The following is an 82,736-nucleotide window of genomic DNA, read 5'->3' as shown; positions in this document are numbered from 1 at the left end:
GTGGCGCACGACCCCAGCCGCGCAGCTCGTTGAACGAGCTGGCCTCCTGGGGCTTCGCCGTCGGGCCACCGCCGAAGCGGCGCGTCCCGAACAGGGCGCGCTTTCTACGTCCCATCGCCGGGATGCGCAAGAACTTTTTTTGAGGGAGCGCTCGGGCTGCCTGGAGAGTCGCCTCGGGGGCCGGGCAGCCGCAGGCTCGCCGCCCACGGTTCTGGGGCGAGCCGCGACGCTCGCCTCCCCGTCCGCGCCGTCAGTCCAGGAACTGCACGCCTGTCGCTTCGAGCTCGATCTTCGCGACCCGGCCCGTCTGCTTCTCGGCTTCGCCGCGGCAGTTGTCCTTGGCGCCGCACGCGGCGCCTTCCTCGGCCTCGCCCGCGACCATCTTGCCCTGGACGACCGCCCGGTGACCGGAGGCGTCCTTCGGGACGAAGAAGCTGTGGCCCGCCATCTTGATGTGGGCGCTGCCCGACTCGTCGGCGATCTCCATCCAGCAGCCCATCGACTTGCACACGGCCGAGACGACCCCCTCGGTCCGGACTGTCTTTCCGCTGAACTTGCCCGGCTCCTGCAGGAGCGCCGGCAGCGGCGTGGTCGAGCTCTCCGTGATGGGCGCGCCAAACTGCTTCTTCTCGAGCCGCGCGATCCCGGAGGCCGACGCTTGCATCGGCGATGCGCCCTCGGCGGTCGCGGGAGGCGCAGCCCCGGGAGCCGGCTCGGCGTCGGGCTTGCGCTCGGCGGAACAGCCGAGCTGCGCAAGGACCAGGAAGAACAGGGAGGCGATGGGCTTTGCTCGCATGGGGACGAGTTTGCCCGACCCGACGGGCCCCTGCCACCGGCCCAGGGAGCAGTACCCCGGCGGCGGCGGAGCGCGCCCGGCGGCCCGCAGCAGCCGGCGGGGGCGCGAGCGCAGCCGGCGGCTCGGCCGCTCCCAAAAGCCTGCTACAAGGGCGGGCATGCGAACCGCTCGCGCCCGCGTGGGACGAGGCACGGCGGCGTGCGCGGTCGCGCTCGCCTTCGCCTCGACCGCGCACGCCGAGGAGCCCTCGAGCGCCGCGACCTCCGAGGATGCCGCTTCGGCCGAGCAGCCACCGGGACCTCCGCGGCCGCCGCTGCCGCCCGCGCCACCCCGCACCCGCTTGCCGTGGGCCAGGCACATCGAGATCGGCCCGGACATCGCCCTCGTCAACCGGTTCGGCTCGAACGACGCCGCGGGCCAGCCGACGGGGATTCGCCTGAAGCCCGCGGTCGGCGTCGGGGTCCACGCGCGCTGGGAAATCTTCGACTACCTGCGCTTCTCCGCCTTCTTCGTGCACGCCGAGCACGAGCTCGCGCTCCAGACAGGCGCGCTCGCGCAGCCCGGCCCGATCACGGCAGAGCCACGCGAGGACGGCGCGCCCACGGTGCGCTCCCTCGCGCTCGGCGCCCGCCTCGCGCCCACGCTCCCGCTCGGCGAGCGCGCCCGCTCGTGGCTGTCGGTCGGCGTCGGCTACGACCGGTTCGATTTCGACCGCATGCGGGTCTCCGACCCCGGGGGGGAGTTCACCGTCCGCGAGCGCGGCGCCTCGTACGTCGAGATCCCGCTGGGGCTCGGGGTGTCGTTCGACGTCATTCCCCGCTGGCTCACGATCGAGCTGGAGACCTCGGGCGCCTTCGTGCTGGGCCGGGGCGGCGACGTGACCCGGGAAGGCCAGGCCATCGACGCCCAGGGGCGGCGGCGCACCATCGGCGCGCTGCCGCAGACCCGAGGCTCGTTCGTCCAGACCCTCGGGCTCTCCCTCGTGCTGTGATCGCCGCGCCGCGCGCCGAGCTCAGCTGAGGGCCAGCATGCGATCGATCGGGACGCGCGCGCGCTCGCGCAGCTCGGGCGCCATCTCGAGGCGCGGGGCGAGATCGCGCAGCGCGAGATAGACCTTCTCGAGCGTGTTGAGCCGCATGAAGGGGCACTCGTTGCAGGCGCAGTTGCCCTCGGGCGGCCCCTCGATGAACTCCTTCTGCGGCGACGCCTTGCGCATCTGGTGCACGATGCCGCTCTCCGTCGCGACGATGTACTTCCGGGCGTCGTCCGCGGTGGTGTACTTGAGCAGCGCGGTCGTCGAGCCGATGTAATCGGACATGCGCAGGATCGGCTCCTCGCACTCCGGGTGCGCGATGAGCTTCGCGTCCGGGTGGCGCTCGCGCAGCGCGACGATCTTGCGCAGGCTGAAGGTCTCGTGAACGACGCAGCTGCCCTGCCACAGGCGCATCGGGCGGCCCGTCCGCTCGACGAGCCAGCGCCCGAGGTTCTTGTCGGGCGCGAAGAGGATCTCCTGCTCCTCGGGGATCGCGCGGACGATCTTCTCCGCGTTCGACGACGTGCAGATGTAGTCGCTCTCCGCCTTCACCTCGGCGGAGCAGTTGATGTACGAGATCGCGACCGCGCCGGGGTACCGGGCGCGCCAGGCGCGGAAGCGGTCGACGGGGCAGCCGTCGGCGAGCGAGCAGCCCGCCGCGAGATCGGGGACCACGACGATGCGCTCGGGGTTCAGGATCTTCGCCGTCTCGGCCATGAAATGCACGCCGGCGAACAGGATGACGTCCGCGGTCGTCTTCTTCGCCTGCTGGGCCAGCTGCAGCGAGTCTCCGAGGAAGTCTGCGAGATCCTGGATGTCGCCGTCCTGGTAGTAGTGGGCCAGGAGGACGGCGTTCCTCTCCCGCTTCAGGCGGCTGATCTCGTCGTGCAGATCCAGGCGCGGATCGATGGCGGCAGGCTGGGGCGCGGCGCTCGTCATGGCTACCTAAGGTAGGCACCGCGCGGCGCGCTGACCAGGGCCCCGAGCCGCGCGGAGCTCGCGGGCGCTCCACGTCGCATCGCGTATCTCGCGCAGCCCGCGCGGCGCTCGGCGCCCGCCGGCACCCTAGAGCCCGCCGCGTCCGTCGTTGACAACGGCCGGCACCGGTTCACGATCGAGGCCCGCGGTGGGCCTGGGGAGGAGCTCTCGTCGTGGGCGGCCACCCATGTCCCTCCTGATCCCCGTCGCCCTGCTCGCCTTCGTCGTGCCGCTCGTCGTGGCGCTCCTGCGCGCAAATGAGCTATTTTGCGTGCGCGTCGAGGGGCGCAACGTCCGGCTGCTCCGGGGCCGGATGCCGCAGCGGCTGCTCGACGACATCACGGACGTCCTCCGCGCAGCGCCGGTCGGGCGGGGCGCGGTGCGGGTCGTCGTCGAGGACCGGCGCGCCCGGGTCCACGTGGAAGGGGATATCTCTCCCGAGCAGGCTCAGCAGCTGAGGAACACCGTCTCCATGTGGCCGGTTCCGAAGATCCGCGCGGCCCCGAAGCGCCGCGCGGGCGCATGACCCCTCCGCGCCGACATTTCCACCCTAGCGAGTCAGTCCCGCATGGCCGACGACAAACCCCGAGACAATCCGCCGACCTCCAAGCTGGGGCGCCTCGCGCGCCTCGCCGGCCTCGCGCCCCGCACGATCCCGTTCGCCATCGAGGGCGCGAAGCGCGTCCTCGGCGCGACCCGGACCGAGGAGGAGGAGGCCGAAGCGCGGCGGAGGATGGCCCAGGAGGTCAAGAAGACCGCCGAGGCGATGCTGAAGACGCTGGGCGAGATGAAGGGCCTGCCGCTCAAGTTCGGCCAGATGGCGAGCTACATCGACGGGCTCGCGCCGCCGGGATACGAAGAGAAGTTCCAGGCCACGCTGAAGAAGCTGCTCGACAAGGCGCCGCCCCTGTCGCCGGAGGCCGCGGAGCAGATGATCCGCGAGGAGCTCGGCGCCCCGCCCGAGCACGTGTTCGCGGCGTGGGAGCGGGAGCCGTTCGCGGCGGCGAGCATCGGACAGGTGCACCGGGCCACGACGAGGTCGGGGGAGCGGGTCGCGGTGAAGGTGCAGTACCCCGGCATGGACAGGGCCATCGAGAACGACCTGAAGAGCGTCTCGATGCTCGAGGCGATGATGGCGCCCCTCGCCAAGAAGCTGCACGCCCGGCAGACCGTCGACGAGCTCCGCAAGGTCTTCCTGTCCGAGCTCGACTATGCGCGCGAGGCCGAGATGGCGGACCTGTTCCGCCGCATGAACGCCGGGGACGAGGACGTCTACATCCCTCGCATCCACCACAGCCTCACCACGAGGCGCGTCCTCACGCTCGAGCTCGTCGACGGCATGAGCTACGCCGAGTTCTGCGAGCGCGGCAGCCAGGAGGCGAAGAACCGCGCGGGCCTCTCCATCTGGCGCTTCACCTTCCGCTCGATGCTCCGGTACGGCTGGCTCTACGCCGACCCGCACCCGGGCAACTACCGCTTCCACGAGGATGGCCGCGTCACGATCCTCGATTTCGGCTGCGTGAAGCAGCTCCCGCCCGACCTCGTGGAGGGCATGAAGCGCTACATGCGCGCGGCCATGGACGCGGACTGGAAGGAGTTCGACCGGGCGTGCGTGGAGGTGCTCGGCTACGACCCGGCCGACGAGAGCTGGGATCTCTACCGGAGCTACACGATGGAGCTCATGGTCCCGCTGTGCACGCACGGGACCTGGAAGTGCTCCCCGGAGAAGGCGCGCGAGACCGTGGCGTACCTGACCCGCGGCATCCGGGGGCTCGCCCTCAAGGAGGGAGAGAAGATGCCCACCATCCCCCACGTGCCGAAGATGCCGCAGGACTTCACGTTCGTGAATCGCCTGCAGTGGGGGCTCGCGTCCGTGCTGGCGGGGCTCCGGACCGAGGCGGCGTTCCGGCGGACCATCGATCCCTGGGTGCGCGACGGGGTGCACCCTGTCCCCGATTGAGCGAGGATCGCTGGTAGGCTCGTCGGCGCGGAGAGGCGCGCCGAGGTCGCTTCCGCCGCGGCTCTCACCTTGACCTCGATCCCGCACGCTGTGACATTCGATCGGGGCATGGACGACGAGAGGGCGGCCTGCGAAAGGCGCGTAGGAACGACCCTGCGGGGCAAATGGACGATCGATCGCCTCGTCGGGATCGGCGGGATGGCCGCCGTCTATGCCGCGACCCACAAGATCGGGCGGCGCGAGGCGATCAAGATCCTCCACCCCGAGGTGGCGCGCTCGAAGGACCTGCGCGCCCGGTTCGAGCGCGAGGCGCAGGCCGTCAATCGGTTCCAGCACCCCGGCGTCGTCGAGATCCGCGACATCGACGTGACCGAGGACGGCGCGCCGTTCCTCGTGATGGAGCTCCTCGACGGCGAGTCGCTCGCCGACCGGCTCCAGCGGCTCGGCAACATCGATATGGGGGAGATGCTGCGGCTCATGGATGAGCTGCTCGACGTGCTCGGAGCCGCGCACGGGCAGGGGATCATCCACCGCGACATCAAGCTCGACAACCTCTTCGTCGAGAAGACCGGGCGCCTCAAGGTGCTCGACTTCGGCATCGCGCGCATGCGCGACGGCGTGAAGACGGCGATGCGGACCCGGACGGGCGCGACGCTCGGGACCGTGTCGTACATGGCCCCGGAGCAGGTGCGCGGCATCTCGGTCGACCACAGGGCGGACCTCTTCGCCGTCGGCGCGACCATGTTCCGGGTGATCGCGAAGCGGCGCATCCACGAGGCGCGCACGGAGTCCGAGCTGCTCGTGAAGATGGCGACCATGGCGGCGCCGCCGCTCGCGAGCGTCGCGCCGGAGACGCCGCACGGGCTGTGCCTCGTCGTGGACCGGGCGCTCGCGTTCGATCGCGACCGGCGCTACCCGGACGCCCGCACGATGCAGGCCGACGTGCGCGCGCTCCTGCATGGAGCGGCGCCGCCGCACGCGTCGGCGCGCCTCGCGGCGGGCGACGTGCCGTCGGCGGGCGCGCCGCAGCTCTCCCCGATGCTCCTGGCGGCGGCCGCCTCGTCGGACGCGCAGGCCGAGCCTCCGCCGCGGCCCGCGGCCCCGTCGGGCGCGAGGTGGAACGAGATGGGCTCGGCGCCCGCGATCGGATCGGAGCTCGGTCCAGGCAACAGCGGGGCGTCCTCGTGGGAGGCCGCCACGATGGCGGCGCACGGAGCTCCGCGCGGGAGCGCCATGGATGCGGCCCAGGCGCACGGAGGCCACCCCGGCATGGCGCAGGCCGTCCCCGGCGCTCCGAATGGACCGCCGTCGGCCCTGTACAACACCGGAGCCGGCCACGCCGGAGCGCACGGCGCGCCCCACAGCGCGCCCGTCTCGCTCCACAGCACTGGCTCGGGCCTGCACAACGCCGGCCCGGCCTACGGCGCGCCCGCCCCGGCGCACGGCGCCAGCGCGCCCCACAGCGCGCCTGCCTCGCTCCACAACACAGGCTCGGGTCTGCACAACGTCGGCCCGGCCTACGGCGCGCCCGCCTCGGCGCACGGCGCCAGCGCGCCCCACAGCGCACCGGTCTCGCTCCACAACACAGGCTCGGGCCTGCACAACACCGGACCGGCCTACGGCGCGCTCGCCCCGGCGCACGGCGCCAGCGCGCCCCACGGCCCGCCTGCCTCGCTCCACAACACAGGCTCGGGCCTGCACAACACCGGACCGGCCTACGGCGCGCCCGCCTCGCGGCACAGCGCCGGCGTGCCGCACGGCGCGCCCGCCTCGCTCCACAACACAGGCTCGTCGCTGCACAACACAGGCTCGGCCTACGGCGCGCCCGCGCCGCAGCACAGCGCCAGCGCGCCCTACGGCGAGCAGCCGGCCGCCGCGTGGGCGCCGCGCCACGCTCAGCCGAGGCTGCCGCCGAAGCTCGTGATCCCGCTCGCGCTCGGCGGCGTGGCGCTCGTGATCGTGAGCGTGCTCGCGGTCTGGATGGCGCTCCGCGACGAATCCCAGAACGACGCGGTCCGGCACGATCTGCTGCCGGCCCAGAGCGCGAGCGCCGGGCCGACCCAGCTCTCCCCGTCGTCGGAGAGCACCGACGAATCGCGGAGCAACGCGAACGAGCCAGGAGCGCGGAGCAACACGAACGAGCCAGGAGCGCGGAGCAACGCGAACGAGCCAGAGACGATGCGCCCGGACGCGCCGAACGCTCCGGCGAGCGCGCCGCCCGCGAGCACGTTCATCATCGACTTGACCAAGAAGAAGCAGCGGACGAGAAAATCACGCCAGGACTGAAGCCAGATCGCCGAACATGGAGCTCCGCCCCCTCATGGTGACGAGGACAACCCCGCGCGCGCGATCGATGCTCGTCGGGTCTGCGCTGGTGCTCACGCTCTCGGGAGCGTGCTCGGACCCGGTGCCGATCGGCCCACGTCCCGACGCCGGCGGCGACGGTGGAGGCGGCGACGGTGGAGGCGCGCCGCTCTGCAGCGTCGGCGACGTGCAGCCCTGCTATCCCGGCCCGGCAGACACCGAGGGTGTCGGCGTGTGCGCGGCGGGCGTGCGGAGGTGCCAGCCAGACGGCCAGAGCTTCGGCGAGTGCGAAGGCGCCGTGGTCCCGAGGCCCGAGGACTGCAGCACCACCGTGGACGACGACTGCGACGGCGCGACGAACGAGCCCGACGCAGGGTGCGTGTGCACCCCGGGCCAGATCAAGACTTGCTACAGCGGCCCCGAGGGGACGAGCGGCGTGGGGCTCTGCGCGGTGGGGCTGCAGATGTGCGACCTCTCGGGCACGTCATGGCGGCCGTGCGGCGGCCAGGTCACCCCGCAACGAGAGACATGCACGGACGACACCGACGAGGACTGCGACGGCTTCGCCTGCAGCACGCCGCTCTGGGGCGCCCTCTACGGTGACCAGAACACCCAGAGCGCGACCAGCGTCGGCGTCGACGCGCAGGGAAACATCTATATCGGCGGCACCTTCTCGGGGACCATCAACCTGACCGGCAAGGAGACGGGCGCCCTCGTCAGCATCGGCACCTCCGACGCGTACGTCGCGAGCTTCGACCCCTCCGGACAGCACCGCTGGAGCGTGAGGTTCGGCGGCAGCGGCGCCGAGACGCTCAACGGGCTCGCGGTGACGCCCGAGGGCAACCTCGTGCTCGGCGGGACGTTCTACGGCTCGTTCACGTTCGGCGGCACGACGCTGAGCAGCGTCAACGCGCTCGACACCTTCGTGGTCACGATGAGCGGAGAGAAGGGCGAGCAAGGCTGGGCTCGCCAGCTCGGCGACGCGGCGGATCAGACGCTGCGCTCGATCGCGGTGGACCCCGCCGGAAGCATCGTGATCGCCGGCTACTTCAGCGGATCGTTGCTCTGCGCGGCGTCGCCCGTCCCGGGCGGCAACCCGATCTGCGCCACCAGCGCGGGCGGCACCGACATCTTCGTGCGGAAGTACGATCCGCTCGGCGCCGTCGTGTGGACGAGGATCTACGGAGACGACAAGAACCAGTTCGCGACCAGCGCCGCCGTCGGCAACGACGGCAGCGTGTTCGTCACGGGCCGGTACAACGGCACCCTGACCGTCGGCTCCCGGCAGGTGAAGAACACCGGGCTCGGGCCGAACCTGTTCGTCCTGAAGCTCGACAGCGGCGGGAATGGCGTCTGGCTCTCGGACTATGGAGACACGGCGTCGCAGGCGGGCACCGGGATCGCCGTCGCTCCCTCGGGCGCGGTGCTCGTGACCGGGACGTACATGGGCGAGCTCAACTTCGGACCGGCCGGCACGCTCCCCGCCAACGATGTGCAGACGGCGTTCGTGGCGTCGCTCGCCCCCGACGGCGTGCCCGTGTGGGCGCGGTGGTTCGCCGGAGACGGCACGCAGGAGAGCACGTCGATCGCCACGGACGCGGAGAACGCCGTGGTGGTGACCGGCTCGGTCCAGGGCGTCGTCGACCTCGGCGGCGGGCCGCTGCCCGGCGGCGGCGGCTTCGACGCCTTCGTGGCGAAGCTCGACCCCGATGGCAACCACCTCTGGGGGAAGGTGCTCGGCGCCGCCGGCAACCAGAAGTCGAACGCGGCGGCCATCGCGCCGAGCACGAAGGTCATCGCGCTCTCTGGCACCGCCGAGGGGAAGATCGACTTCGGCCTCGGCGAGCACGCGGCGAACGGCACCGACGCGTTCGTCGTGCTCCTGTCGCCGTAGACCGGAGCCGCCGCCCCGGTCACGGGGCGCCGCGAGCGCCCGCAGGGACGAGGTCGACGCGGCCGAGCTCCTCGTTGGTCGCCGCGATGGCGGCGCGGATCGGCTCGCCGACGCCGTAGCGACGGCTCGCGCCGACCAGCGCCTGGGCGGCGACGTCGATCCGATAAGGGCCGCCCGGCAGCGCCTCCAGCGCGATCGTGCCCGTCGCGCCGGACTCGACCATCTGGACGACGAGGCCGAACGGCTTGATGGAAACGATGTTGCCCTCGATCTCCTCGCCGACGCGGGAGGCGAACAGGCGCGCCACGAGCATGCGGTGCCGCTCCGTCTCGGCCTTGGCGGCGCTGCGCGCGCGCGCGTTCAGGTGGTGGGCGAGCGACGCGAGCGCCTCGGCGTCGACGCGCTGGTCGCGGTGGCCCTGGAGGTAGCGCTTGACCACGCGGTGCACCGCGAGGTCGGCGTAGCGGCGGATCGGGGACGTGAAGTGCAGGTACAGCGGGGCGCCGAGCCCGAAATGCAGGCCTCCGGCGGCCGTGTACCGGGCAGGGCCGAGCGCCTTGCCGAGCACGGTGCGGATGCCCGGCGCGAGCTCGGAGCCCCTGTACTGCGCCTCGAACGCCGCGAGGCCGAGGGGGCTCAGGCGCGCGCCGAAGCCGGCCTCGACGCCGAAGTTGTGCGCGAACTGCTCGAGCGCGCGGATGCGATCCTCGGTCGGCTCGTCATGGACACGAAAGACGCAGGGGAGCCCGCGCGCCACGAGCCAGCTGGCCACGGCCTCGTTCGCCGCCACCATCAGCCGCTCGATGAGGCGGTGCGCGCCCGTGTCGGAGCGCGGCGAGACGCCGGTCGGCTCGCGCGTCTCGGCGTCCAGCGTCACGTACGCCTCCTCGCGATCGAGCTCGACGCCGCCGCGCGCCGCGCGGACCGTCGACAGCCGCGCGGCCGCGGTGCGGAGCCAGCGCACGACCGGCCGGGCCGCCTCGGGGATGCCGGCGGAGCGGCCCGTCGTCAGGAACTCCTCGACGGCGTCGTACGAGAGGCGGGCGTGCGAGCGGATCACGCTCTCGTGGAGGTCGATCGACCGGATGCCCCCCTCGGGGTCGATGCGCAGCTCGACCGTGACCGCGAGCCGATCGACCCCCGGGAGCAGGCTCGCCGCCTCGCTGGAGATCGCGTCGGGGAGCATCGGGATGACGCGGCCGGCCAGGTAGACGCTCGTGCCCCGGGCGCGGGCCTCGAGATCGAGCGGCGAGCCCTCGGGGACGAACGCGTCCACGTCGGCGATCGAGACGAGGACGCGGAGCGCCCCGTCGGGCCCGGCGGGCAGCACGGAGACGGCGTCGTCGATGTCCGTGGTGACGGGCGCGTCGATCGTGACGGTGATGACGTCGCGCAGATCGCGGCGGCCGCGCGCGAGCTCGCGCTCGACCGACACCGCCGCCACCGACGCGCGCGACGCCTCGAGGACCTCGCCCGGGAACACGGCGCGCACGCCGTTGCGGGCGAGGCAACGCTCGATGCCGAGGTCGGCGCTCGACGAGACGACGCGCGCCGGGACGACCGCCGCGCCCTCGATGACGGCGACCACCGCGGCGCCCTCGGGGAGGTCGTCGGCGCTGCCTGGCTTGAACGGCCAGTCCGTGTTGGAGACGAGGCGATCGACCCGGAGGTGCGGCCGCTTCGCGTGCGATACGACCGTCCCGAAGAGCTCGGCGCGATCGCGCTGGACGAGGGCGAGCTGCGACGCGCTGAAGCGGCCCGGCTCCGCCTCGACGACCACCGCGTCGACGACGTCGCCGTCGAGGAACGGGTTCAGATCGGGCGGCGCGATGAAGGCGGTCGCCGAGCCGAGGGCAGCCCAGCCCGGCCTGCCCGGCCCCCCCGCCTTCTCCGGAGAGGCCTCGATGTTCAGGAACCCGAAGCCACGGGGGTTGACCGAGATGCGTCCACGAACGGGTGCGTGCATAGGCGCGGAAGGTACGCCAGATCCCGGCGCGTTCGAGCACAAGCTGCCCGCCGAGCCCGCATTGATGTCACAGAATTATTGCAACACGGTAAACAAGCAGCGGCGCGACGCCGTGGCCTCGCGCGCTGCATGCCGAGATGCGCTCGGGGCCCAGGGTGCCTCGCGCTGCGCTGCGACGACGTGCGGGCGGCTTCGCGGTTCCACGTGCACCGGGACCCGCTGCGTGGGCGCGACGCCACGGCAAAAGTGCCTCCGTGGACGGTCCGCGGCGCCGGATCGGCTTATACTCGGCACATCGTGGAAGACGCAGGGGACATCATCGAGCTAGCGCGTGTGATGCCTCGGGACCGCTTCGTCCGCCAGGTGACGAACCTGCTCCTCGTGGTGTCCGAGGCCGGTCCGGACAACCAGCAGATCGCATTCCGGACGGTCGCCGCATCGCCGGCGGCGCACCGGAAGCCGCCGCCTCCGCCCGGTCCAGCGAGCGAGGTGTTCCAGCTCGTCAAGGCAAAGGGCAATCCCTACCTCGACCAGATCTCGGTGGGCCGCACGCGCAATTGCGACGTGGTGCTGCGCCACCCCTCGGTGTCCAAGCTGCACGCGCACTTCCGGCGGAATGAGCAGGGGCAGCTCGTGCTCATCGACAACGGCTCGCAGAACGGGACACGCGTGAACGGCAAGGTGCTCTCCGAGAGCGAGCCGCAGGAGGTCGCGGTGGGCGACGTGATCCAGTTCGGCCGGCTCACGACGTCGCTGCTCGATGCGGCGGCCCTCTTCGACCTCGTGCGCGAGCAGGCGCGCCTCGCGAGGGATCAGGCGAACCGGTGAGCGCCGCGCGCGGCGGCGCTCAGAACCGGTATCCCACGGAGACGTTCGGAAAGAACATCGTGAACGTGCCGTGGGCGAGCTCCTCGAACACGACCTTCTTGCCCGGCGCGCAGTCGACCGTGGGGTGCGCCGGGTCGCACTCGGCGGCCCCGACCACGTAGGTGTTGCCCGTCTCGAGCGGCGGGCCGTCGACGAGGAAGAAGCCGACGCCGAGGCCCGCGCTGGCGCTGAAGCGCCCGAGCTTCAGCCGCAGCCTCAGCTCGGGCATCGCGAACGGGGCGGCGGCGCGGACGGCCCTGCCCGCGTTCTGCACGGCCACGCCGACAGTCCTCTCCGCGTCGGACGCCGTGCCGGTCACCTCGTCGCTCATCTCGGCCAGCACCACGCCGAGCCCGAGCGCGCCGCCGACGTCGAGCCACGACGACAGCCCGTAGTAATAGCTGCCGCCGACGATCACCGTCACGCCGGCCATGCCGATGTCGTCGTGAAAGCTGTAGCGGATGGGGAGCCTGCCGTTGCCCCCGCCCGGAGCGGCGTACGTCGCGTCGAGCGAGCGATCGAGCGTCGTGCGGAGGCTCAGGTACCCGGCCGTGAGCTCGATGGCGGCGCCGATCGGGAACTGGTAGCTGCCGCGCACGCCGGCCAGGACGCCGGACGGGCGCGAGATGCCCGAGCAGCTGTAGCTCTCGCAGCTCCGCTCGGCGTCGCTCTCGAGGGACGAGGCGAAGGCATAACCACCGGTCGCCTCCAGCCGGAAGACGCCGACCCTCCGACCCCAGCGCGGGTGCGCGTCGTCGATGGCGAGCGGCAGGACGATGTCGCCCGTCGTCGTCCTGTCGACGGTCGCGCGGAGCGTGCGCGCGAAATAGCCCGGCTCATGCGCCTCGAAGGTGTGGCGCCCGAGCGGCAGCGCCCCGCGCCACTGCCCCTTGCCGACCGGGACGCCGTTGATGGTCAGCTCCGCGCTCAGCGGCTGGGCGACGACGCGGACTTCCTCGCCGAGCGGCCCCGCCTCGACCGTGGCAACGGCGAGCTGCCCAGCGATGACGCTCGCCTCGCGGGGCGCAGAGCCGAAATTGCCCTTGCGCACCGAGTAGAAATGCGGGCCAGGCGCGAGCGCGCCCTCCCACGGCAGCTGGCCGATCAGCGCGCCGTCGATGGTGAGATCGGCGCCGACGAGCCGCTCGTCCTCGATCTTCAGCCGGCCCGTGCTCGCGAGAGGATCGAGCTTCGCGTCCACCGACGTGGTCTCGGCGACGCGGACGGTCAGGATCCGCTCGAACGTGTGCCAGCCGTCCTTGACGACGCGGAGCGTGTGATCCCCGGGGAGCAGCCGGACCGGGCCGGCGAGGGGGAGCCGGCCGCGCGACCTCCCGTCGATGAGCACCAGGCCGTCGACGTTCGACGAGACGACGACGCTGCCGATCCGCGCTCGCAGCGTGGCGATCGCGGACGCGACGCTCCGGCGCTCCGGCTCGCCGAGCTCCGCGCGGAGCTCCGTGAGCAGCGTCTCGTAGAGCTCGAGCGCCTCGTCATAACGCCCGAGCTGATCGAGACAGAACGCGGCGTTGAGGGTGTTGGGCACCGACGCGACGACCTGGCGCGATCTCAGGTAGAGCTCGAGCGCGCGCTGGAAGTCGCCGATCTTTCGCAGCTCGTTCCCTTCTTGAAAGAGCGCCTTGGCCCTGGCGAGCGCCTCGTCGGTCGACGTGGGCGACGCGGGCGCTGAGGCAGGCGGCTCGGGTGGCGCGCCCGGGACAGCCGCTGGCGGGGGCTGCGCGCGGGCCGGAGACGCAAGCGCCGCGCTCGCCACGGCGAGCGCGCACGCCGCAAGGCAGCGCCGCAGGGCGCGACGGGCGCGCGACATCGGTCTCACCACCGGTCGACCGGCACCACCGCGGTCGGAGCCGGCGGAGCCGCAGGCGCCCCCGTGGCGGAGGGCGTGGCAGGGTCCGCCATGGGAAGAGCGCCGCGCGGGGCGCGGGTCTTCCTGTCACGGCGCGGGGCAGGCTCGGAGGCCGCGACCGACGCAGAAGCCGGCGCGGGCGGCTGGAGATCGATGCGATCGGGGCGGATCGTGCCGTCGCTCAGCATGAACACCGTCCCCTTCGTGGTCGCTTCGCCGCGGGTCACCTCGATCTCGAACGTGTCGCCGGCGTTGCCCGTCAGGTCGAGCCGGCCATCGTTCACCGAGCGCGCCGCGCCGTTGACCCGCGCCGTCGCATCCTTCGGGAGCGTCACGACGGCGGTGAAGGACGCAGGCGCCGGCGCAGGCGCAGGCGCAGCCGCGACGGGCAGCGCGGGCTCGCTCGGCGCGGCTGGCGACGCGCCCCGCTCGTCGCCCGTCGAGGCGCGCAGCGCGAGGCCGCCGCCGAGCGCGACCAGGGCGGCCACCGTGACCGCCGCCCCGACGAAGCGCCGCCGTGTCGCGCCGGAAGGCGCGTTCACCGCGGTGAAGGAGCTGCCGCCGATGGAGCGCTCCTCCCCCTCGACCGATCGCGAGAGCCTGGACTCCTCGCGCAGCGCGGAGATCGGGGTGGCGCCGGCGCGCCGCTCGGGGTCGATGCCCCGCAGCTGCTCCAGCGTGACGGCGCCGGAGCCCTCCGCGTGCGGCTCGAGCGCGGCGATGAGCTCCTCCATGCTCTGCCAGCGCTCCGCAGGATCCCGCTGGAGGCCACGGTGCACGACGGCCGCGAGCGCCGGGGAGACCCACGGCGCGGCCCCGGAGAGCGGCGGCACGCGCTCGGTGCAGATCGCGAGCAGGAGCTCGGCGAGCGAGGCGTCGGGATCCCAGGGGCAGCTCCCGCAGAGCGCCTGGTAGAGCGAGACCGAGAGGCTCCAGATGTCGGAGCGGTGATCGACGTCCTTCGCCATCTTCGCCTGCTCGGGAGACATGTAGATGGGCGATCCGAGCACGCCGCCGGCGCGCGTGAGCTCGTGCGAGACGCCGTCCCCCGTGCGCTTCGCGATGCCGAAATCGCACACCTTGACCACGATCCTGCGATCGCTCGACGACGGCGGGCGGATGGAGCCGGACGGGCGCCGCCCCGACGGCGGCGGGCGGACCGAGCCGGACGAGCGCCGGACCGACGGCGGCCCCGCGGCGAGCGAGCCGCGCTGGGTGGACGGCGGCGCCGACGCGAGCGGGCCGCGCCGGGTCGACGGCGGCGCCGACGCGAGCGGGCCGCGCCGGGTGGACGGCGGCGCGATCGAGGTCGACGGGCGCTGGGCCGCGCCCTCGAACGGCGCGTGCAGGAAGAGGTTCGCCGGCTTGATGTCCCGGTGCACGATCCCCTCGGCGTGCGCGGCCGCGAGCCCGCGCGCGGCCTGGATGAACACGCGCACGACGGGCTCCGGCTCCAGCGGCCCGCGCATCCTGAGGAGCTTGGCCAGGTCGACGCCGTGCAGGAGCTCCATGACGATGAACGGCGTCGCGAGCGTGAGGTCCATGCCGAGCTCGAACGTCTTGACCACGTGTGGGCTCTGGATCGCGGTCACCGCGCGCGCCTCGCGGATGAAGCGGCGCACGGCGTGGTCGTCCTGCCCGACGGCGCTCTTGAAGATGACCTTGGCCGCCACCCGCCGCCCTTCGGGCGACTCCGCCTCGTAGACGGCGCCCATCCCGCCGCGCCCGATCAGCCGGCGCACCGCGTACCGGCCGCCGAGCTCGCGGCCGACCAGCGGATCGGTCTCGGCGCCGGCGCGCTCTGCGATGGCCTCGCGCAGCTCGGGATCGAGCGGCGTCAGCATGTCGATGGTGATGCTCTCCTCGCTGCCCGACGCGGCGCGCAGCGCCTCGGCGAACGCCTCGATCGACGGGTAGCGCCGGTCCACGTCGCTGTGCAGCGCGAGCGAGAGGGCGGTCGCGAGGCGCGCCTCGATCCACGGGGCGCGGTCCTGGATCGACGGGAACTGCGCCAGGGACGGCGCCGGCGCGTCCGCCGCCGTGTCCGTCGGGCCGAGCTCGGCGGTGTCCGCCGTGACGTCGAGCTCGGCCCACGGCGAAACGCCGCAGAGCATCTCGTAGAGCGTCGCCGCGAGGCCGAACACGTCGCCCCGCACGTCCGCGGAGCGGTCCCGCGGCCCCGACTCCTCGCGCAGAGGACCGGTGCTCCTCGCCGCCTTGCCGGGGGCGGAGGTGGCCGTGTCACAGCCCTTCGAGAGCCCGAAGCCAAAGACGCGGACGAGGATCTCTCCGCTCGCGAGGTGCTCCAGGAAGATGCGCGGCGGCCGCACGTCGCGGTAGACGAGGCCCGCGGCGTGCCCCGCCGAGAGCCCCGCGGCGGCCTGGAGCGCGATCCGCACGGCGACCTCGGGCGCGAGCGGCCCCGTCTCGGCGAGCAGGGCGGCGACGTCGGTCCCGTCGAGCAGCGGCATCACGAGGTAGGCGAGATCGCGCTCGAGGTCGTGGCCGGCATCGACGATCGGGACGACATGCGCGTTGTCGAGCTTCGCGGTGACGCTCGCCTCGCGGGTGAGCCGTGAGAGCGTGTCCTCGGTGACGACCTCGGGCCGCAAGACCTTCAGCGCGACGCGGCGACCCGAGGGGCCCCGGGCCTCGAACACGACACCGAAGCCCTGCGCGGAGAGGACGCGGACGATCCGATATCCGCCGGTGAGCGCGCCCCCCACGAGCGCCGTCGGATCCGCCAGAGGTGCTGTCCGGCCCATGTCCTCAAGCATACGACGGCCCATCGCGCCCCACAAAGCATGAGTGCCACGCGACCTCGGAGGCGCGCTGGGCGCGGGCGCCGCACCGCCGCGGAGCGCCGGCCACGCACCTACAACGACGCCACGCGCGGCGCCGCGCGGCGCGACCGCCGAATGTAGGCGCGACAACCGCAGATAATGCGATGAACGGACCGCCGTATACGCAAGAACACGCGGGGACACGCGAGGACACGCAAGAACACGGGGGGATACGCGGGTATACGCAAGAACACGCGGGGACACGCAAGAACACGGGAGGACACGCAGTAAGCCCTTTGAATCATGGAATATTTATCTAATTTGTCTTGCCGACCGGAAGCTCGCGAGTTTAGATTCCCATCATCCGATTCACAGCCGCTCGATCAGGATCTGAGCAGGACTGGTTGATCTCAAGCGCGCACCCCGATGTGCGCCTCCCCCGCCGGGGGAGCTGGAGGCACCATGACCCTGCGATCCCTCGGGCGCGCGCTCGCCGCCCTGACGGCCTTTCTCGTCCTCACGCTCGTCCTGGCGCGGCCTGCGCGCGCCAAGGGCCCTTCCGTCGATGAGCGGCTCGCCAAGGTGCTCGCCCGGCACGGCTTCACCGGAGAGATCGAGTCGGCGCTGGAGTCGCGGCTCGGGCGGAAGCTCGACAAGAAGCTCGCGAAGCTCGGGCGTGACCTGTTCTTCGACAGCCTCCTCGGCCTGAACGACGACAACTCGTGCTCAGGGTGCCACGCGCCGACTGCGGGCTTCGCCGACACGCAGTCGATCGCCATCGGCATCGACAACAACGGCGTCGTCGGGCCGCACCGCACAGGGCCGCGCAACCAGCGCCGTGCCCCCACCATCATCAACACGGCCTTCTATCCCACGCTGATGTGGAACTCTCGGTTCTTCGCCGTGTCCGGCGACCCCTTCGACAACAGCCAGGGGTTCTCGTTCACGGCGCCGGAGGGGACGTCGCTCTCTTCCCTCCCGCACCTGCTCAACGCCCAGGCGTTCATCCCGCCGACCGAGGTTGCCGAGATGACCGGGTACGAGGCGCCGCAGTCGCACGACGTCGTGCGCGAGGAGGTCACGGAGCGCGTGAACGACGTGAAGGCGTACCGCAAGCGGTTCGCCAAGAGCTTCCGGGCGGTGAAGCGAGGGGACGACATCACCTACGAGATGATCGCGGCCGCCATCGCCGAGTTCGAGATGTCGCTCACGTTCGCCGACGCGCCCATCGACAGGTTCGCCCGCGGCCGCCGGAACGCGATGACGCTGGAGCAGAAGCGCGGCGCGCTGCTCTTCTTCGGCGAGGCGGGGTGCGTCAGGTGCCACGCGGTGTCGGGGGAGTCGAACGAGATGTTCAGCGACTTCCAGCAGCACGCGATCGGCGTGCCGCAGATCGCGCCGACCGACGATCCGGCGCACTCGAACGTGGTCTTCGACGGCCCGAACGCCGATGAGGACTTCGGCCTGGAGCAGGTCACGGGCGATCCGGCCGATCGGTACAAGTTCAGGACGTCGCCGCTGCGCAACGTCGCCCTCCAGCCCACGTTCTTCCACAACGGCTCGTTCACGTCGCTGGAGGGGGCCATCCGCCACCACCTCGACGTCTACACGTCGGCCACGGAGTACACGAACAAGCACCTCGACCGCGATCTGCGGGGCCAGATGGGCCCGCTCGCCCCGGTCCTCGCCGCCGTCGACCCGCTGCTGGAGCAGCCGATCGACCTCACGGAGGAGGAGATCAGCTGGCTCTGCGCCTTCGTGGGAGAAGCGCTGCTCGACCCGCGCGCCACGCCGAAGCGGCTCGAGGCGCTCATCCCGGAGGAGCTCCCGAGCGGGCGCGAGGTCCACCGCTTCGAGTAGCCGCGGGCCGGCAGGCGGCGCTCACCCGGTCGAGCGCCCGCCGGCACCTCGGATCAGCTGCGGTCGAGGCAGCTGTTCAGCGACTCCTTCTGGATGCTGCACTCCTCGTCATACTTCGCTGGATCGCAGTTGTCCTCGGCGTGGTTGCGACACTCGAGGTACGAATCCCAGGCGTCGTGACAACCAGCCTCCTCGGCGGCCTCCGTATCGGCGCTGCACATCGCGAGGCAGCTCTGCTCCGTCGTTGCGTCCCCAGGGCACTCCACGGCTTGCTCGCAGAGCTCAGGGCAACCCTCCTCCTCGCCGTGCTCGTCGCTGCAGCCCAGGGCGATAAGAGAGAGCACCATCATTGTCATTACCTTCATCGGCCCACCGTATCACGAGAGCGACGCCGCGCGCCGGCGCGGCCCAGGTGGGCGCCGGTAGGCGGCCGCCTGGGCGGTGCGCCGGCTCGCTCCGGCGACAGCTCCCGGGAGGGCGCAGATCAAGGCAGAAGGCGGGAGAGGAGGCTCCACTTCGCCGAACGACCGGACTTCATGGCGAGGACCGTGGTCACGCCGATCACGCCCGCCGTGAGGGCGATGTTGAGCGGCCCCATGACGCCGAGGAGCCGCTGCCGCGCCGTGGCCTTCGCGCGCGAGCGCGGCCCCGGCGCTTCGTCTTCCCTGAGGAGGGGCGCCCCGCCGTCGGGCGCCTCTTCGCGCATCTGCTGTCCGCCCATCATGCTGGCGACGCTCGTGGCGAGCGTCGCGCCTAGGAGGATGTCCTTCAAGCGCACGAGATCGCGGGTCTCACGGTCGATCGATCGCCCCGAGATCACCGTCCGCCCGATGAACCAGGTGGCCGCGGCGGTGCCGAGCGAGATCGCATTGACGAGGTTGTACCGCTGCCAGGCGTCAGAGAGCACCTTGCCCCGCTCCGCCTCGGAATGGATATCCTTGACCGCCTGGCGCAACGCCAGCCGACCGAAGAGGGGGCCGCCGAACCCCGCGGCCAGACCGAGCTCATGCAGCACCCATGCAGACGTCGAGAGAGTAGCCATGTCGTTCCACCTCGTCGCGACGCGCCAAGCAAGATCGTGCCCAGGGCTTGACTGCGCTCCATGATCCAGGTCGTCGCAGGCGCGCCGCCTCGGCTGCACGCCGGCGTCCGCGAGGTCGGGCCCGGCGCGGCCCCCACGATAACGGCGTTTGCCCGGCGAGAGCTCAGGTCGACAGGTACGTCGCGCCGCCGCGCAGCACGGCATTCCCGCGAGCGCCGCTGAACTCGCGGCCGGCGGATGAGCCACGCTCGTCGACGAGCGCGGCGGCGGCGGGGCGGAGCACGTCGGCCACGGCCTGCTGCCGCAGCCGGTGGAGCTCGTCGGCGGCGAGGAACCCGTGGGAGGGCGGGAGATCGCTGTCTGCGATGCCCGGCGCTCCGGCGCCCACCTGGTCGAGCGCGCGCGAGAAGGCCCCGGCGACGCGCTCTCGAAGGCGCGCGCCGCCCGTCGTGACGGCCCAGCGGACGAACGCCCAGGCGAGCTCTGCGTGGCGCGCCTCGTCGCGGGCGATCGCCTGGAGCGCCATGCGCACCGCCGGCGGCTGCGCCGCCTGCGCCGCGATCTCCGCCTCGATGGCCGAGAGGGTCTCTCCGACGCAGCCCTCCACGACGGTCGCCAGGGTGAGGGCCTCGAGCGAGCCGAGGTCGTCGAGCGCGCCGTGCAGGGGCAGCGGGCCGACGCCCACCGGCTCCCCCGCGTACGCCGACGCGATCGCGAGTGCGAGGCGCGCGTGCCGCACCTCGTCGAGCGCCGCGCGGTGCGCCGCTTCGAGCAGCTGGGGAGGGGCGCCCTGCGCCATCAGCGCGAGCGCGAAGCGGCCGAAGGAGGCGACCGAGGCGTGCTCGTTCTGACCGCGCTCGGCCCAGCGCCGGGCGAGCTCGCGGCGCTCCGCGGGCGCGAGCTCGCTCAGGTCGGTGTCGGCGAGCGCGCGCTCGAAGCGCCGCACGTCGGTCTGCGACCACGCGCTCGGGGCGTGCGCGAGCGGCGCGACGCGGGGCTCGCCGCGGACCAGGAGAGGGCGCCCTTCACACGAGATGGAACCGACGAGGTAGCAGCAGCTCGCCGGATCCGACGCGGTTCGGTTCGCGTAGGGGCCCTGGATCCACCCGGCCGCGCCCTCTCCCTCGGCGCTGCACGTGCACGTCCCCGAGCCGGGCGGCAGGTCGTCGAGGTGCGGCGCAGCCTCGGTCGCCGCAGGGCAGGCGCCGCCGACCGGCGCCGTGCAGTGCACCTCGTAACAGCACTGGCCGTAATAGCCACCATCGTGAAACGGCCCAACGCAGGTCGGATCCGGATAAGGATCGAGCGGCGCCGAGGCGTCGGGAGGATCGACTTCGCCACCTCCGCCGGCCCCCGATGTCACGCCTCCCGTCGAGCTCGAGCTGGAGCTCACCCCCGATGCCGCGCCTCCCGTCGAGCTCGAGCTGGAGCTCACCCCCGACGCCGCGCCTTCAGGCGCGCTGGAGCTGGAGCCGGACTCGACATGCGTGCCGCAGCCCGACACCAGCGCGAGGCTCGCGCCCCACTGGGACGCGACCAGGATTCGAAGCAGGAGGTTTCGCATGGACGGCGACAAGCAAGGCATGTACCGGGCGAACACACGTGGTTTCGGCCGCCGAGCGAGCCCGCCGTGCCAGCGTGTGCCATCGCCCCGCCGTCAGGCATGCGGCCTCGGCCCTCGCCGCCGGTCGACTTTCCATCTGGCCGTGGTCCTGGATACCGGGTCTCGATGTCACCAAACCACCCGGCCCGCCGGGCAGATCTGGAGCGGTGCGAGGGCACGTCCCTACCGATGAGGCCTCATGCGGATCGTTCTCGATAGCTCCGTCGCCATCGCCTCGATGAAGCCCGCAGAGCCCGGGCACGCGGACGCGCTCGCCTTTCTCGAGCGCGCCCGCGCCGCCGTGGCCGCGGACACGGCGCGCGTGCTCGCGCCGCCCGAGCTATGGCTCGAGGTGTACGTCGCCGAGCAACGGCTCGCGGTGTCGCGGCGGGCCGCGCCCGCGGCCGCGAGCCCGCTGGGAGGCCTCGCGATCGAGCTTGTCGCGCCCGAGGACGCGGGCGCCATCACGGAGTTCCTCGCCCAGCTGACGAGGCGCATGCGCGGCCGCAGGCCCTTCGCCAACGCGACCGACCTCGTGTATCTGTGGGCCGCCCGCCGCGCGGATGCGACCGTGGTGACGCTCGACGAAGGGCTCCTCAAGTACCACGGTGTTGTCTGCGATGTGACAAGGCCGCAGCACGTTCGGTTCGAATTCGGATAACGCGTTGCAGCGAGCGGCAATGCGCTTCACGATACCTGCCGTCCCAGAAACGTCGAAAAACAGCATCTCTGGATGGCCACGGCGCAAGTTTACACTCCGTGCATATGCACTTGTCGCACCCGGCGAGGGCAGCTATCCCTGAGCGTCGCAGCGGAGCGCGCGGAGCTCGCGGGCCTGAGCTGCGCGGCGAGGCGCATGCGAAGTACATCGCTTATTTCACCGGTCCTCTCGGTGAGCTTGGCCCTTTTGACCACGCTGGCTGCGTCGCAGGCCCACGCCCGCCGCTCCGGGATGGCGGTGGAGGGGTGCAACGGCTGCCACACCGGCGGCGCGGTGCCGGACATCACCATCGACTATAGCCCCAAGAACCCGGCGGCCGGCGAGGCGGTGACTCTGCAGGTGCAGATCCGGTCTGCCAACATCAACGCCGGGGGCGTCTATCTCCTCACCGAAACAGGCCGGCTCTCCCCCATCAACGGTCAAGGCACCAAGCTCATCGACGAGCACCAGCTCGTCCACGACGCGCCGAAGCGAGCGAGCGGCGGGGTCGTCCGCTTCGACGCGCAGTGGATCGCGCCGGGCGCGCCGGGCGGGGTCGTCGTCAAGGTGTGGGCCCTCGCTGCCAACGGCGACAACAGCCCGCGCGGAGACGGCGCTTCGTCCGCCGACACAGCGTTTGCCTACGGATGCACCGGGACGACGTATTACCTCGATCGCGACGCCGACGGATACGGCGACTCCAGCGCGCCCAGGGTCGATTGCACCCGGCCGGCCGATCACGCCGACCGCGGCGGCGATTGCGACGACTACAGCGTCAACATCCATCCCGGTCAGGAAGAGGCGTGCAACGAGATCGACGACGACTGCGACGGTGAGATCGACGAGGAGCTCGCGGTCACGACGCAGTATGAAGACGCCGACGGCGACGGCTACGGCTCGTTCTTCGGCGCGACCGTCACGGCGAAGTGCCCCCCCGAGGGGTACGCGCCGAGCTCCAACGACTGCAACGACAGATCCCCCGACGTCCACCCGGACGCGCCCGAGATATGCAATCTCGCCGACGACGACTGCGATGGCCGGATCGACGAGGGCGTGCGCGAGGTGTGCGGCGTCGGGATGTGCGCGCGGGAAGCGAGCGCGTGCACCCCTGGGTCGTGCACGCCCGGCGAACCGACCGCCGAGGTGTGCAACGCGCTCGACGACGACTGCGACGGCGAGGTCGACGAGGACCCAGGCCTCTGCGCGCCCGGCGAGGGCTGCCCGAGCGGCACGTGCAGCAGCGGGACCGGCGGCGGTACGGCCGGGAGCGGCGGCAGCACCGGCAGCGCGGGAGGCGCCGGCAGCGCCGTTGCCTCCACGGGCTCCGCGGGCGGCGGCGCGCCGGACGAGGGAGGAGCGGAGAGCGGCGGTTGCGCCGTCGACGCCGGCGCCCCCGGCGGCGGGTCTCCGTGGCGGCTGCTCACGCTCGCCTCGCCGTTCGCCCTCCTCGCGTTGCGGCGCCTGCGGAAGAGTGGCACCCTACGGTAAGCCTTCCTTCCGAGCCTGAGGTCGACACGCATGCTCTACCGCCGCTTCGGTCGCACCGAGATCAAGATGCCTGTCCTCTCGTGCGGAGGGATGCGGTACCAGCAATCCTGGAACGACAAGGACCCCATCTCGCCCGCGAGCCAGCGCAACATCGAGGCGTGCATCGAGCGGGCGATCGAGCTTGGAATCAATCATATCGAGACCGCGCGAGGGTACGGCACGAGCGAGGAGCAGCTCGGGAAGATCCTGCCGACGCTGCCGCGCGAGCGGATCATCGTCCAGACGAAGGTCAGCCCCGAGGCGGATCCAGCGAAGTTCCTTGCGACGTTCGAGCGGTCGATGAAGCTCCTCCGGCTCGATCACGTCGACCTGTTCGCGCTCCACGGCGTGAACGACGAGACGCGCCTCTCGTGGTCGCTGCGCAAAGGCGGCTGCCTGGACGCTGCGCTCGAGCTGAAGCGGCAAGGCCGCGTGCGCGCGGTGGGGTTCTCGACGCACGCGGCGCCGCGCGTGATCACCGCCATGGTGCAGGACGGCCGATGCGATTACGTCAACCTGCACTGGTACTACGTGAATCAGCTCGCCTGGCCGGCCATCCAGGCTGCGGCCGAGCAGGACATGGGGGTCTTCATCATCAGCCCCACCGACAAGGGAGGCAGGCTGTACGAGCCGAGCGACAAGCTCGTGCGGCTCTGCGCCCCGCTCTCGCCGATCGTGTTCAATGACCTCTTCTGCCTCGCTCGTCCCGAGGTCCACACGATCAGCGTCGGGGCGGCGCGCCCGTCCGACTTCGACGAGCACATGAAGGCCTTGCCGCTGCTCGACGGCGAGGGCGCCGCGCAGGCCGCGCTGGCGCCGATCCTGCGCCGGATCGACGAAGAGCTGGAGCGGGTGCTCGGCCGGGCGTGGCTCGAGACATGGCACGTCGGCCTCCCCGACTGGGAAGCCGTCCCCGGGCACGTCAACATCCGCGAGATCCTGCGGCTGTACAACTTCGCCCGCGCGCTCGACATGACGGCCTACGGCAAGATGCGGTACAACCTCCTCGGCGGCGGCGGCCACTGGTTCCCGGGGAACCGCGCCGATCGCGTGCGGGAGCTCGACCTCGCGCAGGCCCTCGCGGGCGCGCCGCAGCGGCACCGCATCCCCGAGGTCCTGGCGGAGGCGCACGCGCTGCTCGCAGGGCAAGAGGTGAGGCGCCTCGGCAAACACTGAGTCTGAGCTTCGCGCGAGCGCGGCGAGCGGCTCCGCGGCGGGTGAGCCCGGCGCGCGCCTCCGTCGGCCACGGAGGCGAGCCCCCGCGTTGCAAAAGCGGGAACGGCCGACAGCGCACGGTTCTTGCCGCGTCCTGCCCTTGTTCGACATCCTCCCCTGGTGGGTCGGGGACAGTCGTTCCAAGGAGGTCTCTCATGCGCATTCACGGTACGGGGACGATGGCGCTCCTCTGCGCGCTCGCGTTCGCGGCAGGGGCGGGCTGCAATTCCGGCGGAGGGGACAGCGGAAGCGGCGGAGCGAGCGCAGGCACCGGCGGTGCGGGCGCCGGCACCGGCGGCGCGAGCGCCGGCACCGGCGGCGCGGGTGCTGGCAGCGGCGGCGCGGACGCCGGCAGCGGCGGCGCGGGTGGTGGCACGGGCGGCGCAGGAGCTGGCACCGGCGGCGGGGCGGAGGAGCTGAGGTGGTATCTCACATGCGGCGATCCGGTATGCAGCGGGCACCGGCCTCGCGACGGGGTGAAGCCGTGCACCGACGAGAAGGAGGGGGCCCCGTGCGCCGAGCCGGACGCGACATGCGATCCCGCGAACGACTGCAACGCGCAGCTGCTCTGCACCGGCGACGATCCTACGCAGCGTCCTGGGGGTTGCCCCAGATCCCGCGCCCGGTACAAGCACGATATCCGGTATCTGCCGGAGACCGAGCTCGCGCGCGTGCGTGACGAGCTCGTCGCGACGCCGCTCGCGACCTGGCGTTACAACCACGAGGGCGGGCACGGCCGGGAGCATCTCGGGTTCATCATCGACGACAATCCGGCGAGCCCGGCGGTCGCGAGCGACGGCGACCACGTCGACCTGTACGGATACACGAGCATGGCCGTGGCAGCGATCCAGATGCAGCAGAAGCAGATCGCCGCCCTCGAGCGCGAGCTCGCGGCGCTCCGCAAGGAGCTCGACTCGACGCGGCAGGCGGCACGCCCGCCGGCGTCCAAGGCGGCCGGCCGGGCCCCACGATAGAACAGCTGGAGGCGCCGGGGTCAGTCGTCTTCGAACGCGTGCCGCCGGAGCTCCGCGTCGATCCGCACCACCGACCGGGCGTGCGCGCGGCGCGCGTCGGCGAACACGGCCGGGTGAGCGCAGGCCGCGAGGATCTCGAGCGACTCCACGATGCGGGGACCAGGGCGATTGAAGAAGGCGTTGCCGTCGGCGACGTACACGCGGCCTTGCGCCACGGCCCGATACGTCGCCCAGGGCAGCACGCGGGGGAGGAGGTCGAGCTCATCGAGCGTGCGCTCGAGGGTGAAGCCGCACGGCTTGATCATCACCACGTCGGGATCGAGCGCGGCGAGAGCGGCCGGCGAGAGCGTCGGCGCGTGCTCACCGGGTCGCGTCACGAGGGGTTCCGCGCCTGCAAGGGCGATGAGCTCCGGCATCCACGTGCCGCCGATCATGACAGGATCGATCCACTCGACCGCGAGCACGCGCGGCCTGCCCGGCGCCGCGGCCGCGCGCGCGGCGGTGGCGGCCACGCGCGCGCGCAGCCGGTCGACGAGCGCCTCGCCGCCTGCCGCGCGGCCGATCCCCTCGGCGACGCGGCGAATGTCGGCCCAGATGTCGTCGAGCCGCGTCGGGTGCAGGTTGATGATGCGCACGTCCTGCCGCGCAAGGCGCGCGACGGCCGCGCGGACGTCGTCGAACGAGACCGCGCAGACGTCGCAGAGGTCCTGCGTCACGATCACGTCCGGCCGCGCCTCGCGGAGGGCGTCCAGATCGATGTCATAGACCGCGAGCGCGTCCCGGAGGACGTCGCGGACCGCGGCGTCGATCTCCCGGCTGGAGCGCGCCGGCCTGAGCCGCGGGCGCGTGAGCACCGGGAGGCCGGTCAGCCCCTCGGGGAAGTCGCACTCGTGAGAGACACCGACGAGCTCGCTCTGCGCGCCCAGCGCGCAGACGATCTCGGTCGCGGACGGCAGCAGGGAGGCGATGCGCATGCGCGGTATTCTATCTCCTGGCGATCCCCGCGGGGCGCGGCGGGCACAATGCTCGTGAAGACAGGAGGTCCCCATGAGACTGCAAGGCAAGATCGCGCTGGTCACAGGGAGCAGCCGGGGCATTGGCCGCAGCATCGCTGTCCGGTTCGCCCGGGAAGGCGCCGACGTGGCGCTCACGTACCACAAGAGCAAGGAAGGCGCCGAGGAGGCCCTCGCCGAGGTCGAGGCCGCTGGGAGGCGAGGTCATCTGTTCGCCGTCGACGTCGCCTCCGTCCAGAGCGTGCAAGGGCTCATCCAGGAAGTCGTCGCGCGCTTCGGCCGGCTGGACGTGCTTGTCAACAATGCCGGGATGGAGAAGCGGGCGCCGTTCTGGGAGGTGACCGAGGAGGACTACGATGCGGTCATGAACACCAACCTCAAAGCGGTGTTCTTCGGGAGCCAGGCGATGGTCCGTCACCTGCGCGAGTCGGGGCGCCCCGGCAAGATCATCAACATCAGCTCGGTTCATGAGGATCTTCCATTTCCCCACTTCGCTTCGTACTGCGCCAGCAAGGGCGGCGTCCGCATGCTCACGCGCACGCTCGCCGTGGAGCTGCGCGGCACCGGGATCACCGTGAATGCCATCGCGCCGGGCGCGATCGAGACGGCGATCAACGCCGCTCTGCTCAAGGATCGCGACAAGCTGAGCGCGCTGCTCGCTCAGATCCCGCTGGGCCGCCTGGGAAAGCCAGAGGACGTGGCCGGGCTCGCCGTGTTCCTCGCCTCGGCGGACGCCGATTACGTGACCGGCTCGACGTACTTCGTCGATGGCGGGCTGACGTGGAACTACGAGGAGCAGTAGGCGGGGCACAGCCCCTCGCCGAGGAGCGGCGCCGTTAGACCGCCTGAGTCGAGAAAAGTTTCCGACAGGATGCAATGCAGCGCGGCCGAGGCCGAGGCCGGCGCCGGCGCATGCCGCTGCGATGCCTCGGTGCGGAACGTCTTTTGCCCAGGTGTAGAGGTGTAGCCCGCCACGACACATCGCATTTTTGCGTCACGCGGCCAGCTCCTTGTGGCACCATGCGCGCATGATGGAGATCAAGACCTATACAGGTGGCTGTCACTGCGGGAAGGTTCGCTATGAGGTCAAGGTGGACCTGAGCAATCCCGTGGTCATGTGCAACTGCTCGCGCTGTTCGAAGCTGGGCGCGATGCTGGCCTTTGCGCCGGTGGACCAGCTCACGCTCAAGGAGGGTGGCGACGTCCTCACCGACTACCAGTTCAACAAGAAGGTCATTCACCATGTGTTCTGCTCGGTCTGCGGCGTCGAGTCGTTCGCGCGGGGAGTCGGTCCCAACGGACAGGAGATGTGCGCCATCAACGTCCGCTGCCTGGACGACGTCGATATCGACACGCTCAAGACGATGAAATTCGACGGGAAGAGCCTGTAGTCGCGCCCCTGTTCCGCCCGAATTCATCCCCGGTTCGTGGAATGACCCGGCCGGTGGCTGAGCCGGAGAAGGTTACTCGGCCGGCTCCTCATCCCCCAGACGGTCGAGCTCGCCCCAGAGCTCGTCCAGGTCGACCACCAGCCCGTCGCACCCCGGCACCGCGTCGACGCGTCCGCCCGCGGCTGCCTGCGCCCACACGTAGCGCCCGTCCGGCCCGAGCTCATAGATCTCCAGCATCCTCGTCGCCGGATCGAGCAGCCAGTACCAGCGCACGCCGAACGCCGCATACTCGCGCAGCTTCTCGATGCGATCGAGGTGGACATCGCGCGGCCGCGGCGAGACCACCTCGATCATCACGTCCGGCGGGCGCCGCATGGGCCCGCGCCGCGGCGGGGGCCTCTGCCCGGGCAGCACCATGGAGACGTCCGGCTTGCGCCCGCTGCCCTTGCGGAGGAGGTACTTGAGCTCCGAGCCGGCCACGAAGCCCCCCGCGGGCCGCAGCCCACGCGCCGAGCACCCGGATGAGCCACATGACGGCGGTCTCGTGGATCCAGTCCGGCACCTCTTCCTCCACGAGCACGCCATCGACGAGCTCGCCCGGCTCGTCCTCGGCGAGCTCCAGCCACGCCTCATCGCTGAGGCTGTCCGAGCTGTCCCGAGCAACGGCGGCGCCAGCCATCACGGCTCATGAGGATAGCACGCTTGCGCCCGCCGACGGCAGCAGCGCTCCCCTCCCCGGCTGCCCGCTTCCACCCCGTCACCCCGGCTCCGCCGCCGCCCCCGGCGGCGCGGTCGGCTCGGCCTTCTTCGGCTGCTTCTTCCGGCGGCTCTCCAGCCACGCCCTGCGCTTCTCGACCCACTTGGCGAGATCCTTCGCCAGCCAGCCGCCCTTCTGCCGCCCCACGATCTCCCGCAGCAGCAGCGCGGCCTGGCCGTGGCCGATGCGCATCGCGAACAGATCGTCCATCACGATCTTCGCCCACCGCGTCCGGCGCACCGAGTCCATGTGATCGACGAACTGCTCTATCCGGAGCAGCACCTTCGTCCCGACCCCCGTCTTGCCCGTCACCACGAGCGCCGCCGTCTTCTCCTTGTCGAGCGCCTCGAGCCTGCGGATCGCCCCGTCGATCAGGTTCGCGTGCTCCGCCCACCCGGCGCCGCCCTGCTCCTTCGCCGCGCGCGTCGCGGCGAGCGCCTCGCGCAGATCGATCAGGCCGAAGTCCGAGTACGAAAGGAAGAACGTCAGCACCTCGCGCCGCGCCGACGCGTTGCTCTGCATCCGCTCGATCGCGGTCCTCACGCGATCCATCGAGAGCCACCGGTAGACGAAGTCGAGCCCGGTCCCCTTGATGTTCTGCGACCCCATCAGCCGCGCGTCGAACCCCGGCGGGATCTCGCGCGTGATGAAGTCGATCACCTTGTCCCCCTTCGCGTCGGCGTTCCACAGGACCGCGATGCGCTCGAGGCACAGCTCGCGGAACGCCACCCGGAACGCCTGGTTGGCCTCGGCGTCCGCGCCCCGCGAAAGCGCCGCCTCCACCTCCGCGCGCGCCTTGTCGCGGCGGGCGAGCCGCCGCGACAGCCGCGCCGCGTGGTGGATGATGTCCGGGCGGATGTCGTCCTCCCCCGCCGGCGGCGCGTGCGCCTCCAGGGCCTGCTTCACCGCCGCCTCGATCGCCTCGGGCTCCCCCTTCTTCCCGGCCACCCCGGGGCCGCCCACGATCGCCGCCGCCGCCGCCTCGTCGATCGCCGGCAGCGCGCGCAGCATCCGGGTGAGATCCTCCTCGAAGGCGCCCGCCCGCGCCGGGATGCCGACCTTCTTCATCTGCTCGTCGAAGCGCTCGAGCGCGCGCTCCTTGCCCCCGTCGCCCGTGATCACCATGTCCCGGAGCCGCGCGTCGAGCCCCTCGGTGATGAACTGCATCATCCCGCCGAGGTTCGAGTTGATCAGCACCACGTGATCGACCCCGATGTCCTCCACGATGATCTGCGCGAACACGCGCGACCGCGCGACCCGGTCCGCGCGGTTGTTCACCACCATCACCGTCGCCTTGCCGGGCGTCGTGTCCATGTCGTGCTTGTCGAACGCGAGCCGCGTCCAGTTCGACATGAACCCGGCGCGCTCGTTCGCGCTCATCCCGTTCGAGAACGTGAGCTTCCGGCCCCGGTACTGCACCGTCGGGTACGTCTTCAGGACGCCGAGATCGAGGATCACGTGATCCGCGATCTCGACGAGCGCGAACTCGCGATCGACGCCGAAATGGTCCGCGAGCGCCAGCACCAGCGCCACGTTGCGCGGGTGCTCCTGGTACGGGAGCCGATCCAGGAGGTCGACCGGAAGGAGGTCCGCGTCGATCGGCGGGATCGCGACGAGGTTCGTCCCCTTCCGCTGCGCCTGGTCCTTGAGCAGCGGGAGCATCTGCTCCTCCGTCGTGAACGACAGCCCGTCCGTGGGCATGAAGCGCGCGATCACCCGGGCGACGTCCTCGCCCCCGGGGCCCTGGATGTCCTCGTGATCCGGGTAGGCGTTCGTGAGCGTCGTGATCTCGTCGCGCATCCACTCGGAGCAGAGCGTGTCCACGAAGAGCGGCTGGAGCGCCATGCACTCCCACAGGAACACCTGGGCGCGGAGGTTCCGCCCGGCCGTGAGGATGTTCCGCTGCTCCCAGATCGTCGCCTTGTCGTACGGGCGGTAGATGAAGATCTCCTGCGCCGGCAGGTCGCGCATGGCGTGGATGAACATCGCCTCGCAGCCGGTCGTCTTCACGACGACGTCGTAGCGGAGCGCGTGGAACAGCGCTGCCTTGAGCCGCTCCGAGCCGCTCTTGCCGCGCGTCCCCCAGCCGCCGATCGTGAGCGGGATGCCCCGGCGGGCGCGCTCGATCTGCGCGGCGATCCACGCGGCCCGCAGCACCATGTACGCGAGGACGAGGAACACGATCCACGCGAGCTGCGTCGGGACGTTGCCCGCCGGCGAGACGAGGTACGAGAAGAAGCCGTCGATCCAGACGGGCACCGACGGGCCGGCGAGCCAGTCGCGGCCGCTCTGGAGCGCTGACGGCAGCGCGACCGCGAGGTACTTGACCGGCAGGTGCGGCTCGATCGCGTAGGGGCGCCCCTCGACCTCGCCCCCGGTGTCGCCGAGCGCGACCGTGAAGCCGAGCTCGCCCGTCATCAGCGTGAACTTCTTCTGCTCGGCCGGCTCCTGCGCCACGAGCGCGCGCATGCGGGCCTGGGCGTAGCGGTCGTAGCGCAGCGTGAGCAGGGCGCGGGCGCGCAGCCGGTGCGCGAGCTTGGCCGGGCCGCGCACCGTGACCGTGCCGCGCGCCGTGATGAGGCGGATCTCGCGCTGGGTCAGGCTGGCGGCGGAGAGCAGATCGTCGATGCGCGGGACGAACGGCCCCCAGCCGCCGACGGGCGGGTACACGTGGCGCTCGCCCGGCACGCGCGTCGGCGTGACCTCCGCCATGCCGACCGGCGGCGCGACGAGCTCGCCCGCGAACAGGCGGCCGCTCGTGTGGATCCACCCCTTGCGCTTGTCCGGCATCGGCGTGCGCATCTCGTGGACGAGCCGCCAGAGGCGGAAGCCGCGCGGCTCGCCGCGCGTGAGCAGGTACCGTCCCCGGCCGCGGCGCCGCAGCGTGTACGTCATGTCGCCGCGCGACGCGACCGCGAGCGCGCGCTCGACGTCCCTGGGCTCGGCGTCGGCCGGGAGCTCGACCGGCGCGCTCTCGCCCTCCAGGAGCTCCGACGCCGCGGCGAGGAGCGTCTGGCGGATGTGCTCGGCGACCGGGCGGCTCTCGACCTCGAGCAGCCGCAGCGCGGCGGCGGCCTCGTCCGACAGGTCCGGCGAGATCGCCGGGCGGCTCGCGAACTCGGCGAGCAGCTCGACGAACGTCCCCGGAGGCAGCGGGGCATAGGGCCCGGCGCAGAGCGTGCGCACCGCCTCGAGGGCCGCGCGGGACGCGAGCGGCGGGCCCGGCTTCGCGAGGGCGAACCGGACGGCGCGCTCGGCGAACGGGGCGGCGTCCGCGTGGTCGGTCGCGTGCCGCGAGAGCTCCCGCAGCGCGTACCCGCGGACGCGAGGCGATCCGTCGCCCTCGGCGAGCTCGACGAGCGCCGTGAGGGCCTCCGCGCCGCCGAGCTCGACGAGCTGGCGCACGAGCTCCTGGCGGACGTGCTCGCTCGGGTCGTCGCGGGCGAGCAGCGCGATGGCGAGCGGGTCCACGCTCGCGGGCGCCACGCGGGCAGGCGGCGCGCCGGCGGCGGGATCGGCGCTGAGCCGGGGCGCCGAGTCGGGCGCCGGCGCGTCGGACGGCTCGGCGCCCTCGCGGGCGCCTCCGGAGGCGGCGGCGGTCTCCGGCGCGATGCTCGACCTGCTGGCGCGGCTGGCCTGCGCGCCGCTCCAGCGGCGCGGGTCCCGCGCGGCGCCGGCGAGGCGCCCCGCGCGGTCGAGCGGGATCACCGGGGCGGACGGGCGCGCCGCCGCGCCGAGCAGGCGCAGGGCGTTGCGGCGGAGGATGGGACCGTCCTTGTCGGCGGCGTCCCGCGCGCGCAGACGCTCGGCGAGCAGCGAGAACGCCTCGTCGGGGAACAGGAGGACGCCGATCTCGAGGGCGGCGATCTGCACCCAGCGGGAAGCGTTGACCCCGCGCGACCACGCGAGCACGGAGCGGGCCGCGTCGAGCCCGAGGTGGCCGAGCCGCTCGCGCGCCGGGAGGCGGTGCAGGAGGGCGACGGCGGCGAGCAGCGCGGCCCGGCGGACGGGCGCGGGGCGGCTCGGCTCGGCGTGCGCCATGGCGAGCCGGAGGACGCCGCCGTCGCGGGCCACGTGCAGCGCGTCGGACGGGTCGTCGAGGTGCTGCGCGAGGTGGGTGAGGGCGTGGTAGGCGACCTCGATCTCGTCGAGCCGGTCGGCGATGGCGGTGGCGAAGCGCTCCTGGGCCGCCTCGAGGTCGAGGTTGCGGCCGAGCGCCGAGAGATCGCCGGCCTGCTCGACGCGCGCCACGGCCCAGCCGAGCAGCGAGGACGCGCCGCTCCTCTCGCTCTGCTTGCGCTCTCGCGCCCAGACGCGGAGCTGCCGGGCGAGGAGTTCGCGCCGCTCGGCGGGGGTGGCGGCCGACTGGTAGGCGAGCACGAGCGCGGACTCGGCGCTGCGCAGCCGATCGACCTCGGCGGCCGCGCCGTCCGCGCACCGGGCGAGCGCTGCGAGCAGCGCGGGCCTCGGGTACTCCTCGTCGCCCAGGTCGGCCGTGACGCGTGCGACGACCGCGGCGATGGCGCGCGGGCGCAGGCGCACCTCGATCTGAGGGAGGCTGTCCTCGATGACCTCCAGGATCGAGCGCGGCGCGGAGGTCCAGGAGTCAGGCGCCTCGCGCGAGCTCACGGCGCCTCCGCGAGCGCACGAAGGTGAAGGGGACGCGCACGAGGGCGAATGCGACCTTGCGACGTGGAGCGAGGGGCACCGTGCGGCGAGACCATCGGCGGGCGAGCAGCGTACACCGCCGCCTGTTCAGGGCGTGCCCTCCGCGAACGTGTCGCAGTCCTCGACGCGGCCGCCCTGCATGCCGCGCTTGAACCAGGTGACCCGCTGCGCCGACGAGCCGTGCGTCCACGTCTCCGGGTTGACCCTGCCGGTCGCGGCCTTCTGCAGCCGGTCGTCGCCGATCGCGGACGCGGCCCGGAGGGCCTCCTCGACGTCGCCCGCCTCGAGCAGGTCGCGCTTCGCCGTGGAGTGGGCCCACACGCCGGCGAAGCAGTCCGCCTGTAGCTCCATCTTCACGGAGAGCGCGTTCTTCTCGCCCGGGCGCGCGGCCTGCAGCTGGCGCAGGCGGCGCTCGGTCCCGAGCACGTTCTGCACGTGGTGGCCGATCTCGTGGGCGAGCACGTAGGCCTGGGCGAAGTCGCCTGGCGCGCCGAACCGCGCCTTGAGCTCGCGGTAGAAGCCGAGGTCGATGTACGCCGTCCGATCCGCCGGGCAGTAGAACGGGCCCATCGCCGCCTCGCCGATACCGCAGCCCGACCTCACGGAGTCGGTGAACACCGTCAGCTGGGGCGCCGGATAGCGCTGCCCCATCTGGCTGAACACCTGCGTCCACACGGCCTCGGTGTCATCGAGGACGAAGGAGACGAAGTCGACGAGCCGCTCCTCCTCGGGCGAGCTGGCGCGCCCGCTCTGCGCGCCGGGGGTCGCGGCCCCCTGACCGAGCCCCGACAGGAGATCCTTGCCGAAGACCAGCGAGAGCACGAGCAGGATCACCGTCCCGCCGACACCGAGCTTCGCTCCGCCGGATGCGCCGCGGAGGTCTCGGAGGTTCGCACTGCGTTTCCCAGGTGTCCAGCGCATGGCCAGCGCATGTATAGCGTGGACTGCGCATCGGGTGGTACCTTAGCTTTCGGTCAGGACGTGAGGGTATTGCTCGCCTGGCGGTGCCGGCCTGGTCTCGCGGCGCGCGAGCGAGCGAATCGCCCCCTGCGCCTTGCCACGAAGAACACGAGGCCTCTCTCGGCGTCTCCCGAGAAGACACCTCTCTGCGCCTTCAGGCGTCCTGGCGGTATCTCTCCTCGACTCGCCCGGTGCTCTGGGCAGCGCTCCGCTCCCAGAGCCCCAGCGCGCGCGCACACGGCAGCACCACCTGGGCGAGCGCGGCGCCCTGCAGCGCGCGCACGTCGGCCCCGCCGAGGTGGCCGTGCGCCGCGAGCGCCGCGGCGCGGCCGCCGCCCGGCTCGGCCCCCGGCGGAGGCGGACGCTGCAGCGACGCCGCGGCGGCCTCGAACACCTCGGCCACGCCGTGGCGGACCGGCTCGCCGCCGGCCCCGATCGCCCACGCCACCGTCAGCCAGGCGAGCTCGGCGTGCCGTGACTCGTCTTCCGCGATCACCTCGAGCGCCGCCCGCACCGCAGAATCGTCGGCGCGGGCGCGCTTCTCCGCCGCGATCACCGCGGCCACGGTCTCGCCAACGCAGCCCTCCTCCGCGGCGGCGCGCGCCAGCGCCACGAGATCCGCGGCGATCGGCACCGCCGGCGGCATGGGGAACGCCGAGGGTCCGACGGGGGCGCCCCGGTAGGCGGCCGCGAGCGAGAACCCGAGGCGGGCGTGGCCGACCTCGTCGAGCGCGGCGATGTGGGCGGCCTCTACGAGCGACGACGGCGCGCCATGCGTCATGAGATCCAGCGCGAAGCGCGCGAACGACGCCACCGACGCGTGCTCCTCGAGCGCGCTCCGGAGCCAGCCGCCGGCGAGCGTCTCCCGCTCCTCGTCCGTCAGCTCCGCCAGCGAAGGCTGCTGCCCCCCCGCGCCGCTCGCCGTCGCACGCCCGAGCCATCCGGCCTCCGCCTCCCGCGGCGCCGCGGTCACCCGGTGCCCCTCGAGCGTGAACGGCCGGCCCTCCGTGGGGCAGGTATCGCTCAGATCCTCGGCTTTCACCTCGTAGCAGCACGCGCCGTCGCGCAGCTCTCCGTCGCTCTCCACCGACACGACCCTGTCTTCGCAGTGCCAGTAGATGCTCTCGAACTCCTCCCACGCCTGCCGGCGGTCCAGGCACGCTCCGAGGTCCTCGGACCACTCGAAGCACCGGATGTCGGCGGGCTCGGCTTCGGGCTCCCCGCAGCCCGCAGCTGCGACGAAGAGGGCAGCGGCCGTCGAGGGGCCGGCGCACAGGAGGAGACGGGCGATGAGCGTTCGTCGAAAGGATCGGTCGAGCAGCATGGCGTGCACCTCCAGCCCATGCCTGCTGCCTCATGAGCGCTGCGAGGAGCCTGGAACAGGGCGGCTTGTGCGGGCCGCTTTCGCAAGCCATGTACCACCGCCGGTCGCAGCTCGATCGCGTGGGAACCAGCGGTCTCTGCGGGAAGCGCGGCACACCTCCCCTCGATCGTCGCGCCGCAGCGCTGACACACTCCGGCACTCCCCGGCCCGGGCGCGGGCGTGACCGCGCCCAGACCTGCACGACGGCGCCGCCTACTGGGGGCTCACGTTGGTCGTGAACGACGCGTTCCGCAGGAGGCGCCGCTGGCCGAGCGGCGTCGTGAAGCCGTTTTCCTTGTGGAAGGTCGAGCCGACCCCGCCGCAGCTCGGATCGTCCCCGGCCCACCGCTCCGGGCAATGCGCCATGATGTAGTCGCGATCCGGATTGCTGCCGCCGGGGCCGTTCCACCGGGTGTGCTTGACGCAGGCGGCGCCGTCCGCCGTCCACTCGGCCTCGAGGCTCATGCCAGAGCCCACCGTCTCGGTCTGGATGCCGAGCGCATCCCAGACGTCGATCGCCGTCCCGGTCTGCGTGTGCGGCACGCCGTCGCCGCAGTAGTCCGCGCGCACCATGCGGATGCACGCTTGATGGAAGTACGAGAGATCCCTGTCCTCGCAGCCGCTCGCATTGCACTCCGCCTCGGCCACCCATTCCCTGTAGCCCCACTCGGCGCACTTCCCGATCGCGGCGCCCTGACAGGCGAACGTGAACATGCCCACGTCGTCCGAGTGAGCCCCCGTCACCGCGTCCCACGTCCCCTTCACCGGGATCGCGTCGAGGCCCTCGCCGCAGATGTTCACCAAGACCCCGGAGCCGGCGTTGTACTTCACCGTGTAGTAGAGGAGCCCGTCGCGCTCGACGACGTTCGTGATGCGGACGGCGACCGACGACCCATCGTCCAGGACCGCCTCGATGTCCGCGCCGATGAAGTCGGCCCCGGCGACCGGCGCGCCGTCGCCATCGCGCGTCCCGACCAGCGTCGTCGCGTCCAGCGAGACCCCGTTGAAGCGGACCCCGTTGAAGCGGACCCCGTTGAAGCGAACCCCGTTGAAGCGGACCCCGTTGAGGTTCATGCCGTTGAGCCTGCTCATCGCGAACGAGCTCTCCGCCAACATTTCCTCGTCCTCGCCGCCGTCGATCTCCGCGACGCAGCCGGCGCCGACCGACAGGAGCAAGACCATCGACCCTGCCAGGAACCCTCGCTTCAACATGATCGCCTCCGAGCGCTGCCGCTAAAGCCGTGACGCCTTGCGCATCGACGGTCTTCCCTCCGGCGGTCGAGCCCCGATCGCGCGAGCGATGAACCCCGCGGCGGTCCGAGCGCCGCGGGCCTCGTCGCCTTCACGGTGGTGGAGGGAACGAGGCACAGATGCGGAGCCCGATCACCGGGTCGAGGAAGGTGCCATCAACGACGGTCCGGTTGTCACTTCGGACCGAGGTTTGATCATAGATATAAGCACCACCTCGCAACAGCACTTTGTCGGTCTCGATCGAAGAGATGGCCCACTCCAGCACGTTTCCCGCCATATCATCGACCCCGAACGGACTACGTGAGGCAGGGTGCGAGCCCACCTCATCCGGCCCCATCGTGGAGCTCTCCTTGCCGTAGGTCTCATCGAAGTTGGCGTCGCCGGGAGACAGCCTGTCCCCGTGCGGGAAGATGCGGCTGTCGGCGCCCCGCGCCGCGCGCTCCCACTCGTAGTCGGTGCAGAGGCGGGCTCCGCGGACGCGGCCTGTCCTGTGGAGCCACGCGGCATACTCGGTGGCCTGAGCGAAGGAGATGCCCGTGACGGGGAAACGAAGCCAGTCCTGCTGCGCGCGGACCGCCCGCGATGGATACACGAGCGGCTCTCCTGCCCGCGCGGTATACGCCTGCACCGTGGGCTGGATCGTTAGCTGCCACACACCATTTGGCAGGCGGCGCAGCCCCAGGGCGCCAGTCATGGCGCCATTGCCCGCCTGGATGGACGAGCTGCCGCGGGACTCCTTCGGGAGCGCCTGGATGTAGTCGAGCCACTCCTGGAACGTCGTCTCGTGACGCGCGATGAGGTACGCGCCTGTGCGGATCTCGTGGAGAGGAACGGTGGAGAGGAACGCCCACCGGTACATGTCGTCGAGGGCGGCGCCGAAGAGGAACCGCCCCGGCGGGATGTAGATGTACCCGGGAGGAACGTCCCCGGCGTGCGGCAGCGGGATGGAGAGCTTCAATGACTCTCCGCGTTGGACCAGGAACGGATAACGCACGATGGTGCGATTCCGCGCCTCGCAGGTGAGCAGGTAGGAGCCCTGCGCGAGCGCGATGCTCGCGAAGGGCGTCGTCCCGAGGAGGCGCTGTCCGACCAGCTGCCGGCGCCCCTCCGCGTCGCTCTCGTACCGCTCCAGCGTGATGTCCGCGCCCGTGGGATCGGTCTCGATGGCGACCTCCGCGGGCGCGTTCCATCGCTGCCGGCGCTCGCCGTCGGGATCGTACGTCGTCATGCGCTGGAGCAGCTCGTCGCGCAGCGAGGCGTGGCCGCGCGCGTCCGCGGCGAGCGCGCGCTCGTAGAGCACGTCGCCGAGCCGCGCGCGCGCGTCGTTGCGGGCGCCGTCGAGCGTGAGCGCCGCCTCCAGCTTCTGGCTCACCTGCAGCTGCAGCCGCTCGGCCTCGGCGGCGCGCCGCTGCGCGCGCTCCCAGAGCGCCTCCCCCTCGTCACGGAGCCGGCGATCGAACGCGGAGAGCGCCTCCGTGCGGAGCGCATCGGCCTCGGCGCGCTCGATCGCCGCGGCGGACGAGGTGAGCGCGGCCTCGTGGATCTTCCTGTCCGCCCGCGCGGCGAGCTGGCGCGCCGCCCTGAGCTCCAGCGTGCCATAGAGCATCGCGGCGACGAGCGGGACGCCCACGACGAGGGCCCACCGGACCGCGCGCTGCGTCAGGACGGCGCGCCGCGACGCCCTCAGGAACGCCGCCTCGCGCGGCGGCAGGTCGGCCGGGTCGAGGCCCCTCGCCTCCTTGAGCTGGCGCGCGCTGAAGAGCGCGTCGCGGCGCCGGCCGAGCCGCTCCCACTCGGCGGCCGAGGCCTCGAGGCGCTGGCGCGTCGCGCGCTGCTCGCGCTGCTCCTCGAGCCAGTGGCGCAGCGTCCCCCAGCCGTGGATCAGGGCCTCGTGGGCGATCTCGTAGACCGTCCCCTGCTCGCCTTCGCGGGCGAACAGGAGGCGGCCCTGGACGAGCGCGTCGAGCGCCGCCCGCGCCGCCCCGTCGCCGCTCTTCTCCGCGAGCTCGCCCTCGGCGCGCCGCGCCCGCGTGCCCTGCGGGGTGATGAGCGCGCCGAGCAGCCGCCGCGCGGCCGCGTGGACCTCGGGCGGCATGCGGCCGAGCACGCGATCGGCGTGGCGGGCGAGCGCGCCCTCGACCCCGCCGATCTGCGCGAGATCGGCGCTGCTGAGCGGCGCGTCGGGCGCGGCGCGGGCGTCCCAGAGCTCGGCGAGCGCGAACTGGAGGAGCGGCAGCCCGCCCTCGGCGCGCGCGGTGGACTCGACGAGCGCGTCGACGACCGCGTCGGACTCGAACGCGACGCCCTTGGCCCGCGCCGGCCCGGTGATGGCCTCGCGGAGCTTGTCCGCCGACATCGGGCGGAGCAGGTAGAGCGCGCGCTCGATGTCGTCGCCCAGGCCGGAGATGCCGGCGACGCGCGCGAGGAAGTCGCCGCGCACCGTGGCGAGCAGGCGCAGGGAGGGCGAGCGCGCCGCGAAGGCGCTGAGCACCTCGCCGACGAGCGCCGCCTCTCCCGGGCTGCTCAGCGTCGCGAGCTCCTCCATCTGGTCGATGAACAGCACGAGCCCGCCGCGCTCCCCGAGCCGCGCGCGCAGGTCCCGGGCGAGGGAGCCCGGCGCGGCGCGCACGGCCTCGGCGATGCGCTCGGCGGGGGCGCCGAGGACCGGCTCGAGCGCGGCGGCCAGCGCGGCGAGCGGGTGCCGGCCCGGCACCATCATGGCCGTCTGGAAGGCGCGCCCGCCGCCGAGGGCGCCCTCGAGCACGAGCGAGAGCACGCCGGCCCGGCAGAGCGAGGACTTGCCCGAGCCCGAGTCGCCGGCCACGACGATCATCGGCTCGGAGCGGAGCCGGTCGAGGATCGTCCCCGTCTCGGAGCTGCGCCCGTAGAACACGGCGCGGTGCTCGAGATCGAAGACGAGGAGCCCGCGGTAGGGGTTGCCCTCCGGGGCGACGGAGGCGTGGCGGCTCCTGGCGAGCAGCTGTTCGAGCGCGTCGCGCAGCTCGTCGCCCGAGGCGAAGCGGTCGGCCGGGTCGATCTCGAGGCACCGCTCGATGACGGCCGCGAGCCGCGGGTCGACGCCCGGCGCGAGGGCGGCGAGGGGCCGGGGCGCCTCGCTCTGGACGACGAGCGGGAGCTCGCCCATCGGCACGTCGTGGTGCGGCGGGACGCCGGCGCAAAGCTCGAAGAGCAGCGCGCCGAGCGAGTACACGTCGGAGCGGCGCGTCGCGAGCTCGTCGCGCCACAGCTCGGGCGGCAGGTAGTGGGGCGTGCCGCCGCCGACGCTCGTCGTCGCGTCGAGCAGCCGCGCCGCCATCTCGGCCGCCTCGCGGAACTCGCCCTCGAGCGGCTCGTCGCCGGGCGCGATCGCCGCGTCCGTATCGCCCTGCGCCCCTCGCAGGGCCTCGCCGCCAGAGAGCGCATCCGCGCCGAGCGAGTCGGATCGCCCTCCGGGGCTATCGGATCGGGCCCCGGGCATGTCCGATCGCCCCCCGGGACTGTCGGATCGGGCCCCGGGCATGTCCGATCGCCCCCCGGGACTGTCGGATCGGGCCTCGGGCATGTCCGATCGCCCTCCGGGCATGTCCGATCGCCCTCCAGGGACGTCAAATCGCGCTCCAGGGATGTCGGATCGCCCTCCAGGGATGTCGGATCGCCCTCCAGGGATGTCGGATCGCGCCCCGCGCGTGTCGGGCCGCGCGGCCGGCTCGAGGAGCTTGGCGAGGCCGAAGTCGAGGAGCTTCGCCTCGCCCTCCGCGGTGAGCACCGCGTTGGCCGGCTTGATGTCGAGGTGCAGCACGCCCCGGCGGTGGGCGGCAGCGAGGCCCCGCGCAAGGCCCGCCCCGAGATCGAGCACGCGGCGCGAGGGCATCGGCACGTCGACGCGGTCGAGGCTCTGGCCGCGGACGAACTCCGAGACGACGAACAGCCGCCCCCGGAGCTCGCCCACGCGGAAGACGGCGACGACGTTCGGGTGGTGGATGCGGGCGGCCGCGCGCGCCTCGGCGAGCAGCCGCGCGCGCACCTCGGCGTCCGCGGTCGCCGCGCGGATGAACTTCACCGCGACCATGCGGTCGAGCAGCGTGTCGTGCGCGAGGTAGACATCGCCCATGCCGCCGCTGCCGAGCTTCTGGAGGAGCCGGTACTCCTCGAACCGGCTCGGCGGGTGGAAGCTCGACGGGCCGGGGCTCTCCGGGCCGAAGCTCGACGGGCCGAGGCTCTCCGGGCCGAAGCTCGACGGCGGCAGGACGTCGCCCGCCCGCGACTGCGTCTCTCCGCCGCCGGGGCGCAGGATCGCCTGCGAGAGGGTTGGAGCAATCTTCTCTTTCACGAGGGCCCGCCTCGCGCCAAGCGCCCGGGGACTATACCCGAGCCGAGCGTTCCCTGTGTGGTCCCTCGCCCGACGCCGCGCCGCGCGGCGAGCGGCGCGCGGAGCCCCTCGCCGGCGCTCCGCGCGTCGCCCGTGAGCCGCGCGGTCTCCTGCCCCGCGACGCCGCCGACGCGTGTCTGCGGAGACGCCCGCGGCCTCCGGAGGATCTCCTCGCCCTCCGAGGGCTGGTCGACCAGGCGCCAGAGGCAAGAGACGACCAGCGTCAGGGAGAAGCCGAAGAGGGCGCGCTCCACGGACGAGGGTCCTCCCCCCGCGCTCAGCCCTGGTCCAGGCCCGTCGACTGGCCCGCTACGTAGCGCCACACGCCCTCGCGGCGCGCATAGACCTGCGTGGAGCGGAACCGCGCGCTGAACGGCTCGCCATGCCAGGTCCCCTCGTCGCGCACCAGGCAGGTCACCACGGCGAGCTCGCCGTAGCTGCGCACGCCGACCTCCTCCGCGGTCTGCGCGCTCCAGCGCAGCGCGCCCCCCTCGACCGCCGTCAGGTACTCGGCCTTGCCCCAGAGGGTCCCCTGGGAGTTCACGTACGAAAAGTCGTCTGCGAGGAGGAGCGCGAGCTCGGCGAGGTCGCGCGTCACCAGGGCGCGGGCGCGGCGTTCCATGACGTCGCGGATGGCTTGCCCGAAGGCGGGGTGTTCGTCGGTCATGGAGGTCCGCGGCTCCACGCAGTGTTACCCGTGCGCCATGACGCCGTCGACGGTGAAGTCGGGCCGCGACGAGGTATGGCGTGGCGGACCGCGTCAACCGCGTAGCCATCGACCCAATCATGAATCAACGATGTTGTTCCGTAAGGCCCGTATACCGCGGAGAACCCTGTTGCGGTTCTTGGCAAGACACATCCACCGGGGTAGCGTGGCCAGGTAGTCGCGGTCGGCCCAATGCATCCGTAGGCGCTCGCGCAGGGGACAGGCGATGTAGAGCTCCAGGAGCGCGAGGTGGTGGCTGTTGATCGCATAGAGGGTGTGGCCGCAGCACGCGACCCGAAGCCAGTACCGATACCCGCTCGGGTTCTGCTCGATGTGGCCGCATCGCGAGCAGCTCAGCACCTCCTGGGGCGGCTCATGGCGGCGGGCCAACTCGGCACGTTCGCAGCAGCGCGGACAAGCGACGAGGAGGATCGTCACCGAACCCGGAGCGACGGGTCTCGGGCTGTAATCGTATTCCTCCCGAAACCGTCGCTTCATGGGTGCCTCGCCCACCGGACTATCAATCGATTGGTCAACCGAAGCCGCCGGACCAGGTCTGTCCAGATCGTCGCCTCTCGTGAACGCCCCCACGAAAGAATTCACGGAGCGGCTCGGCGTCGCAGGGCCCAATTGCTTTCCCGCGCCATAGGGCAGTCGGTGTTTCCCTCGTCAACCTGTGAGGAGGCGGCTGCCGCGAGGTGTCGCGATCTACGTCAGCGCTTCCTCGGCGCCGGCCGCGGTCACGGCCTGCTCAAGCCATCGGTGCAACGTGGGCATGTCGACGCAGCCGTCGATCTGCGCCTCCAGCGCGGGACTGAGCGCGAGCCCACGCCGCGCCAGCACCGTGCGCAGCGCGGCACGCGCCTCGGTCAGCCGGCCTTCCTGCTGGCCCTCCTCGATGAGCTCCTCCTTCACCTCCGGGCTATCCGCGAGCAAGGTGCGCAGGATCCCCTGCCGGCGCGCCTCGATCTCCGGATCATCGGAGCGAGCGAGCCGCCGCTTCAATTCCTCCTGGGTCCACGGTGACATCGGCATGTACTGTAGCATGGAGAGCACCCATTCCACTTCCCGCCGCGGTGCGACCCACCGGGCGAAATCGTCCAGGGCCCTCCCCGAGCGCGCCACCAGGAACGGCACCAGCTCGTCCCGCAACGGCAGCTCGTTGGCCGCGACCCAGAGAAACTGAAACGGCGAGGGGCCGATGCGGTAACAGCCTGAGGCAAACCGCTCCAGCGCCCGCACGCCGTGCAGCCACGACGGTACGTGGGGAGCGACGAACCACAGCGGCTCCTCCCCCATCCACGGCGGCACGCGCTCCTCGACCCGCTCGACCTCCCGCGCCTGCCGGCGCAGCAGCGCCCGCTTGAGCTCCACCACGTCCACGTGATCGCCGGGCATCTTCAGCTCGACGAGCGTTTCCTCATGTCCCCGAGCCTCCGGCCATGGCGCAGCCAGGGGAGTCAGACCGTCGGGCCGCAGCACCCGGAGGTAGCCGTCGGCCTGCACCCGATCGAGGCGAACCTCGGGCGCCTCCTGCCATGCGGCGGCGCCGCCCGTGACCCGCGCCGCTTCCTCCGCGAACGTCTGCTTCGCGAACCGGTCCAGCTTTCCCACACGGCTCTGATACCGATGCTCGGGCACAGGCGCACTTGAAATAGCCGCTCTTCTCGGCAGATATAGAGAGATCATTCCGGGAGGATGCGCGTAATTGCGAGCCTGGGTGCGCCGAGGCTCCGGAGACTCACCACGACCGGCGCGCTTTCGGGCGGCTTGGCGCAATCCATGGCGGCTTGGCGCAATCCATGGCGGCTTGGCGCAATCCATGGCGGCTTGGCGCAATCCATGGCGGCTTGGCGCAATCCATGGCGGGGTGGAAGCGCGGCGGCGGGACGCTCGCGACCAGCCGGCCCCGTGGGCACGGCTCGACGGGCTGGCCAACCGGCACGCAGATCTGCTCTGTTACGGTGTTGCGGCTGTTGTCTACACCGGCCACGGCGACCTCGCGTGGCCAGGAGCGATCTCGGGGTGGCAGCGAACATGCGCAGATCTCCGCGGAATGATGCCGGGCTCCCCCGCGGAGCCCGGGCCTGGGAGCCATGAGCGACGTCGACGTCCGGCTCGCCTGCGAGCCGCTGGGGGAGTGCGTCGTGCTGGAGCTCGCGGGGCGCGAGGCCATGGATGCCCTCTCGTCCTGGGAGGTGCGCGTCGCCGTCCCCGACGAGGTGGATCTCGCGGCGCTCCTCCGCGCCCCGGCGACGCTCGCGCTCGTCGACCCTGCCGAGGGCTCCGAGCGGCTCGTCCGCCTCCTCGTCGTCGAGGCGAGCTGCGATCTCCGCCGCGGCCGGGAGCGGATCTACGCGCTCCGCCTCTCGGATCCCCCATGGCTCCTCACGCTGCGCGGCGGCTACCGGGTCTTCCTCGAGAAGACCACCGAGCAGGTCGTGACCGAGGTGCTGGCGGGCGCGGGCATCCCTGCGGCGGCGATCGAGCCGCGGCTCGCGGGCGCGTACCCGGTGCGGCCCCAGTGCGTCCAGTACGCCGAGGCGGAGTGGGCGTTCATCGAGCGCCTGCTCGCCGACGAGGGGATCTCGTACTGGTTCGACACCACGGCCGAGGGCGAGCACCGCGTCGTCCTCGGCGACGGCGACGGCTCGCACGACGGGATCGAGGGCGGCGCGACGCTCCCCTACGCCGGGCCCCGCGGGGCGAAGCTCGGCGCGCGCGCCCTCTCGTCGCTCGAGTGGGAGGAGCGGGCCGTGGCCGATCGGGTCACCGTGCGGGACTTCGACGTGCGGCACCCGGACGTTTACATCGACGGCCACGCCGGCGAGGGCGAGCTCGCGTGGCTCGAGGTCCCGGCCGGCGTCCCCACGGCCGAGGCCGCGAAGGCGCGGGCCAGGCGGCGGCTGGAGCAGCTGCAGCGCGACAAGGTCGCCGTCACGGGGGAGAGCGACTGCATCCGCCTCGGGCCAGGGCGCCTCGTGGAGATCACGGGCGCGGGGGCGGACCTCTTCGAGCAGCGGATGCTCGTCGCCGAGCTCTCCCACCGCTACGCCCGGCCGAGCCGCGACGGCGGCGCGGCCACGCCTTACGGAAACCGGATCGCGCTCAGGCCGACGAAGGCCGCGGACGGCGGCGCTCACCCGCCCTTCCGGCCCGCGATCCGCCCGGCGCCCGCGGTGGAGCACATCGACGGCGCGGTGATCACGGGGCCGCCGGGCGAGGAGATCCACGTCGACGATCTCGGCCGGATCAAGCTGCGCTTCCTCTGGGATCGCTCCGGGATCACGGACGACCGCGCCTCGCACTGGATCCGCTGCCTCCAGCACCCGCTCGGCGCCTCGATGTTCCTGCCCCGCGTCGGCTGGGAGGTCCACGTCGGCTACCTCGACGGCTCGCCGGATCGCCCCTTCGTCCTCGGCCGCGCCTACAACGCGACCGCGGTCGCGCCGTTCCCGCTCCCCGCGGCGTCGGCGACGACCGCGCTCCAGTCCTGGACCACGCCGAGGAGCGGCGAGACCCAGGGGATCACGATGGTCGACGACGCGGGCGCGGAGGCGCTCTCGATCCACGCGTCGCGGGATCTCTCGGTCAAGGTCGGCGGCCCGGAGACGACGCGGATCGACGGCGACGACGCGCAGGTCGTCGGCCTGTCGCTCACCAGCAACGTGCTCGGGAGCCACGCCGCGCGCGTCGGGGCGAACCAGCGCGTCGACGTGGGGCAGGAGCTGCTCCTCTCGGTCGAGGGCGCGAGCTCCGAGCTCGTCGGCGGGGCGGAGCTCGTCGACGTCACCGGCAACCGCGCCGTGCTGGCCAGCGGGTCGTGCGTCGAGGTCGTGGGCGGCGGCTACGCGCTGCTCTGCAACCAGTCCAACGTCAACGTCAGCGGCGGCTGCGCCCGGGTGGTGCTCGGGACGACGTCGATCGCGAGCGGCCTCGGCGTCTCGGAGTCGGTCGCGGGGGCGCGCACCTACGCCTGCCGCGGGTCCCGGACGATCCGCTGCAGCAGCTACGCCGAGTCGATCAACGGCGGCAAGCGGAGCCAGGCGGGCGCGGTGCACGAGCGGGCCGCGGGGAACGTCGGCGTCAAGGCGTCGATGGGCACGATCACGGCCGGGAAGGTCTCGATCGGCGCGGGCGGGAAGGTGTCGATCAGCGCGCCGGTGGTGACGATCCAGGCCAGCGGCAGCATCGCGGCGGGCACGATGACGCTGGGCGGCGGCAAGCTGAAGACGACCGGCGGCGTCACCCACGTGGACGGCGGCACGACCCGGCGCGCCAGCGGAAAGGCGGGCAAGTGAGCGAGCGACCCATCCTGCTCGAGATCCCCGGCGTGGACGCCGAGCTCCGCGTCCACGCGTGCCAGGTCGAGGAGCGCGCCTGCGCCCCGACGGTGGCCCACGCGCGCTGCGCCGCCTTCGTGGGCGGCGAGCCCGCCGAGCTCGCGGCGCTCGATCTGATCGGCCGCGCAGCGACGCTCACGCTGCGCTTCCACGGCGTCGAGCGGCGCTTCGCGCTCGCTGTGGAGGCCGTCGAGGAGCGCGACGCCCACGCGCGCGTGACCCTCGCCTCGCCGGTCGCCCGGCTCGACGAGACGCGCGACTACCGGGTCTTCGTCGACGAGAGCGCCACCGAGATCGCGGCGCGCGTCCTCGGCGCTCACGGCGTCCGCCTCGACCTCCGCGCCCGCCGCGCGGCGGCGAAGCGGCCCCACTGCGCGCAGGTCTTCGAGAGCGACCTCGGCTTCTGCGCCCGCCTCCTCGCCGAGGAGGGCATGAGCTGGTTCCCGGACGACGGCGATCCCGCGCTCCTCCACGTCGCCGACGCGCCCGAGACGTTCCTCGACACGGGCGCGGCGATCCCGTGGCGCGACGAGGCGGGGCTCGTCCCCGGGCGAGCCCTCTACGCAGCGCGGGTCCGGAAGCGCGTGGCGGTCGAGAAGGTCGCGCTCAAGGCATACGATTTCACGCGGCCGATGCTCGATCTGAGCGGCGCCTCGGGCGAGGGCGCGCTCGAGTGGTACGAGGTCCCGGGTGGCCTCGACGATCCGGACGCGGGCCGCGAGCTCGCGGCGATCCGCCTCGCCGAACGCCGGGCCGGGGCGACCTCGCTCGAGGGCGAGGCCACGGCGCCGGAGCTCCGCGCCGGCGAGATCGTCGAGGTGACAAGCCCGCCCGAGGAGCTCGGCGACGCGCGCTGGCTCGTGCTCGCCGTCGTGCACGAGGCGAGGGCGGAGGGGGGTCCGGAGGAGCTCGCTTACCGCGCTCGCTTCGAGGCGGTCCCGGCGCGCGACGGCTTCCGCCCGGCGCGCCGCGCCCCCGCGCCTCGCGGCGGCGCCGGGACCGCGGTGGTCACCGGGCCGCCGGGCAAGGAGATCGCCCTCGACGAGCACGGCCGCAGCCGCCTCCGGCTCCGCTGGGATCGCCAGGGCACGCGCGACACGCGCGACACGCGCGACACGTCAGACGACCGGAGCTCCGGCTTCGCCCGCGTGACCCAGCCGCAGCTCTCGGGCGCGATGCTGAACCCGCGGGTCGGCTGGGAGGAGCTCGTCGGCTTCAGCGACCGGGGCGGGGAGATCCCCGTGATCCTCGGCCGGATGGTCAACGCAGTCCAGGCGCCGCCCGCCGCGCTGCCCGCGAAGAAGGTCGAGACCCGCCTCGGCACGCGGGCGACCCCGGGCGGCTCGGGCGGCAGCGGCGTCGGGATCAGCGACGAGGCCGGGAACGAGCGCCTCGGGCTCGACACGTCGGGCGACTACCGGGAGCGGACCGAGAACGACAAGCGGACCGAGATCGCCGGGCGATCCGAGCGCGTGGTCGGCGGCGCACGGACGGTCGAGGTCAAGGAGCGGCGGGTCGAGAAGGTGGCGGGCGCGCTGTCGCTCGAGGTGGGCGGCGAGCGCAAGGTGGCGGTCGACTCGAACTACGGTCTGAGGGCGGCCTCGGAGGCGATCACCGTGGGGGGCGCCCGCGTGATCCGCGCCGGCGGCGACTACCTCACCGTGACGCCGAGCTTCGTCCGGATGGTGGGCGGCGCGAAGGAGGAGGTCGGCGTCGAGCACCAGAGCGTGTTCGTCAAGGGCGCCTCGACGCTGCTCGTCGGCGGCTCGGTGAGCACCACCGCCGGCCCGTCGGAGTCGGTGGGCGTGGCCGGCGCGGCGATCGTGAAGGTCTCGGGCGCGCAGACGATCGACGCCGGCTCCTACGCCCTCACCGTGCGGGGGCTCTACGCCGAGAGCTTCGGCTCGCGCAGCGTCGCCGCCGGAGGCGACGTCGCGGAGAGCTTCGGCAAGGTCACGACCACCTCGCGGGGCGCCGCCGACATCGCCGGCGCCGAGGTCGCCGTCGAGGCGGCCGCGAAGCTGACGATCAAGGCGCAGGGGGTGACGATCACGATGACCCCTGGATCCATCACCATCTCGGGGAAGCTCGAGGGTCCGACGTCGAGCGTTGAGGAAGGGGTTCATCACTATGGCTAGGTCGCGCACGGTCCAGCAATCGACCGCCCGCCCCGCGCGGGGCGAGGCGAAGCCCCTCGGCCCCGGGCTCCACCCGGGGGTCGTGGAGATGATCGCCGCGCGCGGCGAGGAGGAGAGCGACGCGCGCCCCGCGTTCCAGGTGCGCTCGAGCGACGGGCGCCGGCTCCTCGCGACGCTCGCCGCCGGCGTCTCGCCCGCGTTCATCGAGGAGTGCATGCGCGAGGGCCGCACCGTCGTGCTCGCGGACGCGCCCGGGGGCGTCGCCATCCTGGGCGCGCTCCAGACGGCCTCGGCGCCGGCGCCGGACGCGCACGGGACGCTGGCGCTCGACGCCCGCCACCTCCGGCTCCGCGCCAGGGAGACGCTGGAGCTCGAGGTGCCGGGATCGAGCCTCCGCATCGAGCCCGGCGGCGCGGTGCGGATCGAGGGCGACCGGCTGGTGATCGACATGGCGGCGCTCGTGCGGATCTTCTCGGCGCGGGTGGAGCTGCCGTGAGCGGCGTCGCGCTGACGATCGAGGGCGATCCGGATCTCTCGCCGTCGCGCGTCCTCGGCGTGGAGCGGCTCGGAGCGGCCTCGGCGTTCGAGATCGATCTCCACGGCCCGAGGGACGCGCTCGTCGCCCCCGGGAGCGTGCTCCGCAAGGCGGGGCGGCTCGCCCTCGACGCTCCCACGGGGAGCAGGACGTTCCTCGGCGTCGTGACCCGGTTCGCCGTGATCGCGAGCGATCACGAGCACCTGCGGGCTTACCGGCTCACGCTCGCGTCGCGCTTCGCCCTGCTCGGGCTCACCCGGAGGGCGCGCACGTTCCAGGAGATGACGGCGCCGGAGATCGTCGAGCAGGTGGTGCGAGGGGGCGGCTACAGGACCGTGCGCAAGCGGCTCGCGGCGTCCTACCCGAAGCGCCGCTACGTCGTGCAGTACCAGGAGAGCGACGCGGCGTTCGTCCGGCGGATCTGCGAGGAGCACGGGCTGTATTTCCGGTTCGAGGACGACGGCGAGGGCGAGGTGTTCGTCCTCGAGGACGACTCCGCCTCCGCCGAGGACGCCTACCCGGACGGGGTCGCGCTGGTCACGCGCAGCACGCTGGACGAGCCGGGGCCCGTCGCGGTGGACGCGGCGCGGCGGCTCAGGCGCGCGGCCGGCAAGGTCGTCCTCCGCGATCACAGCCCCGATCAGCCCCGGCTCGCGCTCGAGGCCGAGGCCTCAGGGGGCGTCGAGGCGGAGCGGGACGTGGAGGTCTACGAGGCGCCCGGCGGCTTCGCTTCGCCGGCGGAGGGCGCGGATCGCGCGCGGATCCGGCTCGAGTCGCTGCGGGCCGAGGCCGCGTGCCTGTCGTTCGACAGCAACGCGCTGGCGCTCTCGCCCGGCGCGCGCTGCCGCCTCGTGGAGGCGCCGGACCACCACGGCGTCGTCCAGGCCGGGGGCGACTGCGTGGTGACCGACGTGGCGCTGCGCTGGGACGCGGGCGACGGAGTCTTCCGCGCCAGCGTCGGGGCGATCCCGGCCAGCGTGCCCTTCCGCCTGCCGAAGATCACGCCGAGGCCGCGCATCGCCGGGGTGCAGTCGGCCTGGGTCACCGGGGAGCGCGGGCAGGAGATCCACCCCGACGCGCTCGGCCGCGTCCACCTCCGCTTCCACTGGGATCTGCACGGCGAGGGCGACCAGCGGAGCAGCCTGCCCGTGCGGGTGGCGCAGCCGCACCTGCCGGATCCGATGCTCCTGCCGCGCGTGGGCTGGGAGGTCTTCGTGATGTTCGAGGACGGCGATCCGGATCGCCCCGTTGTGCTCGGGCGCTCGTACAACGAGAAGCAGCGGCCGCCGCTCGCGCTGCCCGCGAACAAGACGGTGACCTCGATCGCGACCGACAGCTCGCCCGGCGCGGGGGCGAGGACGGCGATCCAGATGGACGACGCCGCCGGCCGCGAGCACGTCCTCGTGCACGCGCCCTTCGCCAAGGAGACGACGGTCGGGGGCGATCACGAGGCGCAGACGCTGAAGAACGAAGATCTCCAGGTCGGCGCTGCCCTGCAGGCCGAGGTCGGGGGCGACGAGTCGACCTCGGTGCACCTCGGGTACATCGGCGGCTACGGCTCTCGCAGCGTGACGGTGGGCGCCGTGCAGCGCCAGAGCGCGGGGGGCAACTTCGTGAGCGAGGTCGGCGCCGAGACGGCCGTGGTGGGGGGGATGCTCGTGGAGCAGGCCGGCAACCCCGTGAAGGGCGCGGCCAACCTCGCCGCGTCCGCGCTGCTGTCGAAGGTGAGCGCGCGGGGCGCCGCCGGGCAGATCGCGGCGTCCGCGATGGGCGCGTCGCGCGCGGCCTACGAGGGCTACCAGGCGAAGGGCGCGGAGGGCGCGCTCGCCGCGATCAAGGACAGCGCGGCGGGCAGCGCGATGTCGCTGCTGCCGGGGGGCGAGGCGATCCTGGCGGCGGTGAAGGGGTCGTCGAGCCCGATGCCGTGGGATCATGGCCGGCCCGCGCAGGGCGAGGCGGCGCCGGGCGGCGGGGCCGCGGGCGCGAGCGGCGCAGGCGGCGGCCCGGCGGGCCCCGGCCCGGGCCACCGCAGCGTCGTCGCGAGCGGGTCGTACACCGAGGCGGTGGGCGCCCTCTACGCGCTGACCACGCCGGGCCCCGTCTCGTGGGTGACCGCCGGCCCCGCGACGACCGTGATCAACGGGAGCCACACGAGCAGCGCCGCGAGCGCCGGCCTCACGGTGGGCGGCGGCCTCGGCGAGTGGCTCGGATCGCTGAACATCGGCAGCCGGGGGGCGATCACCCGGAGCGTCGCGGGGGCCATGACCTCGGACGTGAAGGGCGCGCTGAGGATCAGCGCGGGCGGCTCGTACACGCTCACCGCGAAGAGCGCGCTCACGCTCGAGGTGAGCGGGAACCTGAAGCTCGGCGGCAGCCCGATCACCTTCCGGTGCGGGGCGTCCGAGATCTCGGCGACACCGGCGGGCGTCACGATCAAGTCCCCCTCGATCACCATCACCGGGAGCTCGAAGCAGTCGGGCTCGCTCACGCACCGATGAAGCTCACCGTGCTCGGCCTCGGCCTGGTTTCGCCCGCCGGCGCCTCGGCGCGCGATCATGTCTTCTTCCCGCGCGCCGGAGCGCCGCCGCCCCCGCCGTCGCCGTTCATCGGGCCCGACGGGCGCCGGATCGGCGCGCGCTACTGCCCGTGGATCAGGCCCTCGCAGGCCGACGGGGGCCGCCTCCTCGCGCTCGCGCGGGGCGCCGTCGCCGAGGCCCTCGCGGCGCTGCCGGGGGGCGACGGCGCGGGGATCCCGCGCTTCGTCGTGACGCCGGCGCCACGGCCGGGGCTGCCCGAGGGAGCGCTGTCGGAGCTGGCCCGCGCGCTCGGCCCCGCGGCGCAGCGCTTCACCGGGGCGGCGGGCGCGTTCGCGGCGCTGGCGCGGATCGCGGAGCTGCTCGCGGGCGGCGCAGGCGGCGCCGCGCTCCTCGTCGGCGTCGACTCGTTCGCCGGGGTGGACGCGCTCGCCGAGCGGCGGCGGAGGCCGGAGAGCCCGTGGCTGCTCGCGCCGCCGCCGCCGTCCGAGGGCGCGGGGGCGCTGCTCGTGGCCTCCGCGGAGCAGGCGTCGCGGTGGGGGGTGGCGGGCGTGGGAGAGATCGTCGCTAGCCGGCACGCGCCGGGGCGCGCGACCGACGAGGACGACGAGCCCGTCGACGCGGCGGCGATGACGGCGCTCCTGCGCGGCTTGCCCGCCGCGGCTGGGTCGATCCAGGCCGTCTTCGGGCAGGGGCGTGTTGGCGCGCTCCGGTGCCGAGAGTGGCAGTTCACGACGGCGCGGTGCGCGGAGCGGCTGTCGCCGAGCTATTTCGATCGCTGCCTCGAAGTGGAGGTCGGCGAGCTCGGGGCCGCGGCGGGCGTGATGGGGCTCGCCTGCGCGTTCGCGACGCTCCGGCACGGCGCGGCGCCGGCCGAGGCCGGGAGGTCGTTCGTGGCCTGGGCGATCTCCCGCGATGGCACCCGCGGGATCGCGCTCGGGGCCGCGGCGCGCACGGGAGCGGAGGGGGCGCTTCCGGTGATGATGCCGCTCTCGGGGGCGGTGATCGCGCGGGGGGTGGAGCGTGAGGCGTTCGTGCCGCCGCCGGGCGAGGCGGAGGAGCCGGGAGACGAGGCGTGGATCGAGGAGGAGGCTGGGGGGGCGGGCGCGGCGAGCAGCGGGGCGGCGAACGACGTGGCACCGGCGCTCCCGGAGCTGCCGCGCGAGAGCGCCCCCGCGCCGGCGGTGCGGCTCGACGCGAGGCGCGTGATCGAGGTCACGCTGGCGGGGTTCTATGCGTCGGTCGTCGATCACTGCGCGGAGCTCGTGGCCGCGCTCGCTCGGGATCGCGTCGAGGGGCGGCGCTCGTGGCTGCCGGAGACGGAGGCGCGGATGCTCCGGCAGATCGACGCGATCGTGGCCGCGGGGCCTCGGGCGCTGATCGAGGTTGCGGCCTTCTGGGAGCGCTGGATGGACGACCCGTGGAAGTCGTTCGCGGGCGCGCTCTCGCTCGCCGCCTTCGAGGGTGACGACGCGCTCGCCGCCATCCACCGGGCGGCGCACCTGATCCCGCAGGACGCCGAGGACCATGCGATCGCGGTCGCCGAGGCGCTCGCGCTGGTCGAGCGGCCTGGGCTTGCGGGGCTGGCGCGGGCGCTGTCGGCGTCGGCACACCCGATCGCGCGCGCCATCGGCGTGAACCTGCGCTCAATGCGGGGCGAGCTCCCGGTCGAGGCGCTCGGCGCCGCGCTCGCCGACGAGCACGACGCGGTGGTCCGCGCCGGGATCTGGGGCTGTGAGCAGCTACCGCCGGCGCAGCGTGCGCACTTCGTCGAGCGCTTGCGGGAGCTCTGTGGCGGGGCCTCCCCCGACGTGGCCTGGTCGGCCGCGCGGGTGCTCGTGATCGGCGGCGAGGTGGGGCTGGTGCGCGACGAGGCGCTGAGCGTGCGGCTCGGCTTGCGCGCAGCGGAGCTCTTCCCGCTGGCCGGCGAGCCGGGGGACTGGCCTCGGCTCGAGAGCCTGCTTGGCCGCCACCGGCCGACGCGCGCGGCGCTCTCCGCAGTGGCGCGCTTCGGCTGCCCGGCGAGCGCCGGCTGGATAATCCAGCGGCTCGACGACGAGGCGCTCGCGGACGATGCGGCGGAGGCGCTGCGAACGCTGCTCGGGCCGGTCGTCGAGGAGGCGCGGGAGCTGGAGGCCGGGGCGTGGCGCGAGGCGATAGCAGCGCAGCGGCTCGATCCGAAAAGGCGTTACCGCGGGGGGCGCGAGTTCTCGATCGCAGAGGCCGTGGAGGAGTGCGCGTCGGGGAGGCTGTCGCGCCTGGCCGTGGAGGCGCGGGTCGACGAGCTGCGCGCGCGGCTGAGGCTGCCGCACGCGGTCGACGTGAGCGGGTTCTGGGCGAGGGCGGACACGAACCTGGTGGCGTTTCTGAAGGTGGCGCGCAGCCGGGGCTGAGGACCGGGGCGAGCGGGAGAGGAGAGAGAGCGCCGTGGCGACGATCAATTACAAATATATTGCGACGACACGGAGCAATCATTTCTGTCCCGGCTTCGTGCCGGCCCTGAGCCATGCGCCGCCGGTGCCTCCCGTCGGTCCGGTGCCAACCCCGTTCCCGTACGTCGCGCTCTCGTCGAGCGCGACGGATACAGGCGAGCGGATCGAGATTGGCGGCGCGCCGGTGCTCCTGGATGGCAGCTCGATGAATGTCCAGGCGCCAGGTAACGCCCCTTGCCAGGGGACCGGGGGAGACGCCGTGACGCACGTCGTGAACAAGGCGTGCAATGTCTTCACCTCGTCAACGACGGTAGTATCAGGCGATCGTGGGATCGCCTGTACCGGCGACCATGTGTGGCTCAACGCAGCTGGCGCATCCTCAGACATCGCTCAGATCAGCGGGGTGCTCCTGGCGGCGGACATCATCCAGGCCACCACGCACGCCGGCGCCACCGTGAACGTGATGGTGGTGCTCGATCCGATCTCCGTTGCATCCGGCGCGATGGTCGACGAGAGCATCGATATCTCGATTCCGGGGCTGATCCCCATCGAATGGACGCGCCTCTACAGTTCCGCGCGCGTCGGCGAGCACACGCCGCTCGGGCGCGGCGGCTGGACGCATTCGTATCACCAGTGGATCGAGCTCGCCGGTGATACGCTACACCTTCGTGACGCCGACGGCGCGACGATCACGGTGCGCGATACGAAGCCACGCGAGCCAGCCTTCCACCGCGGCAAACGCCTCGTGTTCACCCGCGACAGCCGGGGCGGCGCCACGGTCTTCTCGCTCGACACGCGCCTCACCCGCACCTTTCGCCCGAGCGGCGGCGGACGCGCAGTCCTCCGTGAGATCACCAACGAATCCGGGCACAAGGTTATACTCGAGTACGACGTGGAGCGGCTCGCGCGGGTCGTCGACACCGCCCGCCGCACGATCGCCCTCAAGCACGATGGCAACGGCCACATCGTGCGTCTCGATGTATTCCCCCCTGGCGGCGAAGGGCGCGCCCCGATCCACGCCGTCTCGTTCGCGTACAACGATGCTGACGAGCTCGCGCAGGTGACCGATGCGTTAGGCCATACCGAGAGGTACGTCTACAACGAGCAGCGCCGCCTCATTCGGAAGACGCTTCCGACCGGTCTCTCTTTCCACTACCTCTACGATGCCGAGACAGGTCGCTGTGTCCGCTCCTGGGGCGACGGCGATCTCCATGCCGGCGATCTCACCTACGATCTCGACCAGGGGATCACGCACTTCACCGGCAACCCCGAACCGCGCGTCTTCAAGTGGCGGCCCGAAGACGGCTCGGTGGTGCGGGAGGCCTCGACCGACGGCATCTCCGTGCGCGATCTCGAGTTCGATGCCGATGGCCTGCTCCTCAAGGCCAAAAACGCGGCAGGTGACACGCTGACGCTCACCCGTGACCCGCGAGGAAACATCACGCGGATGGCTGACCCACTCGGCCCGCTCGTCGAGCTTGACTATGCGGAGGATCTGCTCGTGCAGCGCCGCGTGGGTGGCGTGTGCACCGATTTCGGCTATGACCACCGGAATCGACTTATCTCGATAAAGTACGCGTCCGGCGCCTTTCTCGCGCTGAAGTACGACGAACAGGGGCGCCTCGCCGAGGTGCACGGACCGGACGGGCTTCGCGGCGCCTTCATCTACGACGAGCAGCACAACGCCATTGAGGAGCACACGCCTCGCGGAGGGATCCGCCGCTGGCGCCACGACGCGCTCGGACGCCCGGTCGCCTACGTCGATCCTTTGGGAAGGGTGACTCGCCGCGAGCTCGACGCCCTCGGCCGGCCGGTCGCGCTGCACTTACCGGACGGGACCTCCCTGCGCTTCGAGCACGATGCGCTCGGCCGCCTCACCCGCCGCACGGATGCGCTTGGGCGCGCCGAAGCGTTCCGCTACGCCGGCCTGAAATCTCCCATCGAGGCGATCCTGCCCGATGGCTCGGTCTGGTCCTTATCGTATGACCTCAGCGAGCGTCTGCAGCAGGTGAAGAACCCGAAGGGCGAGACCTTCGATTTCCGCTACGATCGCGCCGGCAACCTCCGCGAACACCGTTCGTATGACGGCCGCGTCTCCCGCGCGCAGCACGGCAAGAACGGCCGCCTCGCTCGCGTGGAGAACCCTGACGGCACCTTCCGCGAGCTCCGCTATGACGGGGCAGGCAGGCTCGTCGCGGAGGAGACGCCGCACGGAGCGATCAGGGTCGAGACGCCCGAGGACCGCGTCGTCGAATACATCGTCGACGATCCGAGCGGCAAGATCCGTCTCTCCGTCGAGCACGACACGCTCGGCCGCGTGGTAGGAGAGACTCAAAACGGCCGGACGATCCGCTACGAGTACGACAGTCAGAACCGCTGCATCGCTCGCCACCTCCCGACGGGGCACGTGACCCGTTATGCCTACGATGAGGAAGGCAACGTCTCGTCGCTCGATCACGACGGCTATCGCGTGGAGATCCAGCGAGATCTCGCCGGTTCGGTGGTCCGCAAGGTCTTCGTTGGTGCGGGCGTGGAGGCGCGGCGCGAGCTCGACCTGATGGCGCGCCCCATCCGCGACTGGGTCGGCGTCGCCGAGCGCACGCTCGTGGATCGCCGCTACGCTTACGATCCCTCTGGCGCGCTCGTCGAGCGCAACGATCTGCGCTGGGGGCTCACACGCTACGGCTACGATCGCCTCGGGATGCTGCTCGAGGCGAGCTCTCCGAAGGAACGCGAGTCCTTCGTGTACGACGCGGGAGACTCGCTGAAGCCCGCGAGCTCGGCCTGGGAGACGGGACCGGGCGGGCTCTTGTTACGCACCGAGGAGGCCACCTACGCCTACGACAGCGCGAACCGGCGAATTCGCGAGGCTCGATCGGACGGCGAGACGCAGTACGTTTGGGACTGTCGCGGCCAGCTCCGCGAAGCGCAGCTCTGCGACGGCACGCGTGTGCTCTTCAGCTACGATGCGTTCAGCCGCAGGATCAGGAAGGAGATCATCCCGCCCTCCTCACCGGGCGCGCTGGCGATGGCGGAGGCGCCGAAGCCCCGCGTGGTCGAGTACCTATGGGACGGCCTCTGCCTCGCTGCAGAGCTCGACTCCGAGCGCGGCGTGCGCATCTTCGTGCATGAGCCGGGGACGATGTGCCCGCTTCTCCAGCAGGAGGACGCCGCGGTCCATGCGGTCATCACCGACCATCTCGGCACCCCGACCGAGCTCATCGGCGTGAAGGGTGACGTCGCGTGGTCAGCGCGCCACGCGGCCTTCGGCTTCATCGTCGAGACCGCGCGACGTGAGGGCGACTCATCCGTGGCGTCTCCCTTCCGGTTGCTCGGCCAATACCACGACGAGGAGACCGGGCTCTGTTATGTCCGCTACCGCTACTTCGACCCGAAGACCGCGCGCTTCTTGACGCCGGATCCGCTCGAGCTGCTCGGAAGCCGCAACCTGTTCGCCTTCGACGGCAGCCCCACCACCCATGTCGATCCGCTGGGACTCTCCTGCGTCATCATCGGCAACCCGGCGCATGACAAGTTCATCGCCGTGTGCATGACCGAGGTCAAGCCGGACCCGAGCAAGTACGTGATCGCGGTGCACGGGACCGCCCACCACGTGGCGGTGCGAGACGCGAACGGGATGACGACCCACCATACGCCGCGTCAGCTCTTGGAGATGATCGGCGCTGTCGGGAACTACAACAGCGCAGGAAACATCGTCCTCAACTCGTGCAACGTGGGTCGCATGCCAGACGGCGTGGCCCAGCAGATATCCCTCTCCTTTCCGAACCGGTACGTTTACGGTCCGAGTGATGTCGTCTGGAACCTCGGCCTCTACATCGGACCTCCAGTCGGAGTCGCCAATAGCGCGACCTATGTACCCAAGCCTGGCAAGCCTGAACCTCCGCCAGATTACACGCGCCCCGGACAGTGGAACTCGTTCTACAATGGCATGCCCCGTCAGGGCAACCGACACGACCAATACACGACACTGCCGCGCCCGATCAACCCGGGCTCAAGAACACAGCCGCTCGACATCAAGCCAGGCTCGAACACGCAGCCGCTCGACGTTGCCCGACCGGACAATGGACTGCCCTTTCGACGCCCTCCGTCGGGCTAATGGGTGTTCAATGAATCTGTGAGCATATCCTTCATCAATCCTGCGTCATCCGCGGAGCAGATCACAGGTACCGCGGAGCTCGTTCGCGGACATGTCCGAGAGCCATCTCAACACCCGCGAGCTAGACAGATGCATGGTAAAGGACGGCGCGATGCACGTCGTCAATTGCGAAGTCGGCGGCGAGCCACAGCTCATCGTTCTCGCTGGCCATGAGCTGATACGGAGGACAGCCACCGACCCTCGCAGCATCAAGCTCAAACAGAGAAGCGCCGCTGCACTTCGTATGAAACGGCACCGAAACACTCTCCCAGTCCCCTCTCGCCGCCAGACGGTAAATGCGCACTGGCATGGAATACGCCTGTGCGCACAGAAAGACTTGCCCCGAGGATGTGGTCAAGATGCCCTGCACTTCGTGGCTCTCTCGGAAGGGCGGCAGCAACTTCCACCCCCCCTGAACACGATGTGCGATAAATTTCTCCGCCGACGTCAGCCTACCTGAGGCGAAGAGCCCGTTCGACCGATAGTCGATGAAGATCGCCGCGCTCTGCTCATCCACTCCGGGTGGCCACTCGAACCGCTCCGGCTCGCGCTCTCCTCGCCGAAAGATCCACCAGCCAGGCTCATACTGCGGGGATTTTATGATGCGAAGGATGACCTCGCCTTCCCTGGTCACATAGGGATTGTATGCAAAAATACCCTGAGTCAGCACGGGATCGATCGGCGTGTCCGCGCCGTCCGCCCATCTGAACCTGCCGTCGGATCCCGTGACGATCACCCCGTCAGCCCACTCACCAACCCACTCGTTCTCGGGGTGTTCCACCCAGCAGCCAGAGGCGTCGTCCCAACGAACCACCACATTCCTGCTGACTTGGATCCAGAGCGTGGCACCAGGCATCGGCCCCTCGATGGCGCGCATCCCCGGCCCTGCATAGACAAGAGCCCAGACCTGGTCAGGCCACCGGCCCACCATGCTGGTAATCTGCGGTCGGACGGACGGCTTCGGCATGAGCTGCGGCTGAGCGTCCGGAGCACCCGGCAACTCCAGCTTCCGAATCTCGTGGAGATGGCCGTCCTGGGCCCGCGCGACGTGAAACCCGGTAGAGGCGAGGATCGCCCCATGCAGCCTGTGCAACCGGATGGGCTGCGGCGATGATGCGATGGCCTTGAACATACCGTGCTCGACTCCTCCTCCCTCGCTCCCTCACCGCTTCCCGCGGATCCGCTCTCCCGCCGCGACCAGCTCCCGCATCCACTTCATCCGCAGCCCCGGCTCCGCCGCGAACCTCGCCTGCCACGCGGCGTCCTCGGCGCCCTTCGCCTCGCGGGTGAGCCCGTAGCGCGCGATAGCCTCCATCGCCGTCGCGGGGCTCGCCGCGATCTCCGCGAGCATCGCAGCGTAGTCCTCCAGCGAGAGCCGGGGACCATCGGCCGCCGGCGAGCGCGCGCTGCCACCCGACGACGGCGCGGCGCCCGACGACGGCGCCCCGGGCGACGGGGCGAACGGGAGCGCCGGCTTCGCGGCCTCGAACATCACAGGCGCCGTCCCGACGCCGGGCGTCCCGGCAATCGACTCCTCCAACGCCCCTTCACGCAACGGCGGCAGCCCCACAGCTGGCAGCCCGGAGCTCACCGCGTCCCGCTGCCCTACGCGCGACCCAAACGGCAGCGCCGGCCGGCTCGGCGCCGGGAACACCGGCGCCGTCTCGGCGATCTCCTTCGGCGCGAGCACCGGCTTCGGCAGCTCCGGCGCGGCCAGCGACGGCAAAAGCGCGGGCCTCGCCGCCGGTGCCGGCGCAGGCGGCTCCGCCCTCTCCGCGCCCCCCGGCTGCTTCACGAACGGCAAGATCAGCTTCGATAAATCCCGCGGCAAATCCGCCGTCTCGCCCCGCACCGCCACCACGGCCCGCGCCTTCTTCACGGCCGCCGCCGCGCCGCCACGCGACCTCCGCGTCGCCGCCCTCAGCGCCGGCGCCTCAGGCCGCACCTCCGGCGCCGGCCCGGGCGCTGCGGCGAGGATCGCCGTCGCCTCGGCGCGCACGCCCCCCTCCGCCACGATCCGCTCCTGCCAGGCGCCCAGCAGCCGGAACACGTCGCCCTCGCCGAGCCCGCGCGCCTCGAGGAAACCGAGCGGATCCTCCGACGCCGTGAACGCGCGGAAGAAATCGAGCCAGGCGCGCAGGTCCGTGTCGAGCGGAGGCACCTTGCGCTCCACGTGCGCCTGCGCCGCGAGGCGGTGCTCGTCGCACGCCGCGATCAGCGCCCCGTCCCCCATCGCGCTCTCGGCGAGGCGCGCGGACCAGGCCTCCTCCGCCGACGGCCAGGCTCCGGCGGCGATCGCGGCATGCTCCAGGCTCGCCTCGAGCGAGACGCCCTCGGCCGTGTACGCCAGCACCGCCGCATAGGCCGAGAGCGGCACGCCCGCGATCTCGGGATCGACAGGCCCTCCGGAGCCGCCCGCCGCGTCACCCATCGCCGCGCACCACGACCTCGCGCAGCACCCGCCGGCCACGGCCTATCGGGAAGACGGCGCGCGCCACGAGCTCCACCCGCCGCGCCTCGGGCTGGATCAGCACCGTGTCGATCGGCGGCCGCACGACCACGCGCTCGCCCGTGTCGTAACGCGCGCTCACCACCACCGGAAACCCCGGCAGCGCGAAGACGACCGGCTCGAGCGACATGCCGGCGATGCCCACCGGATCCCCGGGCACGAGGTGCTCCTCGAACTGGAGCGAAGGGTGGGCGACGTTGCCGAAACGGATGTCCTGATCTTCAGGAGGGAGCGGCATCCGCGTCGCCTTCCACCGCTCGTCGAACGTGCCAGCGTGCTCGAGGCGCGGCGACCAGTGCATCATGATCGCGCCGAAGCCCACCGGCGCATGGCGATCCGACGCGGACGCGTGGGGCCGCTCCGGGTGCTCGATCTGCGGAGCCCTCGTGTCCACGAGGTCCGCAGCGCTCCTCGCCGCGCCGACGCCGGCCGGGTTCCGGAGATCGACCACCGAGAGATCCTCCGACATGCCGCCATACGCCCGCTCGTAGACGATCGGCACGCGCTCGAACGGCGCAGCAGGCCCGATCCCGACGCCGAGGACGCCCTTGAAGAAGAAGCGCTGCCCGTGGACGCGCAGGGGCGTCAGCCGCTGCCTGACCCGCACCGCGACGTCGAGCACCCTCACCTTCTCGGGGGCGATCGCGTCGCCGGTCACCACCACGTCCGTGCCCAGCTTGGCGACGCCGAGATCCGACGGGAAGCGGAGGCTGCTCCGCGGACTCTCGGGCTCCCAGGGCTCGTCGGCGACACGGACCGGCGCGGGGTCGTCGGCGAGCCTCGAGCCCCCGCTCCGATCGAGGACGAACGTGCCCTTGACGATGGCGACCAGGACGTCGTTGCCCTCGCGATCGAGGAGCGGCACGGGCTGGACGGCGAAGGGGGTCTGGTTCGCGATGCTCACGGGCGAGGATCCGACGGTGGGTCTTGCATCCTATACGCAGGCACGCCGCAGACACCGAAGATCGCTTCAGGGAAGCCGGCGCTCAGCGCCCGGTCATGTAGAACGTGCCGAGGCACATCTCGTCGGTCGTGCCTTCTCCCCAGACGACATCTCTGGGGACCCGCGGCTGTCCGTCGATGATCGGCTGCTTCTCGGGCGTGTTGTCCCAGTGGCACTCGATCGACAGCTTGTCGCCCGGCTCGAGCACCTTGGGCTCGGCGAGCTTGTAGTTTCCCTGCCAGTGGAAGTCCCAGCGCGGGATGTCGAGCACACACTCCGAGCCGCCGCCGGCGCGCTCGATCTCGAGGCGCGCGCGCGTGCCGAGCGTATGCATGTGGAGGCCCACCCAGTGGATCTCGATCGGCGCGTTGTCCGCGAGCGCCCGGGAGGGATCGGCCCCCCAGCGATGGACGACGTCGCTCTCCAGGGCAGGGATCATCATGGAGTCGCCGCTGAGCCAGGCCGGGTTCGCCCACGGCTGCATCGTGCCCTCCCGCTCGACGGAGCTCTCCAGCGTCACGTCGATCGCGGTGCGATCCGGCAGCTTGCCCGCCGTCAGCGTGTTGTAGTGAACCTGCAGGATCAGCCTGGAGCCAGGCTCGATCCGAGTGCCCGCCCCCGGCGGGAAGATCATGCTCCCGCCGCCGGGCACCCAGCCGCCGAGCCAGCGCGGCTTGAGCCCAGGGCCGCCGTAGCAGGGATATCCCGGGCCCGGGTCGGACGCGTCGAGGGCGTCGAGCTCGGCGAGCTGGTCCGGCGCCGCGATGAAGGCGATCACGTGGTGGACGACGCGCTGCTCGCCGGGCCTGATCCCGAAGCCGGTGACGTAACGCGTGGCCTCCTCCGGCCAGTTGATCACGAAGCAGCGGTACTCGTCGGGCCCCGTCTGCGGGGTGTACTCGACCGGCATCTCGAGCGTCCGGTCCACCCGCGCGAGCGCGCCGCTCGCCGGCGGCTCGATCGGCGGGCCCTCGTCCGCCGGGTCGCCCAGGGCCGCGCCGCCGTCGACCCACGCCGCGATGGTCTGGATCTGCTGCTCGGACAGGGAGCGGTCGCCCACGTACTCGGCGCAGGCGTTGTCGGCCGGCCAGGGGGGCATCGTGCGCTCGACGACGGCCCGCTTGATCGACGCGGCCCAGGACGCCGCGGTCTCGTGGCGCTCGAGCGAGAACGGCGCGACGCCGCCGTCGCTGTGGCACCCCGCGCACCGCGCGTCGAAGATGGGTTTGACGTCCCGGTAGTACGAGACGGCGGCCTGGACGCCGCCTCCCGCAGCGGCCCCGGCGTCATCGCCGCCGCAGGCGGAGAGGGCGGCCAGCGCCGCCGCAAGCCGTGCCCATGAGCCCGTGATCCCCGCGCACCTCGTCATAGAACACCTGCTCCGTGTCAGCGGCGCTCCTGGACCCCGCCGCCCGCGGGCTCGCGCTGGAGGAAGAACGCGATGACCTCGGCGAGCTCGTCGCGCGCGGCCACGAGGAGCACCGTGGCGCCCCCCGCGACGACGGAGGAGCCGCGCGGCGCCTCGACGCGGCCATCCGGGCGGTAGACGCCGGCGAAGACGCACGACGAAGGGAAGCTCGCGCTGCCCGCGATGGTGCTCACCGTGCGGCCCGCGACCACCGAGTCGACAGGGATGTCGAGCTCGAACGCGACCGACTCGCCGGTGCCGAGCACCATCGCGTGGCGTACGCCCGAGTGCTCGATCGCGGTGGCCATCGCGCCGATGAAGACGTCGATCTCGGAGAGGATCCGGTCGACGCCCGCGCGGACGTACACGCTCCGGTAGGCGGGGTCCCGCATGCGCACCATCACGCGCTTGGCCCCCGCGGACTGCGCGAGGAGCGCCACGGCGAGGTTGTCGGCGTCGCGGCGGAGCATCGCCACCACCACGTCGGCGCGCGCCACCTCGGCCTCCTGGAGGAGCCCGGCGTCGGTCGCGTCGCCCACGAGCGAGACGAGGCCGTGCCGCTCGAAGGCGCTGTTCGCGATCGACTCGTCGCGATCGACGATCGTCACGTCGTGGCCCATCTTCGCGAGGTGGACCGCGACGCTGAGCCCTGCGCGCCCGGCGCCCGCGATGAGAACGCGCATGTCAGCTCTCTCCTTCGTGCTCGTGAGGGTGCGCGGCGTGTCCGCCGGGGAGCTCCACCATGGCCCTGTCGATCCGGTTCACGTGGGCGTGCGCGGTGTCGGCGGCGATGAGGCCGCGCCTCGCCGCGTCGAGCACCGCCGCCTTCTGCGCCGAGAGGAGGGCGAGATCGGTGAGGTGGTCGCGGACCACCTCGCCCTGCGGCGTCTGGAGCGCCACCTCCGCCTGGATGACCTGCCGCTGGAACGAGGCGCGGCGCTCGGCGTGCTCCTTGCGGGACACGAGGCCCGCCGCGAGCAGATCGTCGAGCTCGGACTGGCCGCGCCGCGCCGCGATGAGCGTGGCCTTCGCGGCGTCGAGCACGCTGTCCGCCGTCGGGATCGCGACCCCTAGGACCTTGAGCAGCCGCGCGAACGGCAGCGCCTGCGCGACCAGCGTGACGAAGGTCACGCCGAAGACGATCGTGATCAGGCGGTCGCGGTACGGCAGGCTGCTCGGGAGGCTGAGGACCGCCGCCATCGACAGCGCGCCCTTGATGTTGCCGACCAGCATCACGTGCTGCCAGCGGAAGGGCACGACCTCGCCCGTGAGCGCCCGGAGCACGCCGAAGCAGCCGTAGACGGCCACCGCCCTGCCCCCGTGCAGGGCGATCAGCGCGAGGCCGATGGACGCCGCCTCGCGCACGAGCATATCCGCCTGGATCTGCATGCCGACGAGCTCGAAGAGCACCACGTTGAGGCAGAAGCCGCTCGTCTCCCAGAAGCCCTGGAGCGCGAGCACGCGCGAGGGCTCGAGGATACGGCGCGCGGCCTTGCCGACGATCACGCCGAGGACCACGACGGCGATGACCGGCGAGGCGTGGAGCCGCTCGGCGAGCAGGGCCGTGGCGAAGACGAGCACGATGGAGGCGAGGATCGCGGTCAGGTGATCCGGCGTGCGGCGGAGGAGGGACGCGCCGACGGCGCCGAGCGCGCCCCCGACGGCCGCGCCGCCGGCCATGGCCAGGGCGAGGGCGCGGAAGGACTCGGCGCCGTCGAAGGTGCCGCTCACGAGGACCTGCGACGCGAGCACCACGAGCACGAGCGCGGTGCCGTCGTTGAAGAGGCTCTCGCCTTCCATGATGGCCGCCAGCCGGTGCGGCACGCGGACGCTGCGGAACGCGAGCAGCACGCTCACGGTGTCGGTGATCGAGAGCAGCGCGCCGAGGAGGAGCGCCGCGGCGAACGGGAGCGCGAGCAGCTGCGTCGCCACCGCGGCGGTGCCGAGCAGCGAGATGAGCACGCCAGGCACGGCGAGCGCGAGGATCGGCCGGCTCGCGCCCCTCAGGCTGTCCGCGTCGGCGAACAGGGCGCCCTCGAACACGAGCACCGGGAGGAACGCGATGAGGATGACCTCCGGGTCCATCGGCGCCTTCGGGAGCACGTCGACGACGACGAGCAGCAGCCCCACGAGCACGAGCGCGACGTTGTAGGGAATCGCGACGCGCTTCGCGCCGATCGCGACGCCCGAGCCGACGGCCAGGACGAGGAGCAGGCTCTCGAGCCGCTCCCTCACGGGGCACCTCGCGGCGGCAGCGCGAGCACGAGGGAGGGCGACCGCGGCGGGCGCGTCGCGATGTGCACGGAGTCCGCGTGAGAGCTCACCGTAGATCCTGCGCTACCTGATCGCCTCCGGAATCGCAAGATGCGAGAGCGCATCGCCGGGCGGCCGAGCGAGAGGCGCACGCGCGCACGTGACGCCGCGCGCGTGCGCCTCTCGTTCGGCCGCCCGGGAAGAGGTGCGATATCGATAGATCACACGACACGACACCGGCGACATCATCGCTTCCTCGTCGTGGAGCGATCCCCGACACCGGCTCTCAGCGATCTCGATGCGCTTCTGTCAGCCTGCCGGCAGCTGAACGCAGAACCGGCTCCCCCGCCCCCCGTTGTCCGTCACGTCGATCCTGCCGCCGTGTGCCTCGACCACCAGCCGGCAGAACGTCAGCCCGAGGCCGCGGCCGGCCGAAGTGATCGCGCCCCCGTCGGCGAGCCGCGCGTACTTGTCGAAAATGCGGTCGCGCAGGTGGACCGGGATCCCCAGGCCCTCGTCGCACACGTTGAGCTCGACCCAGCCCGGGCCGAGCCACCGCGCCTCGAGGCGCACCGCGCCGTGCGGCGGGCTGTGGCGAAGCGCGTTGTCGACGAGGTTCAGCAGGACGCGCCGCACGAGCTCCTCATCGGCGCGGAGAAGGCAGCTCGGCATGGCGGGGCAGAGCTCGATGCGCTGCCCGCGCGACGCAGCGAGCGGCTCCAGGATCTCGGCGACACCTTCGAACAGCGACGCAGGGTCGAGCTCGGTGAGCCGCAGGACGAACGTCCCGTGCTGGCGGCTCGCCACGTCGAGCAGGTTCAGCGCGGTGCGCTGGATGACCTCGGCCGAGGTGAGGACAGCATTCCATCGGCGCCGCTCCGGCTCCGGAAGATCCTGCTTCTTCAGGCGTGCCTGCGCGGCGAGGATGATACCGGCGGCGGGACTCCTGAGATCGTGCGCGAGGAACTCGCTCAGCGCCTCGCTCTGCCGCTGGAGCTCCTCCAGGGCCTGTTGCCTCTCCGCGAGATCGCGGTTCGCCGCCTCGACCTCGCGCGCCCGCGCCTTGCCCTTCTCCAGGCCGTCGTGGAGCGCCACGTTCTCCAGGGCCACGGTGGCGCTGCCGGCGAGCGCCTGGAGCAGCGTCACGTCGCTCTGCGCGATCTCTCGTACGGAGCTCCAGTAGGCCCCCAGCGCCCCGAGAGGAGCGCGCGCGCGGATCGGCACCATCGCCATGCTCCGCACGTAGGTCGACCGATAGGCGTCGATCGGGACGCGGGGATCGCGCGTGATGTCGCCGATGACCGCCGGCCTCCGATTCAGCATCACCCAGCCGCTGACGCACGCCGACATCGGAAACCGTCTCCCCTGCCAGAGGGGGGCGATCGAGTCCTCCTGCGCATAGTAACAGAGGTCACCGTCGCGGAGCACGAAGGACGCACCGTCGGCGCCCGTGAGGTCCCGGGCGGCCCGATCGACAATCTGCATGATCGTCTGGAGGTCGCGGGCCAGCGAGAGGTCTTGCACGGCGCTGATGAGGCGCCCGCAAGGATGGAGTTGTCGGAAACTCGGGTCCGAGTCAGCGAATCTCTCGTGGCCCTCGGGTTCCATTCCGTACGATGTCTAACGCGCGCTGGCGCGCACGACAAGGCGAGCGCGACGCGTCAAACGACGTTCCCCGGCGCGGGTGGCCGCCAGCGCCCGCGCGCCCGCCTCGCGCTCGGCGGCCGTGCAGCGGCGGCCGCTCTCCACGCGGCAAGCCCGAGGCCGGCCTCTCGATGGATCACGCGCGTCTCCGAGCGCCGCGCCCGCTCGCGTCCTCGCACAAACAGCAGAACCCACCTTCCGCCACAACCGCTCTCGGCCATCGCTTCATGCCGAGCGCCGAGGGGCGATGTGGTGGGGCAGCGGGCCCTCGCCGTCGGGCCGGGTCGCGCGCGCCTCGATCCGCCGCGGCGCGGCTAGCGATGAGGCTGGCGCCTCGACGCCCCCAAATGATATCACCAGGTTACGGTTCGCCATGGTGCCAGGCTCGATGACCCCAGCGCCGAGGATCAGAGCAGCATCCCACCTCTTCGCACCCGGTGTCCTGACGGCGCTCACAGCGCGTTTGTTCACCTGCCGTGAGAGGCGTGGGGCTGGCGCGCCGAGGATCGTCGCTTCTGGCCTCTTGCAAGGACGCAATGGACGACAGGCTCGCTTCGCTCTCATGTAAGACACTGCTTGACGGCACACCCACACCGCTGGCGCTGCTCTCCGGCGCCGGCGAGGTGGTCGCCTGCAACGCGGCCTGGGAGAGCTGCGTTGGCCCGTCCGCGCGGCTCCTCGAGCGCGTCCACGAGGACGATCGGGGAGAGCTGTCCGCCCGGATCACGGGCGCGCGCGCCGCCGCGGGCAGCGTCTCCGCCGCGGCGCGCGTCGTGGGCGCCCGCGGGGAGATCGTCCAGCTGCACTGGACGCTGTGGCGCGCCGACGACACGGCGCTCTGGGCTGCCGTGAAGCCCGATCGCGGGGCGTGGGAGGCTCAGGCGCGCATCCTCGTCGACGTGTTCCAGACGATGGATGCGATCGTCTGGTGGTGCGATCGGGCGGGCACGCTCCACGTCTCCGACGGCAACGGGCTCGAGAGCATGGGGCTCAAACGGCACCAGCTCGTCGGAATGAACATGTTCGATCTCTACGGCGCGGACGCGGATATCATGGGCCTGTGCAAGCGCGTCCTCGAGGGGGAGCCGGTCCGCACGGACACCGTGGCCGGGGGCGTGCACTGGATCGTGCACTACGCGCCCCGCCGGAACGATGACGGCGAGATCGTGGGCGTCCAGACGTTCGGCATCAACCTGGCCGACGATGTCAGGCTCGCGGTGAAGGGGGAGCTGCTCCGCGCTTGCATCGACAGCATGCCCATCGCCATCCTGGCGTTCGACAGGACCGGCAGCTGCGTGATCGCGCAGGGCGGGGCGCTCGCGCAGATCGGTTGTACGGAGCGAGGCGAGCTGGGCAAGCACATGCGCGAGCTGTGCGGCGACACCGAGGATGTCCGCGCGGCCTTCGAGCAGGCCCTCGCCGGGGAGATCGCGCAGGTCGAGCAGGTCCGGCGAGACAGGATCTGGCGGACCAGGTTCGTTCCCCAGAAAGACGTCCTCGGGGAGACCACCGGCGTCGGCGCCATCTGCGAGGACATCACGCAGCAGCTCCGCGTCGAGCAGCAGCTCCGGGAGCAGCTGCGGTTGACGCAGGATCAGCAGGAGTCGATCGCGCGGCTGTCGAGCCCCATCATCGAGGTCTGGCAGGACGTGCTCATCGTCCCCTTGATCGGCTCTGTCGACGCGGATCGCGCGGCGATGGTGATGGAGTCGCTGCTCGCGAGCGTGGTGGAGAAGCAATCCGCCTTCGCCATCCTCGACCTCACCGGGCTCGATTCGGTCGACACGACGACGGCGCAGCACCTCATCAAGATCATCAATGGATTGACGCTGCTCGGCTGCAAGGGCGTGGTCACCGGCATCCGCCCGCCGGTCGCGCAGACGATGGTCGGCCTCGGCTTCGATCTGTCGCAGGTCAAGACGCTGCGCAGCCTGAAGGAGGCGCTGCGCTGGTGCATGAGCGCCCGGCGCGGCTCAGGCGCCGCGCCGCACCGCCTAGAGCGCGGCTGAAGCGCCGCGCCGGCCGCGCCCGTGGAGCGCGGTGCGGCGCGGCGCTGGCTTGACTCAGCCGACTCAGTGGCTCGTCGGATCCGCGGGATCCGTGCCCGCGTCGCACTCATCGCCGTCGAGGAACCCGTCGCCGTCGCGGTCGATGCCGATGCGCGTGCCCGAGCCCGGCGGCACGCAGGTGTACGTCACCGGGTGCCCGGTGAGCGCGGCGAGCGAGCGCAGGACGAGATCGCTCAAGGGCGGGGCCGCGGCGCGCGCCGTGGTGAACTGGCCACCTCCGATATAGAGCAGGCCTGTCTCCTCGAGGAGGAACGGGAGCTTCGCCACGAGGTCGCACTCCCCGGCCTCGGCGCGCTGGCGGAGCAGGTCGATGCGCGGCCAGGCCGCCGTGGCGTTGTGCGAGCCGAGCGTGACCTGCTGCCCGACGATGGGGGCGAGGTTCGTGTCGAACGCCAGCATGAACTCCACGGCCTGCTCGCGGAGGAGCTCCCCGGGCGCGCCGGGCGGGAAGCCGTTCGGCGAGAACTCGCTCTGCTCGAAGCCGATCGCCTGGTGGAAGCGGAACAGCGTGTCCATCACGCCGTCGTGCATGAACCCGAAGCCGCGGATCTGGTCACCCTTGAAGTCGTTGTCTCCCGGGTGGAAGAGGCTCAGGACCGGGGCCATGCCGAACATGCCGATCTTCTGGTACATGTTCCGCAGGTGCGGGATCTTGAAGCTCTGGCCGTTCTCCTGGCCGATGCTCGCGCCGTCCGTCCCGAAGAAGCCGGGGAAATCGCTGGTACCGGCGTTCCCGTCCGGGTCCAGGGTATGGCAGGAATTGCACGAGAAGGTCCCTGCGCCGCCTTCGCGGAAGAAGTGATCGCGCCCGGCCTGTTGATCGGCGTTCAGCGAGTTGTCGAGGTTCCGGATCGGGTTCGGCGGATACGAGAGCTGGAGGATGAAGTCTGTGAACGCCTCCATGTCCTCGTCGGGGATCGGCGCGTGCCGGCCGAGCAGGTTGGTGAAGCCGCCCTGGAACTTCTTGAACCCCGCGCGCTCGTCGAAGGCCCCGCTGTCCGGCTGCGCGGTGGACGCGTCGTTGCCGCCCGTGCGGTCGCCGCGCCAGTGCATCGGGCCGTGGTTGGCCATGCCGCGCAGGCTCTGGGTCGTCATGGGCCCTTTCATCGGCTTCAACGAGGTATCGGCGGGGAACGGCGGGTTGATGTTCGTGAACGGCCCAGGGTTCGTCACGGTCTCCCCGTCGGGGTTGCCGAGGTCCCATGCCAGGCTATCGAGGTCGCCGAAGACGTGGCAGCTCGCGCACGACGAGTCGCCGTGGGCCGACGAGAAGCTCGCGTCATGGAGGAACCTCCGCCCGCGGACCACGCTCTCCGGCTCGGGGTTGTGGAGGGCGATGTGGGCCGTCTCGGCGTGCGTGGACGTGTTGACGACGGAGATGGAGTTGTCGAAGCGCGTGAGCACGTACAGCCGGCCGCGGGGCTGATCGAGCGCGAGCCCGCTCGGCCCGCCGCCGGTGACCTGGATCTGGCTCGCGAGGCTCGGCGTGAAGGTGTCATTCTCGATCTGGGCCGTCTGGAAGACCCCGACCTTGCTCGACCCGAACGCGGCCACGTAGAGCTTCGATCCGTCGCTCGTCACCGCCATGTCGACCGGCGTGGCCAGGCTCTTCGCGTTCTCGGCGTTGGGCACCGGAGCGCAGCAGGTCGAGTAATCGATGTGCTTGTTCAGGTGCCGCGGCAGGACCGAGCCGCCGCTGCCGAGCACGGAGATCCGGCTCTCGTGCAGGTGTCCACGGACGCTCGTGCCCGCGAAGGTGCCTGGGCCCTCGAAGCGATCGAGGTTGAACGCCTCGGTGTTGGAGACGTAGACCTTCCCGTTCGCCGGGTTGACGACCATGTTGTAGAGGACGGTCCCGACGCCGGTGAAGAAGCCGGCGCTGCCGGGCCGCTGGACAGGGGGATTGGCCGCGGCGTCGATGACGAAGACGTCCTTGTCCGGCAGCGAGAACATGACCGAGTCGTCCCAGGGGTTGCCCCCGGCGTCGACCCAGTGGGCGCCGTCGTGCTGGACGATGAGCGACGTCGTCAGCTGCGGCTCACCGAGGTGGTTGGTGAACGGCGGCAGCATGCCGCCTTCGTCCTCCACGATCGCGCGGTGCACGGCGGTCGTGCGGTTGCCGGTGTGGAAGCCGGCGGCGTACACCGAGGCCCCGTCCGGGCTGACCGCGAGCGCCCGCGGCGTGTCGGTGAAGAAGGAGAGGATCGTGAGGGGCGTGCCCCCGAGCGACGGTTGGGTCGCGACGGCGTTCGCGTTGAACACCCAGACGTCGGCGCGGCCGACCCCGGGCGTCGTCAGCTGCGGATCGAACGGCGCGTTCTGGCCCCGGTGGGCGGCGGTGATGAACGCGCGCGAACGCCCGGGACCAGCGAAGACGATGTCCCGCGGCTCGTCCCCGACGAGGAGCGTGCGCACGACCCGCGGCCGCAAGGGGAACGAGACGTCGACGACGCTGACGCTATCGGAGAGGTGATTGACGACCCACACCTCGCCGTCGTTGCGCGCCGCGACGGCGACGGGCTCGAGGCCCACGCTCACGGAAGAGATGTGCGTCAGACCACCCGACGAGACGTAGAAGATCTCGAGGCGGCCGTCGGGTGTATTGGCCGCGAAGAGCAGATTACGACTTGGTGAGAGCGCGAGCGGTCGGACCTGACCGCTCTCGAAGAGGGTGTACGACGGAGCCGCCTCCGCGGGGGGTCCGACAGCGAGGCAAACGAGCGTGGCAGCGGTGAAGAGCAGGCGATTCTGGGAGCGCAGTGCACGATGTGGGCGCATACCGACCTCCTTGCCAGGGGGCTTTGGCAAAAGGACTCCTCAGTGTAGAAGTGCACGGTTATCCTTGAGGAATCAAGAACTTCCTGATGTCGCTAGCGTGCTCCCTGTTGCGCAGCCAACAAGGGTGACGTCGTGATGCGGCCGTGTCGCATTTGTCGAGTGTCTCGCCGCGCGTCGCGTCGTGTGGCTCGTCGCGTGTATGCGCGAACTGCCTACACAGTGGCCGCGTCAACGACTGTGGTGTTCACCAGCGGAGGCTCCGGCGCGCCGTGAGAGCAGCTCGCCGCGAGGACCGCCAAGGAGAAGGAGAGCGGCGCCGCGCGCGCCGCGAGACTGGCAAGGAGGTCGTCTCGCAGGGGGTCGAACGACCGGTGGATTCCTGTTGCTGGCAGGCGTCCCGGCATCCGCATGCATCGCCGCCGCGCGGAGCGCCTGGACCGGCGGCGCGGCTCGAGACTAGGATCGTCCCCCGTACACATCGAGCCTCGGGAGATCGCCATGTGCCGGAACATCAGGACGCTGTTCAACTTCGAGCCGCCGGCGACGGAGGAGGAGATCCGGGCGGCGTCGCTGCAGTTCGTGCGGAAGCTGAGCGGCTTCAACCGGCCGTCGCAGGCCAACGAAGCGGCCTTCGCGCAAGCCGTGGACGACGTCGCGGCCGCCGCGCGCGTTCTGATGGCGTCGCTGTCCACGACCGCCGCGCCGCGGGACCGCGAGGTCGAGGCGGTCAAGGCGCGCGAGCGCTCGCGGCTGCGCTTCAGCCGGGGCTGAGGCGCGGGGCCGCCGCGCCGTCCGGGCGCGCATACGCCCGGGAGAGCGCGCCGAGCGAGGCGTTCCCCGGCGCGCTCGCCCGCGCCGTGCTCGGCTGGCCCTCGGGCTATCGTGTCGTGCCGCGCGCCTTGCGCGCCATTGCGCGCCCCTTGCCCTCGCGGCGAGGGCTCGGCGCGGAGGGCTCTCCTTCCCGTGATTGCGCCGTCTGCAGTGATTGCGGTGATTGCCCTGCCCGCGCTTCCCGGGCTCGCCGCTCTGGCAAGCACACGACGCGCGCGGCGATGGTCATGCCCTCGAGGAAGGCCTCGTGCGTCGCGGCGCCGTACTTCAGGCCGCGCGCCGAGGAGACCAGGGTGTCCGCCAGCTGGCGCCCGGTGACCCCCGCGGGCTCGTAGGCGGCCGCGAGCCCGGAGGCGCGCAATGCCTCGGCCACGGCCTCGACGAACCGTCCCTCGTGCTCGGCGACGAGGGGGCCGACGAGCTCGTTCGCGGCGGTCGAGAGATCCGCCGCGTCGGCCCCGAGCGCGCCAACGAACCGGCCGATCCACGCGTCGAACGCGGCCACGAGCCGGTCCTCCAGGGGGCGCTCCGCGTCGGCGAGCGCGGCGGCGGCGGCGGCGAGCGCGGTGTCGAGGAAGTACCCCACGGACGCGCGGAAGAGCTCCTCCTTCGTGGCGAAGTGGAGGTAGAGGCCCTGCCGCGAGACGCCCGCCGCGCGCGCGACCTCGTCCATCGACGTCTTCCGGAAGCCGAAGCGCAGGAACACCGTGAGCGCCGCGTCCATCAGCTTGCGGCGGCGCAGATCCTCGGCGGGTCTATCGGTGGAGCGCGGCTCGCCCTCGTTCACGATGGTCAGCATTGACAATTGAAGACCATATTGTCAACAGGAACCTTGACGGTGCGCAGGTGGACTGCCAATAACGTCGGGTGCGCCAGCCCGCCTCCCCGGCCGATCCTTCCGCGCTCTCCCCCTCCCGCGCCGGCCTGGGGGTGAAGATCGGCGTGGTCGCCGCGGCCGCCACGCTCCTCGTCGTCGCTCAGCGCATGGGGCTGTTCGAGCTCTTCGGAGAGCCCGCGCGCATCAAGCAGGCGCTGCTCTCGCTCGGGCCGTGGGGGTATGTGGCGTTCCTCCTGGCGTACGCCGCGCTCCAGCCGTTCGGCGTGCCGGGCACGGTGTTCATCCTGGCGGCGCCGCTCATCTGGCCGTGGCCGGTGGCGTTCGCGCTCTCGATGGCGGGCACCATGGCGGCGAGCGTCGTGGGCTTCTCGTTCGCGCGCTTCGTCGCCCGCGACTGGGTCTCTGCGCGGGTGCCGGCGCGCTTCCGCGCCTACGACGAGGCCCTGAAGCGGCGGGCGTTCCTGACGGTGTTCTTGCTCCGCCTCGTCCTCTGGATGCCGCCCATGCTCCACGTCTTCTTCGGCCTCTCCGGGGTGCGCTTCTGGACGCATTTCTGGGGCTCGCTGGCCGGGTACACCCTACCGCTCCTGGCGACTGCCTATTTCGGTCAACGGGTCTTCGACGCCCTGCGCGACGCGCCCCCGTCGGCGTGGGCCGGAATGGGCGCCGCCGCGGTGGCCGTCATGGTCCTCCTGTGGCTCGCCAGGCGCTGCTCCAGGCGGGACGTCGTCCCCTCATGACAGGAGTCCCGGCCGCCACGGGCGGCGCGAGCGAGGGCGGCGGCACGACCGGGCGCGACCGGCGCGATCGACCGGGGCTCGGCCCAGCGGCCTGACCGCCGGGCTGCCCCTCGCGTGGTAGCTTTCGCCCGTGAAGCTCTCGTTCAACATCGCTGGCCCCTGCATCCCCGGCGAGCACTACATGCTGCCGCCCGAGCGCCGGCTCGGGCCGGTGCTCGATGCGATCGAGGAACGCAGGTACTTCACGCTCCACGCCGGCCGCCAGACGGGCAAGACCACCAGCGCCCGCTGGCTCGTCGAGCACCTGAACCGCAAAGGCGACCTCCGCGCGGTCTGGGTCGACGTCCAGATCGCGCGCGAAGAGCCCGATCCGGCGAAGGCCTTCGAGGCCGTCCTCTACGCGCTCGACACCGCGGTCGACCGCGACCTGCCTGACCTCGGCCGCCCCGCGGACGATGTCCGCCGCGTCGATCCGGCGAGCACCTTCGTCCTGCGCTACCTGCGCGATCTCGCGGCGCGCAGCGACAGGCCGCTGGTCGTGCTCTTCGACGAGGCGGACGGGCTCGTGGGGGCGGCGATGGTCTCGTTCCTGACCCAGGTCCGGCAGGGCTACCTCGACCGGAGCCGGATCCCGTTCCCCTCCAGCGTGGCCCTCATCGGCCAGCGCCAGGTGCGCGACTACGCGCTCGCCCTGGAGGAGCGGCGCGCGGTCGCGTGGCTGGGCACGACGTCGCCGTTCAACATCACCGCCGAGGCCACGACGCTCGGCCCCTTCACCGAGGCCGAGGTCGCCGAGCTGCTCGCGCAGCACACCGCCGCGACCGGACAGCGCTTCGAGCCCGAGGCCGTGCGGCGGATCTGGGAGCTGGGACAGGGCCACCCGTGGCTGACCAACGCGATGGCCGACCAGATCGTCCGCCGCGACGTGGAGGACCGCGCCGTCCCGATCACGACAACCCACGTCGACGCGGCCAAGGAGACGCTCATCCTGGAGCGCCGCTCGCACATCGACTCGCTCATCGCCCGGCTGCGCGAGCCCCGGGTGCGGCGCGTGCTCGATCCCATGCTGGCCGGCACGCAAACGGACAGCGATGTGCTCGATGACGATTTCTCCTACGTCCTCGGCCTGGGCCTGATCCGCTTCCACGGCGGGCGCTTCGAGATCGCGAATCCGATCTATCGCGAGGTCGTCCCTCGGGCGCTCACGTTCATTCGGCAGGCGCAGATCCCGGCCGAGCCCGCCGCTTACGTCCACCCGGACGGCTCGCTCGACATGGGCAAGCTCTTCACCGACTGGCAAGCGTTCTGGCGCAAGGACGGCCACCTCGCCGCCGAGGGGTTCGGCTACCGCGAGGCCGGGCCGCACCTGATGCTGATGGCCTTCTTGCAGCGGGTCGTGAACGGCGGGGGACGGGTGGAGCGCGAGTACGGCCTCGGGCGCGGGGCGCTCGACCTGATGATCTGCTGGCGCGACGAGCGCCACGCGATCGAGGTGAAGGTCCGCCGCGACACGGAGACCGAGGCCGACGCGCTCGATCAGGTGGCGCGGTACCTCGAGCACGCGGGCCTCGGCGAGGGGTGGCTCGTGATGTTCGACCTGCGCAAGGAGCGATCGTGGGCAGAGAAGCTGTTCGTGCGCGAGGTGGCGCACGGGGGAAAGGCGGTCCGCCTCGTGGGGTGTTGAGGCCGCGTCGGAGCGATGACCGCCGAGCCGTTCCACCCCGTGTCCGGCCTGGACGGCGACGGCGCTGCTCGAAGCTGCCGAGTCGGGGTCGATGAACCGGAATCGACGAAATTTCCTCGCGTCATCGCGCGTCACCGCGCGTCGCCGGGCCGCTGTCCAGGCCCTCGCGCGTTGAAAGCCCGCCGTCGGAGGCTATGCACCAGGCATGCGTGAGCGTCGCCCCAGCCAGACGGCATCCATCGTCGCCCTCCTCCGGGCGCTCGCAGACCAGGGCCTGACCGATGTCCCGGGCTTCGAGGATCCGGTCGCTCACCGGCTGCTGTCGCGCGGGTGGAGCGCCGCGCTGGAGCTGTTCGCGCGCCGGCTCCGGGGCCTGGACCCGGCGAAGCGCGCGCGCGCCCTCGCCCGGCTCTCCGCGGTCCCGCTGCGCGTGATGGCCATCGACATCGAGCTCGAGCGCGCGGTGGAGCTCGGGTGCCGCCAGGTCGCGTGCCTGGGGGCGGGGCTCGACACGCGCGCCTTCCGGATGAAGGCGCTCTCGGCGACCCGCTTCTTCGAGATCGATCACCCGGCGACGCAGGCCTTCAAGCGGCGCAAGGCGGCGGGGCTGTCGCCGCTCGTGGAGCAGCTGACCTACGTGCCCGTCAACTTCGAGCGCGACGCGCTCGCCGCGTGCCTCTCGGCGGCCGGCCATCGACCCGACGAGCCCACCGCGTGGATCTGGGAAGGGGTCGTGATGTACCTGTCGGACGAGGCGCTCCGGTCGACGCTGCGGGCGCTCGCCGACGCCTCGGCGCCGGGAAGCGTCCTCCTCGTGAACTACATGGAACCCCCCGTGCCGCGCCGCGTGCAGCGCGTCTTCCGCCTGCTCACGTGGCTCTGGAGCGAGCCGCTCATCGGCCTGCGCCGGCGCGAGGTGATGCTCGCGGAGGTCGAGCGGGCCGGGTTCCGCGTGGTGCGCGACACGGGCGCGGCGGACTGGGCCCGGCAGCTCGGCGCCCCGTTCGCGCCGTCCAACCCGGCCGCGAACACGCGGCTCCTCGTGGCCGAGCGGCCCGGCCCGGGCGCTGCCCCGCCGCCCGTTCGCCCGCCGAGCTGACCCGGTCGGCGGCGCGCCTCAGCCCCCGCGCCTCAGCTCCACGTCGCGGAGCGCCGAGGGTGGCGGGTCTCGATGGCCTCGGCGTGCCCCCGCAGCCCGCGCGCGGCCGGGAGGTTGCCATGCTCCTCGAAGACGTCGGCCAGGGAGAGCCCGAGCACGACGATCTGCTGGGGCTTCTCCAGCGCGCCGACGGCCGGGGCCACGGAGCCCAGCAGCTCGAACGCCCGCCGCCACGCCATCGCCGCGGCGTCCGGCATGTCGGCGTTGAGCGCCGCGTGGCCAGAGCAGCGGTGCATGTCCGCCGCGAACTCGTGGCTCCCGCGGCGGTTCGCGAGCTCTCCGGCGCGCGCGTACGCCTCCGACGCGTCAAGGAAGCGGCGCTGCTTGCTGTGCAGGCTGCCGAGCGAGGCGTAGGCCTCGGGGATGATCGCGAGCAGGCCGCGCCGCTCCGCCTCCTTCAGCGCGGCGACGAACACCCGATGCCCCTCCTCGACCACGCCCGCCGCGATCATCGAGCGCGCGCGCTGCATGGCGATGTGGACGGCCTCCTCGCCCAGCCCCCGGCTCGCCAGCATCTCCTCGGCCTGTTGCTGGAGCCGCGCAGCCTCGGCGTGCCGCCCCGCGTGAAAACACGTGTCCGCCTCGTGCAGGAGGCGCCGCGCAGGGAGGAGCTCCGGGGCGCGGAGGGGCGAGTCGGCGGCGATGCGCAGCTCCAGATCGGCGGGGAGGCGCCGCCCGCGCGCGGAGAGATCGGTGAGCACGCGCTCGAGATCCGCGATGGCCGGGCCGTCGGCCTCCGGCCACACGACGCGGGACGCGCCCTCGCCGAGGCGCGCGAGCAGGTCGCCGACGCTCGAGTGGACAGGGTCGACGAGGACCCAGCGCACGAGCGCGAGGTCGGGGCAATGCGCGAGCCAGAAGAGGTCGCGGGCATAGGCGCGCGGGTCGTCGATGTGCTGTGGCGCCAGCACGACGACCGCGGTCCCGTCCGGGGCGCAGGCGGCGACGTGCGCCGCGAGGGCGCTGGCGAAGGTGTCGAGCGGCTCGCGCAGCGGGCCCTGCTCGGGCGTCGCGAGCGCCGCCGGGGCGCCGAGCTCACGCGACAGCGAGCGCTCTCGGGCCGCCCAGCCGCGGCTGGGTCCGTAGACCGGATCTGCCAGGACCCACACGGGACGGGGGGCCGGGCCCGCCTCGCCGAGCGCCCGCAGCAGCGCCAGCGTGTGCCCATGGACGTGTGCCGGCACGATCACGTGCAGCAGTCGGGCTCGCTCGCCCGTGAAGATGGCGCTGAGCGCGCTGGCGAAGTCGTGGATCATGTCGCGGTTCCGGGCGGATTCTTGCTCCGATCGCCGCGGAGGCCAAGCGGAGGCGCCAGCGTCGCGAGGCGGGGCCTCCCCTGCGCCTGCGCCACGGGCCCCCTCCCGCCCGGGGATCCCTGGCGGGCGGCCAACGCGCGTCGCAGGACGCCACGGTCGAGGCGATGTGTCTCAGGGGGAGCGATCCCCGGGATCCGTGGATGTGGTGACGAGGAGCACGCGCGGGCGCTCGGCGCGGTTTGGCCCGGGCATTGCTGACCAACATGGCCAACGGACATCGTTGACTGAAGGCAGGATGAAGCTGGGATCTGGACGAGACAGCTCGAAGCCAGCGCAGAGAGTCGTCGAGAAACCGCCGGGCGCGCCGAGGGGGCAGAGCCGCTGGGCGCGGTCGAGCGCGGAGGAGAGGATACAGTGAAAACAGGGATTCGGTCGCTGCTCCTGGGCAGCATGGTCATCGGTTGCGTCGGTGTGATCGGTTGCGGAGGCAGCAAGCCTCAGCCGGAGGGACCGGCCGAGAAGGCGGGCGAGGCCGTGGACGACGCTGCGCGCGACGTCAAGGACGAGGCGAAGGACGCGGCGGAGTCGACGGGCGACGCCGCCGAGAAGGCGGGGGACAAGATCGAGGAGAAGACGGACAAGTAGCCCGAGGCGAGTTCGGGCGATGAGGGGCGAGCCCGTGCGCTCTCCCCTCACCGCGCGTCGAACCATGAACAACAAGGCTGGCCGGAGCGCCTCGCGCGCGAGATCGCCCCGGCCGGCGATGAAACCCGGACGACCCCGGCCGCGCGGAGGCGCGGCGCACCATGGAGGCAGGAAGATGAAAGCGACGTCATTGCTCGAGAAGCAGCATCGCAAGGTGGAGTCCCTCTTCAAGCAGCTGGAGAGCGGCAGATCGGATCCGGCGCTCGTCCTCGCCGAGCTCGCCAACGAGCTCGCCGCGCACATGGCGATCGAGCAGGAGACGTTCTATCCCGCCGTGCAGCAGATCAAGGAGGACGTGATCCTCGAGAGCTTCGAGGAGCACGCCATCGCCGAGCTCGCGCTGAAGCGGCTGCTCTCGACCTCCCCGGAGGATCTCTCGTTCAAGGCGCGGGTGACGACGCTGAAGGAGCTCATCCAGCACCACGTCGAGGAGGAGGAAGGGGAGCTCTTCCCGGCGGTCGAGAAGGTTGTGGACGAGAAGCGCCTCACCGAGCTCGGTAAGTCGATGAAGGCGGAGTTCGAGCAGCGGCTGGCCGAGGGCTACGAGACGCTGCTGCCGGCGGGCTACAAGAAGACGTCCGCGGACAAGGCGAGCCACACGATCCACGAGGGCCACGCGAACGGCGCGGCCCGGGCCTGACGAGGCCTTGCTCGAGGGGAGAGGTCGAGCGGCGATCCGGCGGTGAGACATGGAAGACGCGATCGGCTGGGTCAGCTCTGGCATCCTCGTCCTGACGGTCGGCAATCAGGTCTACAAGCAGTGGAAGAGCAAGACGAGCCAGGGCATCTCCAGGTGGCTCTTCGTCGGCCAGCTGGCCGCGTCGATCGGGTTCGTCGTCTACAGCTGGATGCTCGAGAGCTGGGTCTTCGTGGCGACGAACTCGCTCATGGTCGCGAACGCGCTCGCCGGCGCGACGATCGTCTATCTCCAGCGGAGGCGCGGCGCGCCTCGATCGGCGGAAGCGGAAGACGAGGCCAGGGCCCGGCGGGCGTTCAAGCTTCCGCGCGCCGCCGGCCCGCGAGGGCGACATCTGAGAGGCGGCCGCCGCTCGCTGGCGTGCGGTGTCCTGTCTCGCACGAGTGGAATTCGAAGCAAACGAACACAACTCCATGCGACACGCGCGCTTCTCTCCGCACAGGCGCGCGGGAAGCCCGCCAATCGAGCCTGAACCGCTCAAGCATGCAAAAGTGAAGCAGGATCGGTCGATGTTGAGCATGCGTCGAATGCCCCATAGACTCGACGGATGCTTACCACTTGGACGCCTTCATGCGCCGTCGCGCTCGCCGCGACGTTGATCGGTTGTATGCTGTCGGGCTGCGTCGGTGAGGTGGGCGACGCGTCGATCGATGGCGAAGGCGGCGGGCCGTCGAGCGGCGCCGGCGTCGTGATCCACAACGGAGACTCCGGCAGCGGGCCGAGCACCAGCAGCGGCGGCTCGGCCACGGCGGGCACCGGTGGCTCGGCCACGGCAGGCGCCGGCGGCGCCGGAAGCTCGTCTGCTCAGGGCGCCGGCGGCTCGGCCACGGCAGGCGCAGGCGGCGCCGGAAGCTCGTCCGCGCAGGGCACCGGCGGCTCGACCACGGCAGGCGCCGGCGGCTCGTCCGCCGAGGGTGCAGGCGGCTCCTCTGCGCAGGGCGCCGGGGGCTCGGCCACGGCCGGCACCGGTGGATCGAGCGGCGAGGGCTCCGGGAGCGGCGCCGGCGGCTCGGGCGGCGCCACGGGCGCGGCGCAGCTGTGCGTCGATACGATCAACGAGCACCGCGCCACGCTCGGCTTGCCGCCCCTCGCGCGCTGGGTCGAGGCGGAGTCGTGCTCCGATGGAGAGGCCGAGTCCGATGGGAACACCGGCGAGTTTCACGGCGCGTTCGGCGCTTGCGACGAGAATGCCCAGAACGAGTGCCCCGGGTGGGGAGGCCCGCCGGACTCGATGATCGTCCCATGTTTGCAGCTCATGTGGGACGAAGGGCCGGGCGAGGATTTCGAGAAGCACGGCCACTACATCAACATGAGCAGCACCCGCTACACGAAGGTGGCTTGCGGGTTCCACACCTTCCCTGACGGCAGCGTGTGGGCGGTGCAGAACTTCCGATGATGAGCCGGAAGCACTCCTCAAATTTTCCGGGGAATTGAACAGGGAGGCGAGTCCGTCGCGCTACGTCCGCGCGCTCGGGTCGATACCGTCCGCGCGCATCTTCTCTGCGGCGGCCGGTCCGGCGACCGTGCCGACTCGAAGAACTGGGTACTGGCCCAATTTGAACAGGGAGACGGGGAGGCAGGGAGAAAATAGTAAATCTCTCCGTCTCCCCGTCTCTCTGTGATTTTTCTCGGGCAAAGTTGACCACCACAAAAAAAAACTGAGCGGGCATTCACCACGGAGCATTGACGAGCTGGCGCCTCGATCTCCGGAGATCGATGGCCCTGCTCGCCTGCCGTCGCCGACGTCATTCGGCGCCGCCTCCTGCGGCAGCGCCGGGCGGCCGCGCGAAGCGACGAGCGGTGTCCACGGGGTGCTTGGGATGTAAGAAACCCGAACGGCGAGCGTCGGCGAGGAGGGAGACGACATGAACCACGGGCATCACCACGATCATGGCCACCCTCACGAGCAAGGCCGCCCTGCTCCTGCCGACCTGGACCGAGAGCGGACGAAGGATCCGGTCTGCGGGATGACCGTCTCGCCCGAAACAGCCGCGGGGCGGCACGAGCACGGCGGTAGAACGTATTTCTTCTGCAGCCAGCGCTGCCTCGCCAGGTTCCAGGCGGAGCCCGAGAAGTACGCGCCCGTCGAGAGGAGGACCGAGGGAGAGCCCACGCCGGCCTCGCAGGGAATCACCACGTGCCCGATGCACCCCGAGGTCCGACAGACCGGACCGGGAACATGCCCCTCCTGCGGAATGGCCCTGGAGCCGCTCGATCCGGCCCAGGCGACGCGCGTCGAGTACGTCTGCCCGATGCACCCCGAGGTCGTCCGCACGGCGCCGGGCTCCTGCCCGATCTGCGGGATGGCCCTCGAGCCGCGCACGGTGACGCTCGAGGACGCGCCGAACCCGGAGCTCGCGGACATGTCCCGGCGCTTCTGGCTCAGCGTCCCGCTGAGCTTGGTTGTCCTCGTGCTGGGGATGTCCGAGATGATCCCAGGCCAGCCGGTGCAGCAGCTCCTCGGCCGATGGCTCGTCTGGATCGAGCTCGCCCTCACCACGCCCGTGGTGCTCTGGTGTGGTGCTCCGTTCTTCGAGCGCGGCTGGGCCTCGATCAGGACTCGGCACCTCAACATGTTCACCCTGATCGCCATCGGCACGGGCGCCGCCTACGCGTACAGCGTCGTTGCCACGCTGGCGCCGGGGATCTTCCCCCACTCTGTCCGCCACGGCGGCGTGGTCCCGGTCTACTTCGAGGCGGCCAGCGTCATCGTCTCGCTCGTGCTTCTCGGCCAGGTCCTCGAGCTCCGCGCCCGCAGCCGGACGAGCAGCGCGCTCAAGGCGCTCCTCGGCCTCGCCCCAAAGACCGCCAGGCGCATCGGCGCGGACGGCCGCGAAGAGGATGTCTCTCTCGAGCTCGTGCAGCCAGGCGACCGGCTGCGCGTGCGGCCGGGGGAGAAGGTGCCTGTCGACGGCGAGGTCCTCGAGGGGAGCAGCGCGGTCGACGAGTCGATGGTCACGGGCGAGCCCATCCCGGGCGAGAAGACGCCCGGCGCCCGCCTGGTCGGCGGCACCGTCAACGGCACAGGCGGCTTCGTGATGCGGGCCGATCGCGTCGGGCGCGACACCCTGCTCGCCCGGATCGTCCAGATGGTGGGCGAGGCCCAGCGCAGCCGCGCGCCCATCCAGCGCCTCGCGGACGCCGTCGCCGCGTACTTCGTGCCCGCCGTGATCGCGATCGCGGCGCTGACCTTCGTGGTCTGGCTGCTCCTCGGGCCGGAGCCCAGGCTCTCCCACG

General features: G+C 71.9%; 58 protein-coding genes (1 of these 58 running past the window's edge). 29 read left to right on the top strand and 29 right to left on the bottom strand.

Features of this window, described 5'->3' with window-relative positions; translation table 11 throughout:
- Positions 1 to 250: 250 nt before the first annotated feature.
- Entirely contained in the window at positions 251 to 796 is a 546-nt protein-coding gene (locus tag WMF19_RS38325) for a DUF4920 domain-containing protein (RefSeq protein WP_272102681.1), read from the bottom strand.
- 157 nt (positions 797 to 953) lie between these two features.
- Between WMF19_RS38325 and WMF19_RS38320 the strand changes: the two genes are divergently transcribed.
- Positions 954 to 1,787, top strand: coding sequence for a hypothetical protein (locus WMF19_RS38320; protein WP_437894900.1), 834 nt, complete (start codon positions 954 to 956; stop codon positions 1,785 to 1,787).
- 21 nt (positions 1,788 to 1,808) lie between these two features.
- Here the strand turns inward: WMF19_RS38320 and nadA are convergent, their stop codons facing one another.
- A complete protein-coding gene (gene nadA / locus WMF19_RS38315) occupies positions 1,809 to 2,768 on the bottom strand; it encodes a quinolinate synthase NadA (protein ID WP_437894899.1) in 960 nt (319 codons plus the stop codon).
- A 226-nt stretch (positions 2,769 to 2,994) separates the two neighbouring features.
- On the opposite strand from nadA, the gene WMF19_RS38310 reads away from it, so the two are divergent.
- From WMF19_RS38310 to WMF19_RS38295, 4 genes are all read left to right on the top strand, one after another.
- Entirely contained in the window at positions 2,995 to 3,333 is a 339-nt protein-coding gene (locus WMF19_RS38310; RefSeq protein WP_437894898.1) for a DUF3634 family protein, read from the top strand.
- Between the two features lie 42 nt (positions 3,334 to 3,375).
- The gene (locus WMF19_RS38305) at positions 3,376 to 4,767 is read left to right on the top strand and encodes an ABC1 kinase family protein (RefSeq protein ID WP_437325228.1); all 1,392 of its coding nucleotides are present in this window, start codon (positions 3,376 to 3,378) and stop codon (positions 4,765 to 4,767) included.
- A gap of 108 nt (positions 4,768 to 4,875) precedes the next feature.
- On the top strand, positions 4,876 to 7,053 hold the full coding sequence (locus WMF19_RS38300) for a protein kinase domain-containing protein (protein WP_437894897.1): 2,178 nt from the start codon (positions 4,876 to 4,878) through the stop codon (positions 7,051 to 7,053).
- Between the two features lie 34 nt (positions 7,054 to 7,087).
- Entirely contained in the window at positions 7,088 to 8,965 is a 1,878-nt protein-coding gene (locus WMF19_RS38295; protein WP_437894896.1) for a hypothetical protein, read from the top strand.
- A gap of 19 nt (positions 8,966 to 8,984) precedes the next feature.
- Here WMF19_RS38295 and WMF19_RS38290 read toward each other — a convergent pair whose 3' ends face one another.
- Positions 8,985 to 10,931, bottom strand: coding sequence for a ribonuclease R family protein (locus WMF19_RS38290; RefSeq protein ID WP_437894895.1), 1,947 nt, complete (start codon positions 10,929 to 10,931; stop codon positions 8,985 to 8,987).
- A 336-nt stretch (positions 10,932 to 11,267) separates the two neighbouring features.
- On the opposite strand from WMF19_RS38290, the gene WMF19_RS38285 reads away from it, so the two are divergent.
- Positions 11,268 to 11,759: an FHA domain-containing protein gene (locus tag WMF19_RS38285; RefSeq protein ID WP_437894894.1), complete on the top strand. Its 492-nt coding sequence runs from the start codon at positions 11,268 to 11,270 to the stop codon at positions 11,757 to 11,759.
- A 19-nt stretch (positions 11,760 to 11,778) separates the two neighbouring features.
- Here WMF19_RS38285 and WMF19_RS38280 read toward each other — a convergent pair whose 3' ends face one another.
- A complete protein-coding gene (locus WMF19_RS38280; protein WP_437894893.1) occupies positions 11,779 to 13,626 on the bottom strand; it encodes a PEGA domain-containing protein in 1,848 nt (615 codons plus the stop codon).
- A gap of 5 nt (positions 13,627 to 13,631) precedes the next feature.
- Complete coding sequence (locus tag WMF19_RS38275; protein ID WP_437894892.1) at positions 13,632 to 16,430, bottom strand: protein kinase domain-containing protein; 2,799 nt, start codon at positions 16,428 to 16,430, stop codon at positions 13,632 to 13,634.
- A gap of 480 nt (positions 16,431 to 16,910) precedes the next feature.
- Here WMF19_RS38275 and WMF19_RS38270 point away from each other — a divergent pair, with 480 nt between their 5' ends.
- A complete protein-coding gene (locus tag WMF19_RS38270) occupies positions 16,911 to 18,308 on the top strand; it encodes a cytochrome-c peroxidase (RefSeq protein WP_437894891.1) in 1,398 nt (465 codons plus the stop codon).
- A gap of 53 nt (positions 18,309 to 18,361) precedes the next feature.
- Here WMF19_RS38270 and WMF19_RS38265 read toward each other — a convergent pair whose 3' ends face one another.
- The 3 genes from WMF19_RS38265 to WMF19_RS38255 form a co-directional block, all read right to left on the bottom strand.
- Positions 18,362 to 18,673 (bottom strand): hypothetical protein, encoded by a 312-nt coding sequence (locus WMF19_RS38265; RefSeq protein WP_437894890.1) that lies wholly within the window; start codon positions 18,671 to 18,673, stop codon positions 18,362 to 18,364.
- 119 nt (positions 18,674 to 18,792) lie between these two features.
- Positions 18,793 to 19,350 (bottom strand): hypothetical protein, encoded by a 558-nt coding sequence (locus WMF19_RS38260; RefSeq protein WP_437894889.1) that lies wholly within the window; start codon positions 19,348 to 19,350, stop codon positions 18,793 to 18,795.
- A gap of 163 nt (positions 19,351 to 19,513) precedes the next feature.
- A complete protein-coding gene (locus WMF19_RS38255) occupies positions 19,514 to 20,914 on the bottom strand; it encodes a hypothetical protein (RefSeq protein ID WP_437894888.1) in 1,401 nt (466 codons plus the stop codon).
- Positions 20,915 to 21,152: 238 nt separating this feature from the next.
- Between WMF19_RS38255 and WMF19_RS38250 the strand changes: the two genes are divergently transcribed.
- The 4 genes from WMF19_RS38250 (at position 21,153) to WMF19_RS38235 (ending at position 25,369) form a co-directional block, all read left to right on the top strand.
- Complete coding sequence (locus tag WMF19_RS38250; RefSeq protein ID WP_437894887.1) at positions 21,153 to 21,614, top strand: PIN domain-containing protein; 462 nt, start codon at positions 21,153 to 21,155, stop codon at positions 21,612 to 21,614.
- 246 nt (positions 21,615 to 21,860) lie between these two features.
- Entirely contained in the window at positions 21,861 to 23,141 is a 1,281-nt protein-coding gene (locus WMF19_RS38245) for a putative metal-binding motif-containing protein (RefSeq protein WP_437894886.1), read from the top strand.
- Positions 23,142 to 23,171: 30 nt separating this feature from the next.
- Complete coding sequence (locus WMF19_RS38240) at positions 23,172 to 24,356, top strand: aldo/keto reductase (protein ID WP_437894885.1); 1,185 nt, start codon at positions 23,172 to 23,174, stop codon at positions 24,354 to 24,356.
- A 194-nt stretch (positions 24,357 to 24,550) separates the two neighbouring features.
- Positions 24,551 to 25,369, top strand: coding sequence for a hypothetical protein (locus tag WMF19_RS38235; RefSeq protein WP_437894884.1), 819 nt, complete (start codon positions 24,551 to 24,553; stop codon positions 25,367 to 25,369).
- Between the two features lie 20 nt (positions 25,370 to 25,389).
- Here WMF19_RS38235 and WMF19_RS38230 read toward each other — a convergent pair whose 3' ends face one another.
- A complete protein-coding gene (locus WMF19_RS38230) occupies positions 25,390 to 26,343 on the bottom strand; it encodes an ABC transporter substrate-binding protein (RefSeq protein ID WP_437894883.1) in 954 nt (317 codons plus the stop codon).
- A gap of 73 nt (positions 26,344 to 26,416) precedes the next feature.
- Here WMF19_RS38230 and WMF19_RS38225 point away from each other — a divergent pair, with 73 nt between their 5' ends.
- On the top strand, positions 26,417 to 27,184 hold the full coding sequence (locus tag WMF19_RS38225; protein WP_437894882.1) for an SDR family NAD(P)-dependent oxidoreductase: 768 nt from the start codon (positions 26,417 to 26,419) through the stop codon (positions 27,182 to 27,184).
- A gap of 226 nt (positions 27,185 to 27,410) precedes the next feature.
- Complete coding sequence (locus WMF19_RS38220) at positions 27,411 to 27,773, top strand: GFA family protein (RefSeq protein WP_437894881.1); 363 nt, start codon at positions 27,411 to 27,413, stop codon at positions 27,771 to 27,773.
- A gap of 72 nt (positions 27,774 to 27,845) precedes the next feature.
- On the opposite strand, the gene WMF19_RS38215 is transcribed toward WMF19_RS38220, so the two are convergent.
- From WMF19_RS38215 to WMF19_RS38170, 10 genes are all read right to left on the bottom strand, one after another.
- Positions 27,846 to 28,253 carry a Uma2 family endonuclease gene (locus tag WMF19_RS38215; RefSeq protein ID WP_437894880.1) on the bottom strand — a complete coding sequence of 136 codons (408 nt, stop codon included), beginning with the start codon at positions 28,251 to 28,253 and terminating at the stop codon, positions 27,846 to 27,848.
- Positions 28,254 to 28,530: 277 nt separating this feature from the next.
- Complete coding sequence (locus WMF19_RS38210; protein ID WP_437894879.1) at positions 28,531 to 33,159, bottom strand: capsule biosynthesis protein CapB; 4,629 nt, start codon at positions 33,157 to 33,159, stop codon at positions 28,531 to 28,533.
- A gap of 126 nt (positions 33,160 to 33,285) precedes the next feature.
- Positions 33,286 to 34,119, bottom strand: a complete 834-nt coding sequence (gene ypfJ, locus WMF19_RS38205; RefSeq protein WP_437325247.1) for a KPN_02809 family neutral zinc metallopeptidase — start codon at positions 34,117 to 34,119, stop codon at positions 33,286 to 33,288.
- Between the two features lie 193 nt (positions 34,120 to 34,312).
- Positions 34,313 to 35,482: a hypothetical protein gene (locus WMF19_RS38200; RefSeq protein WP_437894878.1), complete on the bottom strand. Its 1,170-nt coding sequence runs from the start codon at positions 35,480 to 35,482 to the stop codon at positions 34,313 to 34,315.
- A gap of 252 nt (positions 35,483 to 35,734) precedes the next feature.
- Complete coding sequence (locus WMF19_RS38195; protein ID WP_437894877.1) at positions 35,735 to 36,733, bottom strand: ADYC domain-containing protein; 999 nt, start codon at positions 36,731 to 36,733, stop codon at positions 35,735 to 35,737.
- Between the two features lie 130 nt (positions 36,734 to 36,863).
- Positions 36,864 to 41,102 carry an nSTAND1 domain-containing NTPase gene (locus tag WMF19_RS38190; protein WP_437894876.1) on the bottom strand — a complete coding sequence of 1,413 codons (4,239 nt, stop codon included), beginning with the start codon at positions 41,100 to 41,102 and terminating at the stop codon, positions 36,864 to 36,866.
- Positions 41,099 to 41,395 carry a hypothetical protein gene (locus WMF19_RS38185; protein WP_437894875.1) on the bottom strand — a complete coding sequence of 99 codons (297 nt, stop codon included), beginning with the start codon at positions 41,393 to 41,395 and terminating at the stop codon, positions 41,099 to 41,101. Before WMF19_RS38185 ends, WMF19_RS38190 begins: the two co-directional genes overlap by 4 nt.
- A gap of 23 nt (positions 41,396 to 41,418) precedes the next feature.
- Positions 41,419 to 41,808, bottom strand: coding sequence for a nuclear transport factor 2 family protein (locus WMF19_RS38180; RefSeq protein WP_437894873.1), 390 nt, complete (start codon positions 41,806 to 41,808; stop codon positions 41,419 to 41,421).
- A 117-nt stretch (positions 41,809 to 41,925) separates the two neighbouring features.
- Positions 41,926 to 42,345: a hypothetical protein gene (locus tag WMF19_RS38175; protein WP_437894872.1), complete on the bottom strand. Its 420-nt coding sequence runs from the start codon at positions 42,343 to 42,345 to the stop codon at positions 41,926 to 41,928.
- A gap of 210 nt (positions 42,346 to 42,555) precedes the next feature.
- Complete coding sequence (locus WMF19_RS38170) at positions 42,556 to 43,671, bottom strand: hypothetical protein (protein ID WP_437894871.1); 1,116 nt, start codon at positions 43,669 to 43,671, stop codon at positions 42,556 to 42,558.
- 272 nt (positions 43,672 to 43,943) lie between these two features.
- On the opposite strand from WMF19_RS38170, the gene WMF19_RS38165 reads away from it, so the two are divergent.
- The 6 genes from WMF19_RS38165 to WMF19_RS38140 are packed head-to-tail and all read left to right on the top strand — an operon-like array spanning position 43,944 to position 57,946.
- Positions 43,944 to 46,148, top strand: a complete 2,205-nt coding sequence (locus WMF19_RS38165; RefSeq protein ID WP_437894870.1) for a type VI secretion system Vgr family protein — start codon at positions 43,944 to 43,946, stop codon at positions 46,146 to 46,148.
- A complete protein-coding gene (locus WMF19_RS38160) occupies positions 46,145 to 48,328 on the top strand; it encodes a type VI secretion system Vgr family protein (protein ID WP_437894869.1) in 2,184 nt (727 codons plus the stop codon). The genes WMF19_RS38165 and WMF19_RS38160 overlap by 4 nt, the downstream gene beginning before the upstream one ends.
- Positions 48,321 to 48,824 (top strand): hypothetical protein, encoded by a 504-nt coding sequence (locus WMF19_RS38155; protein WP_437795198.1) that lies wholly within the window; start codon positions 48,321 to 48,323, stop codon positions 48,822 to 48,824. The genes WMF19_RS38160 and WMF19_RS38155 overlap by 8 nt, the downstream gene beginning before the upstream one ends.
- Positions 48,821 to 51,361, top strand: a complete 2,541-nt coding sequence (locus WMF19_RS38150) for a type VI secretion system Vgr family protein (protein ID WP_437894868.1) — start codon at positions 48,821 to 48,823, stop codon at positions 51,359 to 51,361. Before WMF19_RS38155 ends, WMF19_RS38150 begins: the two co-directional genes overlap by 4 nt.
- Positions 51,358 to 53,790: a hypothetical protein gene (locus WMF19_RS38145; RefSeq protein WP_437894867.1), complete on the top strand. Its 2,433-nt coding sequence runs from the start codon at positions 51,358 to 51,360 to the stop codon at positions 53,788 to 53,790. Before WMF19_RS38150 ends, WMF19_RS38145 begins: the two co-directional genes overlap by 4 nt.
- A 34-nt stretch (positions 53,791 to 53,824) precedes the next feature.
- Positions 53,825 to 57,946, top strand: a complete 4,122-nt coding sequence (locus WMF19_RS38140; RefSeq protein WP_437894866.1) for a DUF6531 domain-containing protein — start codon at positions 53,825 to 53,827, stop codon at positions 57,944 to 57,946.
- 121 nt (positions 57,947 to 58,067) lie between these two features.
- Here WMF19_RS38140 and WMF19_RS38135 read toward each other — a convergent pair whose 3' ends face one another.
- From WMF19_RS38135 to WMF19_RS38105, 7 genes are all read right to left on the bottom strand, one after another.
- Positions 58,068 to 59,117: a hypothetical protein gene (locus WMF19_RS38135; protein WP_437894865.1), complete on the bottom strand. Its 1,050-nt coding sequence runs from the start codon at positions 59,115 to 59,117 to the stop codon at positions 58,068 to 58,070.
- A gap of 30 nt (positions 59,118 to 59,147) precedes the next feature.
- A complete protein-coding gene (locus WMF19_RS38130) occupies positions 59,148 to 60,416 on the bottom strand; it encodes a hypothetical protein (RefSeq protein WP_437894864.1) in 1,269 nt (422 codons plus the stop codon).
- Positions 60,409 to 61,398 carry a DUF2169 family type VI secretion system accessory protein gene (locus WMF19_RS38125; RefSeq protein WP_437894863.1) on the bottom strand — a complete coding sequence of 330 codons (990 nt, stop codon included), beginning with the start codon at positions 61,396 to 61,398 and terminating at the stop codon, positions 60,409 to 60,411. The genes WMF19_RS38130 and WMF19_RS38125 overlap by 8 nt, the downstream gene beginning before the upstream one ends.
- An 82-nt stretch (positions 61,399 to 61,480) precedes the next feature.
- Complete coding sequence (locus tag WMF19_RS38120) at positions 61,481 to 62,806, bottom strand: c-type cytochrome (RefSeq protein ID WP_437894862.1); 1,326 nt, start codon at positions 62,804 to 62,806, stop codon at positions 61,481 to 61,483.
- Between the two features lie 17 nt (positions 62,807 to 62,823).
- Positions 62,824 to 63,528: a potassium channel family protein gene (locus tag WMF19_RS38115; protein ID WP_437894861.1), complete on the bottom strand. Its 705-nt coding sequence runs from the start codon at positions 63,526 to 63,528 to the stop codon at positions 62,824 to 62,826.
- A 1-nt stretch (position 63,529) separates the two neighbouring features.
- Entirely contained in the window at positions 63,530 to 65,080 is a 1,551-nt protein-coding gene (locus tag WMF19_RS38110; protein ID WP_272102636.1) for a cation:proton antiporter, read from the bottom strand.
- Positions 65,081 to 65,407: 327 nt separating this feature from the next.
- Positions 65,408 to 66,622: an ATP-binding protein gene (locus tag WMF19_RS38105; protein WP_437894860.1), complete on the bottom strand. Its 1,215-nt coding sequence runs from the start codon at positions 66,620 to 66,622 to the stop codon at positions 65,408 to 65,410.
- 656 nt (positions 66,623 to 67,278) lie between these two features.
- On the opposite strand from WMF19_RS38105, the gene WMF19_RS38100 reads away from it, so the two are divergent.
- Positions 67,279 to 68,751: a PAS domain-containing protein gene (locus tag WMF19_RS38100; protein WP_437894859.1), complete on the top strand. Its 1,473-nt coding sequence runs from the start codon at positions 67,279 to 67,281 to the stop codon at positions 68,749 to 68,751.
- Positions 68,752 to 68,814: 63 nt separating this feature from the next.
- Here the strand turns inward: WMF19_RS38100 and WMF19_RS38095 are convergent, their stop codons facing one another.
- Positions 68,815 to 71,589 carry a hypothetical protein gene (locus tag WMF19_RS38095; RefSeq protein ID WP_437894858.1) on the bottom strand — a complete coding sequence of 925 codons (2,775 nt, stop codon included), beginning with the start codon at positions 71,587 to 71,589 and terminating at the stop codon, positions 68,815 to 68,817.
- A 498-nt stretch (positions 71,590 to 72,087) separates the two neighbouring features.
- Here WMF19_RS38095 and WMF19_RS38090 point away from each other — a divergent pair, with 498 nt between their 5' ends.
- On the top strand, positions 72,088 to 72,360 hold the full coding sequence (locus WMF19_RS38090) for a DUF2277 domain-containing protein (RefSeq protein WP_272102630.1): 273 nt from the start codon (positions 72,088 to 72,090) through the stop codon (positions 72,358 to 72,360).
- A gap of 106 nt (positions 72,361 to 72,466) precedes the next feature.
- Here WMF19_RS38090 and WMF19_RS38085 read toward each other — a convergent pair whose 3' ends face one another.
- A complete protein-coding gene (locus tag WMF19_RS38085) occupies positions 72,467 to 73,219 on the bottom strand; it encodes a TetR/AcrR family transcriptional regulator (RefSeq protein WP_437894857.1) in 753 nt (250 codons plus the stop codon).
- A 68-nt stretch (positions 73,220 to 73,287) separates the two neighbouring features.
- Here WMF19_RS38085 and WMF19_RS38080 point away from each other — a divergent pair, with 68 nt between their 5' ends.
- The 3 genes from WMF19_RS38080 (at position 73,288) to WMF19_RS38070 (ending at position 76,781) form a co-directional block, all read left to right on the top strand.
- Entirely contained in the window at positions 73,288 to 73,998 is a 711-nt protein-coding gene (locus WMF19_RS38080; RefSeq protein ID WP_437894856.1) for a TVP38/TMEM64 family protein, read from the top strand.
- Positions 73,999 to 74,128: 130 nt separating this feature from the next.
- Positions 74,129 to 75,682: an AAA family ATPase gene (locus tag WMF19_RS38075; protein WP_437894855.1), complete on the top strand. Its 1,554-nt coding sequence runs from the start codon at positions 74,129 to 74,131 to the stop codon at positions 75,680 to 75,682.
- 205 nt (positions 75,683 to 75,887) lie between these two features.
- Positions 75,888 to 76,781, top strand: a complete 894-nt coding sequence (locus tag WMF19_RS38070; protein WP_437894854.1) for a class I SAM-dependent methyltransferase — start codon at positions 75,888 to 75,890, stop codon at positions 76,779 to 76,781.
- Between the two features lie 32 nt (positions 76,782 to 76,813).
- On the opposite strand, the gene WMF19_RS38065 is transcribed toward WMF19_RS38070, so the two are convergent.
- Positions 76,814 to 78,097: a hypothetical protein gene (locus WMF19_RS38065; protein ID WP_437894853.1), complete on the bottom strand. Its 1,284-nt coding sequence runs from the start codon at positions 78,095 to 78,097 to the stop codon at positions 76,814 to 76,816.
- Between the two features lie 414 nt (positions 78,098 to 78,511).
- Between WMF19_RS38065 and WMF19_RS38060 the strand changes: the two genes are divergently transcribed.
- The 5 genes from WMF19_RS38060 to WMF19_RS38040 all read left to right on the top strand — a co-directional run.
- A complete protein-coding gene (locus tag WMF19_RS38060) occupies positions 78,512 to 78,742 on the top strand; it encodes a hypothetical protein (protein ID WP_272102623.1) in 231 nt (76 codons plus the stop codon).
- Between the two features lie 175 nt (positions 78,743 to 78,917).
- Positions 78,918 to 79,442, top strand: coding sequence for a hemerythrin domain-containing protein (locus WMF19_RS38055; RefSeq protein WP_437325270.1), 525 nt, complete (start codon positions 78,918 to 78,920; stop codon positions 79,440 to 79,442).
- A 49-nt stretch (positions 79,443 to 79,491) separates the two neighbouring features.
- On the top strand, positions 79,492 to 79,971 hold the full coding sequence (locus tag WMF19_RS38050) for a hypothetical protein (RefSeq protein WP_437894852.1): 480 nt from the start codon (positions 79,492 to 79,494) through the stop codon (positions 79,969 to 79,971).
- A gap of 75 nt (positions 79,972 to 80,046) precedes the next feature.
- Positions 80,047 to 80,895: a CAP domain-containing protein gene (locus WMF19_RS38045; RefSeq protein WP_437894851.1), complete on the top strand. Its 849-nt coding sequence runs from the start codon at positions 80,047 to 80,049 to the stop codon at positions 80,893 to 80,895.
- A gap of 469 nt (positions 80,896 to 81,364) precedes the next feature.
- A protein-coding gene (locus WMF19_RS38040; protein WP_437894850.1) for a heavy metal translocating P-type ATPase crosses the window boundary here: on the top strand, positions 81,365 to 82,736 show its 5' portion. The gene runs 1,106 nt beyond the window's last position; only the first 1,372 of its 2,478 coding nucleotides appear in the window; its start codon is at positions 81,365 to 81,367; its stop codon lies beyond the right edge, outside the window.

Origin of the sequence: Sorangium sp. So ce124 (genome assembly GCF_051525235.1) — a bacterium.
Classification (GTDB): domain Bacteria; phylum Myxococcota_A; class Polyangia; order Polyangiales; family Polyangiaceae; genus Sorangium; species Sorangium atrum.
This window is presented reverse-complemented; position numbering and strand designations above follow the sequence as displayed.

Coding starts and splice junctions, on each gene's coding strand:
- WMF19_RS38115 (WP_437894861.1), bottom strand. CDS start 63,528: ATGCGCGTTCTCATCGCGGGCGCCGGGCGCGCAGGGCTCAGCGTCGCG.
- WMF19_RS38135 (WP_437894865.1), bottom strand. CDS start 59,117: ATGTTCAAGGCCATCGCATCATCGCCGCAGCCCATCCGGTTGCACAGG.
- WMF19_RS38070 (WP_437894854.1), top strand. CDS start 75,888: ATGCGTGAGCGTCGCCCCAGCCAGACGGCATCCATCGTCGCCCTCCTC.
- WMF19_RS38255 (WP_437894888.1), bottom strand. CDS start 20,914: ATGCGAAACCTCCTGCTTCGAATCCTGGTCGCGTCCCAGTGGGGCGCG.
- WMF19_RS38240 (WP_437894885.1), top strand. CDS start 23,172: ATGCTCTACCGCCGCTTCGGTCGCACCGAGATCAAGATGCCTGTCCTC.
- WMF19_RS38095 (WP_437894858.1), bottom strand. CDS start 71,589: ATGCGCCCACATCGTGCACTGCGCTCCCAGAATCGCCTGCTCTTCACC.
- WMF19_RS38120 (WP_437894862.1), bottom strand. CDS start 62,806: ATGACGAGGTGCGCGGGGATCACGGGCTCATGGGCACGGCTTGCGGCG.
- WMF19_RS38045 (WP_437894851.1), top strand. CDS start 80,047: ATGCTTACCACTTGGACGCCTTCATGCGCCGTCGCGCTCGCCGCGACG.
- nadA (WP_437894899.1), bottom strand. CDS start 2,768: ATGACGAGCGCCGCGCCCCAGCCTGCCGCCATCGATCCGCGCCTGGAT.
- ypfJ (WP_437325247.1), bottom strand. CDS start 34,119: ATGCGCTGGACACCTGGGAAACGCAGTGCGAACCTCCGAGACCTCCGC.
- WMF19_RS38270 (WP_437894891.1), top strand. CDS start 16,911: ATGACCCTGCGATCCCTCGGGCGCGCGCTCGCCGCCCTGACGGCCTTT.
- WMF19_RS38250 (WP_437894887.1), top strand. CDS start 21,153: ATGCGGATCGTTCTCGATAGCTCCGTCGCCATCGCCTCGATGAAGCCC.
- WMF19_RS38230 (WP_437894883.1), bottom strand. CDS start 26,343: ATGCGCATCGCCTCCCTGCTGCCGTCCGCGACCGAGATCGTCTGCGCG.
- WMF19_RS38285 (WP_437894894.1), top strand. CDS start 11,268: ATGCCTCGGGACCGCTTCGTCCGCCAGGTGACGAACCTGCTCCTCGTG.
- WMF19_RS38290 (WP_437894895.1), bottom strand. CDS start 10,931: ATGCACGCACCCGTTCGTGGACGCATCTCGGTCAACCCCCGTGGCTTC.
- WMF19_RS38155 (WP_437795198.1), top strand. CDS start 48,321: ATGGCTAGGTCGCGCACGGTCCAGCAATCGACCGCCCGCCCCGCGCGG.
- WMF19_RS38295 (WP_437894896.1), top strand. CDS start 7,088: ATGGTGACGAGGACAACCCCGCGCGCGCGATCGATGCTCGTCGGGTCT.
- WMF19_RS38055 (WP_437325270.1), top strand. CDS start 78,918: ATGAAAGCGACGTCATTGCTCGAGAAGCAGCATCGCAAGGTGGAGTCC.
- WMF19_RS38130 (WP_437894864.1), bottom strand. CDS start 60,416: ATGGGTGACGCGGCGGGCGGCTCCGGAGGGCCTGTCGATCCCGAGATC.
- WMF19_RS38300 (WP_437894897.1), top strand. CDS start 4,876: ATGGACGACGAGAGGGCGGCCTGCGAAAGGCGCGTAGGAACGACCCTG.
- WMF19_RS38320 (WP_437894900.1), top strand. CDS start 954: ATGCGAACCGCTCGCGCCCGCGTGGGACGAGGCACGGCGGCGTGCGCG.
- WMF19_RS38050 (WP_437894852.1), top strand. CDS start 79,492: ATGGAAGACGCGATCGGCTGGGTCAGCTCTGGCATCCTCGTCCTGACG.
- WMF19_RS38225 (WP_437894882.1), top strand. CDS start 26,417: ATGAGACTGCAAGGCAAGATCGCGCTGGTCACAGGGAGCAGCCGGGGC.
- WMF19_RS38100 (WP_437894859.1), top strand. CDS start 67,279: ATGGACGACAGGCTCGCTTCGCTCTCATGTAAGACACTGCTTGACGGC.
- WMF19_RS38220 (WP_437894881.1), top strand. CDS start 27,411: ATGATGGAGATCAAGACCTATACAGGTGGCTGTCACTGCGGGAAGGTT.
- WMF19_RS38065 (WP_437894853.1), bottom strand. CDS start 78,097: ATGATCCACGACTTCGCCAGCGCGCTCAGCGCCATCTTCACGGGCGAG.
- WMF19_RS38165 (WP_437894870.1), top strand. CDS start 43,944: ATGAGCGACGTCGACGTCCGGCTCGCCTGCGAGCCGCTGGGGGAGTGC.
- WMF19_RS38325 (WP_272102681.1), bottom strand. CDS start 796: ATGCGAGCAAAGCCCATCGCCTCCCTGTTCTTCCTGGTCCTTGCGCAG.
- WMF19_RS38180 (WP_437894873.1), bottom strand. CDS start 41,808: ATGACCGACGAACACCCCGCCTTCGGGCAAGCCATCCGCGACGTCATG.
- WMF19_RS38085 (WP_437894857.1), bottom strand. CDS start 73,219: ATGCTGACCATCGTGAACGAGGGCGAGCCGCGCTCCACCGATAGACCC.
- WMF19_RS38265 (WP_437894890.1), bottom strand. CDS start 18,673: ATGAAGGTAATGACAATGATGGTGCTCTCTCTTATCGCCCTGGGCTGC.
- WMF19_RS38090 (WP_272102630.1), top strand. CDS start 72,088: ATGTGCCGGAACATCAGGACGCTGTTCAACTTCGAGCCGCCGGCGACG.
- WMF19_RS38170 (WP_437894871.1), bottom strand. CDS start 43,671: ATGGATTGCGCCAAGCCGCCATGGATTGCGCCAAGCCGCCATGGATTG.
- WMF19_RS38145 (WP_437894867.1), top strand. CDS start 51,358: ATGAAGCTCACCGTGCTCGGCCTCGGCCTGGTTTCGCCCGCCGGCGCC.
- WMF19_RS38310 (WP_437894898.1), top strand. CDS start 2,995: ATGTCCCTCCTGATCCCCGTCGCCCTGCTCGCCTTCGTCGTGCCGCTC.
- WMF19_RS38175 (WP_437894872.1), bottom strand. CDS start 42,345: ATGAAGCGACGGTTTCGGGAGGAATACGATTACAGCCCGAGACCCGTC.
- WMF19_RS38195 (WP_437894877.1), bottom strand. CDS start 36,733: ATGTTGAAGCGAGGGTTCCTGGCAGGGTCGATGGTCTTGCTCCTGTCG.
- WMF19_RS38200 (WP_437894878.1), bottom strand. CDS start 35,482: ATGCTGCTCGACCGATCCTTTCGACGAACGCTCATCGCCCGTCTCCTC.
- WMF19_RS38305 (WP_437325228.1), top strand. CDS start 3,376: ATGGCCGACGACAAACCCCGAGACAATCCGCCGACCTCCAAGCTGGGG.
- WMF19_RS38260 (WP_437894889.1), bottom strand. CDS start 19,350: ATGGCTACTCTCTCGACGTCTGCATGGGTGCTGCATGAGCTCGGTCTG.
- WMF19_RS38275 (WP_437894892.1), bottom strand. CDS start 16,430: ATGGGCCGGACAGCACCTCTGGCGGATCCGACGGCGCTCGTGGGGGGC.
- WMF19_RS38280 (WP_437894893.1), bottom strand. CDS start 13,626: ATGTCGCGCGCCCGTCGCGCCCTGCGGCGCTGCCTTGCGGCGTGCGCG.
- WMF19_RS38235 (WP_437894884.1), top strand. CDS start 24,551: ATGCGCATTCACGGTACGGGGACGATGGCGCTCCTCTGCGCGCTCGCG.